The organism is Streptomyces albofaciens JCM 4342 (genome assembly GCF_008634025.1).
Taxonomy (GTDB): domain Bacteria; phylum Actinomycetota; class Actinomycetes; order Streptomycetales; family Streptomycetaceae; genus Streptomyces; species Streptomyces albofaciens.
Genome location: NZ_PDCM01000001.1, coordinates 2,658,037 through 2,770,607, shown reverse-complemented (window position 1 = coordinate 2,770,607; position 112,571 = coordinate 2,658,037). Strand labels below are relative to the sequence as shown.

The 112,571-nt window shown below is 72.9% G+C and carries 109 protein-coding genes and 1 riboswitch (1 of these 110 running past the window's edge); of the genes, 48 read left to right on the top strand and 61 right to left on the bottom strand.

Features of this window, described 5'->3' with window-relative positions:
- Positions 1-127, bottom strand: partial view of a sterol desaturase family protein gene (locus tag CP973_RS12435; RefSeq protein ID WP_150240185.1) — the 5' end (the start) only. It extends 860 nt beyond the left edge of the window; 127 of the gene's 987 nt are visible here — the first part of the coding sequence; its start codon is at positions 125-127; its stop codon lies off the left edge, out of view.
- Between the two features lie 344 nt (positions 128-471).
- Here CP973_RS12435 and CP973_RS12430 point away from each other — a divergent pair, with 344 nt between their 5' ends.
- The 5 genes from CP973_RS12430 (at position 472) to CP973_RS12410 (ending at position 5,333) form a co-directional block, all read left to right on the top strand.
- Positions 472-1,500: a DEDDh family exonuclease gene (locus tag CP973_RS12430; RefSeq protein WP_150240183.1), complete on the top strand. Its 1,029-nt coding sequence runs from the start codon at positions 472-474 to the stop codon at positions 1,498-1,500.
- 63 nt (positions 1,501-1,563) lie between these two features.
- Entirely contained in the window at positions 1,564-1,797 is a 234-nt protein-coding gene (locus CP973_RS12425) for a hypothetical protein (RefSeq protein WP_003984909.1), read from the top strand.
- Between the two features lie 50 nt (positions 1,798-1,847).
- Positions 1,848-2,765, top strand: a complete 918-nt coding sequence (locus CP973_RS12420; protein ID WP_150240181.1) for an SURF1 family cytochrome oxidase biogenesis protein — start codon at positions 1,848-1,850, stop codon at positions 2,763-2,765.
- A gap of 22 nt (positions 2,766-2,787) precedes the next feature.
- Positions 2,788-4,572, top strand: coding sequence for a glycoside hydrolase family 15 protein (locus CP973_RS12415; protein WP_150240179.1), 1,785 nt, complete (start codon positions 2,788-2,790; stop codon positions 4,570-4,572).
- A 5-nt stretch (positions 4,573-4,577) separates the two neighbouring features.
- A complete protein-coding gene (locus tag CP973_RS12410) occupies positions 4,578-5,333 on the top strand; it encodes an SDR family oxidoreductase (protein ID WP_150240175.1) in 756 nt (251 codons plus the stop codon).
- 191 nt (positions 5,334-5,524) lie between these two features.
- Here CP973_RS12410 and amaP read toward each other — a convergent pair whose 3' ends face one another.
- The 5 genes from amaP to CP973_RS12385 form a co-directional block, all read right to left on the bottom strand.
- Positions 5,525-6,130, bottom strand: coding sequence for an alkaline shock response membrane anchor protein AmaP (gene amaP / locus CP973_RS12405; RefSeq protein ID WP_150240174.1), 606 nt, complete (start codon positions 6,128-6,130; stop codon positions 5,525-5,527).
- An 8-nt stretch (positions 6,131-6,138) separates the two neighbouring features.
- Positions 6,139-6,828: a DUF6286 domain-containing protein gene (locus CP973_RS12400; RefSeq protein ID WP_150240172.1), complete on the bottom strand. Its 690-nt coding sequence runs from the start codon at positions 6,826-6,828 to the stop codon at positions 6,139-6,141.
- Positions 6,825-7,232, bottom strand: coding sequence for an Asp23/Gls24 family envelope stress response protein (locus tag CP973_RS12395; RefSeq protein WP_150240170.1), 408 nt, complete (start codon positions 7,230-7,232; stop codon positions 6,825-6,827). Before CP973_RS12395 ends, CP973_RS12400 begins: the two co-directional genes overlap by 4 nt.
- A gap of 6 nt (positions 7,233-7,238) precedes the next feature.
- Positions 7,239-7,436 (bottom strand): hypothetical protein, encoded by a 198-nt coding sequence (locus CP973_RS12390; RefSeq protein WP_150240168.1) that lies wholly within the window; start codon positions 7,434-7,436, stop codon positions 7,239-7,241.
- 95 nt (positions 7,437-7,531) lie between these two features.
- Positions 7,532-8,014 carry an Asp23/Gls24 family envelope stress response protein gene (locus CP973_RS12385; protein WP_150240166.1) on the bottom strand — a complete coding sequence of 161 codons (483 nt, stop codon included), beginning with the start codon at positions 8,012-8,014 and terminating at the stop codon, positions 7,532-7,534.
- 192 nt (positions 8,015-8,206) lie between these two features.
- On the opposite strand from CP973_RS12385, the gene CP973_RS12380 reads away from it, so the two are divergent.
- Positions 8,207-8,953 (top strand): hypothetical protein, encoded by a 747-nt coding sequence (locus tag CP973_RS12380; RefSeq protein WP_150240164.1) that lies wholly within the window; start codon positions 8,207-8,209, stop codon positions 8,951-8,953.
- A 13-nt stretch (positions 8,954-8,966) separates the two neighbouring features.
- Here CP973_RS12380 and CP973_RS12375 read toward each other — a convergent pair whose 3' ends face one another.
- From CP973_RS12375 to CP973_RS12365, 3 genes are all read right to left on the bottom strand, one after another.
- A complete protein-coding gene (locus tag CP973_RS12375; RefSeq protein WP_150240162.1) occupies positions 8,967-9,746 on the bottom strand; it encodes an enoyl-CoA hydratase/isomerase family protein in 780 nt (259 codons plus the stop codon).
- Between the two features lie 116 nt (positions 9,747-9,862).
- Positions 9,863-10,084 (bottom strand): helix-turn-helix domain-containing protein, encoded by a 222-nt coding sequence (locus tag CP973_RS12370; RefSeq protein WP_030021347.1) that lies wholly within the window; start codon positions 10,082-10,084, stop codon positions 9,863-9,865.
- 389 nt (positions 10,085-10,473) lie between these two features.
- Positions 10,474-12,072: an ABC-F family ATP-binding cassette domain-containing protein gene (locus CP973_RS12365; RefSeq protein WP_150240160.1), complete on the bottom strand. Its 1,599-nt coding sequence runs from the start codon at positions 12,070-12,072 to the stop codon at positions 10,474-10,476.
- Positions 12,073-12,552: 480 nt separating this feature from the next.
- Between CP973_RS12365 and ypfJ the strand changes: the two genes are divergently transcribed.
- On the top strand, positions 12,553-13,443 hold the full coding sequence (gene ypfJ / locus CP973_RS12360) for a KPN_02809 family neutral zinc metallopeptidase (protein WP_150240158.1): 891 nt from the start codon (positions 12,553-12,555) through the stop codon (positions 13,441-13,443).
- A 134-nt stretch (positions 13,444-13,577) separates the two neighbouring features.
- Positions 13,578-13,994, top strand: a complete 417-nt coding sequence (locus CP973_RS12355; RefSeq protein ID WP_150240156.1) for a VOC family protein — start codon at positions 13,578-13,580, stop codon at positions 13,992-13,994.
- A 51-nt stretch (positions 13,995-14,045) separates the two neighbouring features.
- On the opposite strand, the gene CP973_RS12350 is transcribed toward CP973_RS12355, so the two are convergent.
- The 3 genes from CP973_RS12350 to CP973_RS12335 all read right to left on the bottom strand — a co-directional run bounded on the left by CP973_RS12350 (position 14,046) and on the right by CP973_RS12335 (position 17,978).
- The gene (locus tag CP973_RS12350) at positions 14,046-15,557 is read right to left on the bottom strand and encodes a hypothetical protein (RefSeq protein WP_150240154.1); all 1,512 of its coding nucleotides are present in this window, start codon (positions 15,555-15,557) and stop codon (positions 14,046-14,048) included.
- A gap of 492 nt (positions 15,558-16,049) precedes the next feature.
- Complete coding sequence (locus CP973_RS12340) at positions 16,050-17,177, bottom strand: alpha/beta hydrolase (RefSeq protein WP_150240150.1); 1,128 nt, start codon at positions 17,175-17,177, stop codon at positions 16,050-16,052.
- A gap of 147 nt (positions 17,178-17,324) precedes the next feature.
- On the bottom strand, positions 17,325-17,978 hold the full coding sequence (locus CP973_RS12335) for a class II aldolase/adducin family protein (protein WP_150240148.1): 654 nt from the start codon (positions 17,976-17,978) through the stop codon (positions 17,325-17,327).
- A 334-nt stretch (positions 17,979-18,312) separates the two neighbouring features.
- On the opposite strand from CP973_RS12335, the gene CP973_RS12330 reads away from it, so the two are divergent.
- The 9 genes from CP973_RS12330 to CP973_RS12290 all read left to right on the top strand — a co-directional run bounded on the left by CP973_RS12330 (position 18,313) and on the right by CP973_RS12290 (position 29,043).
- Positions 18,313-19,146, top strand: a complete 834-nt coding sequence (locus CP973_RS12330; protein WP_150240147.1) for a lysozyme — start codon at positions 18,313-18,315, stop codon at positions 19,144-19,146.
- Positions 19,147-19,494: 348 nt separating this feature from the next.
- Entirely contained in the window at positions 19,495-20,835 is a 1,341-nt protein-coding gene (locus tag CP973_RS12325) for an inorganic phosphate transporter (protein WP_244409421.1), read from the top strand.
- A 54-nt stretch (positions 20,836-20,889) separates the two neighbouring features.
- Positions 20,890-21,126: a hypothetical protein gene (locus CP973_RS12320; protein ID WP_150240145.1), complete on the top strand. Its 237-nt coding sequence runs from the start codon at positions 20,890-20,892 to the stop codon at positions 21,124-21,126.
- 199 nt (positions 21,127-21,325) lie between these two features.
- Positions 21,326-21,472, top strand: a riboswitch (cobalamin riboswitch).
- A gap of 127 nt (positions 21,473-21,599) precedes the next feature.
- The gene (locus CP973_RS12315; RefSeq protein WP_150240144.1) at positions 21,600-22,580 is read left to right on the top strand and encodes a cobalamin biosynthesis protein; all 981 of its coding nucleotides are present in this window, start codon (positions 21,600-21,602) and stop codon (positions 22,578-22,580) included.
- A 58-nt stretch (positions 22,581-22,638) separates the two neighbouring features.
- The gene (locus CP973_RS12310) at positions 22,639-24,234 is read left to right on the top strand and encodes a cobyric acid synthase (RefSeq protein ID WP_244409829.1); all 1,596 of its coding nucleotides are present in this window, start codon (positions 22,639-22,641) and stop codon (positions 24,232-24,234) included.
- A complete protein-coding gene (locus CP973_RS12305) occupies positions 24,234-26,363 on the top strand; it encodes a putative cobaltochelatase (protein ID WP_150240140.1) in 2,130 nt (709 codons plus the stop codon). The genes CP973_RS12310 and CP973_RS12305 overlap by 1 nt, the downstream gene beginning before the upstream one ends.
- Positions 26,363-26,962 (top strand): cob(I)yrinic acid a,c-diamide adenosyltransferase, encoded by a 600-nt coding sequence (gene cobO, locus CP973_RS12300; RefSeq protein WP_150240138.1) that lies wholly within the window; start codon positions 26,363-26,365, stop codon positions 26,960-26,962. The genes CP973_RS12305 and cobO overlap by 1 nt, the downstream gene beginning before the upstream one ends.
- 55 nt (positions 26,963-27,017) lie before the next feature.
- Complete coding sequence (locus CP973_RS12295) at positions 27,018-28,409, top strand: cobyrinic acid a,c-diamide synthase CobB (protein WP_150240136.1); 1,392 nt, start codon at positions 27,018-27,020, stop codon at positions 28,407-28,409.
- Positions 28,402-29,043: a VOC family protein gene (locus tag CP973_RS12290; RefSeq protein WP_150240134.1), complete on the top strand. Its 642-nt coding sequence runs from the start codon at positions 28,402-28,404 to the stop codon at positions 29,041-29,043. Before CP973_RS12295 ends, CP973_RS12290 begins: the two co-directional genes overlap by 8 nt.
- Before the next feature lie 43 nt (positions 29,044-29,086).
- Here CP973_RS12290 and CP973_RS12285 read toward each other — a convergent pair whose 3' ends face one another.
- Complete coding sequence (locus tag CP973_RS12285) at positions 29,087-29,812, bottom strand: ZIP family metal transporter (RefSeq protein ID WP_150240132.1); 726 nt, start codon at positions 29,810-29,812, stop codon at positions 29,087-29,089.
- Between the two features lie 92 nt (positions 29,813-29,904).
- Between CP973_RS12285 and CP973_RS12280 the strand changes: the two genes are divergently transcribed.
- Both CP973_RS12280 and cobC read left to right on the top strand, forming a co-directional pair.
- Entirely contained in the window at positions 29,905-30,342 is a 438-nt protein-coding gene (locus tag CP973_RS12280) for a cobalamin biosynthesis protein (RefSeq protein ID WP_150240130.1), read from the top strand.
- Positions 30,339-31,442, top strand: coding sequence for an Rv2231c family histidinol phosphate aminotransferase CobC (gene cobC / locus CP973_RS12275; protein WP_150240129.1), 1,104 nt, complete (start codon positions 30,339-30,341; stop codon positions 31,440-31,442). Before CP973_RS12280 ends, cobC begins: the two co-directional genes overlap by 4 nt.
- Positions 31,443-31,450: 8 nt before the next feature.
- Here cobC and CP973_RS12270 read toward each other — a convergent pair whose 3' ends face one another.
- Both CP973_RS12270 and CP973_RS12265 read right to left on the bottom strand, forming a co-directional pair.
- Positions 31,451-32,197, bottom strand: a complete 747-nt coding sequence (locus CP973_RS12270; protein WP_150240127.1) for an SDR family NAD(P)-dependent oxidoreductase — start codon at positions 32,195-32,197, stop codon at positions 31,451-31,453.
- Positions 32,198-32,229: 32 nt separating this feature from the next.
- Complete coding sequence (locus tag CP973_RS12265; RefSeq protein WP_150240126.1) at positions 32,230-32,610, bottom strand: hypothetical protein; 381 nt, start codon at positions 32,608-32,610, stop codon at positions 32,230-32,232.
- A 147-nt stretch (positions 32,611-32,757) separates the two neighbouring features.
- On the opposite strand from CP973_RS12265, the gene CP973_RS12260 reads away from it, so the two are divergent.
- Complete coding sequence (locus CP973_RS12260; RefSeq protein WP_150240124.1) at positions 32,758-33,120, top strand: ArsR/SmtB family transcription factor; 363 nt, start codon at positions 32,758-32,760, stop codon at positions 33,118-33,120.
- Between the two features lie 78 nt (positions 33,121-33,198).
- A complete protein-coding gene (locus CP973_RS12255; RefSeq protein ID WP_150240122.1) occupies positions 33,199-34,227 on the top strand; it encodes a bile acid:sodium symporter family protein in 1,029 nt (342 codons plus the stop codon).
- 353 nt (positions 34,228-34,580) lie between these two features.
- Here CP973_RS12255 and CP973_RS12250 read toward each other — a convergent pair whose 3' ends face one another.
- Positions 34,581-35,672: an amidohydrolase family protein gene (locus CP973_RS12250; protein ID WP_208853171.1), complete on the bottom strand. Its 1,092-nt coding sequence runs from the start codon at positions 35,670-35,672 to the stop codon at positions 34,581-34,583.
- Positions 35,673-36,233: 561 nt separating this feature from the next.
- Between CP973_RS12250 and ectA the strand changes: the two genes are divergently transcribed.
- The 4 genes from ectA to thpD all read left to right on the top strand — a co-directional run bounded on the left by ectA (position 36,234) and on the right by thpD (position 39,569).
- Positions 36,234-36,773, top strand: a complete 540-nt coding sequence (gene ectA / locus CP973_RS12245; protein WP_150240120.1) for a diaminobutyrate acetyltransferase — start codon at positions 36,234-36,236, stop codon at positions 36,771-36,773.
- Between the two features lie 60 nt (positions 36,774-36,833).
- The gene (gene ectB / locus CP973_RS12240; RefSeq protein WP_003986838.1) at positions 36,834-38,102 is read left to right on the top strand and encodes a diaminobutyrate--2-oxoglutarate transaminase; all 1,269 of its coding nucleotides are present in this window, start codon (positions 36,834-36,836) and stop codon (positions 38,100-38,102) included.
- Between the two features lie 57 nt (positions 38,103-38,159).
- Positions 38,160-38,582, top strand: a complete 423-nt coding sequence (locus tag CP973_RS12235) for an ectoine synthase (RefSeq protein ID WP_150240118.1) — start codon at positions 38,160-38,162, stop codon at positions 38,580-38,582.
- Positions 38,583-38,669: 87 nt separating this feature from the next.
- Entirely contained in the window at positions 38,670-39,569 is a 900-nt protein-coding gene (gene thpD / locus CP973_RS12230; RefSeq protein ID WP_150240116.1) for an ectoine hydroxylase, read from the top strand.
- Between the two features lie 42 nt (positions 39,570-39,611).
- Here thpD and CP973_RS12225 read toward each other — a convergent pair whose 3' ends face one another.
- Complete coding sequence (locus CP973_RS12225; RefSeq protein ID WP_150240114.1) at positions 39,612-40,808, bottom strand: maleylpyruvate isomerase family mycothiol-dependent enzyme; 1,197 nt, start codon at positions 40,806-40,808, stop codon at positions 39,612-39,614.
- Between the two features lie 225 nt (positions 40,809-41,033).
- On the bottom strand, positions 41,034-41,642 hold the full coding sequence (locus CP973_RS12220) for an RNA polymerase sigma factor (protein ID WP_150240112.1): 609 nt from the start codon (positions 41,640-41,642) through the stop codon (positions 41,034-41,036).
- A 122-nt stretch (positions 41,643-41,764) separates the two neighbouring features.
- Here CP973_RS12220 and CP973_RS12215 point away from each other — a divergent pair, with 122 nt between their 5' ends.
- A complete protein-coding gene (locus tag CP973_RS12215; RefSeq protein ID WP_150240110.1) occupies positions 41,765-43,075 on the top strand; it encodes an alpha/beta fold hydrolase in 1,311 nt (436 codons plus the stop codon).
- 43 nt (positions 43,076-43,118) lie between these two features.
- On the opposite strand, the gene CP973_RS12210 is transcribed toward CP973_RS12215, so the two are convergent.
- Together CP973_RS12210 and CP973_RS12205 are read right to left on the bottom strand one after the other, a co-directional pair.
- Positions 43,119-44,177, bottom strand: a complete 1,059-nt coding sequence (locus tag CP973_RS12210; protein ID WP_244409419.1) for an aminotransferase class V-fold PLP-dependent enzyme — start codon at positions 44,175-44,177, stop codon at positions 43,119-43,121.
- Positions 44,178-44,293: 116 nt separating this feature from the next.
- A complete protein-coding gene (locus CP973_RS12205) occupies positions 44,294-45,028 on the bottom strand; it encodes a DsbA family oxidoreductase (RefSeq protein ID WP_150240106.1) in 735 nt (244 codons plus the stop codon).
- 99 nt (positions 45,029-45,127) lie between these two features.
- Between CP973_RS12205 and CP973_RS12200 the strand changes: the two genes are divergently transcribed.
- Entirely contained in the window at positions 45,128-45,778 is a 651-nt protein-coding gene (locus CP973_RS12200; protein ID WP_150240104.1) for a class I SAM-dependent methyltransferase, read from the top strand.
- Here CP973_RS12200 and CP973_RS12195 read toward each other — a convergent pair.
- Together CP973_RS12195 and CP973_RS12190 are read right to left on the bottom strand one after the other, a co-directional pair.
- The gene (locus CP973_RS12195; RefSeq protein ID WP_244409417.1) at positions 45,775-46,320 is read right to left on the bottom strand and encodes a GNAT family N-acetyltransferase; all 546 of its coding nucleotides are present in this window, start codon (positions 46,318-46,320) and stop codon (positions 45,775-45,777) included. The genes CP973_RS12200 and CP973_RS12195 overlap by 4 nt on opposite strands.
- Positions 46,317-47,903: an aldehyde dehydrogenase (NADP(+)) gene (locus CP973_RS12190; RefSeq protein ID WP_150240100.1), complete on the bottom strand. Its 1,587-nt coding sequence runs from the start codon at positions 47,901-47,903 to the stop codon at positions 46,317-46,319. The genes CP973_RS12195 and CP973_RS12190 overlap by 4 nt, the downstream gene beginning before the upstream one ends.
- Positions 47,904-48,042: 139 nt before the next feature.
- On the opposite strand from CP973_RS12190, the gene CP973_RS12185 reads away from it, so the two are divergent.
- The 5 genes from CP973_RS12185 to CP973_RS12165 all read left to right on the top strand — a co-directional run bounded on the left by CP973_RS12185 (position 48,043) and on the right by CP973_RS12165 (position 52,915).
- The gene (locus CP973_RS12185) at positions 48,043-48,813 is read left to right on the top strand and encodes an IclR family transcriptional regulator (protein WP_150240098.1); all 771 of its coding nucleotides are present in this window, start codon (positions 48,043-48,045) and stop codon (positions 48,811-48,813) included.
- On the top strand, positions 48,813-50,264 hold the full coding sequence (locus CP973_RS12180) for a sensor histidine kinase (RefSeq protein WP_425281961.1): 1,452 nt from the start codon (positions 48,813-48,815) through the stop codon (positions 50,262-50,264). The genes CP973_RS12185 and CP973_RS12180 overlap by 1 nt, the downstream gene beginning before the upstream one ends.
- On the top strand, positions 50,261-50,959 hold the full coding sequence (locus tag CP973_RS12175) for a response regulator (protein WP_150240096.1): 699 nt from the start codon (positions 50,261-50,263) through the stop codon (positions 50,957-50,959). The genes CP973_RS12180 and CP973_RS12175 overlap by 4 nt, the downstream gene beginning before the upstream one ends.
- 502 nt (positions 50,960-51,461) lie before the next feature.
- Positions 51,462-51,965, top strand: coding sequence for a hypothetical protein (locus CP973_RS12170; protein ID WP_150240094.1), 504 nt, complete (start codon positions 51,462-51,464; stop codon positions 51,963-51,965).
- Between the two features lie 260 nt (positions 51,966-52,225).
- Complete coding sequence (locus CP973_RS12165; RefSeq protein ID WP_150240092.1) at positions 52,226-52,915, top strand: class F sortase; 690 nt, start codon at positions 52,226-52,228, stop codon at positions 52,913-52,915.
- Positions 52,916-52,941: 26 nt separating this feature from the next.
- Here the strand turns inward: CP973_RS12165 and CP973_RS12160 are convergent, their stop codons facing one another.
- The 3 genes from CP973_RS12160 to CP973_RS12150 form a co-directional block, all read right to left on the bottom strand.
- Entirely contained in the window at positions 52,942-53,850 is a 909-nt protein-coding gene (locus tag CP973_RS12160; RefSeq protein ID WP_150240090.1) for a DUF7916 family protein, read from the bottom strand.
- Positions 53,851-54,038: 188 nt separating this feature from the next.
- Positions 54,039-55,484, bottom strand: a complete 1,446-nt coding sequence (locus tag CP973_RS12155; RefSeq protein ID WP_244409415.1) for a glycoside hydrolase family protein — start codon at positions 55,482-55,484, stop codon at positions 54,039-54,041.
- The gene (locus tag CP973_RS12150) at positions 55,484-56,431 is read right to left on the bottom strand and encodes a 5-dehydro-4-deoxyglucarate dehydratase (RefSeq protein WP_150240088.1); all 948 of its coding nucleotides are present in this window, start codon (positions 56,429-56,431) and stop codon (positions 55,484-55,486) included. The genes CP973_RS12155 and CP973_RS12150 overlap by 1 nt, the downstream gene beginning before the upstream one ends.
- 306 nt (positions 56,432-56,737) lie before the next feature.
- Between CP973_RS12150 and CP973_RS12145 the strand changes: the two genes are divergently transcribed.
- From CP973_RS12145 to CP973_RS12130, 4 genes are all read left to right on the top strand, one after another.
- Positions 56,738-57,547, top strand: coding sequence for an NAD-dependent epimerase/dehydratase family protein (locus tag CP973_RS12145; protein ID WP_150240085.1), 810 nt, complete (start codon positions 56,738-56,740; stop codon positions 57,545-57,547).
- A 122-nt stretch (positions 57,548-57,669) separates the two neighbouring features.
- Positions 57,670-57,942: a GlsB/YeaQ/YmgE family stress response membrane protein gene (locus tag CP973_RS12140; RefSeq protein WP_150240083.1), complete on the top strand. Its 273-nt coding sequence runs from the start codon at positions 57,670-57,672 to the stop codon at positions 57,940-57,942.
- 223 nt (positions 57,943-58,165) lie between these two features.
- A complete protein-coding gene (locus CP973_RS12135; protein ID WP_150243478.1) occupies positions 58,166-59,449 on the top strand; it encodes a TerD family protein in 1,284 nt (427 codons plus the stop codon).
- A 411-nt stretch (positions 59,450-59,860) separates the two neighbouring features.
- Positions 59,861-60,064: a hypothetical protein gene (locus CP973_RS12130; protein WP_150240081.1), complete on the top strand. Its 204-nt coding sequence runs from the start codon at positions 59,861-59,863 to the stop codon at positions 60,062-60,064.
- A 299-nt stretch (positions 60,065-60,363) separates the two neighbouring features.
- Here the strand turns inward: CP973_RS12130 and CP973_RS12125 are convergent, their stop codons facing one another.
- The 4 genes from CP973_RS12125 to CP973_RS12110 form a co-directional block, all read right to left on the bottom strand.
- The gene (locus CP973_RS12125; protein ID WP_244409413.1) at positions 60,364-61,551 is read right to left on the bottom strand and encodes a helix-turn-helix domain-containing protein; all 1,188 of its coding nucleotides are present in this window, start codon (positions 61,549-61,551) and stop codon (positions 60,364-60,366) included.
- Between the two features lie 28 nt (positions 61,552-61,579).
- A complete protein-coding gene (locus CP973_RS12120) occupies positions 61,580-62,218 on the bottom strand; it encodes an HAD family hydrolase (protein ID WP_150240077.1) in 639 nt (212 codons plus the stop codon).
- A 792-nt stretch (positions 62,219-63,010) separates the two neighbouring features.
- Entirely contained in the window at positions 63,011-64,153 is a 1,143-nt protein-coding gene (locus CP973_RS12115; RefSeq protein ID WP_244409411.1) for an LLM class flavin-dependent oxidoreductase, read from the bottom strand.
- 79 nt (positions 64,154-64,232) lie between these two features.
- Positions 64,233-65,696: an alkaline phosphatase PhoX gene (locus CP973_RS12110; protein WP_150240075.1), complete on the bottom strand. Its 1,464-nt coding sequence runs from the start codon at positions 65,694-65,696 to the stop codon at positions 64,233-64,235.
- 472 nt (positions 65,697-66,168) lie between these two features.
- On the opposite strand from CP973_RS12110, the gene CP973_RS12105 reads away from it, so the two are divergent.
- The gene (locus CP973_RS12105; RefSeq protein ID WP_150240073.1) at positions 66,169-67,332 is read left to right on the top strand and encodes a chymotrypsin family serine protease; all 1,164 of its coding nucleotides are present in this window, start codon (positions 66,169-66,171) and stop codon (positions 67,330-67,332) included.
- 23 nt (positions 67,333-67,355) lie between these two features.
- Entirely contained in the window at positions 67,356-67,796 is a 441-nt protein-coding gene (locus CP973_RS12100; RefSeq protein WP_150240071.1) for a hypothetical protein, read from the top strand.
- A 100-nt stretch (positions 67,797-67,896) separates the two neighbouring features.
- Here the strand turns inward: CP973_RS12100 and CP973_RS12095 are convergent, their stop codons facing one another.
- Positions 67,897-69,438, bottom strand: a complete 1,542-nt coding sequence (locus CP973_RS12095; protein ID WP_150240069.1) for a hypothetical protein — start codon at positions 69,436-69,438, stop codon at positions 67,897-67,899.
- A 253-nt stretch (positions 69,439-69,691) separates the two neighbouring features.
- Between CP973_RS12095 and CP973_RS12090 the strand changes: the two genes are divergently transcribed.
- Together CP973_RS12090 and dapA are read left to right on the top strand one after the other, a co-directional pair.
- Positions 69,692-71,569, top strand: coding sequence for an endonuclease/exonuclease/phosphatase family protein (locus CP973_RS12090; RefSeq protein WP_341874811.1), 1,878 nt, complete (start codon positions 69,692-69,694; stop codon positions 71,567-71,569).
- Between the two features lie 68 nt (positions 71,570-71,637).
- Positions 71,638-72,549, top strand: a complete 912-nt coding sequence (dapA, locus tag CP973_RS12085; RefSeq protein ID WP_150240067.1) for a 4-hydroxy-tetrahydrodipicolinate synthase — start codon at positions 71,638-71,640, stop codon at positions 72,547-72,549.
- Here the strand turns inward: dapA and CP973_RS12080 are convergent.
- The 16 genes from CP973_RS12080 to CP973_RS12010 form a co-directional block, all read right to left on the bottom strand.
- Positions 72,506-73,327 carry an EI24 domain-containing protein gene (locus CP973_RS12080; protein ID WP_150240065.1) on the bottom strand — a complete coding sequence of 274 codons (822 nt, stop codon included), beginning with the start codon at positions 73,325-73,327 and terminating at the stop codon, positions 72,506-72,508. The two genes, dapA and CP973_RS12080, sit on opposite strands and share 44 nt — an antisense overlap.
- Before the next feature lie 57 nt (positions 73,328-73,384).
- Positions 73,385-74,107: a hypothetical protein gene (locus CP973_RS12075; protein WP_150240063.1), complete on the bottom strand. Its 723-nt coding sequence runs from the start codon at positions 74,105-74,107 to the stop codon at positions 73,385-73,387.
- Positions 74,104-74,268 (bottom strand): hypothetical protein, encoded by a 165-nt coding sequence (locus tag CP973_RS39970; RefSeq protein ID WP_167538319.1) that lies wholly within the window; start codon positions 74,266-74,268, stop codon positions 74,104-74,106. Before CP973_RS39970 ends, CP973_RS12075 begins: the two co-directional genes overlap by 4 nt.
- A 207-nt stretch (positions 74,269-74,475) precedes the next feature.
- Positions 74,476-75,477, bottom strand: a complete 1,002-nt coding sequence (gene dapD, locus CP973_RS12070) for a 2,3,4,5-tetrahydropyridine-2,6-dicarboxylate N-succinyltransferase (protein WP_150240061.1) — start codon at positions 75,475-75,477, stop codon at positions 74,476-74,478.
- Between the two features lie 99 nt (positions 75,478-75,576).
- Positions 75,577-75,942: a hypothetical protein gene (locus CP973_RS40800; protein WP_244409409.1), complete on the bottom strand. Its 366-nt coding sequence runs from the start codon at positions 75,940-75,942 to the stop codon at positions 75,577-75,579.
- 740 nt (positions 75,943-76,682) lie between these two features.
- A complete protein-coding gene (locus CP973_RS12060; protein WP_150240059.1) occupies positions 76,683-77,222 on the bottom strand; it encodes a TetR/AcrR family transcriptional regulator in 540 nt (179 codons plus the stop codon).
- The gene (locus tag CP973_RS12055) at positions 77,222-77,542 is read right to left on the bottom strand and encodes a DMT family transporter (RefSeq protein ID WP_003983965.1); all 321 of its coding nucleotides are present in this window, start codon (positions 77,540-77,542) and stop codon (positions 77,222-77,224) included. Before CP973_RS12055 ends, CP973_RS12060 begins: the two co-directional genes overlap by 1 nt.
- An 87-nt stretch (positions 77,543-77,629) precedes the next feature.
- Positions 77,630-77,995, bottom strand: a complete 366-nt coding sequence (locus CP973_RS12050; RefSeq protein ID WP_150240057.1) for a VOC family protein — start codon at positions 77,993-77,995, stop codon at positions 77,630-77,632.
- A 44-nt stretch (positions 77,996-78,039) separates the two neighbouring features.
- Entirely contained in the window at positions 78,040-78,375 is a 336-nt protein-coding gene (locus tag CP973_RS12045) for a metal-sulfur cluster assembly factor (protein ID WP_150240055.1), read from the bottom strand.
- Entirely contained in the window at positions 78,372-78,830 is a 459-nt protein-coding gene (gene sufU / locus CP973_RS12040) for a Fe-S cluster assembly sulfur transfer protein SufU (protein WP_003983960.1), read from the bottom strand. The genes CP973_RS12045 and sufU overlap by 4 nt, the downstream gene beginning before the upstream one ends.
- A gap of 20 nt (positions 78,831-78,850) precedes the next feature.
- Positions 78,851-80,107, bottom strand: coding sequence for a cysteine desulfurase (locus CP973_RS12035; RefSeq protein WP_150240053.1), 1,257 nt, complete (start codon positions 80,105-80,107; stop codon positions 78,851-78,853).
- On the bottom strand, positions 80,104-80,868 hold the full coding sequence (sufC, locus tag CP973_RS12030) for a Fe-S cluster assembly ATPase SufC (protein WP_150240051.1): 765 nt from the start codon (positions 80,866-80,868) through the stop codon (positions 80,104-80,106). Before sufC ends, CP973_RS12035 begins: the two co-directional genes overlap by 4 nt.
- 6 nt (positions 80,869-80,874) lie before the next feature.
- Entirely contained in the window at positions 80,875-81,210 is a 336-nt protein-coding gene (locus CP973_RS12025) for a non-heme iron oxygenase ferredoxin subunit (RefSeq protein ID WP_150240049.1), read from the bottom strand.
- The gene (gene sufD, locus CP973_RS12020; protein WP_150240047.1) at positions 81,207-82,391 is read right to left on the bottom strand and encodes a Fe-S cluster assembly protein SufD; all 1,185 of its coding nucleotides are present in this window, start codon (positions 82,389-82,391) and stop codon (positions 81,207-81,209) included. The genes CP973_RS12025 and sufD overlap by 4 nt, the downstream gene beginning before the upstream one ends.
- 55 nt (positions 82,392-82,446) lie before the next feature.
- Positions 82,447-83,868, bottom strand: a complete 1,422-nt coding sequence (gene sufB, locus CP973_RS12015) for a Fe-S cluster assembly protein SufB (protein WP_150240045.1) — start codon at positions 83,866-83,868, stop codon at positions 82,447-82,449.
- Entirely contained in the window at positions 83,865-84,713 is an 849-nt protein-coding gene (locus CP973_RS12010) for a helix-turn-helix transcriptional regulator (protein WP_150240043.1), read from the bottom strand. Before CP973_RS12010 ends, sufB begins: the two co-directional genes overlap by 4 nt.
- Positions 84,714-85,029: 316 nt before the next feature.
- Here CP973_RS12010 and CP973_RS12005 point away from each other — a divergent pair, with 316 nt between their 5' ends.
- From CP973_RS12005 to CP973_RS11995, 3 genes are all read left to right on the top strand, one after another.
- The gene (locus CP973_RS12005) at positions 85,030-85,992 is read left to right on the top strand and encodes an ABC transporter ATP-binding protein (protein WP_150240041.1); all 963 of its coding nucleotides are present in this window, start codon (positions 85,030-85,032) and stop codon (positions 85,990-85,992) included.
- Positions 85,989-86,795, top strand: a complete 807-nt coding sequence (locus CP973_RS12000) for an ABC transporter permease (protein ID WP_150240039.1) — start codon at positions 85,989-85,991, stop codon at positions 86,793-86,795. Before CP973_RS12005 ends, CP973_RS12000 begins: the two co-directional genes overlap by 4 nt.
- 95 nt (positions 86,796-86,890) lie before the next feature.
- Positions 86,891-87,913, top strand: coding sequence for a COX15/CtaA family protein (locus tag CP973_RS11995; protein ID WP_150240037.1), 1,023 nt, complete (start codon positions 86,891-86,893; stop codon positions 87,911-87,913).
- Here the strand turns inward: CP973_RS11995 and CP973_RS11990 are convergent.
- The 3 genes from CP973_RS11990 to CP973_RS11980 form a co-directional block, all read right to left on the bottom strand.
- The gene (locus CP973_RS11990; protein ID WP_150240035.1) at positions 87,883-88,932 is read right to left on the bottom strand and encodes an amidohydrolase; all 1,050 of its coding nucleotides are present in this window, start codon (positions 88,930-88,932) and stop codon (positions 87,883-87,885) included. The two genes, CP973_RS11995 and CP973_RS11990, sit on opposite strands and share 31 nt — an antisense overlap.
- 162 nt (positions 88,933-89,094) lie before the next feature.
- Complete coding sequence (locus CP973_RS11985) at positions 89,095-89,466, bottom strand: hypothetical protein (protein WP_150240033.1); 372 nt, start codon at positions 89,464-89,466, stop codon at positions 89,095-89,097.
- Positions 89,467-89,615: 149 nt separating this feature from the next.
- Positions 89,616-90,566 (bottom strand): heme o synthase, encoded by a 951-nt coding sequence (locus CP973_RS11980; protein ID WP_150240031.1) that lies wholly within the window; start codon positions 90,564-90,566, stop codon positions 89,616-89,618.
- A gap of 519 nt (positions 90,567-91,085) precedes the next feature.
- Between CP973_RS11980 and tkt the strand changes: the two genes are divergently transcribed.
- Genes tkt through pgl form a run of 5 tightly spaced genes read left to right on the top strand, consistent with a single transcriptional unit; the run spans position 91,086 to position 97,745 of the window.
- Positions 91,086-93,164, top strand: coding sequence for a transketolase (gene tkt / locus CP973_RS11975; RefSeq protein WP_150240029.1), 2,079 nt, complete (start codon positions 91,086-91,088; stop codon positions 93,162-93,164).
- A gap of 35 nt (positions 93,165-93,199) precedes the next feature.
- Entirely contained in the window at positions 93,200-94,318 is a 1,119-nt protein-coding gene (gene tal / locus CP973_RS11970) for a transaldolase (RefSeq protein WP_150240027.1), read from the top strand.
- A 6-nt stretch (positions 94,319-94,324) separates the two neighbouring features.
- Positions 94,325-95,848, top strand: a complete 1,524-nt coding sequence (gene zwf, locus CP973_RS11965) for a glucose-6-phosphate dehydrogenase (RefSeq protein WP_150240024.1) — start codon at positions 94,325-94,327, stop codon at positions 95,846-95,848.
- Complete coding sequence (opcA, locus tag CP973_RS11960) at positions 95,845-96,966, top strand: glucose-6-phosphate dehydrogenase assembly protein OpcA (RefSeq protein ID WP_150240022.1); 1,122 nt, start codon at positions 95,845-95,847, stop codon at positions 96,964-96,966. Before zwf ends, opcA begins: the two co-directional genes overlap by 4 nt.
- Positions 96,963-97,745 carry a 6-phosphogluconolactonase gene (gene pgl / locus CP973_RS11955; protein WP_150240020.1) on the top strand — a complete coding sequence of 261 codons (783 nt, stop codon included), beginning with the start codon at positions 96,963-96,965 and terminating at the stop codon, positions 97,743-97,745. The genes opcA and pgl overlap by 4 nt, the downstream gene beginning before the upstream one ends.
- Positions 97,746-98,326: 581 nt before the next feature.
- Here pgl and CP973_RS11950 read toward each other — a convergent pair.
- From CP973_RS11950 to rapZ, 12 genes are all read right to left on the bottom strand, one after another.
- Positions 98,327-98,590 (bottom strand): hypothetical protein, encoded by a 264-nt coding sequence (locus CP973_RS11950; RefSeq protein WP_150240018.1) that lies wholly within the window; start codon positions 98,588-98,590, stop codon positions 98,327-98,329.
- Positions 98,590-100,239, bottom strand: a complete 1,650-nt coding sequence (gene pgi / locus CP973_RS11945) for a glucose-6-phosphate isomerase (protein ID WP_150243474.1) — start codon at positions 100,237-100,239, stop codon at positions 98,590-98,592. Before pgi ends, CP973_RS11950 begins: the two co-directional genes overlap by 1 nt.
- A gap of 243 nt (positions 100,240-100,482) precedes the next feature.
- Positions 100,483-100,818, bottom strand: a complete 336-nt coding sequence (locus CP973_RS11940; RefSeq protein WP_003986538.1) for an RNA polymerase-binding protein RbpA — start codon at positions 100,816-100,818, stop codon at positions 100,483-100,485.
- A 158-nt stretch (positions 100,819-100,976) separates the two neighbouring features.
- The gene (gene secG, locus CP973_RS11935) at positions 100,977-101,213 is read right to left on the bottom strand and encodes a preprotein translocase subunit SecG (protein ID WP_030670383.1); all 237 of its coding nucleotides are present in this window, start codon (positions 101,211-101,213) and stop codon (positions 100,977-100,979) included.
- Positions 101,214-101,346: 133 nt separating this feature from the next.
- A complete protein-coding gene (tpiA, locus tag CP973_RS11930; RefSeq protein ID WP_150240016.1) occupies positions 101,347-102,123 on the bottom strand; it encodes a triose-phosphate isomerase in 777 nt (258 codons plus the stop codon).
- A 6-nt stretch (positions 102,124-102,129) separates the two neighbouring features.
- Complete coding sequence (locus CP973_RS11925) at positions 102,130-103,341, bottom strand: phosphoglycerate kinase (protein ID WP_150240014.1); 1,212 nt, start codon at positions 103,339-103,341, stop codon at positions 102,130-102,132.
- A 114-nt stretch (positions 103,342-103,455) separates the two neighbouring features.
- The gene (gene gap, locus CP973_RS11920) at positions 103,456-104,460 is read right to left on the bottom strand and encodes a type I glyceraldehyde-3-phosphate dehydrogenase (protein WP_030597894.1); all 1,005 of its coding nucleotides are present in this window, start codon (positions 104,458-104,460) and stop codon (positions 103,456-103,458) included.
- Between the two features lie 171 nt (positions 104,461-104,631).
- On the bottom strand, positions 104,632-107,589 hold the full coding sequence (locus CP973_RS11915; RefSeq protein WP_150240012.1) for a M14 family metallopeptidase: 2,958 nt from the start codon (positions 107,587-107,589) through the stop codon (positions 104,632-104,634).
- Between the two features lie 124 nt (positions 107,590-107,713).
- Positions 107,714-108,586 carry a GNAT family N-acetyltransferase gene (locus tag CP973_RS11910; protein ID WP_150240010.1) on the bottom strand — a complete coding sequence of 291 codons (873 nt, stop codon included), beginning with the start codon at positions 108,584-108,586 and terminating at the stop codon, positions 107,714-107,716.
- Positions 108,587-109,541: 955 nt separating this feature from the next.
- Complete coding sequence (whiA, locus tag CP973_RS11905; RefSeq protein WP_003987139.1) at positions 109,542-110,531, bottom strand: DNA-binding protein WhiA; 990 nt, start codon at positions 110,529-110,531, stop codon at positions 109,542-109,544.
- Positions 110,522-111,586: a gluconeogenesis factor YvcK family protein gene (locus tag CP973_RS11900; RefSeq protein ID WP_150240008.1), complete on the bottom strand. Its 1,065-nt coding sequence runs from the start codon at positions 111,584-111,586 to the stop codon at positions 110,522-110,524. The genes whiA and CP973_RS11900 overlap by 10 nt, the downstream gene beginning before the upstream one ends.
- Positions 111,583-112,473 carry an RNase adapter RapZ gene (gene rapZ / locus CP973_RS11895; protein WP_050508478.1) on the bottom strand — a complete coding sequence of 297 codons (891 nt, stop codon included), beginning with the start codon at positions 112,471-112,473 and terminating at the stop codon, positions 111,583-111,585. Before rapZ ends, CP973_RS11900 begins: the two co-directional genes overlap by 4 nt.
- Between the last annotated feature and the right edge of the window lie 98 nt (positions 112,474-112,571).

The following is a 112,571-nucleotide window of genomic DNA, read 5'->3' as shown; positions in this document are numbered from 1 at the left end:
CCGCGTCCTTGGCCTCGTACCCGGCGGCGTCCTCGTCGGGATGGAGGCGGTAGCTCACCATCTCCACGACGGTGAGCACGATGAACGCGGGCACGGACCACAGCACGACATCGGGCAGGTGCGGCATGTCGGCACCATAAAGGCGCCGATGGGCGCCCCGCTAGGGGTTGTTACCGAGAAGTATGTAAGACGGGGTGTCAGCGGCGTTCGGGGTGTGGCACGTTTCCGTCGGGGACTATTCGGGCGTTCGTTACGTAACGCCGCAGTCGGGTCCGGGCCGCGCGCCCGACACGGGAGGGGGCCGGACGCCGCCGTGTGACCGCGTCCCCCGATCGTGGTCCAACGGACGGCCGGGCGCGCTCCGTTCGCGCACGTCCGCGCCGGGCGCCCCGCCCGCGGGCCGCGCCGGGCCGCCGGCGGGCACGGGGAGGGCGGTGGCGCTGTCAGTGGCGGCCCGTATCCTCAGTGACCATGCTCGAAGACCGCATGGCAGCAGCCCGCCCGATCACCCCGGCGATCGGGCGGCAGCCGTCCCCTCCGGAGGCGGAAGCCCCCTGGCCGGCCGCGTATCCGAAGGGGTACGCGGTCGTCGACGTGGAGACCACCGGCCTGGCCCGCGACGACCGCATAGTGTCCGCGGCCGTCTACCGCCTGGACACCCACGGCGAGGTCGAGGACCACTGGTACACCCTCGTCAATCCGCAGCGGGACCCCGGCCCGGTGTGGATCCACGGTCTGACGAGCGACATGCTGTCCACCGCGCCGCTCTTCCCCGAGATCGTCCCCGAGCTGTCCCGGCGGCTGGAGGGGCGGGTCCTGGTCGCGCACAACGCGATGTTCGACTGGTCGATGATCGCCCGGGAGTACGCCCGCGCCGAGGCCGAGGCACCGGTGCGGCAGCGGCTGTGCACCATCGCGCTCTCCAAGGAGCTGCGCCTGCCGCTGCCCAACCACAAGCTGGAGTCCCTCGCCGCGCACTACGGCGTCAAGCAGGAGCACGCCCACCACGCCCTCGACGACGCCCGGGTGCTGGCGGAGGCGTTCCGCCCCAGCCTGCGGCTGGCCGCACAGGCCAATCTGCGCCTGCCGCTGCTGGCCTGCCAGCCGCTCACGGAGTGGGCGGACGGCCCGGCGCCCCGGCAGCGCACCGCCTCGTCCGCGTACCGCCCCACCAGCTGGCGCCCCTCGCGCAAGCGGCCCGCCTGCCCGTACCCGAACCCCGGCCGGTACGAGCCGGGCGGCCGCCTGGTGCAGGGCATGCGGGTGGCGTTCTCCGGTGACACCTCCGTCGACCGCGAGCTGCTGGAGGACCGCGCGACCGAGGCCGGGCTGCACGTGGCCACCAGCGTCTCCCGGCTGACGAGCCTGCTGGTCACCAACGACCCGGAGTCGCGTACGTCCAAGACCGCCAAGGCCCTCGCGTACGGCACCCCGGTCATCGACGAGGCCGCCTTCATGCAGCTCCTCCAGGACGTGGCCCCGGCGCCTGCGTCCGGGTGAAGCCCCACAACACGCCAGGGGCAGGCTCGCCCCGCCGCCCGCCCCACCCGCACCCTGTGGCGCATGGCACGTTGTGAGGTCTGCGGAAACGAATACGGCATGACGTTCGAAGTGCACGCCCAAGGCGCGGTGCACGTCTTCGACTGCTTCTCCTGCGCCATCCACCGCATGGCGCCGATCTGCGAGCACTGCCGGTGCCAGATCATCGGCCAGGGCGTGGAGGCGGGCGGCCGGTGGTTCTGCGGCGCCCACTGCGCCCGCGCGGAGGGCCAGGTGGGCATCGTCGACCGGGTCTGACGCCGACCCCGCCGCCAGGGCGCCGGATGCCCTGGTTGTACCTTCGTGGGGTGTACCGCTTCCTGTTGTCCCGGCAGTGGGTGATCCTCACCCTCGTGGGTCTCGTCCTGATCCCAGTGATGGTCAAGCTGGGTTTCTGGCAGCTCCACCGCCATGAGCACCGGGTGGCACAGAACCAGCTCATCTCGGACAACCTCCACGCCGAGCCGGTCCCGGTCACCGACCTGACCGCCCCCGGCCGGACGCTCCCGCGCGACGACATGTGGCGCCGGGTGACCGCCACCGGCACATACGACACCGAGCACGAGGTCGTGGTCCGCCAGCGCACCGCCGCCGACGAGCAGACCATCGGCTACTACGTGCTGACCCCGCTGGTCCTGGACCGGGGGCCGCGCAAGGGCGCCACCGTCCTGGTCAACCGCGGCTGGATCGCCTCCGGCAACGACCTCACCCGCTTCCCCGACGTGCCCGCCGCGCCGGCCGGGCAGGTCACCGTCACCGGCCGGATGATGGCCGACGAGACCACCGGGAACAGCGGCATCAAGGACAAGCCGGGCCTGCCCGAGCGCCAGGTCATGCTGATCAACAGCGAGCAGCAGGCCAAGGCGCTGGGCCGCCCGGTCCTCGGCGGCTACATCGAACAGACCGCGCCGAAGCCCCCCGGCGGCAAGCCGGAGCCGGTGCCCGAGCCGGACCACGACAGCATCGGTCCGCACATGGCCTACGCCGTCCAGTGGTGGCTGTTCGCCGCCGGGGTGCCCGTGGGCTGGTTCATCCTGGTCCGCCGGGAACGCCGGGACCGGCTGGCTGCCGCCGCGAGCCCCGCGGACGGCGCGGCCGCCGCCACGAGCCCCGCGGACAGCGCGGCCGAGGCCACGGGTGAGGACGCGACCCCCGCGGCGGACACCGGGTCCGCCGGATCCACCACCGCCGAGCCCCTGCCCCGTACAGTCGCCGGAAGCGAATAGCCGCTGACGGAAGGGGCACCGCGTGCACGCACCCATCGAGGACCACGCGCTCATCGGTGACCTGCAGACCGCCGCCCTGATCGGCCGGGACGGCTCGGTCGACTGGCTGTGCCTGCCCCGCTTCGACTCCCCCGCCTGCTTCGCGGCCCTGCTCGGCGACCGGGAGAACGGGCACTGGCTGCTCGCCCCCGCCGCCTCCGACGCCCGGTCCGAGCGCTCCTACCGCGGCGACTCCCTCGTCCTGGACACCGTCTGGCACACCGGTACCGGCTCGGTGCGGGTCACCGACTTCATGCCGCAGCGCGACCGCGCGCCCGACCTCGTACGCATCGTGGAGGGCCTGGAGGGCGAGGTCGCCATGCAGGGGGTGCTGCGGCTGCGCTTCGACTACGGCCTGGTCGTCCCCTGGGTGCGCCACGTCGGCCGGTGCCGTGTCGCGGTGGCCGGTCCCGATTCCGCGTGGCTGCGCACCGAGCCCGAGGTCGAGACGTACGGGCAGGGGTACAGCACCCGCTCCGACTTCACCGTCGCGGCCGGCGAGCGGGTGGCGTTCGTCCTGACCTGGCACCCCTCGCACGAACCGCGCCCCGCCGAGATCGACCCCTACGAGGCGCTGGAGCACACCCTGGAGGACTGGCGGGCGTGGGCGGCGCACTGCCGCTACGACGGCCCGTACCGCGCCGAGGTGCTGCGCTCGCTGATCACCCTCAAGGCGCTGACCTTCGCACCCACCGGCGGCATCGTCGCCGCGCCCACCACCTCGCTGCCGGAGGAGCTGGGCGGCGTACGCAACTGGGACTACCGCTTCTGCTGGCTGCGCGACTCCACCCTCACCCTGAACTCGCTGATCACCGCCGGGTACACCGAGGAGGCGGTGGCCTGGCGGGACTGGCTGCTGCGCGCGGTGGCGGGCAACCCGGCCGACCTCCAGATCATGTACGGCCTGGGCGGCGAGCGGCGGCTGCCGGAGACCGAGCTGCCCTGGCTCGGCGGCTACGCCGGCTCCAAGCCCGTACGCATCGGAAACGCCGCCGTCGAACAGCGGCAGCTCGACGTCTACGGCGGGGTGCTGGACTCCTTCCACATCGCGCGCGTCGCGGGCCTGCCGTCCAAGCCGCACGCCTGGAACATCCAGCGTGCGCTGCTGGAGTTCCTGGAGTCCCACTGGCGCGAGCCCGACGAGGGGCTGTGGGAGGTGCGCGGGCCGCGCCGGCACTTCGTGCACTCCAAGATCATGGCCTGGGTCGCCGCGGACCGCGCCCTCAAGGCGGTGGAGTTCCACCCCGACCTGGAGGGGGACGTGGACCGCTGGCGCGCCATGCGCGACGCGGTGCACCGTGAGGTGTGCGAGAAGGGCTACGACCCCGGGCGCAACACCTTCACCCAGTCCTACGGCTCCAAGGAGCTGGACGCCTCGACGCTGCTGATCCCGCGCCTCGGCTTCCTGCCCGCCGACGACCCGCGGGCCGTCGGCACGGTCGACGCGGTCCGCGCGGAGCTGACGCACGGGGGCCTGATACGGCGGTACAGCACCGACGGCAGCACCGTGGACGGGCTGCCGGGCAGCGAGGGCACCTTCCTGGTCTGCTCGTTCTGGCTCGCCGAGGCGCTGCATCTGACCGGGCGGCGGGAGGAGGCCCGGGAACTGTTCGACCGGCTGCTGCGGCTGCCCAACGACCTGGGGCTGCTGGCCGAGGAGTACGACCCGGTCAGCGGCCGCCAGCTGGGCAACTTCCCGCAGGCGTTCAGTCACGTCGGCCTCATCGGCACCGCCTTCACCATGTTCGGGTGCGACGGGGCAGACTGACCCCCATGGATCTAGGACTCACCGACCGGACCTACATCGTCACCGGCGCCAGCCGCGGCCTGGGCTTCGCCACCGCGCGGGAACTGGTCGCCGACGGGGCGAACGTCGTCATCAGCGGACGCGACGCGGAGAGCGCGCGGTCCGCCGCGGCCTCGCTCGGCGAGCGGGCGCACGGCGTCGCCGCCGACAACGCCGACCCGGACGCCGCCGCCCGCCTGGTGGACACCGCCCGCGAGCGCTTCGGCCGCCTCGACGGCATCCTCGTCAGCGTCGGCGGCCCGCCGCCGGGCCGGCCCACCGACAACACCGACGAGCAGTGGCAGGCGGCGTTCGAGTCGGTCTTCCTCGGCGCGGTCCGGCTCGCCCGTACGGCGTCCGCCGCGCTCGGCGACGGCGGCGCGATCGGCTTCGTCCTGTCCAGCTCCGTCTACGAACCGGTCGACGGGCTGGCCATCTCCAACGGCCTGCGGCCGGGCCTGGCGGGCTACGCCAAGGCACTCGCCGACGAACTGGGCCCGCGCGGCATCCGGGTCTTCGGCGTCCTGCCGGGCCGCATCGCCACGGACCGCCTGACACAGCTCGACGCCCTCTCCGGAAACCCCGAGGAGGCCCGCACCCGCAACAGCGCCACGATCCCACTGCGCCGCTACGGCGAACCGGAGGAGTTCGGCCGCACCGTCGCTTTCCTGCTGTCCCCGGCGGCGTCGTATGTCACCGGGGTGATGGTGCCGGTGGATGGTGGGGCTCGGCGGGGGTTTTGAGGGCGGGCGCGCCACGGGGCGCCGGGCGTACGGTCGTGACGCATGCGGGAGCGGGGGTACGGTCCCGGCGCACGCGGGGGCCGTACGGCTTCGGCGCACGCGGGGGCGGGGCGTGCGGCTCTGGCCCACGCGGTGGCCGGGGCGTGCGGCTCCGGCCTACCGGAAGCGCCGGGCGCCCCCGCACGCCCCGCCTAACTCACCCGCTCCGCCCGATGCTTGACCGCCCGCAGCCGTACCTCGGCGGGCAGCTTCTCCAGTCCGGCCGAGGTGCGTGCGTGGGCGATCGTCTCCGACGAGAGACGGGCGACCACCGCGCAAGGGTTCGCGTGGGGGGCGAGGGCCAGACCGGCGCGCAGCCGGGGTTCCGTGCGGCGTCCGGTCAGCCTCACCCGCGCCCGGTCCACCCCGTCCAGTGTCTCCGTCTCGGCGGTCAGGACGCTCTCCATCGCCCGGCCGCGCAGCTGGGCGCCCTCGCCGTCGCCGCTGTCCACGAGGACCTCGCCCAGCCGGTGCCGCCGGAACTGGGACAGCAGCCACCACAGCGCCAGCAGGACCAGCACCGCCAGCACCGCGATGACCACCGGCCACCACCAGCCGCTGTCCGTCCAGCGGGTGCGGTCCTCGGCGCGCAGCAGCACGTCGTCGGGGCGCGACCAGCGCCAGCCGGACGGCATGCCGAAGCCCCACTTGCCCGGCAGGTCGAGGCCGCCGAGCAGCACCGTGCCGCCGACACCGATCAGCACCAGGCCGGTCAGGCCCAGCAGCACCCGGTTGACCGTTCGCGAGACCTTGCGCATCGCCGTGCTCACCTCTTCGCGGACCGGCGTACCCGTACGGACAGCGCGAGCCGCCGGGCGAGCCCCAGCTGCCGCAGTCCGTCGCCGAGCGCCGTGTCCAGGTCGCCCCGTACCTCGTCCAGTCCGCGGAAGTGCGAGACCGCGCGGGCCTTGGCCCTGCGGCGGCCGACGGCGACCCGTACGGACTGCACGCCCGGCACCTCCATGGCCCGGTCGCGCAGGACCAGCGCCGCCGCCGCGCGGTCCAGGCCGCTGCGTACGTCCGGCGTCGTGCGCCGCATCGGCAGCACGGCGCGCAGGCCGGGCGTCACCGCGAGCAGCAGCAGCCACAGGCCCAGGACCACGGCCACGGCGGCGCCCACAAGCACCCATACGTCGTCCAGGTGACGGGTCGCCAGCTCCTCGGCGAGGCGCTTGCGCCAGGCCATGGCGGGACGGTCGGCGCGCACCGCGGCCACGTCGTACAGCAGCAGGCCCGCGGCGCCCAGCACCACGAGCGCCACCAGCGCGGCCGGCACCCGGCGCGCCGCCCAGAAGCGCCGGGCCCGGCCCCCGCCGCCGCTCTCCTCGTGCTCCTCGTGCGCGGGCCGTTCGCCGTCGGCCGGGGCGGTGTCTTCGGGCCCGGCCGTGGCGCCCGCCGATGTGTCGAGGGTGGGGAGCCGTCGGGTCCCCCGCAGGTCGGGGTCGTCGTCGCTCATCGCACCCTCCCCCGGCCGCTCCGCTCCAACTGGGGCGCGCGCAGCCGCTCGACCTGTACGGAGACCTCGGGCACCGACATCCCGGCCAGTTCGCGCACCCGCTGCGTCACCTGGCGGCGTACCGCGCCGCACTGGGCGCCGATGTCGGACGGATAGCCCAGCTCCACGGCCACCCGCACCCGTGCCTCGCCGAAGTCCCGGCGCCCTTCGCGGCGGCGCACCGACACCGAGGCGTGCGCGTCGGTACGGACGGTGGAGGCGTCGCGCAGGGCTTCGCGCGCGGCCTGCGCGGCGATCTTCGCCACGACCCGGTCCGCGACCCGGGTGGCACCCCGTTCACCGGCCGGTACGTCGGCCGGGTGGGCGGCGCCGGGTGCCGCGGCCGCGGGGGACACGGTCGCCACCGGGCGTCACCTCCGCCGGTCGTCGCGGTCGCCCGTACGGGTACGGAAGAACTCTCCCGGCTCCAGGTCGCCGTCCACGAACCTCCCGACGATGAACCCGATGGCGCCCAGCGCCGCCACCAGCACGAAGGCCCCGAAGCCGCCGAAGTATCCGGCGAAGCCCAGCGCCATTCCGGCCAACAGACCGGTCACGGCCATGCTCATCTACGCGCTTCCCTTCGCTACCACCCCGGCCGGGCCCCGCGGAGCGAAGCCCCGGCACCTTGTCTGGAAACTGGCCGCCGCTCTGCCGGCCCGCTCTACTGGAGGCGCGGCTCCTCGTCGCCCTCGTCCTCCTCGTCGTCGGGCAGTTTCACATCGCTCACCGCGATGTTGACCTCGACGACCTCCAGGCCCGTCATCCGCTCGACGGCGGAGATGACGTTCTCCCGTACGGCCTTGGCGAGGTCCGCGATCGAGACCCCGTACTCGACGACGATCTCCAGGTCGAGCGCGGTCTGCACCTCGCCGACCTCGGCCTTCACGCCGCGCGTCACCGACTTGCTGCCGCCGGGCACCCGGTCGCGCACCGCGCCGAGCGTGCGGGCGAAGCCGCTGCCCATGGCGTGTACGCCCACCACGTCCCGGGCGGCCATCCCGGCGATCTTCTCCACGACGCCGTCCGCGATGGTGGTGCGCCCGCGGGTCGCGGGATCACCGCCGCCCCGCTTGGCTCCCAGCGTCTTGCCCTGCGAGTCTCCGGTCCGCGGCTCGGGCCGGTTACCTTGTGCGCTCTCGGTCATCGCCGATCGTCCCTTTCCGGAGGGGCGGAGCTCGAAGCCGCTCCGTTTCTTACAGTAAGTCCGTTTCCCCGAGGTCGCTCCGGGGATGCGGCAGCCGGGTGCATCTGTTGCGGCCATTCGCGTACCCGGTCCTGCCGCGCCCGCCGGTGTGCGGCAAGGTGGAAGCACGCTTCGGGAAAGAGGTGACGGCCGGTGGCCGGTGACCAGTTGGTGACGGCGGTACGGCAGCAGCTCGGGCTGGGACGGCTACTGCCGCTCGGCGGCCCCGCGGACGGCGCGTGGATCGCCGAACGAGCCGCCGCCGGTGTACTGCGCAAGGCCGGCGACGCGCTGCCCGGACTCCGCGTCGGTACGGTACGGCTGTCCCTGGCGGAGCCCGACGCCCCGCCGGAAGCCGCCGTTCCGGCTCCGCCGAGCGCGCTGCCGCCCGGGCCGCTGCGGATCGAGGCGGACTTCGCGGCCACGGCGGGCCGCCCGGTCCCGGCCTCCGCCGGCCTGCTGCGGGAAGCGCTGCTGACGTGCGGCGCGGAGCGGCTGGGCCTGGAGGTGGCGGCCGTCGATCTGCGGGCCACCGATCTCCTCGACGGGGACGACGGCGGGGATGAAGGCGGGAACGACGCGCCTGGCGGGGGCGGTGGGGCGGAAACCGCCGATACGGCGGCGGGCCCGGCCGGAGCCACGGCCGGGGACGCCGATCCCCTGGAAGCGGCCGTACTACGGGTGCCGGGCGTCGTCCGGCTCGTGCCGGCGCTGGGCGCGCTGTCCCGGCCGGTGCGGCACGACGACGGGCACGTACTGGTGCAGCTGGCCGTCGCGGCGGACCGGCGGGCGCTGGACGTGGCGCGGGCGGTGCGCGACGCGGTCGGGACGGCGGCGGGCGCGGAGCGGCCCACCGTCGCGGTGCTCGTCGCCGCCCTCGAACCGCCCGCCGCCTCCTGAGCGTCGCGAGCGGTTACTCGCCCAGCCCCGCCAGGTCCCGCAGCCGGCGCGCCTGCGCGGCCCGTTCGGCGGCCCGCTGCTCCTCGTACGTACGGGAAACGGCGCCCGCCAGCAGGGCCTTGGTCTCGATGACGGCGTCGCGGGGCGCGGCGACGAGGGCCGCCGCCAGGTCCGCGACGGCGCCCTCCAGGTCGGCGGCGGGCACGACGAGGTTGGCCAGGCCGATGCGCTCGGCCTCGTCGGCGTGCACGAAGCGGCCCGTGGCGCAGATCTCCAGCGCGCGGGCGTAGCCGACGAGCGAGACCAGGGGGTGGGTGCCGGTCAGGTCCGGCACCAGCCCCAGGCTGGTCTCGCGCATCGCGAACTGCGCGTCGTCGGCGCACACCCGCAGGTCGCAGGCGAGCGCGAGCTGGAAGCCCGCGCCGATCGCGTGGCCCTGGACGGCGGCTATCGACACCAGGTCGGTACGCCGCCACCAGGTGAACGCTTCCTGGTACTCGGCGATCGTGGCGTCCAGTTCGCTGTCCGTACCGCGCGCCATGTCCAGGAACGACGGTTCACCGTCGAAGCCCTCGGGCGTGAAGGCCTGCCGGTCCAGTCCGGCGGAGAAGGACTTGCCCTCACCGCGCAGCACCACGATCCGGACGTCGCCCGGCAGCAGTGATCCGGCCTCGGCCAGCGCCCGCCACATGGCGGGCGACTGTGCGTTGCGCTTGGCCGGTCCGGCGAGGGTCACCGTGGCGATCACGTCGTCCACGGTGAGCCGCACACCGTCCTTGTCGAGCAGAGTCATGGGGCGCCTCCGAGTCAGCCGACCGCACTTGCGTGCCTAAGTGACTGAACAGTAACCACCCGGTCGCCTGCTCGACCGACCGGGTGGCACCGTGGCTCCCGGAGTGACCGCCTCGGTCAGGCCGAGGCGGCCTTCTTGCCCCTGGTGGCTCCGCCACGACCACGCAGGGTCACACCGGATTCGCTGAGCATCCGGTGCACGAACCCATAGGAGCGGCCGGTCTCCTCGGCCAGCGCCCGGATGCTCGCTCCGGAGTCGTACTTCTTCTTCAGGTCTGCCGCGAGCTTCTCGCGCGCGGCGCCGGTCACCCGGCTGCCCTTCTTCAGAGTCTCGGCCACCCGTGCCTCCTCGTGGGAAGTGCGCTCTGGACTTCTCATGATCACCCCTCCCGGCCTTCCTGGCCACCCATTCAGCAAGGTCCGTGGCACATCCTTTGGCGCCCGAGGCGCCGCATTGACCTTTGGAATTAGGGGTTCCGCCCGGAATTCCAGCGGTCGGACAGCCGAATTTCCGGCGAACGAGCAGGTCAGAGGGGGGTGGTACGACATGATGACGGCCGGGCCCAGCGGGCCCGGCCGTCACGGGGAGGCTCGCCGATGTACGAGCCGTTCTCACTCAGATGATGGATCACCCGTCGGCCGAATGATCCAGACGTCCTTGATCCCTCCGGCCGCGGACCGCCGCCGGACGCGGGGAGCGGGCCCCGGGGCCCGGGACCACCGCCGCCTCAGGCCAGCGCGACCAGGTCCGCGTAGTCCTGGCCCCACAGGTCCTCCACGCCGTCCGGGAGCAGGATGATGCGCTCCGGCTGGAGGGCGTCCACCGCGCCCTCGTCGTGGGAGACCAGCACCACCGCGCCGGTGAAGGTGTGCAGCGCGCCGAGGATCTCCTCGCGGCTGGCCGGGTCGAGGTTGTTCGTCGGCTCGTCCAGGAGCAGCACGTTGGCGGAGGAGACGACCAGGGTGGCCAGCGCCAGCCGGGTCTTCTCGCCGCCGGAGAGCACGCCCGCGGGCTTGTCGACGTCGTCACCGGAGAAGAGGAACGAGCCGAGCGTCTTGCGGATGTCGACCAGGTCCATGTCCGGCGCGGCCGAGCGCATGTTCTCCAGGACCGTGCGGTCCGGGTCCAGCGTCTCGTGCTCCTGCGCGTAGTAGCCCAGCTTCAGGCCGTGCCCGGGACGCACCTCGCCGGTGTCCGGCTTCTCCACGCCCGCCAGCAGGCGCAGCAGGGTCGTCTTGCCCGCGCCGTTCAGGCCGAGGATGACGACCCGGGAGCCCTTGTCGATGGCCAGGTCGACATCGGTGAAGATCTCCAGCGAACCGTACGACTTGGACAGGCCCTCGGCCATCAGCGGCGTCTTGCCGCACGGCGCGGGGTCCGGGAAGCGCAGCTTGGCGACCTTGTCGGAGGCGCGCACCTCCTCCAAGCCGGCCAGCAGCTTGTCCGCGCGCCGGGCCATGTTCTGCGCGGCGACGGTCTTGGTGGCCTTCGCGCGCATCTTGTCGGCCTGCGAGTGCAGCGCGGCGGCCTTCTTCTCGGCGTTGGCGCGCTCGCGCTTGCGGCGCTTCTCGTCGGCCTCGCGCTGCTGCTGGTACAGCTTCCAGCCCATGTTGTAGATGTCGATCTGGGACCGGTTGGCGTCCAGGTAGAACACCTTGTTGACCACGGTCTCGACCAGGTCGACATCGTGGGAGATCACGATGAAGCCGCCGCGGTAGGTCTTCAGGTAGTCGCGCAGCCAGGCGATCGAGTCGGCGTCGAGGTGGTTGGTCGGCTCGTCCAGGAGCAGCGTGTCGGCGTCCGAGAAGAGGATGCGGGCCAGCTCGACGCGGCGCCGCTGGCCGCCGGAGAGCGTGTGCAGGGGCTGGCCGAGGATGCGGTCCGGCAGGCCCAGGCTGGCGGCGATGGTCGCGGCCTCCGCCTCGGCCGCGTAGCCGCCCTTGGTCAGGAACTCCGTCTCCAGGCGCTCGTACTTCTTCATCGCCTTCTCGCGGGTGGCGCCCTTGCCGTTGGACATCCGGTCCTCGTTCTCGCGCATCTTGCGCAGGACGGAGTCCAGGCCGCGCGCGGAGAGAATGCGGTCGCGGGCGAGCACGTCGAGGTCGCCGGTGCGCGGGTCCTGCGGCAGGTAGCCGACGTCGCCGGAGCGGGTGACCGTGCCGGCCGCGGGCATGCCCTCGCCCGCCAGGACCTTGGTGAGGGTGGTCTTGCCCGCGCCGTTGCGGCCGACCAGACCGATCCGGTCGCCCTTGGCGATCCGGAAGGAAGCGGACTCGATCAGGACACGGGCGCCGGCGCGCAGCTCCAGGCCGGAGGCGGTGATCACGGGTAAGACTCCAGGGCAGGTAAGGACAGCGGAAGGGACGGGGATGATCACAGCCGCGCGGCGGCGCGCGCCCCGCACGGCAGGGACCGGTGCGGACGGGCGGCCTGGACGGCGTGCCGACGCCGTCTAATGCGCGAGGAGAATTGCCATACGGACCAGTCTAACGGTGACGTGCAACCAGTTTTTCCGGGCCGTCGGCGAGGGCGGCGGCGCGCCGGGCGGATCGTGCGCGCCCACCCTCGTCCGCCCGGCGTTCCCCCTGGTCCGCCCTCGTTGTCGCTCCTCGCCCGCTCGCCCGTTCGGCCGTCCGGGGTCGCGGTGGGCGGGTGGGCGCGGCTGGATGGGGCACAGACGGTGTGCTCCCTGCGGAGACAGGCCCGTACGGGGCCGAGCCCGTACGGAGACGAGCCCGTACGGAACGGAAGCGAGCCGTACGGAAACGAGCCGGTACGGAGACGAGCGGCGGAGGGCGGTACGGCCATGCAGTTCGACGACGACGCCGGGCTGGACACCTCTCAGGTCCAGGACCGGCGCGGCAGCCGGCTGCCCGGCGGGCGGGCCACCCTCGGCGGCGGGCTGGCGGGCCTGATCGCGCTGGTGGCCGGGCTGTTCTTCGGCATCGGGCCGAACGAGCTGGGCCTGACCGATACGGATCAGTCGCCGGAGCCCGACGCCTCCCCGGCCGAGCGGGTCCAGGAGCGGTGCCGGACCGGGCAGGACGCCAACAGCCGCGAGGACTGCCGGACCGTGGCCGTCGTCAACAGCGCGCAGGCCTTCTGGCAGCAGGAGTTCCGGCGGCGCGGCGCCGCGTACGAGCGGGCGCCGACGGTCCTGTTCACCGGCCGCGCGGACACCGCGTGCGGGTCCGCGACCTCGGCGGTCGGGCCGTTCTACTGCCCCGGCGACCGCAAGGTCTACCTGGACCTGGACTTCTTCCGGGAGCTGCGCACGAAGTTCGGCTCCAGTGGCGGGCCGTTCGCGCAGGCGTACGTCGTGGCGCACGAATACGGCCACCACGTCCAGAACCTGACGGGCACGCTGCGCCGCTCCCAGGGCGGCCGGGCCGGCGCGGACAGCGACGCGGTCAAGGTGGAGCTCCAGGCCGACTGCTACGCCGGGGTCTGGGCCCGGCACGCGACCGGCACGCCCCAGGAGTCCACCGGCCGGCCCTTGATCACCAGCCTCACCGAGGCGGACGTGCGCGACGGTCTGGACGCGGCGGCCGCGGTCGGCGACGACCGGATCCAGGAGCGCTTCCAGGGCCGGGTCACGCCGGAGAGCTGGACGCACGGGTCCTCGGCACAGCGGCAGCGGTGGTTCTCGACCGGGTTTCGTACGGGGGACATGGCGCGCTGCGACACGTTCCGCTGAGCCGCCGCACGCGTCTGCTCCCGTGCTGGTCAGTGGGCGTTCGGAGGGCATTGTCAGACCCCGGTGCCAGACTGTGATGTGGGTCTCACGGCGGGGCCCGCGGAGTCCGATCGCAGGCAGGGAAGGTGATCGTCATGACCGATGTGGCGGCGGGGACGCCCGCATTCTGTCCGACACTGCGCTACCGCGACGCGAAGGCGGCGATCAAGCAGCTCACGGAAGCCTTCGGCTTCACCCGGAGCGCGCTGTACGAGAGCGAGGACGGCACGGTGCTGCACGCCGAGCTGGCCTTCGGGAACGGCGTGGTGATGCTGGGCTCGAAGGGCACCGGCGGGCCGTACGAGGAGGCGCTGGGCGACGGCGGCCCGATCGGTGTCTACACGACCGTCGCGGACCCGGACGCGCACCACCGGCGGGCCGAGCGGGCCGGGGTGGAGATAGTCCTGCCGCTCACCGACCAGGAGTACGGCTCCCGTGAGTACACGGCCCGCGATCTGGAGGGCAACCTCTGGACCTTCGGGACGTACGCGCCGGCGCTGCCGCAGGCCTGAGGGACGGGCGCCGGATCCCGCGAACCGGGTCCGGCCGTCCGCCCCGAAGCGTCACGCGCCGCCCGTGTGGACCTGGAAGGCGGCTCGCCGTACGGCCTTGGCGAGGGCCGGGTCGGGGTGGGCGGCGGCCAGCGCGACCAGGACCTGCACGGTGCGCGGGTGGCCCACGGCCCGTACCTCCTCCAGCAGGCGCGGGACCGAGCCCTGGACGGCCGATTCGAGGTGGCGGACCAGCAGCTGGCTCTCGCCGTGGTCGGCGACGGCCGCGGCGGTGTCCACCCACAGCCAGGTGGACTCCTCGCGGGTGAGCACGTCCGGCGCGGTCTCCGGGTCGCCGCCCTCGTGCTCGACCAGCCAGAGCAGGGCGTACGGCCGCAGGCCCGGCTCCTCGGCGGCGGCGCGCACGGCGGGCTCCGCCGGGGCGCCGACGGCGCGCAGCGCCTCGAAGGCGAGACCGCGCAGCAGCGCGTCCTCGCCGCGGGCCACCTCCAGGAGTTCCTCGACCGCGCTGCCCGCGGACCGGGCGGCCAGCCAGGCGCGGTATTCGGCGCGTGCCGGGCCGGGGGTCAGCCGGGCGCAGCCGCGCAGCATCGCCTCGGCGGACTGCTCGATGTTGCCCGCCGGGCTCTGCGCGGCGACGCAGATCTGTTCCAGCTTGACCCAGACCGACCAGTTGCCGAGGGGGGTGAGCAGCGCTTCGCGTTCGGCGGGCACGCCGGTCTTCGCGCCGTCGCGCACGACGAGCGCGCCGACGGCGGCGAGGCCGTCCAGCGCCCAGTCCAGGAGCACCGCGAGTGACACCCCCGCGGCGTCACTCACCGCCTCGGCGGCGTCCGGGGCGGCCGGTTGCCTGCCGGTGGGGGCGGTCGCCGGCCGGGCAGGGCCCGTCTCCGCGCCCCGAGCAGGCCCCGTCTCCGCGCCCCGGTCGGGCCCGTACGGCACCTCGCAGCGCTCGGTACGGAGTTCCGCGACCCGCTGTTCCAGCATGTCCAGCAGGACCGGGAGCCGGACCGGGCCGGCCGACAGGTGCAGGAGGGAGAGCAACTGCGGCACGGCCTCGACCACCTCGGCGACGGCGGTCGGCCCGGCACCGGGCGGGGCGGGGCGCGCCAGCGACCAGGCGTCGAAGAGCGCGACCCAGCCGCGCAGCGCTGCGGTGTCGTCGCGCTCCCAGGCGCGCAGCCGCCAGCCGGGGCGGGCCACGCCGCCGTGCAGTTCGACGAGCCCGGCCAGCCGGGCCAGGTCCCAGTCCGTACGGACCTGGTGCCCGGTCAGCCGCAGGTCGCGCGCGGCCTGTTCGGTGACCTCCGCGGGCAGCGCGCCGTCCGGGCCGGCCCGCAGCCCGGCGCCCGCGCCGTACTCGCCGTCGGCCCAGCGGGCGAGCCGTACGGCGCCGGACAGACAGGCGCGGGCCTGCCGCGCCAGTTCCGCGGGCGGCGGCGTGCCCTGGGGCGGCCGGGGCGCCGGGCGGGCGGCCCGGGTGCTCACCGCCCGGCGGGCGGCGGCAATCGGTTGACGGGGGACGAGTCGGAGCCGGGAGTCGCGCGGAGTACGGGACGTCACAGGGGCAGTCTTCCCGTTGACGGCCCGAAAGCCCAATCGGAACGGTCGGTACGTTCCGGGAGAACGTCGCACGGGGGGCGCACCAGGGCGTCGGGACGGGCCCACGGCCCCGTCCCGACGGGTTCACGGACCGGTCGCGACGGGTTCACGGGCCGGTCACCGCGGGCCTGCGCCCGCCCGACCGGAACGTGCCCAGCCGACCGGAACCCGCCACTTGGCCGGAACCCACCCTCCGGCCGGAGCCCGCGACTCGGCCGGAACCCGTCCCCAGCCGGAACCTCCACCCGGCCGCCCCCAGCCGGAACCTCCACCCGGCCGCCCCCAGCCGGAACCTCCACCCGGCCGTCCCCAGCCGGAACCTCCACCCGGCCGCCGCCCAGTCGGCGCCCACCACCCGGCCGCCGCCCGGTCGGCGCCCGCGGCCGACGCCCGGTCCCCGGACCCACGCGCCCGCCCACACCACACGCCCCCGCTCACATCACACGCCCCCGCTCACATCAACGGCGTGAGAAACCGGCGCAACGTTTCCTCGTACCGGCCCGGGTCCGCGTTCCACATGGCCGCGTGGGGCGCGTGCGGTACCGGGTGAAGGGTGATCAGGTCGGGGCGGCGGGCGGCGAATTCCCGGGAGGAGGACCACGGGGCGAGCGTGTCGTCGGGGCCGTGGATCAGCAGGGTCGGCACCGTGAGCAGGTCCGGGACCCAGGCGTCGGCCAGCCGGTCGGCGTGCAGGCCGGTGCTGCCCTCGGCGGCGCGCACCGCCAGCGGCAGCAGCGGGCGCGGGGTGCGGTGGGCGGCGGCCAGGGCCCGGACGGTGGCCTGCCAGTCCAGGACCGGGGAGTCCAGGACCAGGCCGGCGATGCGGTCGCGCAGTCCGGAGTTGGCGGCGGCGCGCAGGGCCATCGACGCGCCGGTGGACCAGCCGTGCAGGACGACGCGCTCCGCGCCGTACCGGACCGCGTAGCGGATCGCGGCGTCCAGGTCGCGCCATTCGGAGTCGCCGAGGTGGCTGATGCCGTCGGCGGTGGGCGGGGCGCCGATGTCGTTGCGGTAGGCCAGGTCCAGGACGGGCAGCCGCTGATCGCTGAGGAACGGCATGAGCACCATGGGGTGCTCGCGGGTGGTGCCCAGGCCGTGCACGGTGATCACCCAGGTCTCCCGGGCGCCCGGCACGAACCACGCGGGCAGGGCGCCCAGTTCGCCGGGAATGTCGACATCGGCGCAGTCGAGGCCCAGCGCGTCGCGCGGGTTGCCGATGTGCACCTGGGGCGTCAGCCGCATCCGGGCGCCCGGCCGGAGGGTGCCGTGGGTGATCCGCTCCAGGCGGCGGACGACCGTGTCGGCGGGGTGCGGCACATCGTCCAGCACCGGGCCGACGACCGCGTGGCCGCCCGCGCCGGTCAGGCCGTACGTACCGGGCCGCAGTGAGGCGAGGCTGCGGGTCAGCGTGATCCGCCCGGGGCCGGTGGAGTGCACCGTGAGCCGGGGGTCGCCCGGCAACGGCCGGTCGGGCGCGGGTTTGAGGACCATGTCGCTGGCGTACCGGCCGGCCGCCACCGCGGCCGCGCCGGCACCGATCACCGTGGTGGCGGCCGCTGCCGCCGCAGTACCCAGACGCATCCTCCCCAGTGTGGGCAAGCCCGGCGGCCTCGGCCAGTGGACGGGGGCGGCCGGGTGACGGCGGGCGCGGCTGCGCGCGGCCGGGCGGGGACACGGCGCACCGGGCGGGGACACGGCGCGCGGGGCGGCCCGGGCGGGCGGCGCGCGTCAGCCGGGCTGCCCGTAACCGCGCAGCCGCTCGCCGGCCGCGGCGACCTGTTCCGGCGTCAGCAGCGCGGGCTCGCGGCCGGGCAGCGAGCTGGCGGCGAGCCAGACGCGGCACATCCACTCCAGCTGGGCGGTGCGGTCGTACGCCTCGTCAAGGGTGTCCCCGTACACGATGGTGCCGTGGTTCCGCAGGAGGCAGCCGGTGCGGCCGCGCAGTGCGGCGAGCATGTTCTCGGCCAACTCTTCCGTGCCGTACAGGGCGTACGGCGCGACGCGGACGGGGCCGCCGAGGGCCGCGGTCATGTAGTGCACGGGCGGGAGTTCGGTGACGAGGGTGGAGACGGCGGTGGCGTGTGCGGCGTGGGTGTGCACGACGGCGCGGGCGCCGGTGGCGCGGTAGACGGCCAGGTGCATGGGCAGCTCGCTGGTCGGCCGGAGCGTGCCGCGCGCGGGGCTCCCGTCGAGGCCGACCGCGGTGAGGTCGCCGGGCCCGAGCCGGTCGTAGGGGACGCCGCTGGGCGTGACCAGGACGAGGTCGCCGACGCGCACGGAGACATTGCCGGAGGTGCCGACGACCAGCCCGTCGGCGACCGTGCGGCGGGCGGTGGCGACCAGCTCGCGCCAGGCGCGGTCGATGGCTTCCCGGTCCGTCATGGGTGGGCCCTCCGGTGTGCTGTACGGGCGCGGCCCCGCCGGGATGCGCGGGGGTGGTGCGCGGGTGGCTGCCGACACCGTACGGGCCGGGGGCGGCGCCGTGGGGCGGACCCCCGCCTTCCGGTATCCGCCATGTCGGACCGGTGACATCTGGGCAGGGATTGACCGAGCATCGACCGCCTTGTACGGATCACCCGATACTCTTCCGGAGATTTTGTCATGCACGTAGCCATGCCCACGAGCAGCCATGCTCGCTCGCAGCCATGCACGTAGCCATGCCCGCACGCAGCAGTTCCCGTATGTGCCGTCATCCTGGGGAGATCCGGGGGGAACCATGGCCCGTGACCACGATCACCAGCCCGGCGCGCAGCGCCCGCCGCGCGCCCCGCAGCACCCGCACCCACACCCGCACCCACAGCACCCCCACCCGCCGCGCCCGAGGCGCCGCCGCCTCACCGCCGCCTCGCTCGCCCTCGGCGCGCTGACCGCGGTCCTGTACGCCGCCGTACCCGCACCGCCCGCCGCCGAGGCCGCGGGCAAGCCGCTCGGCCACGACGTCTCCTCCCACCAGGGCGCCGTCGACTGGCGGGACGTACGGGCGAAGGGCGGCCGGTTCGTCTACATCAAGGCCACGGAGTCGGACTGGTACCACAACCCGCACTTCTGGCGGCAGTACCGCGGCGCGCGCAAAGCCGGCCTGCTGCGCGGCGCGTACCACTTCGGGGTGCCGAGCGCGTCCTCCGGAACCGCGCAGGCGCGGCACTTCCTGCGCCACGGCGGCGGATGGAAGGCGGACGGCCGGACGCTGCCGCCGGCCCTGGACATCGAGCACAATCCGTACGCCCCGGAGCGGGCGTGCTTCGGCATGAGCCGCGCGGCGCTGGTCCGGTGGATCCGCGGGTTCAGCAACGAGGTGCTGCGGCAGACCGGACGGCGACCGGTGATCTACACGACGGCGCGGTGGTGGAACGGCTGCACCGGCGGCAGCCGGGCGTTCGCCGCCACCCACCCGCTGTGGCTGGCGAACTGGCACAGCACGCCCGGCAAGCTGCCGGCCGGCTGGGCGTACCCGAGCTTCTGGCAGTACGCGAACCACGGCGCGCTGCCGGGCGACCAGAACAAGTGGAACGGCACGGCCGCCCAGCTACGGCGCTTCGCCCGGGGCTGAGGCGGAAAACCAGGGCAACCGCGGCGCGGTGCGGGACGAGGCGACCGAGCATCCAAGCCCCCGACCACTCAAGCCCCCCCGGATGTCCGAGCCCCCGGATGCCCGAACCCCCGGGCACCCAAGCCCCCGAGCGTCCAAGCCCCGGCGCATATGCCGCCCGGCACCCGGTACGCCTGGGACGCACGGGGCTCCCGTGCTGATGCGTACGGGGCCCGCGTGACGCCTCGGGCGCCTCCGCGCCACCCCTGCGGGGGCGTCACCGCGGCGTCCGGTCCAGTTCACCTTCCGTTCACCCGTCGTCCGTACGGTCCCGAGCGTTACTGACCATCGAACTGATTGCCTGGGTGAATGGAACACATCACGCTTCTCATCGGGATCGTGATCGTCACGGCCTTGGTGTTCGACTTTACGAACGGCTTCCACGACACGGCCAACGCCATGGCCACCACCATTTCCACCGGGGCACTCAAGCCCAAGACGGCGGTGGCGATGTCGGCGGCCCTCAACCTGCTCGGCGCATTCCTGTCCGTGGAGGTCGCCAAGACCATCTCCGGCGGGATCATCGACGAGACCGCCGGCATCAGACCAGAGGTGATCTTCGCCGGACTGGTCGGCGCCATCGTCTGGAACCTCGTCACCTGGCTGGCCGGGCTCCCCTCCAGCTCCTCGCACGCCCTCTTCGGCGGCCTGATCGGCGCGACCCTGGTGTCCGTCGGCGCGAGCGGCGTGCACGGCGGCGCCGTTGTCATGAAGGTCCTCATCCCGGCCGTCGCCGCGCCGATCGTGGCCGGTCTGGCCTCGATGGCCGCGACCCGGCTGACGTACCGGCTGGCCCGCGACCGCGCCGAGGAGGACACCGCCAAGGGCTACCGCGCCGGGCAGATCGCCTCCGCCGCCCTGGTCTCCCTCGCCCACGGCACCAACGACGCCCAGAAGACGATGGGCGTGATCACCCTGGCGCTGATCACCGGCGGCGTCGTGGCACCGCACGCCGACCCGCCGCTGTGGGTCATCGCCTCGGCGGGCCTGGCCATCGCGCTCGGCACGTACCTGGGCGGCTGGCGGATCATCCGCACGATGGGCAAGGGCATCACCGACATCCAGCCGCCGCAGGGCTTCGCCGCCCAGACCGGCGCCGCGGCCACCATCCTGGCCTCCTCCCACCTCGGCTTCGCGCTCTCCACCACCCAGGTCTGCTCCGGCTCCGTCATGGGTTCCGGGCTGGGCCGCAAGGGCGGCGTGGTGCGCTGGTCCACGGCGGGCCGGATGGTCGTCGCCTGGGGCCTGACGCTGCCGGCCGCCGGTCTGGTCGCTGCGGGCGCCGCGCTGCTGGCGGACCAGGGCGACTGGGGCATCGCGACCGTCGCGGTCCTCGCGCTCGCCGTCTGCGGCGCGATCTGGGTGGCCTCCCGGCGCAAGCCGGTGGACCACACCAACGTCAACGAGGGCCCGGCCGCGGAGCCCGCGGGTGTCGTGACCGCCGCCCTCCAGGCCGTCTCGCCGCCGCCCGCCGGCCCGGTCGCCACCGAGCCCGCGACGGCCGCCACGATCCCCGCGCCCGCGGTGGCCGGGGCGCGGCTCACCGACCCGGTCGGCGCGGCCCCGGTGATCGCCGCCCCGGTGGCCGCCCACCCGCACGAGAAGCACGGGACCGAGCCCCGCGCCAAGGCCGGCTCGGCCGCCGGCTGACCCCGCCGTACGGCTCCCCGCCTCCCCCGGCTTCCACGAAGGAACGAGAACGCAATGAGCATCGACTGGGCAGCGCTCGGCCAGGTCTTCGGCGTCACGCTGGTCGTGACGGTCGGCATCGTGGGCCTGTTCACCCTCGGCATCGTCGGCACGTCCCGCAAGCCCCGGCAGGAGGGCGAGGCGGTGGCCGCCGACGGTCCCGGCGGGGCGGCGCGGGCCGGCGCGTACGCCTGCTTCGCGCTGTGCGCGGCGGCCGTGGCGTACGGCATCTACCTGATCGTCGCCGCCTGACCGGCACCGGCACGGCGCCCCGGGGCGTCCGGTGGCCGCGGCACCCGCCGCGGTCACCGGGCGCCCCGTCGCCGTCCGCGGGCAGTGGCCGCCTGTGTCCTCCGACACAGGCGCGGCCCCCGCCCCGCGCCGCAGGTCAAGCGCGAGTTGACGGGCTTCGCGGAGCGTGGTGGACTGCCGGAGCCAATCGGCGACAGATGAGGAAGTCCGGTGAGAATCCGGCGCGGTCCCGCCACTGTCACCGGGGAGCGCTCCTCCATCAAGGGCCACGGTCCGCGTCCGGGACGCGGGTTCCGTACGGACTGGAAGGCCGGGGGAAGCGCCGATCCGGGGAGCCAGGAGACTCTCGTCGCCGTACCCGTCGAACCAGGGCGCGGACCCTGAGTGAGGACCTACCGCCATGCCCGGCCGCAGTTCGAGACCCGCTGGACGTACCCCGCTGCCCCTCCGAGGCGCGACGGCGGTCTGATCCGATGCGTGCCGAACACGCCGGCTACGCGTGCGGCGCGGCCCTCGGTTTCCTCGGCGACCTGGTCGTGGGCGACCCCCGGCGCGGTCACCCGGTGGCCGCCTTCGGGCGGGCCGCGGCGGCCGTGGAGCGCCGCCTGTGGAGCGACGGCCGCGGGCGCGGAGCCCTGCACACCGCACTGCTCGCCGGCGGCACCGCCGCCGGTGCCACGCTGCTCACCCGTGCCGTACGCCGCTCCCCCGCGGCCTTCCCCGCCTCCGTGGCGCTGACCGCCGCCGCCACCTGGGCCGTCCTGGGCGGCACCTCGCTGGGCCGCGAGGCACGGGCCGTCGGCGGGGCGCTCGCCGTGGGCGACCTCGATGTGGCGCGCGAGCGCCTGCCGCACCTGTGCGGGCGCGACCCGCAGGCCCTGGACGGGCAGCAGATGGCGCGCGCGGTGGTCGAGTCCGTCGCCGAGAACACCTCGGACGCGGTGGTCGGCGCCCTGGTGTGGGGCGCGGTCGCCGGTGTTCCCGGGCTGCTGGCGTTCCGCGCCGTCAACACGCTGGACGCGATGGTGGGCCACACATCGCCGCGCTACCGCCGCTTCGGGTGGGCCTCGGCCCGCCTCGACGACGTGGCCGGCTTCCCCGGCTCCCGGCTGACCGCCGCGCTGGCGGTCCTGGCCGGTCCGGACCGGCGGGGCGCGTGGCGCGCCTGGCGGCAGGACGGCGCGTCCCACCCGAGCCCCAACGCGGGCCCGGTGGAGGCCGCGTTCGCGGGCGCGCTGGGCGTACGGCTGGGCGGCACCCTGGCGTACGGCGGCCGGGTCGAGCACCGGCCGGTGCTCAACGGCGGCACCGGGCGCCCCGTCGCGGTGCCGGACATCGAGCGGGCCGTACGGCTGTCGCGCCGGGTGAGCGCGCTGGCCCTGGCGGCCACGGTCACGGGCCGGCTGGCGGCCGGGGCGGTACGCCGGTCCCGTACGGCCGGGAGGGCCAAGTGAGCAGCAGCAACGTACGGACGGCGAGGAGTGCCAGGTGAACGGTTCGGGTGGGGCGCCGCTGGGCGGCGGGCTGCTGGTGGCCGGCACCACGTCCGACGCGGGCAAGAGCGTGGTGACGGCGGGCATCTGCCGCTGGCTGGCCCGCAAGGGCGTCAAGGTGGCGCCGTTCAAGGCGCAGAACATGTCGCTGAACTCGTTCGTGACGCGCGAGGGCGCGGAGATCGGGCGGGCGCAGGCCATGCAGGCCGCGGCGGCGCGCGTCGAGCCGAGCGCGCTGATGAATCCCGTGCTGCTGAAGCCGGGCGGTGACCGCAGCAGCCAGGTCGTGCTGATGGGCAGGCCGGTGGGCGAGCTGAGCGCGCGCGGCTACCACGCGGGGCGCCAGGAGCGGCTGCTCGGCACGGTCACGGGCTGTCTCCAGGAGCTGCGCCGTACGCATGACGCGGTGATCTGCGAGGGCGCCGGCAGCCCCGCGGAGATCAACCTGCGGCGCACCGACATCGTGAACATGGGCATCGCGCGCGCCGCCAGGATTCCGGTCGTGGTGGTCGGCGACATCGACCGGGGCGGCGTGTTCGCCTCGTTCTTCGGCACCACGGCGCTGCTGTCCCGGGAGGACCAGGCGCTGGTCGCGGGCTATCTCGTCAACAAGTTCCGCGGCGATGTGACGCTGCTGGAACCCGGCCTGGAGATGCTGAAGGGGCTGAGCGGACGGCCCACCCTCGGGGTGCTGCCGTTCGCGCACGGCCTCGGCATCGACGAGGAGGACGGCCTCCGCGTCTCGCTGCGCGGCGCGGTCCGCGAGAGCGTCGTCGCGCCGCCGCACGGCGCGGACGTGCTGCGCGTCGCCGTGGCCGCCGTACCGCTGATGTCGAACTTCACGGACGTGGACGCGCTGGCCGCCGAACCGGGCGTCGTGGTCCGGTTCGTGGACCGCCCCGAGGAACTGGCCGACGCCGACCTCGTCGTCCTGCCCGGCACCCGCGGCACCGTCCGCGCGCTCCAGTGGCTGCGCGAGCGCGGCATCGCGGACGCGGTGCGGCGGCGGGCCGCGGAGGGCCGCCCGGTGCTCGGCATCTGCGGCGGCTTCCAGATGCTGGGCGAGCGCATCGAGGACGAGGTCGAGTCGAAGGCCGGGACCGTGGACGGGCTGGGGCTGCTGCCCGTACGCGTACGGTTCGCGGCCGAGAAGACGCTGGCCCGGCCGTCCGGCGAGGCGCTGGGCGAGCCGGTCGAGGGATACGAGATCCACCACGGCGTGGCGGAGATCGACGGCGGGGAGCCGTTCCTGGCAGGCTGCCGGTCCGGGGCCGTCTGGGGCACCCACTGGCACGGCTCCCTGGAGAGCGACGGTTTCCGGCGGGCGTTCCTGCGGCGGGTGGCCGCCGACGCGGGCCGCGCGTTCGTCCCGGCGCCGGACACCAGCTTCGCCGCGCTGCGCGAGGAGCAGCTCGACCGGCTGGGCGACCTGATCGAGGAGCACGCGGACACGGACGCGCTGCTGCGGCTGATCGAGGGCGGGGTCCCGGCCGGGCTGCCGTTCGTGCCGCCGGGGGCACCGCCGATACCGCCGCCGTCCCCCGCCCCGGCCGCGTCCGCCCCGGCCGCCGCCCCGCCCGCACACCGCACGTCCCTCGAAGGGGGTACTCCTTAATGGCATCGGTCCCTTACCCGTTCACCGCGGTCGTCGGCATGTCCGACATGCGGCTGAGCCTGCTGCTCAACGCCATCTCGCCGGCCATCGGCGGGGTGCTGGTCCGCGGCGAGAAGGGCACCGCGAAGTCCACGATCGTGCGCGGTCTGACGGCGCTGATGCCCGATGTGCCGGTGGTCACCGGCTGCCGGTTCTCCTGCGACCCCGCCGCGCCGGACCCCGCGTGCCCGGACGGCCCCCACGAGACGTACGGCGCCGAGGAGCGCCCGGCCCGCATGGTCGAGCTGCCGGTCGGCGCGTCCGAGGACCGCCTCGTCGGCGCGCTGGACATCGAACGGGCCCTGTCGGAGGGCGTGAAGGCGTTCGAGCCGGGCCTGCTGGCGGACGCGCACCGCGGCATCCTGTACGTGGACGAGGTCAACCTGCTCCACGACCACCTCGTGGACCTGCTGCTGGACGCCGCCGCCATGGGCGCCTCGTACGTGGAGCGCGAAGGCGTCTCCGTACGGCACGCCGCGCGCTTCCTGCTCGTCGGCACCATGAACCCCGAAGAGGGCGAACTGCGCCCGCAGTTGCTCGACCGCTTCGGGCTGACCGTGGAGGTCGCCGCGTCCCGCGAGCCGGACCAGCGGGTCGAGGTCGTCCGGCGCCGCCTGGCCTACGACGCGGACCCGGAGGGCTTCGCCGCGCGCTGGGCCGCCGAGGAGGGCGAGCTGCGGGAGCGGATCGCCGCCGCGCGGGCCCTGCTGCCGGACGTGGTCCTCGGGGACGCGGTGCTGCGGCAGATCGCCGCCGTGTGTGCCGCGTTCGAGGTGGACGGCATGCGCGCGGACATCGTGATGGCGCGTACCGCCAGTGCGCTGGCGGCCTGGGCGGGCCGTACGGAGGTCCGCGAGGAGGACGTACGGCAGGCCGCCCTGCTGGCGCTCCCCCACCGGCGCCGCCGCAACCCCTTCGACGCACCGGGCTTGGACGAGGACAAACTCGACCAGGTCCTGGAGGAGTTCGGCGCGGACGACGACCCGGAGCCGGACCCGGAACCGGACGGCGGCCCCGAGGACGACCCCGACGGGCCGGGCGGCGGACAGCCGCCGCAGGACGGCGACGGTGACGGCGGCTCGGACGGCCCGCAGGGCCAGGACGCGCAGGCCCCGCATGACCAGCCCGCGCACGACCAGCCGCAGCTGCCCGAACAGCCCCAGTCCCCGGACCCTGCCCCCGCCGACCCGAAAGCACAGTCCGAAGGCACGGAGAACGAGGCCCCCGGAGGCGGCGAGAAGGCCGCCGTCGCCGCGGGCGACCCGTTCCGTACCCGGCGCCTCGACGTGCCGGGCCTCGGCGAGGGCGCGGACGGCCGCCGTTCCCGTGCCCGTACGGCGCACGGCCGGACCACCGGCGCCCGCCGCCCGCAGGGCACCCTGACCAAGCTGCACCTCGCCGCGACCGTGCAGGCCGCGGCGCCGCACCAGGTCGCTCGCGGGCGCAGCGGCCCCGGGCTGGTCGTCCGCCGCGACGATCTGCGGGAGGCGGTGCGCGAGGGCCGCGAGGGCAACCTCGTGCTGTTCGTGGTGGACGCGTCGGGTTCGATGGCGGCGCGCAAGCGGATGGGCGCGGTCAAGGGCGCGGTGCTGTCGCTGCTGCTCGACGCGTACCAGCGGCGCGACAAGATCGGCATGATCACCTTCCGCGGCTCCGAGGCCGAACTGGCGCTGCCGCCCACCTCGTCGGTCGAGGCGGGCGCGGCCCGGCTGGGGTCGCTGCCCACCGGCGGCCGGACGCCGCTGGCCGCGGGCCTGCTCAAGGCCCATGAGGTGCTGCGCGTGGAGCGCCTGCGGGACGCCTCGCGCCGGCCACTGCTGGTGGTCGTCACCGACGGGCGGTCCACGGGCGGTCCCGACCCGCTGGTGCGCACCTCCCGCGCGGCGCGGCTGCTGGGCGCCGAGGGCGTCGCCTCGGTGGTCGTGGACTGCGAGGCGGGCCCCGTACGGCTGGGGCTGGCCCGCGAGCTGGCCCGGGACCTCCAGGGCACCGCCGTCACCCTCGACGAGCTGCGCGCGGACAGCGTCTCCGCGCTCGTCCGCGACGTCCGCGGACAGGGCACCAACCACACCACCCGGAGGGCCGCGTAATGCCACAGGGAAAGCCGTCCGTCGTACCGGACGACGGGCTCACCACACGCCAGCGCCGCAACCGGCCGCTGGTCCTCGTCCACACCGGCCCCGGCAAGGGCAAGTCCACCGCCGCCTTCGGGCTGGCGCTGCGGGCCTGGAACCAGGGCTGGCCGGTCGGGGTGTTCCAGTTCGTGAAGTCGGCGAAGTGGAAGGTGGGCGAGGAGCGCGCGCTGCGGGTGCTGGGCGGCACCGGCGAGGGCGGCACGGTCGCCTGGCACAAGATGGGCGAGGGCTGGTCGTGGGTGCAGCGCGACTCCCAGTTCAGCAACGAGGAGGCGGCCCGCGAGGGCTGGGAGCAGGTCAAACGGGACCTGGCCGCCGAGACGTACAAGCTGTACGTGCTGGACGAGTTCGCGTACCCGATGCACTGGGGATGGGTGGACCCCGCCGAGGTGGTCTCCGTCCTGCGGGACCGGCCGGGCACCCAGCACGTCGTGATCACCGGGCGCAACGCTCCCCAGGAGCTGTGCGACCACGCCGACCTGGTGACCGAGATGACCAAGGTCAAGCACCCGATGGACGCGGGCCAGAAGGGCCAGCGGGGCATCGAGTGGTGACGGTGCCACCGGGCACCGCGGCAACGGGAACAGCAGGACCAGGAGCAACCGGACCGTGAGCACCATCCCCCGGCTCGTCATCGCCGCGCCCGCCTCGGGCACCGGCAAGACGACCGTCGCCACCGGCCTGATGGCGGCCTTCACCGAGGCCGGGCTCACGGTCTCCGCGCACAAGGTGGGTCCCGACTACATCGACCCGGGCTACCACGCCCTGGCGACCGGCCGCCCCGGCCGCAACCTGGACGCGTACCTCTGCGGTCCCGACCAGGTGGAGCCGCTGTTCCTGCACGGGTCGGCCGGCGCCGACCTGGCGGTGGTCGAGGGCGTGATGGGCCTGTACGACGGCGCCTCCGGGCTCGGCGAACTGGCCTCCACCGCGCAGGTCGCCAAGCTGCTGCGGGCGCCGGTGGTGCTGGTCGTGGACGCCTCGGCGCAGTCCCGGTCGGTGGCGGCGCTGGTGCACGGCTTCGCGTCCTGGGACCCGGGGGTGCGGCTGGCCGGGGTGATCCTGAACAAGGTCGGCTCGGACCGGCACGAGGAGCTGCTGCGCGCGGCGCTGGACGAGGCGGGCGTGCCGGTGCTGGGCGCGCTGCGCCGGGCGCCGCAGGTGCGGACGCCGTCGCGGCACCTGGGCCTGGTCCCGGTCGCCGAGCGGCAGGCGGAGGCGGTGGATTCGGTACGGGCGCAGGCCGCGCAGGTACGGGAGGGCTGCGACCTCAAGGCGCTGCTGGCGCTGGCGCACAGCGCGCCGGAACTGCCGGGCGAGGCCTGGGACCCGGCGCGGGCCGTGGCACAGGGCGGCGCGGAAAGCGTGACCGGCAAGCCGGTGGTGGCCGTCGCGGGCGGCGCCGCGTTCACGTTCTCGTATGCGGAGCACGCCGAGCTGCTGACGGCCGCCGGGGCGGAGGTGGCCGTGTTCGACCCGCTGCGGGACGAGCGGCTGCCCGCCGGGACGCAGGCCCTGGTGATCGGCGGCGGCTTCCCCGAGATGTACGCGGCCGAGCTGTCGGCCAACGAGCCGCTGCGCCGGGCCGTGGTGCGGCTGGCGGCCTCCGGGGCACCGGTCGTCGCCGAATGCGCGGGACTGCTCTACCTGTCGCGGTCCCTCGACGGGGCGCCGATGTGCGGAGTCCTGCCCGCCGACGCGCGGATGTCGGAGCGGCTCACGCTGGGCTACCGGGAGGCGGTGGCGCTGACCGACAACGCCCTTGCGGTGGCGGGTACGCGGGTGCGTGGCCACGAGTTCCACCGTACGGTGCTGGAACCGGGCGCGGGCACGTCCCCCGCCTGGGGCATGACCCATCCCGCACGCCGGGTGGAGGGCCATGTGCAGGACGGGGTGCACGCCTCGTACCTGCACGTCCACTGGGCGGCCGAGCCGTCGCTGGCCCACCGCCTGGCGGCGGGCGCCGCTGCCCGCCCGCCGTTGGAGGCCTCCCGTGGCTGACGCCGTACTGGACCACCTGGTCCTCGCCACCCCCGACCTGGAGAGCACCGCCGCCGAGGTCGCCGCGCTGACCGGCGTCCGGCCGGTGCCGGGCGGCGGACACCCCGGGCGGGGCACCCGCAACGCCCTGCTGGGGCTGGGCGACGGCGCCTACCTGGAGATCATCGGGCCGGACCCCGCGCAGCCGGGCCCCGAGGCGCCGCGCTGGTTCGGCATCGACTCCCTGACCGGGCCCCGCCTGGCCCACTGGGCGGTCCGGGTACGCGGCATAGCCGGACACGTCGCGCGGGCCCGCGCGCTGGGCTACGACCCGGGCGAGCCGGTGGCGATGTGCCGCCGGACCCCGGACGGCGGCACGCTCTCGTGGACGCTGACGCCGCCGCGCGCGGGCGGGCTGGTGCCGTTCCTGCTGGACTGGGGCGACGCCCCGCACCCGGCCGCCGGGCAGGACCTGCCGGTCGTACCGCTGCGGGCGTTCTCCGGCACGCACCCGGACCCGGCGACGATCCGCGCCGAGCTGGCCGCGCTGGGGGCCGCGCTCACCGTCGAAGCGGGCGACGACCCCGGGCTGACGGCCGTACTGGAAGGGCGCAACGGCCCGGTCTCCATAGGCGCGGGAGCCGGCACGCCATGACCACCCTGCCCGGTGCCGCTCCGGCCCGGCACCCCCTGCCGGGTCACCCCGCGATGCCGACCACCAGCCAGATGAACCCCACCCCCGCCACGGTGCACAGCAGCGTGGACAGCGCGGGATGGTCGTGATGCGCCTCCGGGAGGATGTCGGAGGTCGCCAGGTAGAGCAGCACCCCACCGAAGAAGCCCAGGTACACCCCGAGCCATTGCTCCGGAAGAGTGAACGCCAGGGTGGCGGCGGCACCGGCCAGCGGGGCGAGCGCGTCCGCGCCGAGCATGAGCAGCGCCCGGTTGCGGGCGTTCCCGTACAGGCTGGTGATCGTGTACGTGTTGAAGCCGTCCGCGAAGTCGTGGGCGATGACGGCGAGCGCCACCGCCACCGCCATCTCGCGGCCCACCTGGTACGCCAGGCCTATCGCGAAGCCGTCCATGAAGCTGTGCACCACCATGGCACTGGCGGCCGTCAGGCCCACCTGTGGCACCCGTTCCCCGGGGTCCATGCCGTGGGCGGCCTTGCGGACCGCCAGCAGCCGTTCGACCGCGTGCGTGGCGAGGAAGCCGAGCACGAAGCACAGCAAGGCGGCCGGCACCCCGAACACCTCACCGCCCGCCGCCTCCAGCGCCTCGGGCAGCAGGTCGAGCCCGACCACGCCCAGCATCAGGCCCCCGGCCAGGCCCAGGACCAGGTGCCTGCGGTCGGTGACGCGGTGCGCGATCCAGCCGCCGAGCAGCGTCATCAGGAACGCGCCCAGCGCGATGGCCACCGGCACGGTCTCACCCCTTCCCCGGGGTTCCGGCACCCCTCACTCCTGCTTACCGACCGGCCGCGCGTCCCGCATGTCCGGCGCCCGGGGCGGTCGCGGTGAACGCGGCACCGGTCGTCGTCGGCGTCGGCGCCCGCCGGGGCGTCCCGGCCGCCGAGGTACTGACGCTCATCACCGGCAGCCTCGCCGCGGCGGGCCTGTCACCGGACGCGGTCACCGCACTCGCGACCGTGGACACCAAGGCGGCGGAGCCCGGGCTGGCCGAGGCGGCGCGGCGGCTCGGCGTCCCGCTGCTGACGTACCCGGCCGCGGTCCTGGCCGCCGTATCCGTACCACACCCGTCCCACGCGCCGCTGGCCGCCGCCGGCACGCCGAGCGTCGCGGAGGCCGCCGCGCTGACCGCGGCGGGCGCCGGGCCCGGCCCGGCCGCGGCCGAACTCGTCGTCGGCAAGCGCAAGTCGCTGCCCGGGGCCCGGGCCACCTGCGCCGTGGCCAGGGCCCGCACCACACCCCACCGCACCGAGGAGAGACCGTGACCACCCCGCCGTCCGCCGCGCACGCCGGCATACCCGGTTCCCGCCCGTACGAGCCGGACCTGCGCCACCACGGCGACGCCGAGGTACGGGGTGCCGACGCCGCCCTGACCGACCTCGCGGTCAACGTGCGCACCGGTACGCCGCCGGCCTGGCTCAAGGCGCGGATCGCCGCCTCCCTGGACGGGCTGGCCGCCTACCCGGACGGCGGCCCGGCGCGCGCGGCGGTGGCGGCGCGGCACGGGCTTCCCCCGGAGCGGGTGCTGCTGACGGCCGGCGCGGCGGAGGCGTTCGTCCTGATCGCCCGTGCGGTACGGGCCCGGCGCCCGGCCGTCGTCCACCCCCAGTTCACCGAGCCCGAGGCCGCGCTGCGCGACGCAGGCCACCAGGTGGAACGGGTGCTCCTCACCGAACGGAACGGCTTTTGTCTGAACGCCTCCGAAGTTCCCGAGGCCGCCGACCTCGTCATCATCGGCAACCCGACCAACCCCACCTCCGTCCTGCATCCCGCCGAGGAGATCGCGCGGCTGGCCCGCCCCGGCCGCACCCTGGTCGTGGACGAGGCGTTCATGGACGCCGTCCCCGGCGAACACGCGTCACTGGCGTCCCGTACGGACCTGCCGGGACTCGTCGTCCTGCGCAGCCTCACCAAGACCTGGGGCCTGGCTGGCCTGCGGATCGGCTACGTCCTGGCCGCCCCGGAGATCATCGCGGACCTGGAGCGGGCGCAGCCGCTGTGGCCGGTCTCGGCGCCCGCGCTCGCCGCGGCCGAAGCGTGCTCCGAGCCCGCGGCGCTGGCCGAGGCGGCGGAAGCGGCCCGGCGGATCGCGGCGGACCGGGACCACCTGCTGGCCCGCCTGGCGGAGGTACGCGCCCCCGACGGCCGAGAGATCCAGGTGACCACACCGGCCGAGGGTCCCTTCGTCCTCGTCCGGCTCCCGGACGCCGCGGCCGTCCGCACCCGGCTGCGCACGCTCGGCTTCGCGGTACGGCGCGGCGACACGTTCCCGGGCCTGGGCCCGGAGTGGCTGCGGCTGGCCGTACGGGACCGGGCGACCACCGACCGCTTCACCGAGGCCCTGGCGAAGGCGCTGGCGGGCTGACGCCGGGGTCAGCGCATCAGCGCGCCGCCGTTGACGTCGTACGTGGCGCCGGTGACGAAGGTCTCCGCCGAAGCCAGGAAGACGGCGACGCGGGCGACCTCCTGCGGCGTGGCGATCCGGCCGAGCGGCACCTGCGCGGTCAGACCGGCCAGCGCCTCGGGCCCGACGGAGCGGACCATCGGCGTGTCGATCATCGCGGGCGCCACGGTGTTGACGGTGATGCCGTCGGCGGCCAGCTCGGCGGCGAAGACCCGGCCCAGCGCGATCAGCCCGGCCTTGGACGTCCCGTACGCGGCGCCGGTGGGGCGGGGCGTCTGCCCGGCGATCGAGGCCATGTTCACGATCCGCCCGTAGCCGCGCCCGCGCATGTCCGCGGCGACGGCCCTGGTGAGGAAGAAGACGGCACGCAGGTTGACCTCGAAGACCTCGTCCCACTCCGCGGGGGTGATCTCCCACAGGGACCTGGCGAGCGGCCGGGCCGCGTTGTTGACCAGCACGTCCACGGGGCGCCAGGCGCGGACCGCGCGGTAGGCGGCCTCGGTGGCGGTGAGGCCGCGCAGGTCGGCGTGGACCGGCAGGACGCGTCCGCCGTCCGGGTCGAGGGCGGTGGCCAGTGCGCGGTTGGCCGTGACGTCGAGGTCGAGGGCCGCCACGTACGCGCCTTCGGCGTGGAAGGCGCGGACGAGGGCGGCGCCGAGCCCCTGGGCGCTGCCGGTGATCAGTACGGTGCGGCCGGCGAGACCGGTGTCCAGCACGGGGTGCCTCCTTTCCGGTAGGTGGGCACGGGTCACTCGGCACCGAAGAACAGCGGGCGGCCCACCCTGGCCTCGATGCGCAGATAGCGCCACAGCCGTACGCCGCCGTCACCCGCCTCCGTGTCGCGCACGATGCCGCAGACCCGGGACACGGTGTCCAGGTCGGGAACGTCGGCGAGGATGTACGAGGTCCAGGGCCAGGCGGTGGACGCGCCGACCATGAGCCGGTCGTCGTCGAGGGTGCCGAGCACGCGGACGCCGAAGCGGTCGGCGAGCCGGTCGAAGGCGGGCGGGACGGCGGCGGCGACGGCGGCCCGTTCCTCGTCGCCGGCGTTGAAGAACTCCTGGGTGACGCCGATGCAGAAGAGGGTGCGCAGCGGGGCGCCGGGGGTGTTCGGTGCGGTGGTGGACATGGCGGGACCTCGTATCGGACGGCGCGGGAGGGCGCGGCGCAGGCACGCGGCGACTTGCTTCCCGAAAACAGTTAGAGGATCGTCGAAGCATTGATCGATGATCCGGACCGTATCACTCACTTAGAAGGCCTTCTAAACATGCCTCCGATGGAGACCGCCCGCAGCACGCCCCCCATCGCCGGTCCCCCGGCCGACCCCGATCAGCCGGACGCGTCCGCCATCCGGCTCGGCCCGCTCCTCCAGGCGTTCGGCGATCCGCTGCGGCAGCACATCGTGCGGCGGCTCGCCGAGCACGGCGAGGCGGGGTGCGGCGACATCGACCTGCCCGTCACCCGGGCCACCGGCTCGTACCACTTCCGCGTCCTGCGGCAGGCGGGCTGGACCCACACCCGCCGGATCGGCCGGGAGCGCTACATCTCGCTGCGCCGCGAGGACCTGGAAGCGCGGTTTCCGGGGCTGCTGGCAGCACTGCTCAAAGCGGCGGAGGCGGACGAGTCGGCCGCCACCTGACACGACCGGACCCCCGCCCGCCGTCCACCATCCGAAACCCGATGTCCGGTACACGCAGTCCGGCGCTAAGGTGCCGCCGTGCCCACCGAACAGCTCAGCCAGCGCCCCGCCCCCACCGGCGACCTGCCCGCCTCCGACCGCGCGGCGCGGCGGGCCGTCACCGTCTTCCCGCTGCTGGTGATCGCGGCCGGGGCGGTCGGCCTGCTGTGGCCCGCGCCGTTCACCGGCTGGGCACCCGCCGTCCCCTGGCTGCTCGGCATCGTGATGTTCTCGATGGGCCTGACCCTGACGCCACCGGACTTCACGGCGGTAGCCAAGCGCCCCTGGGCGGTGGGCCTGGGCCTGGTCGCCCACTACGTGATCATGCCCGGCCTGGGCTGGCTGATCGCCACCGCCCTCCACCTGCCCCCGCAGCTCGCGGCCGGCGTCATCCTGGTCGGCTGCGCCCCCAGCGGCACCGCCTCCAACGTCGTGACGTACCTGGCCCGCGGCGACGTGGCCCTCTCGGTCTCGGTGGCGACGGTCTCCACCGTCCTCGCCCCCCTGATCACCCCACCGCTGACCCTCCTGCTCGCCGGTCAGTTCCTGGACGTGGACGCCGGCGTCATGGTGACCGACATCCTCAAAACGGTGCTGCTGCCGGTACTGGGCGGCCTCCTGGTCCGGCTCGTGGCGGGCCGCCGGATCAGCCGGGCGCTCCCCACCCTGCCGTGGCTGTCCGCACTGACCATCGCGGTCATCGTCCTGATCGTCGTGTCCGGCAGCGCCGCCCGCATCAAGGACGCGGCGGCCCTGGTGATCCTCGCGGTGGTCCTGCACAACGGCCTCGGCCTGGCCCTCGGTTACGCGGCCGGCCGCCTGGCCCGCCTGGGCAAACCGGCCGGCCGGGCGATGGCCTTCGAGGTGGGCATGCAGAACTCCGGCCTGGCGGCCTCCCTGGCCACCGCCCACTTCAGCCCCGCGGCGGCGCTCCCGGCAGCGGTCTTCTCCGTATGGCACAACATCTCGGGCGCGGCGGTGGCCGCTTGGATGGCCCGCGGCGAGCGCTCGAACGCACGCCACGGCCAACAGGGGCAGGCGTCCCCCACCCACACCGCCGCGGACTGACACGTACAAGAGGGCTCGGGCCCGCCCCCGTACCGGCAGCCGCCCACCCGCAGCCCGACGCGGAACCGGCCCTCCAGACTCCGCCCTACGGCCCACCCCCTCCCGCCGCACAGCGACCAACGACCAACGGGGGCAGGCGTCCCCCCACCCACCCACACCGCCGCAGCCGACCACGTACGGAAGGGCCCGGCACCGCAGGACGAAGTCCGGAGGGGCCGGGCCCGCGCCACCAACATCGAAGCGCCGCCACGGGCGGAAACCGGCACCACCAACACCGACGCGCCGCCACAGGCGGAAACCGGCACCACCAACATCGACGCGCCGCCACAGGCGGAAACCGGCGGATACGGGCCTCAGCCCACCACCCGCCCCCGCAACACCACCCGCCGGGGCGCCCCCAACACCCGTACGTCCGCACGCGGATCCCCGTCGTACACGACCAGGTCCGCCGGGGCACCTTCCTCCAGCCCCGGCCGTCCCAGCCACCGCCGCGCCCCCCACGTCGTGGCGGCGAGCGCGTCCACCGGCGGGATGCCCGCCTTGGTCAGCTCGGCGACCTCCTGAGCGATCAGGCCGTGCGCGAGCGACCCGCCGGCGTCGGTGCCGGCGAAGATGGGCACCCCGGCGTCGTACGCGGCGCGTACCGTGTCGTAACGGCGCTCGTGCAGGCTTCTCATATGGCTCGCCCAGGCGGGGAACTTCTTCTCACCCCCGGCCGCCAGCGTGGGGAACGTGGCGATGTTCACCAGCGTCGGCACGATCGCCACGCCCCGCTCGGCGAAGAGCGGAATCGTCTCCTCCGTGAGGCCGGTGGCGTGTTCGATGCAGTCGATGCCCGCCTCGACCAGCGGGGCGAGGGTCTCCTCGGCGAAGCAGTGGGCGGTGACCCGGGCCCCGAGCCGGTGTGCCTCCGCGATGGCCGCCTCGACGGCGCCGCGCGGCCAGCAGGCGCCCAGGTCACCGGTCTCGCGGTCGATCCAGTCGCCGACCAGTTTGACCCAGCCGTCGCCGCGCCGGGCCTCCCGCGCGACGTAGGCGACGAGGTCCTCGGGCTCGATCTCGTGGGCGTAGTTGCGGATGTAGCGGCGCGTGCGGGCGATGTGCCGGCCGGCGCGGATGATGCGCGGCAGGTCCTCGCGGTCGTCGATCCAGCGGGTGTCGGACGGCGATCCGGCGTCCCTGAGCAGCAGCGTGCCCGCCTCCCGCTCGGTCAGCGCCTGCTTCTCGCTGGTCGCCTCGTCCACCGGCCCGTGCGCGTCGAGCCCCACATGGCAGTGGGCGTCGACCAGTCCCGGCAGCGCCCAGCCCCGTACGGTCGTCACCTCCCGCGCGCCCACGGGCCGCTCGTACGTCACCCGGCCGTCGACGACCCAGAGTTCGTCGCGCACGTCGTCCGGCCCGGCCAGGACCCTCCCCTTGATGTGCAGCACCACGCTCTCACTCATGGCCGCACTGTATGACGCGCCCTACGCCGGACGGCACCGGGTCCGCGAGCCCGGCCGGCGCGCGCGGGCCGCCATTCGGCCCACCTTTGTGTCGGACGTTGTCCGCAGGGCGGCGCGCGGTGGCCGCCGATTCACTTGGGACCCATCCGCCGATCCCCGTCACGTAAACACCGTGGACGCCCCGGCTTTTCTTGCGGTACACCTTTTACCGGCGAATTCCCAATTCATAAGTGCGCAGCTTCCCGTATTCTTCTGCCCGCTTTTTCGCAGCTCAAACGCCAAGATTTCGCTAGCGCCGGAGCGAATAATTCCAACCGGTCGCCAGGACGTTACGGAGCTGTGACCGACCACACAAGCTGTCCACTTCACCCCACATTTTCCGGGCAAACCCGGACATCGCGCGGGCGCCTCGCGCGCTCGTGCGCCCCCGCGCGATAACACAGGAACCCCGCTCCACGTAACCCCTCCCCCCGATGCATTTTCCTTTTTCCCTGGGTAAATTGAATTCGCATGACCGCCGCGCAAGCAGACCATGCAGGTGCCCGAAGCGATATCAGAGAAATGCCGGAGGGCTTCAAGCTCGACACCCCACGCGTGGAGGACGGAGCCGCGATCTGGCGCATCGCCCGCGACTCCAAGGCACTGGACCTGAACTCCTCCTACAGCTACCTGCTGTGGTGCCGGGACTTCGCCGCCACCTCCGCCGTCGCCCGCGACGGCGCGGGCGAGCCGGCCGCCTTCATCACCGGCTACCTCCGCCCCGAGTCCCCGCGGACGCTGTTCGTCTGGCAGGTCGCCGTGGACGCGGCGCACCGCGGCCGCGGGCTCGCCGCCGCCCTCCTGGACGGCCTGGTCGCCCGTACCGCGGAGGAACGGGACGTGCACCGCCTGGAGACCACGATCACCGCGGACAACGCGGCGTCCAACCGGCTGTTCGCCTCCTTCGCCGAGCGCCACGGCGCGCCCCTGACACGCGAGGTCCTCCTCGACGCCGGGCTCTTCCCCGAGCAGGGCCACGACGCCGAGGTGCTGCACCGCATCGGCCCGTTCGGTCCGTCCACCGGGCTCCGGCCCGGTTCCCCCACCGGGCTCATGCCCTGACGGCACCGACAGCCCCCTGACTTCTCCCCGCTCACGCCACTCATCTCCCAGGAGCATGCTGTGACCATCACCCAGCCCGACCTGAGCGTCTTCGAGACCCTGGAGTCGGAGGTGCGCAGCTACTGCCGCGGTTGGCCCACCGTCTTCGACCGCGCGCAGGGCAGCCACATGTACGACGAGGACGGCCACACCTACCTCGACTTCTTCGCCGGCGCCGGGTCACTGAACTACGGGCACAACAATCCCGTTCTCAAACGCGCCCTGCTCGACTACATCGAGCGCGACGGCGTCACCCACGGCCTGGACATGTCCACGACGGCCAAGCGCGCCTTCCTGGAGACCTTCCAGAACACCATCCTGCGGCCGCGCGACCTGCCGTACAAGGTCATGTTCCCCGGCCCGACGGGCGCCAACGCCGTGGAGGCCGCGCTCAAGCTGGCCCGCAAGGTCAAGGGCCGCGAGTCGATCGTGTCCTTCACCAACGCCTTCCACGGCATGTCGCTGGGCGCCCTCGCGGTGACCGGCAACGCCTTCAAGCGCGCCGGTGCCGGCATCCCGCTCGTGCACGGCACCCCGATGCCGTTCGACAACTACCTCGACGGCACCTACCCGGACTTCCTCTGGTTCGAGCGCCTGCTGGAGGACAGCGGCTCCGGCCTGAACACCCCGGCCGCCGTGATCGTCGAGACGGTGCAGGGCGAGGGCGGCATCAACGTCGCCCGCGCCGAGTGGCTGCGCGCGCTGGCCGACCTGTGCAAGCGCCGCGACATGCTGCTGATCGTCGACGACATCCAGATGGGCTGCGGCCGCACCGGCGCGTTCTTCTCCTTCGAGGAGGCGGGCATCGTGCCGGACATCGTGACCGTCTCGAAGTCCATCAGCGGCTACGGGCTGCCGCTCGCCCTGACCCTGTTCAAGCCGGAGCTGGACGTGTGGGAGCCGGGCGAGCACAACGGCACCTTCCGCGGCAACAACCCGGCCTTCGTCACCGCCGCCGCGGCCCTGGACACGTACTGGGCCGACGGCCAGATGGAGAAGCAGACGCTGGCCCGCGGCGAGATCATCGAGTCGCATCTGCGCGCCATCGTCGAGGAACACCCGGACGCCATCGCCGAGTACCGCGGCCGCGGCATGGTCTGGGGCCTGGAGTGCTCCGACAAGCCGCTCGCCAACAAGATCGCCAAGCGCGCCTTCGAGCTGGGTCTGCTCATCGAGACCTCCGGCCCGGAGAGTGAGGTCGTCAAGCTGCTGCCGGCGCTGACGACCACCCCCGAGGAGTTGGACGAGGGACTTCGCATCCTCGCCCGCGCGGTCCGCGACTGCGCCTGAGCGCACCGCGGCACCGCACCACTCCTTGTCCGCACCACAGAAAGGTACGAGAACACCGTGATCGTCCGATCCTTCAAGGACATCGAAGGCACCGACCGCCACGTCAAGGCCAAGTCGGGCACCTGGGAGAGCAAGCGCATCATCCTCGCCAAGGAGCGCGTCGGCTTCTCGCTGCACGAGACCATCCTGTACGCGGGCACCGAGACGTCGATGTGGTACGCCAACCACGTCGAGGCCGTGCTGTGCGTGGAGGGCGAGGCCGAGCTCACCAACGACGAGACCGGTGAGAAGCACATCATCACCCCGGGCACGATGTACCTGCTCGACGGGCACGAGAAGCACACCATGCGCATCAAGAAGGACTTCCGCTGCGTGTGTGTGTTCAACCCGCCGGTGACCGGTCGCGAGGACCACGACGAGAACGGCGTGTACCCGCTGCTCACCGAGCCCGAGCCGGAGCCGGCCTCCCAGGCCGGCTGACGCGCGCGGCGCGACCGGCTGCCCCGTCCGGCAGTTGAGGAAGGCGCGAGAAGAAAGCACCGTACGAGAGGAGAGGAAGGCAACACCATGACCACCGCACCCGAGCGCACCGCCGACCTGTACCCGACCCGGGGGGCCACCGAGGTGATCACCCCGCGGCAGGACCCGGTGGTGTGGTCGCAGCCCGGCACGGAGGGGCCCTTCACCCCGGCCGAGCTGAGCGACTTCGAACGCGACGGTTTCTTCGCCATCGGGGAACTGCTGACGGCGGACGAAGTCGCGGTGTACCGCGCCGAACTGGACCGGCTGGTCAACGACCCGGCGATGCGGGCGGACGACCGCTCCATCGTCGAGCCGCGGTCGCAGGAGATCCGGTCCGTCTTCGAGGTGCACAAGATCAGTGAGGTGTTCGCCAAGCTGGTCGCCGACCCGCGCGTGGTGGGACGCGCCCGTCAGATCCTCGGCTCGGACGTCTACGTCCACCAGTCCCGGATCAACGTCAAGCCGGGCTTCGGGGCCTCCGGGTTCTACTGGCACTCCGACTTCGAGACCTGGCACGCCGAGGACGGCCTGCCGAACATGCGGACCGTGTCGGTCTCGATCGCGCTGACCGAGAACCACGACACCAACGGCGGCCTGATGATCATGCCGGGTTCGCACCGGCACTTTCTCGGGTGCGCCGGTGAGACGCCGCGCGACAACTACAAGAAGTCGCTGCAGATGCAGGACGCGGGCACGCCCTCGGACGAGGCGCTGACCAAGATGGCCGACGCGCACGGCATCAAGCTGTTCACCGGCAAGCCCGGTTCGGCCACCTGGTTCGACTGCAACTGCATGCACGGGTCGGGCGACAACATCACGCCCTACCCGCGCAGCAACGTCTTCATCGTGTTCAACAGCGTGGAGAACACCGCGGTGGAGCCCTTCGCGGCGCCGGTCCGGCGTCCGGAGTACATCGGCGCGCGTGACTTCACACCCGTGAAGTAACTCCCACGCCGCGCGGTGCCCGCGGGGCGCCGCGGCAGAGCACTACAGCCAGGCCAGCGACGTGGCCGTCTCCAGCAGCCGCTGGGCGGCGGCCGCGTCGCCGGCCTGGCCCCGCGCGATCTCGTCGGGGTCCTGCCGCCCGCCGAGGAGCAACAGGAAGTCGGTGGCCTCCAGGACCAGTTCGGCGGCGATCGGCTCGGCGTCCGAGCCGAGCACCCAGTCGCCGCCCGCCTCGCCCTCCACCGACAGCAGTACGGGCCGCGCGTCCGGGCCCAGCGCCAGGTCCAGGATGCGCACCGCCAGCCCCAGGAACCTTTGCAGGTGCACCGGTGGCGGCGGCGGTACGACCCGGCCCAGCGCCCGGCCGATGTCCCGGGTGTGCACCCAGGTCTCGAACGCCCGGATCACGTAGTGGTCGGCGACCGGCAGCCGCATCCCCATCAGGGTCGTGGCCATGGCGGCCAGCTGCTCGTCGCCCGCCTCCGGCAGCGCGAGCAGCCCGTGCGCCTGCGTACGCCACGCCTCCCGGGTCTCGGCGGGCGGCCGGGTGTGCTCGTAGGCCACCACCTCGTGCGTACGGGCCGTCCAGCGCAACTCCCAGGGGGCGCCCGCACCGGCCGTGCGCCCGCCCGCTCCCGTACCGGTCCGCCCTCCCGGGCCCATGCCGGTCCTCTCGCCCGGTCCCGTACCGGCGTCCCCGAAGCCCCCTTCCGGCCCGGCCCCGGGCACCGGCCCCAGGCCCGTGCCCGCCTCCGTCACCGGCGCCAGCCCCAGCCGCTCGGCCAGCACTTCGTCCGCCGCGACCAGGTGCGCCACGGTGCCCTGCACATCCCAGTCGTGCACGACGGGCGTGCCCCAGCGGGCCGGTTCCCGGTCCAGCTCCCGCAGCAGCGCGTCCAGGCAGGCCACCGCTCCGGCGTACGGCTCGGCGTGCGCGGCCGGCGCGCTCTGGCCCGGCCGTGCGGCGCGGGCCGCGGCCATCAGCCGGCCGCGGGCCATCCCCGCGTTCGCCTTGCGCCCGGTGCCGCGCCCCGTCCCGCCGGGAGCGGGCTCGTCCAGCAGCCGTACGGTCTCCCGCAGCCGCTGCGCCTCGGCCGCGCAGGGCGCGCAGTCGTGCAGGTGACCGCGTACGCGTGCGTCGTCACCCGGCATGCCGGAGCCGAGCGCCCACGCGGCGAGCAGGGCGCTGACCTCTTCGTGTACGGCGCTCGGACCGCCGGTGCCGGTCCCGCCGGGCACGTCCGGGTTCCCGGAACCCTCCGGCCCCTCGGCACCACCCGGACCGCCCGCCCCTCCCGTACCGCCCGGACCGTCCGCTCCGTCCGAACCGCCCGTGCCACCCCGGCCGTTCCTGCCTCGCGCAGCCATCGCACGCCCCTTTCCGCGTCTCCCGGCACCCGCACCACCCGTCCGTCCCGCGCGGGCCGTGTGCTTCCCTTGCTGCCCCGGGCCGCCGCCCGGCATTCAGCACTCGTCCCGCGCCTCGCCGGCCGGGCTCCCCGGAGCGGCCGGCGGACCGGTGAGCCGGTCGGCCAGCGCGCTCAGGGCCGAGCGCAGCCGGGCGGTGGCCGCCGTGTCCGCGATGCCCAGCTCCACCGCGACCTGCCGGTACGTGCGTCCGGCGAAGCACGCCAGGTGCAGGGCTTCGCGCTCGGGCAGGGGCAGTTCGGCGAGGGCGGCGTGCAGTGCCGTGCGCGCTTCCTCGGCGGGCTCCGGCGCCGTCTCCCGCGCCGGCCCGCACTCCGCGCGCTCCGCCCGCGCCTCCCGTACCCGGTCCACCGCGCCCCGGTGGCCGCGCATGCTCAGCCAGGCGCGCAGCGAGCCGTGGCCGGGCGCGAAGGCGAAGGGGCAGGTCCACAGTTCGATGAAGACGCGGTGGGTCACCTCGTCGGCGACCGCCGCGCTGCCGCTCACCCGCCGGGCCACCGCGCGCACCAGCGCGCCGTAGGCGTCGTACGCCTCGCCCAGCGCGGTCTCGTCCCCGTACACCAGCCGCCGGTGCAACTCCTGGTCGCGCGGCGGGTACCTGGTTGTCCCGTCCACCGGCACCACCTCGTGAGTGTGTGGTGCCATTCCTAGCCTCACGACCGGCTTCGCGGTAGTCGTCCGCCCGGCCGAATTGCGTGCCGCCCGGCGGTGCCGCACGATCCGGGGGGCGCCCGAGGGGCGCGCGGTTCGAGAAGCGAGGAGCGTAGATGAGCGTCGACCGGCTGCCCGGTGTCGTGCTGACCGACCACTTCCTGGAGGTCCCGCTGGACCACGCCGTCCCGGACGGCGAGCGGCTGACGGTGTACGGGCGCGAGGCCGTCGCCGCCGGGCGCGAGCACGAGGAACTGCCCTGGCTGGTCTTCCTCCAGGGCGGCCCGGGCGGCGCGTCACCGCGTCCGCTGGGCCGGGACTCCTGGCTGGTGCGCGCCCTGGACCGGTACCGGGTGCTGCTGCTGGACCAGCGGGGCACCGGCCGTTCCACACCGGCCAACCGGCAGAGCCTCGCGCTGCGCGGCGGACCGCGCGAACAGGCCGCGTACCTGGCGCACTTCCGCGCGGACGCGATCGTGCGGGACGCCGAGCTGTTCCGCCGCGAGCTGCTCGGGCCGGGCGGGCGGTGGAGCGTCCTGGGCCAGAGCTTCGGCGGCTTCTGCGCCACCACGTACCTCTCGTACGCGCCCGAGGGCCTGCGCGAAGTCATGATCACCGGCGGCCTGCCGGGGCTGGCGGCGAGCGCGGACGACGTCTACCGGGCCGCCTACCCGCGGGTGGCGCGCAAGAACACCGCGCACTACGAGCGCTACCCGCAGGACGTCGAACGCGTCCGCCGCATCGCCGCGCACCTGCGCGAGCACACCGTCCGGCTGCCCGGCGGCGGGCGGCTGACGGCGGAGGCGTTCCAGGCGCTGGGCATCCTGCTGGGCACCGGCACCGGCTCGTACGTCCTGCACTATCTGGTCGAGGGCGCGTGGGTGGCCGGCCCCTCGGGCCCCGAACTGGCCGACGCCTTCCTCCAGGCCGTCGAGGGCCACCTCTCCTACACCGCCGCGCCGCTGTACGCCGTGCTGCACGAATCGATCTACGCGCAGCGGTCGGTGGACCCGAAGGGCACCGGGTGGGCGGCCGAGCGCGTCCGCGCGGAGTTCCCGGAGTTCGAGGTGGACGCGGCGCTGGAGGGCGACCGGCCGGTGCTGTTCACGGGCGAGATGGTCTACCCCTGGCTGTTCGACACCGACCCGTCGCTGCGGCCGCTGAAGGACGCGGCGCAGGAGCTGGCCGAGCGCACCGACTGGCCCGATCTGTACGACACCGGCCGGCTGGCGGCCAACGAGGTGCCGGTGGCCGCCGCCGTCTACGCCGACGACATGTACGTCGACGCCGGCCACTCCCTGGAAACCGCGCGGCGCGTCCGAGGGCTGCGGACCTGGGTGACCAACGAGTGGGAGCACGACGGGCTGCGGGTCAGCGACGGAGCCGTGCTGGGCCGCCTGATGGGCATGGTCCGCGGCGAAATCTGAGCGCCCGACAGGGGACGGCCCCCACCCCCTCCTCCCCCTCCCCTCAGTCCAGCAACCCCAGCAGCCGGTCCACGTCGTCCGACGAGTTGTACAGATGGAAGGCGGCGCGCAGGTGCCCCGCCCGTACGGCGACCCGTACGCCCGCCGCCTCCAGCCGCTCCGCCGCGTCCCCGAGCCCCGGCACGGACACGATCGCCGAGCCGGGCGCGGGCACCGGGGTGTGGCCGCGTTCGGCGAGGCCCGCGCGGTAGCGGTCGGCCAGCGCGAGGTCGTGGGCGTACACGGTCTCGACGCCCAGCTCGTTCAGCAGGGCGAGGGAGTGCTCGGCGCCGACGTACGAGTAGTGGGCGTGCGGCTCGTCGTAGCGGCGGGCGTCGGCGGCGAGCCGCTGGACGGGCCCGTAGTTGGCCTCCATCGGGTCCGCGCCGGCCACCCACCCGGCGTGCAGCGCGTCGAGCCCGTCGCTTTCCGGCTCTCCGCCACACACCAGGAAGGAGGTGCCGCGCGGGCAGAGCAGCCACTTGTACGCGCCGCACACCAGATAGTCGAAGTCCCCGGCCCGCAGCGGCAGCCAGCCCGCGGCCTGGGTGGCGTCCACGAGGGTGCGCGCGCACTGGGCCCGCGCGGCGGCCCGTACGGCGTCCAGGTCGGCGATCCGGCCGTCCCGCGCCTGCACGGCGGCGAAGGCGACGAGCGCCGTGCCGGGCCGGACGGCGTCGGCCAGGTCCGCCAGCGGCGCGGTACGCAACTTGATCCCCGGCCGGACCGCGAACGGATTGACCAGCGAGCTGAACTCCCCTTCGGGAACCAGCACTTCGGCCCCCTCCGGGAGCGACCCGGCGATCAGCGCGACGTGCACCGCCACCGCGCCGCCGATCGCGACACGCTCCGGCGGTACGCGCATCAGCCGGGCGAAGGCGGCCCGCGAGGCCGCCGCCGGGCCGAAGTAGTCCAGCCCCATGGTCCCGTAGGAGCCGGACTCCTCGACGGCCGCGCGCAGGGCGGCGGCCGACCGGGCGGGCAGCAGCCCGCTGGAGGCGGTGTTCAGGTACGTCGTCAGGGGCGCGAACTGGTCCCCCGCAAGTGGTTCGATGCGCTGCATGACCCCACTGTGGCCGCCCGACCGTACGCCGTCCATGGCGAATATCTTTGGAGCAGCGGCAAGCGCTCCTTATTTACGCAGGTCAGCGACGTGCCGCTGCGCCGACGCCGCCGAAATCAGCCACCGGCGCCGGGCACGCACACCCCGTCCCCACATCCGTCCCCCTCACCCACCGGCGCCTCGGCGGCCTGCTCCTCCCGCGCCCGTTCCTCCCGTACCTGCTCTTCCCGCGCCTGCTCCAGCGCCTGCCGGAACACCTCGGCGGGCTGCCCGCCGGAGATCCCGTACCGCCGGTCGATGACGAAGAACGGCACACCCCGGGCACCCAGCTCCGCCGCCTCCCGCTCGTCGGCCCGCACCGCCTCGGCGTACGCGTCCCCGTCCGCCAGCACCCGACGCACCTCGTCGGCGTCCAGCCCCGCCGCCACCGCCACGGCGGTCAGCACCTCCGCGTCCCCCAGCGGCCGGGCCTCGGCGAAATTGGCCCGGTACAGCGCACCGAGCAGCTCGTCCTGCACACCGCGCTCCTTGGCCAGGTGCAGCAGCCGGTGCAGATCAAACGTGTTCCCGTGCATACGGTCGGACCGGTACCCCAGCCCTTCCCCGGCCGCCGCCTCCGCCACCCGGCCCTCCATGGCCTCGGCCTGCTCCCGCGACACCCCGTACTTGCCCGCCAGCATGTCCAGCACCGGCGTGTCCCCGGCCGCCGGCGCCTGCGGATCGAGCTCGAAGGACCGGTGCACGATCTCCACCTCGTCCCGATGGGCGAACGCGGCCAGGCCCTTCTCGAAGCGTGCCTTGCCGATGTAGCACCAGGGGCAGGCGATATCGGCCCAGATCTCGACGCGCATGGAACTGTTTCCTCAACTTGGGATCGTGCGAAAGGGGACAGTCGCGGACAACCGCGCGTGGCCGGTGGCTATTCCCCGGGGCCGAGGTAGCTTCCGGGCATGGAGACGCCGCGCAAGACGCAAGGCTTCTGGGAAACCACCGGGGCCGCCAAGACCTTCACGCACCCGCTGGACCCGGAGCTGCTGGATACGTACGTGCCGCGTGACGTGCCCGTGCTGGACTACGGATGCGGGTACGGGCGGCTGACCGCGGAGCTGGTGGCGGCGGGTTATGCGGACGTACAAGGCGTGGACGTGTCCCGGGCGCTCGTGGAGCGGGGAGCGCGGGAGCACCCGGAGGCCCGGCTCGCGCACTGTCCGGAGTTGCCGCTGCCGTTCGAGGACGCGAGTTTCGGGGCCGCCCTGCTGTTCGCCGTCCTGACCTGCGTGCCCGAAGCGGCGACACAGAAGGAGATCGTCGGGGAGCTGGGACGGCTGGTGCGGCCGGGCGGAGTGCTGTACGTGAGCGATGTGCCGCTACAAAGCGACCGGCGCAACCTGACGCGGTACGAGGACCACGCGTCCCGGTACGGCACGTACGGCATCTTCGAAACACCCGACGGCGGCGTCTTCCGGCACTCCACGCCGGACCACCTGCGCGGCCTGCTGGAGACACACGGCTTCACGGTGGAGACCGAGCGCTCGGACACGGTCCCGACGATGGACGGGCATACGGTCGAGCGCCTTCAGCTCGTCGGGCGGCGGCGCTAGGAGGAAGCCGGGCCGATCGGCAGAACCAGATCGAGATGGGTGGCGTCCGGGGTGGGGCGGCGGGATTCGTCGGGCTGCCAGCCGTGGTGGGTGTAGAAGGTGCGGGCGCGCCGGTTGTGCCAGTGGACCTCCAGGTGCGCGGTGGTGATGCCGTCCGATCGCCAGCCCGCGACGCACGCCCGGTGCAGCGCGGTGCCGATGCCGCCGCGCCAGCGGTCGGGGTCGACGTGGAACTGGAAGAGCTTGACGGTGTGCGCGGGCGCGCCGTCCTCGTGGCGGTAGGAGGCCACGCCGACGACGGCCCCGTCCCGCTCCGCGCACAGCACGGTCGCGTCCGGACGGGCGAGGCTGCGTCCCCAGCCCTCGCGCCAGCGGTCGCGTTCGGCCGGGGAGTCCAGTTGCGCGTCGGGGACGCGGCCGCGGTAGTACGTCGTGCGGGCGCGGGCGTGCAGGTCGGTGATGACGTCGAGGTCGGCGGGCGTCGCGTGACGGATGGTGGGGCCGGGGGATTCCGGTGCGTGGTGCGGGGGCACGTGGGTCATCCTTCGTAGCGGCCGTCGACGCGGCGGGGCAGGCGGAGCGGGTTGTCCTCGCGCAGTTCGGGCGGGAGGAGGGCGGGCGGGGTGTCCTGGTACGCGACCGGGCGCAGCCAGCGTTCGACGGCCGTGCCGCCGACGGAGGTGGAAGTCGAGGTGGTGGCCGGGTAGGGGCCGCCGTGGTGCTGGGCGGGGGCCACGGCGACGCCGGTCGGCCAGCCGTTGACGACCACCCGCCCGGCCAGCGGGGTGAGCGCGGCCAGCAGCCGCGCACCGCGCCCCGGACCGGCTCCGGCGCATCCCGTACCCTCGCCGGACGCCTCCGGCGCCCCGTCCTCACCCCCGCACTCCGCCGCCCCGAGCTGGAGCGTCGCGGTGAGGTTGCCGGGCAGCCGGGCCAGTACGGCGCCGATCTCGGTCTCGTCGGTGTAGCGGGCCAGGACGGTGACCGGGCCGAAGCACTCCTCCAGGAGCAGGTCGTGCGTTCCGTCGCCGTCGGCGAGGTGGGCCGCGGGCACGGTGAGGAAGCCCGCGCCGACGGTGTGGTCGCCGCCCGCGCCGGGCGTCACGGGCGCCTCGACACCGGGCAGCGCGGCACGTTGCCGTACGCCGTCGATGAAGGCGTCCCGCATCCGGTGGTCGAGCAGCACCCCGGCCTCGGTGTCGCTGACGGCCTCGGTGAGGGCGTGCTCCAGGCGGTCGCCGGCCGGGCCCCGCGGCGCCAGGACGAGTCCCGGCTTGACGCAGAACTGGCCGGTGCCGAGGGTCATCGAGCCCGCCAGGCCGGTGCCGATCTCCTCGGCGCGCTCCTCGGCGGCGGCCTCGGTGACGACGACCGGGTTGAGGCTGCCGAGTTCGCCGTGGAAGGGGATCGGGTGCGGGCGGGCGGCGGCCGCGTCGTACAGCGCGCGTCCGCCGCGTACCGAGCCGGTGAACCCGGCCGCGGCGATCAGCGGGTGCCGGACCAGCTCGATGCCCGCGTCGAAGCCGTGCACCAGGCCCACCACGGCTTCGGGCACGCCCACCTCGGCGGCGGCGCGGCGCAGCAGGGCGGCGCACAGTTCGGAGGTGGCCGGGTGGTCGGGGTGCGCCTTGACGACGACCGGGCAGCCCGCGGCGAGGGCGCTGGCGGTGTCGCCGCCGGGCACGGAGAAGGCGAGCGGGAAGTTGCTGGCCGCGTAGACGGCGACGACGCCGAGCGGGATCTTGTAGCGGCGCAGGTCGGGGCGGGGCGGGGTGAGCGCGGGGTCGGCGTGGTCGATCCGTACGTCGAGGAAGGCACCCTCCTCGACCAGGTCGGCGAAGGCCCGCAACTGGTACGTCGTCCGCGCCAGTTCGCCGGTCAGGCGCCCGGGGCCGAGCGCGGTCTCGGCGTCGGCGGCCGCCACGATCCGCTCGCCCGCGCCGTCCAGTTGGTCCGCGGCCCGGCGCAGCAGGGCGGCCCGTACGGCGCGGTCGGCGAGCGCGCCCCGGGCGTCGTGCGCGGCCCGTACGGCGGCGTCGACCTCGGCGGCCGTGGCCTCCACCGCAACCTGCTCGCGCTGCTTCCCGGTTCGGGGGTCGACACTCCAGACTGGTGCTGCTGCCACCGCGCATTCCTCCCAGTGAGCTGTCCGGCGAACTGGTGCCGCACCCAGGAGCCGTTCGGTATGCTGAACGCCGTCCCAGGTGGTGAATGTGACCGTCCGCCGGGACTCTATGGCTGTCCGAACTGAGGGGTCAAGGCCGATGTCCGCTGCCGAGACCACCGGAGCGCAGGTCAAGTCCGCTGTGCGCACGGTGGAGTTGCTGGAGTACTTCGCCGGCCGCCCCGGCATGCACAGCCTGGCCTCCGTCCAGGAGGCCGTCGGCTATCCCAAGTCCAGCCTGTACATGCTGCTGCGCACCCTCGTCGACCTGGGCTGGGTGGAGACCGACGCCACCGGCACCCGGTACGGCATCGGCGTGCGCGCCCTGCTGGTCGGCACCTCGTACATCGACGGCGACGAGGTGGTGGCCGCCGCCCGCCCCTCGCTGGACCGGCTCGCCGACGACACGGCCGAGACCATCCACCTGGCCCGGCTGGACGGCACCAACGTCGTCTACCTGGCCACCCGCCAGTCCCAGCACTATCTGCGTCCGTTCACCCGCATCGGCCGCCGGCTGCCCGCGCACTCCACGTCCCTGGGCAAGGCGCTGCTCGCCACGTACACCGACGAGCAGGTCCGCGCCCTCCTCCCGGAGAAGCTGGACGCCCTCACCGAGCACACCGTCACCGACCGCGAACAGCTCATCGAGGAGCTGCACCTGGTGCGCGAGCTGGGTTACGCGGTCGACCGCGAGGAGAACACGCTGGGCCTGCGCTGCTTCGGCGTGGCGATCCCGTACCGCACCCCGGCTCGGGACGCGGTCAGCTGCTCGGTGCCGGTGGCCCGGCTGACCCCGGGACACGAGCAGCTGATCAAGGACGCGCTGTTCGACGCCCGCGACCGCCTGACGCTGGCGACGCGACGCCTTTGATGCCCGGCGTGGAGCCCGGCAGGGAGTCCGGCGTGGAGTCCGGCGTGGAGCCCGGCAGCGCACGGACGCTCAGCGCGCCGACGCACAGCACACGGACGCACAGGGCGCGGCTGCTCGTCGGCCGCTGGGTGCATCTCATCCTCGGCGGCGCCCTGCTGACGCCGTTCTTCCTCCTGGCGACGTTCGTCGTCCCGCTGGTCTTCGACGGCGTCAACCCCTTCGACGACTTCCCCTGGCAGTTCGCCGCGTTCGCCCTCGCGCTGCCGCTCGCCGCCCTCGGCGCGCTGCTCTTCCCGCTGCTGCGCACGCTGGAGGCGACGGCGGCGCGGTCGCTGTGCGGCCTGCCCGCCGACGTGGCGGCCGAACTGGCCGAGGAGCCCGCCGACTCATGGGCCGCCCGGCGGCGTACGGCGCTGTGGTTCGTGGCGCACCTGACGGCCGGCGGCATCGTCAGCGGCATGACGCTGGCGGCGCCGCCCGCCGCCGTGGCGCTGTTCCTGTTGCCGGTCGCGGACCCGCTGCGGCACCAGGAGCTGGGCTGGCCGGATCTGGCCGGCGGTCTGCTCGGCCCGCTGACCGGACTCGGCCTGCTCGCGCTATGGGTGGGCACCACGTGGGTGGGCGGCCGGCTGCTGGCCCGTGGGGCGCCCGTGATGCTGGGCCGGACGCCCGCCGACCGGCTGGCCGCGGCCGAACGCCGGGCGGCCGACCTCGCCTCCCGCAACCGCCTCGCCCGTGAACTGCACGACTCCGTGGGGCACGCGCTCAGCGCGGTCACCCTCCAGGCCGGAGCGGCCCGCCGGGTGCTGGACCGCGACCCGGAGTTCGTACGGCAGGCGCTCGCCGCCATCGAGGAGACCACCCGCGACGCGGTCGCCGAACTCGACACCGTACTGGGCCTGCTGCGCGAGGACGGCGACGGCCGGACCACCGCGCCCGCGCCGACGCTGGACGGCCTGGACGGACTGCTGGCCCGCACCCGCGCCGCCGGGCTCCGGATCACCGCGGACATCGACGACGACTGCGGGCGACTGCCGCCGCTGGTCTCACGGGAGGCCTACCGGATGGTGCAGGAGGGCCTCAGCAACGCGCTGCGCCACGCCGGGGCCGTACCGGTCGGGCTGCGGATCACGGTCGGCGCGGAGGAGCTGACGATCACGATGGAGAATCCGGTGGAGGACCGGGTGGAGAGTCCGGTGGAGGGCCGGGTGGACAGTCCGGCGGAGGACCGGATGAAGAATCCGGCGGAGGATCCGGCGGAGGATCCGGTGGAGGCAGCGGTGACGTACGTGGAGGGGGGCGGCGCGACGGGCGGGGCCCGCCCCGGTGGTGGGCACGGCCTGCGCGGCATCGCCGAACGAGCCCGCCTGCTGGGCGGCGAGGCGCGGGCCACCGGCCGGGACGGCGTGTGGCGGCTGACCGTACGGCTCCCGCTGGGGGCGTCCCGGTGAGCGGCGCGGAGGGCGCCGCCCCGGCGGACGGCCGTACCCCTTTGCGCATCGTGCTCGCCGACGACGAGCGGATGGTCCGCACGGCGCTCCGCGCGATCCTCGGCGCCGAGCCGGACCTGGAGGTGGTCGGCGAGGCGGCCACCGGCGCCGAGGCCGTGCCGATGATCCGCGAACTGCGCCCGGACGTCGTGCTGATGGACGTCCGGATGCCGGAGATCGACGGCATCCGCGCGACCGAACAGGTGCTGGCGGGCATGACCGAGCCGCCCCGCATCCTCGTGGTGACGACCTTCGAGAACGACGCGTACGTGTACGACGCGCTGCGCGCCGGAGCGCACGGCTTCCTGCTGAAGCGGGCCGGTGTGGAGGACCTCGTACAGGCGGTACGGGTGGTGGCGCGCAGCGACTCGCTGCTGTTCCCCGCGGCCGTACGGGAGCTGGCCGCCCGGTACGCGGGGGCGCGGGCCGAGCGGGAGTCGGCGCGGGCGCTGCGGGCGCGGCTGTCCGACCGCGAGGCGGACGTGCTGCGCCTGATCACCAAGGGCCTGACGAACGCGGAGATCGCGGACCGGCTGGCGGTCGGCCCGGCGACGGTCAAGACGCATGTCGCGGGGGTGCTGGCCAAGCTGGGCGTACGGGACCGCACCCAGGCGGTGATCGCGGCGTACGAGAGCGGGTTCGTGCGGCCGGGGTGAGACCGGGGGCCGCCGGCCGGGCCCGAGGGCCGGCCGATCGCGCGGGCGCACGGGTCCGGAGTCCGGCCGCCCGAGGGTGGGCCGGTTCTCGTGCCCGGAGTCCGGCCGCCCGAGGATGGGCGTGGAGTCCGGCCGCCCAAGGACGGGTTCGGAGTCCAGCCACCCGGGGACGGGCCGGTTCCCGTGCCCGCCATTCACCCGTACAGGCACCCTCCGTAACCCCTGATTACGCAGTGCCACCAGCGCATTCCGCGAGATAAATCCGTCACCCGTTCATCCCAATTCCCCCGGTCACCGAACGTCACCGGCATTTCGCCGCTGACCTGCTCAAACGTAGCCGATCACGCGCGACACGCCGCCGCGCGCCGCGAGTTCTGACAGCACGTCAGCAGGCTCCCGGCGCGCCCGGCCGCTTACCTCGGATTCAGGAGGCGCGGAACTCCCCCAACTTCCTTTGCGGTGCAGTCCTGTGCCGCGTCCGCGCTTCGTGGAGGTTCGTGTCATGCGTTCCAGTCGCGTTCTCACCGGTGCCGCCCTGTCCATAGCCGCCCTCGGACTGTCCGCGAGCTCCGCGTTCGCCGGGAACTTCGGCAAGATCGAAGTGACCCCGAACCCGGTCAAGGCCGGAAACTCGGTCAACCTCAACAGCAGTGACTGCGGCAAGAACGGCTCGGCCACCGTCGACGCCAGCACGCTGGGCGCCGGCAAGGTCACCCTGTCCTCGAAGGGCCAGACGCACACGGAAAACGTACAGGGCTCCCTGCGGGTGCCGGCCGGCACGAAGGCGGGCAACTACGGCATCGGCGGCAAGTGCTCCAACGGCCGTGAGATCACCGGCACGGTGCGGGTCAGCTCCGGCCCGAGCGGCAAGACCCGGACCGGCATCGGTACCACCAGCGAGGGCTCCGGCACCACGGAGATCGCCGCGGGTGCGGGCGTACTGCTGGCGGCTGCCGCCGGTGGCGTGTGGATGGTACGCCGCCGTCGCGCGGACGACTCGGCCTGATCCGGTACGACCGGCAGCGCCTGAGCCGGTACGACCGGCAGCGCCGGTCCGGCACCGGCACCGGCACCGTCGGCCCGGACCGGCCGCCCCCACCTCCCGGACACGGCTGCCGTGACCGGGAGGCCGGGGCGTATCCGACGTGGCGGCCGCGTCCCGTCCTGTCCCGCCCCCGTCCCGCCCCGTCCTCCCGTCCTGTCCCGTCCCTCTCGCCAACCCGTGACCGCAGTCCGCGGCAACGCACCCCCTGGAGGCCGACAGCCATGGGAACCACCCGCCGCTTCCGCGGCGACCAGGGCTTCATAGCCCTGCTCACCGCGGCGGCGATGTGCACCGGCATATGGCTGATCGGCCACGGCGCCGAGGCCCAGGCGCCGCCGCCCCAGCCCTCCGCCGACCAGAGGTTCGCCGGGCCGGAGGCCGCCCGGCCGTCCGCGTCCCCCACCCCGCCGCCCCCGCCGATGCCCGCCTCCCGGCCGCTGCGCGTCCGCATCCCGTCCATCAACGTGAACGCGCCGCTGACCGGCCTCGGCCTCGACGGGAACGGCAGCCTGGCCACCCCGCCGGAGGGGGACGAGAACCTGGCCGGCTGGTACGAGAACGGCACCACCCCCGGCGCCACCGGCACCTCACTGATCGCCGGCCATGTCGACACCCGTTCCGGCCCCGCGGTCTTCTACAACCTCGGCGCGCTGAAGAAGAACCACACGGTGGAGGTGGTCCGCGCGGACGGCCGGACCGCGGTCTTCTCCGTCGACGCCGTCGAGGTCTACGACGGCGACGACTTCCCGGACAAGAAGGTCTACGGCCCGGCCGCCCGCCCCGAACTCCGGCTGATCACCTGCGGCGGCGGCTTCAACAAGGCCCGGCAGGAGTACCTGGGCAATGTGGTGGTCTTCGCCCACCTCAGCGCCACGAAGCGGGAACCGGTGCCGCGCGGCAGCGGCGGCTGACCCGTCCGCCGTGGGGTCCCGCCCCCTCAGGCCGGAATGCGGTTGCCGCGCCCGTTGAGCGCCATCCGGTTCCAGGTGTGGCGGCGGCCGCGTACCGCCACGGAGTAGCCGTAGAGCAGCTCCGGATCGCACACGCCCGGCAGGAAGGCGTCCCCGAAGTGGTGCGCGTCCACCCCGATCTCCTTCGCCGTCAGGGCCAGTTGGGGCACGACGTCGGTGTGCGCGCCCTCCTGGCTCGTGCCGATCGTCCCCATCACCACCGCCCCCGCGTCGTGCACGGCGGCGACCGCCTCGGCCGCCCGCTCCTTGGTGAGACCGGGCATGGTGCCGGGCAGCGGCAGGACGACGCCGTCGGCGCCCGCGTCCACCAGCGCGGCCAGCCGCCCGGCGGTGACCCGCTCGGGGTGCCCCGCGTGGTGCATCTTGCCGGACCACAGCGCCACATCGTCGCCGAGGGCGCGGCGCAGTTCGCCGGTGACCCGGGCCAGGCCCTCGAAGCTGCCGCCGGTGCCGGGGTTGGCGGTCAGACAGAGCAGCGCGGCGCCCATGCCGACCAGCCGGCGGGCCTGCTCGGGACCGGCCCGGCGGATCTCCGGCACGTCGCCCGGTTCGAGGTTGACGCCGATCGGGCGGCCCACGTACGAGGCCAGGTCGGCGAAGCTGGTGAACGTGCCCAGGCCGGGCAGCCGCAGACACTCCCCGTCCCAGGCCCGCTCGATGAGGTTGAGGATCACGATGTCCGCGCCGAAGGCGGACACCAGCTCGATGTTGTGCACGCCCGCGTGACCGAGGGGGTGGGCGGAGAGCGCCGCGCGTTCGGCGAAGACCTCGGCGACCATCGTGCGGCCCTCGGCCGCCGCGACCGCTTCGGTCAGCTCCCGGCCCCGCAGCGAGGCCAGTTCCTCCCGGTCCAGGTCGAGGATGCGCTGTGTCATGACGTTCCTTCCAGCATCTTCTCGTGGTCGTACGCGGCCCGGGGCGTGCCGCGTGAGGCACGGGGCCGCGGTACGGAACGCGTTGTAGTAGATCACCGCGCGGTACGGACCGGCCGGAATGGGCGGGGCCCGGTCGGCGAAAGGAACCGGACAGGGCGGCGGCTTGTTCGCCGCCGCTCGGCGGGGGGTCAGACCGCGGAATTCCGGGCGCCGCCGAGGTCCCGGCGCGCGGTTGCCGGCTCCCGCCGTACGGTTGCCAGTTCCCGCCGTACGGCCGCGAGATCGCCGTCACCGGCCAGGCCCGCGTGGTAGAGCCGCAGTTCGTCGGCGCCGAGGGCGGCGGCGTGCGCGGCGTCGGCGGCGAGGGTGCCGGGGCTGCCGCCCATGGCGGTGACGATGGTGAGGTTGGCGGCGACGCATCCGGCCGGGGCGGCCCCCGCCGCTCCCGTACGGGCCTCCCCTTCCGTGCAGGCCTCCCCTTCCGTGCAGGCCTCCCCTTCCGTACGAGCCACCGCTTCCGCACGCGCCGCCGCTGCTTCCGTACCGGCCACCGCAGCCGTACGGGCCACCGCTTCCGTACTGGACCTCGCTTCCGTACGCGCCGCCGCTTCCGTACGCGCCACCGCGAACGGCCTCAGCGCGTCGGCGCGCGCCGCGTCGTCCCCCGTACACGGCACCACCACCCCGTCGGTGTCCGCGAGCACGTCCGCCGGATCGGCGCCCACGTTCGCGCCGCAGCGGTGCGCGGCCGGGTCGGCGTGCAGCAGGATCCGGAAGCCGTCGTCCGCGGCGCCGCGGACGGCCGCGACGACCTCCCGCCGGAGCGTGCGCGCTGCACCGTCCCGCCAGCCGCGCACCAGTCCCGCCAGCTCACCCCCGAGCAGCGCCTCCACCCCGCGCCACTCCCCCGCCCGGCCCCCGCCGGTCCCCCCTTCGCTCCCGCCCGCACCCGTCCACGCCGGTTCCAGCGCCCGTACGACCGCGCCCCGCACGTCCGCCGCCCGCGCCCCCAACCCGTCGTACCCCGCCTCGCAGACCTCGCAGAAACACAGCGACATCAGGTACCGGGCGGCGCCGGAGAGCGGCACGCCGGTGATCTTGTCGTGTGCGTGCAGGTGCTCCAGCCCGTACCAGCCGCAGGACTCCAGCTCGGTGCCGCGCGCGCCGGGACGGGTCGCCGCCTCCGCCGCCAGGTCGCAGAGGTAGGCGCGGACCTCGGGACGGGCGATGCAGGGTGCCCAGGGATAGCGGTCGCCGTAGGCGTTGCGTACGGCGATGGCGGGGTGCTCGGCGCCCAGGCGGCCGTTGTGGGCCAGCACGACCCAGCTGTGCACCTCCAGGCCCGCGTCGGTCAGCGCCCGCGCCGCCTCGCCGAAGGGGTCCGGTCCCGCCACCCACTCCTGCGGGTACGGGCGCAGGGCGCGCCCCGCCCAGCGTGCGGCGTCGGGCGGGTACAGGACCGCCGAGTGCCGGGCGGTGACGACGCGGTGGCGGGGGTGACGCGGCGTCAGCGCGCGGGTGGAGTGGTAGGCGGCGGCCAGGGTGACCTGCTGGACGCCGAGGTCCGCGACGCGGCGGGCGGCGTCCGGGTCGCCCACCACGTCCCACGGGTAGAGGAACGCGGCGGCCCGCATCACCGGCCGCCCGTCGGCGCGCCGACCAGCGCCAGGCCCCGTTCGATCAGCGCGGCCAGCGCCTCGACGTGCTCGGGGGCCGGTTCGCTCAGCGGCGCCCGTACCCCGCCGACGTCCGTGCCGCGCAGCCGCACCCCGGCCTTGACGAGCGAGACCGCGTAGCCCTTGCCCTGGTTGCGCAGCTCGACCAGCGGCCGGTAGAAGCCGTCCAGCAACCGGGTGACCGTCGCGTCGTCACCGTCGGTGAGGGCGCGGTGGAAGGCCGTGGCGATCTCCGGGGCGAAGGCGAAGACGGCGGACGAGTAGAGGCGGACGCCGAGGCCGCGGTAGGCGAGTCCGGTCAATTCGGCGGTCGGCAGCCCGTTGAAGTACAGGAATTCTTGCCCCGCCGTCCCGGTCCGTACGGCGCTGATGACGCGCTGGAGCAGGTCGAGGTCGCCGAGGCCGTCCTTGAGGCCGATGATGCCGGGGGTGCGCGCGAGGGCGACGACGGTGTCCGGGGTGAAGACGGCGTTGTCGCGCTGGTAGACGATGACCGGCAGGGCGGTGGCGGCGGCGAGTTCCGTGTAGTGCCGCAGCAGGCCCGCCTGGTCGGCGACGACGAGGTACGGCGGCATGGCCAGCAGGCCGTCGGCGCCCGCGTCCTCGGCGAGGCGCGCGAAGCGCGTGGCGAGCGCGGTGCCGTAGCCCGCGCCGGCCAGCACCGGGACCCGCCCGGCCGCCTCCTGGACCGCGGCGGCCACACAGTCGCGGAACTCCTCGGGCGTCAGCGCGTGGAACTCGCCGGTGCCGCAGCAGGCGAAGACGGCGGCGGCGCCCGCGTCGATGCCCCGGCGTACGTGGGCGCGGAAGGCGGCCAGGTCCGGGGCGCCGTCGGACCCGTACGCGGTCACGGGGAAGAACAGCAGGCCGTCGAGGCGCTCGGCGAGCGGCGGGGCTGGGGTCACGGGCTCTCCCTGGCATGCTCGTACCGGAGGCGCGTACGTCGTGGTGACGCCACCACCATGTGCACGTCCCTGACTGTCGTCCATACTCATGAACGCGCTCACGCTAGGGCAGCGCTCCCGGGCCGGTCAAGGACCCGAAACGGCCCCAGCGGCCCCGAAAGCCCCTCCACGCAACCGGATTTGGCCGCCCCGTCAAGCATCTTGACCCGGTCCGGCGCGCCTTCCTACCGTGACGGCGATCGTCCACTTACCTGAACGCCGTCCGCGGATGAAGCCGTACGACCGAGCCCGCCCGGAGGAGCCGCCATGCCCGCACCCCGCACCGTCCTGCTCACCGGCGCCGCCGGCGGCCTCGGCACCCTGATGCGCGACCTGCTGCCCCCGTACGGCTACCGGCTCCGCCTCCTCGACCAGCGCGCCATCGACGACGCCCCGGCCGCCATCACCGCAGACCTCGCCGACAAGGAGGCCCTGCGCGAGGCGGTGCGCGGCGTGGACGCGATCATCCACCTCGCCGGCATCTCCCTCGAAGCGCCCTTCGAGAAGATCCTGCGCGCCAACATCGAAGGCACCTACAACCTCTACGAGGCGGCGCGCGAGGAAGGCGTCCGCCGTGTCGTCTTCGCCTCCTCCAACCACGCCGTCGGCTTCACCCCGCGCCCCGCCGACGGCTCCGGCGCGATCCCGGTGGACACCCCGCGCCGCCCCGACACGTACTACGGCCTCTCCAAGGGCTTCGGCGAGGACCTCGCCTCCCTCTACTGGGACCTGCACGGCATCGAGACGGTCTCCGTCCGCATCGGCTCCTGCTTCCCGCGGCCCACCACCGTCCGCATGCTCTCGATCTGGCTGAGCCCGGCCGACTGCGCGCGCCTGCTGCACGCCGCGCTCACCGCCGGGGGCGTCGGCCACACCGTCGTCTACGGCTCCTCCGCCAACACCCGCCTGTGGTGGGACCTGAGCACGGCCCGCTCGCTCGGCTACGAGCCGCAGGACGACTCCGAGCAGTACGCCGCCGAACTGATCGCCGCGCACGGCGAACTCGACCCCGCCGATCCCGAACACGCCCACCTCGGCGGCGCCTTCTGCGTGGACCCGCCCATCTGGCCGTACTGAACGGCCGTGGCCTCGGCCACGCCGGGCCGGCCGACGCAACCCGCGCCGTCCGCGCGGCGTCCTTGTGTGCGTATCAATGGCTTCAATCATTTGCGCAACTACGCAGGAACGAGGAACGCACCATGGGCATCGTCAGCTGGCTCGTACTGGGGCTGATCGCCGGCATCATCGCCAAGGTCCTGCTGCCCGGACGGGACCCGGGCGGCATCGTCGGCACCACCCTCATCGGCATCGTCGGCTCCTTCATCGGCGGCTGGCTCTCCACCAAGATCCTGGACAAGCCGATACCGAAGGACTTCTACGACCCGTCGATGTGGATCGCCGCCATCGCCGGTTCCCTGGTGCTCCTGATCGCCTACCGCCTGCTGTTCGGCAATTCCCGCGAACGCCGCTGACCGCCGGCGGGCCGACGGCCCCGTACGGCTCTGTACGACCCCGTACGGCCCCCGTTTCAGCCGCCCCACCCCGCCCCGGTACCGGCTGCCCCCGCCCCGGTATCGGCCGACCCGCCGCGCCCGGGTACCGGCCGCCCCGCCCCGCCGCGGTATCGGCCGACCCATCCGGCCCCGGTAATGGAACCGCAAAGAAAGGCCGCTCGTTATCCCCGGCATGACCGCTATGACTCCTGGCTCGAACCTCCCGCTCACCGCCTCGCGGGTGGCGGTGGACGTCACCGCGCCCGTGCGGCTCGATGTGTCGGGCCTGCTGCTCACCGCCGACGGCAAGGTGCGCTCCGACGACGACTTCGTCTTCTACAACCAGCCGGCCGGCCCGGGCGTGACCCACACGTCCGGCGCGGGCGGCGCCGGTGACACGATCACGGTGGACACCGCCGCGGTACCGGCCGGCATCGAGAAGATCGTCGTGACCGCCAGCCTGGACGCCCCCGGCGCCACGTTCGCCGGCACCGAACCGACCGGCACGGTCCGCAACGCCGACGACGGCAGCGTCATCGCCACCTTCACCCCGCCCCGGCTCGGCCCGGAGACCGCCCTGGTGGTCGTCGAGGTCTACCGCCGCAACGGCGCCTGGAAGGTCCGCGCGGTCGGCCAGGGCTACGCGAACGGCCTGGCCGGCATCGCCACCGACTTCGGCGTCAGCGTCGAGGAGCCGGCCGCGCCCGCGGCACCCGCCCCGCAGGCACCCCCGGCCCCACCGGCCGCCACCTCGCAGCCCGCCCCCGCCCCCCAGTGGGGCCCGCCCACCGGCGCCCCGGCGCCCATGGCCCCGCCGCCCGCGGCAGCCGCCCCTGCCCCTGCCCCTGCCCCTGCTCCTGCTCCTGCTCCTGCTCCTGCTGCCGCGCCCGCGCCCGCGCCCGGCGCCGGCAAGATCAACCTCGACAAGGGCCGCGTCAGCCTCCAGAAGAACCAGACCGTCTCCCTGGTCAAGGGCGGCCGCCCGCTCCTGTCCTCCGTCCGCATGGGCCTCGGCTGGGAGCCCGCCTACCGCGGCAAGGACATCGACCTCGACGCCTCCGTGATCGCCTACGGCCCGGACCGCAAGAAGGTCGACAACTGCTTCTTCGGCAAACTCCAGATCCTGAACGGCGCGATCCAGCACTCCGGCGACAACCTCACCGGCGAGGGCGCGGGCGACGACGAGTCCATCACCGTCCACCTCGGCGGCATCCCCCCACAGGTCACCGGCCTCGTCTTCACGGTCAACTCCTTCTCCGGCCAGAAATTCTCCGACGTCGCCAAGGCCTACTGCCGCCTGATGGACGCCCAAACCGGTGAAGAACTCGTCCGCTTCGACCTCACCCACGCCGAACCGCGCACGGGCGTCATGATGGCCAAGCTCATCCGCCAGTTCTCCGGCGAATGGGAAATGACGGCAATGGGCGAATTCGTGGACGCGCGCACGGTCCGCGGAATGGTGAAGCCGGGGGGCGCGGCGCTGTAGGAACTGCCAGGTCAGCGGGGTCGCGTGGGCCACGAGAGCTCTTGGGCGAGTCCTCACCCAACGGCGACGAGCCGCTGGCTCCGGGCCTCACCGACACCGCCCGAGTAGCAGTTCCCAGCAGAACCTCGTAGTTCGTAACAGCCGGGCACGCGCCCGTTTCCCCATTCCTTTCCCAGCCCCCGTCCGCGCCGCCCGGCTTGGTCAAGCCGGGCGGCGCGGCGTTCGGTCGCCGCGGGGCGGCGCCGACGACCGGGCGCCACGCTCGCGCCGCCTCCCCCGCTTCTCCTCACACCCCGCACACAGCCCAACGTCGGCCCCGCCCCCACTGGCCGTGTGCACGGTCCCGATCACGGTCACGCCCCGCACCCTGCCGCAGTCCGCGCAGCAGATCACCGTGCGGCCTCCACCGCGATGACCGCCGCCCGCAAGGCCACCGCACTCGTCACCAGCGCCCCGGCCTCCGGCCGCACACGCCACCGCAGCCGCTCATTACGCATGGCCAACCCGGGCACGTACAAGGCCACCCCCAAGCCCCTGTCCCCCCACAAGGGCAACCGCACCCCACCAGCCGTCCCGGCAGGCACCAGCCAGCACATCCCGGCCGGCCGCCGATGATCCTCGACAACCGCCCCGGACCGGTCCCCCAAACACCTCAACACCCGTTCTCCCACCACCAGTTCAAGCCACACCACATCCATCCCGAGCACGGCCACATCACGTACGACGCGCAGGCCGGCTCCGCGGGGGATCCAGTCGGGGAGGGGAGAAGGAGGCAGGTACGCGGTATTCGCCGATGGCTGTGCGCGGACGCTGGACGGCCTGCTGAATGCAGTCATTGCGGGCTCCTGTCGTTCGGACAAGGAGATGCTGACTTGCCCGGAGCGGCACAAGTACCCCTCTGCGGGGTAGTCCGGTCACTCGCCCGCGCGGCACCATTCGGCGAACTTCGACAGACTCTCGGCGTCGCTGCGTTTCAGCCGGCGCAGGGTAGCGGCGTCCTCGCGCACCCACATGTGTTCACGGGTGTGCTGAGGAGCGATGCGCCGTGCGGTCCGCAGGGAAGCGAAGGCCTGGTCGGGCTGACCCGACCAGAGTTGGGCGCGGGCCAGTTCGATGTAGAAACCCGATCGGCGTTCCGCGGCGAGCCCGTTCGGTGGAGCCCAGCTGCCGATTGCGTCGAGGGCACGGCGTACGAATCCGTCGCCCAAGCTGACCGCCACGGACAACTCGTGCATACGCATGGTCGCCGGACCGAACCCCGTGCCTTGGTAGGTGGCTTCCGGAACTCGCGCGGCGAGGGAACGCGCCTCGGCAGCGTGGGCAAAGGCAACTCCCTCCTCTCCGGCACGAGCGGCGATGACGGCGGCCCGCATATGCAAGGCACCACGCGTGGCAACAGCTACCGGACAGACCGGTCGACGCGGAAGGACGTCCAGAGCGCGTTCCAGAGCCCGCAGACCGATCGCATGCGCGCCGGCGGCGAAATACATCTCCGTCCGCGTATACGCGGCCGCGGCTTCGAGCAGTGGATTCTCCGACTGCGCCGCAGCCCACCTCATGAGGTCGATCAGGCGGGCGGACAGGTCGTAGGCGCCGTACTTGTACGCAACCGCGTCGGCGGCCCGGTATGCGGCGACGAGCAGCTCGGCGGTATCGGCACGGCACTTCGTGGGTGCGCCGTGGAAAGCACGGCCCAGTTCGGCGAGGAGTCCCGGGACCTGGCGTGAGATATGAACGTACTGAGCCGCGAGTCGCCAGGTGACGACCTCGGCGACCGCTTCCCGAAGTTGGCTCAGGGGGCGCGTGGGCCCGTCCTCGGGCATGTCGTAGGTCGCGAGCACCGCGGACAGCTCGGGCATGGCGCGATGCACCCGGTCATCAGCACGGTCACGCCCAGGCAGCAGACAGGCGACATCAATACCAAGTGCCGCGGCGATGGCGTCCGACACTCCCTCACCGACGCCCCGCTCCCCGCGCTCGATCTTGCGCGCGGTCCCCAGGGCGACGCCTGCCGTACGGGCAAGTTCTTGCTGCGTGAGACGGGCGAGTCGCCGCTGGTACGCAATGCGCTTTCCTGCACCGGCAGAGGCATCGGTGTACACGTCGGACTCCGTCCGGTTTGACGGGGCATCAATCTGCGACGATACCCGCCAGCTCGTCCAAGCCGTTGATCCGCCAGTCGGCCAGATCCGCTTCCGCACTCGTTCCCCACAAGATCCCGTACGGGCCACGACGTACATGAGCGGTCCGCAGGCCGGCCGCGTGAGCGGGAACGATGTCGTTGGCAGGGTGGTCACCTACGTACAGAATGCGCTCCGGGGCAGTACCGGCAAGACCAATGACCTTTTCGAAGAACTCGGGCCGCGGCTTGGCGACGCCCCATTCCCCTGATGTCGCGATGGCATCGGCCGGCAAATTCAGGCCACGGAGCAGTTCACCTGCACGAGCCGTCTGATTCCCAGCGATCAGAACTCTGGTCCCGGCCTCACGCAGTGCCACCAAAGCGGGCCGCACATCCGGATACAGGTCCGTCTCATCGAGATCCTCGCCCTGTCCAGCCGCTTCGCGGGCCCTGTACTCGGCGGCAATGTCGATATCGGGGCGCAGCAGGCGGACGGCGTCCGCATTGTCCCGCCCCTGGGCGACCACCGCCCCCACCAAAGCAGAAAGGGTGTGCCGGGGGACGCTCAGCCAGTCCGCCCAGCCGTGCCAGTACCGGTCGTCCCGGACCAGGGTCTCCCCCACATCGAACACCACCGCTTCGATCATTCCCGCAGCCTAGGGGCAGCTCGGCTCCGCTGGACACATGCGTCCCCAGCCGCACGGTGAGAAACAATCGATGCGCGTCGGCAACCGCGACCACACGCCGACGAGACCATGACCCCGGACACAGGCACACTGCGCAGATGGCCGATATGAGCAACCCCAAAGTCCTCTCCATCATCACCTGCGCCGCAGCATCCGCCGCCCAAGTCGTCCGGCTGGTCGAGGCCGCCGTCACCGACGGGTGGGCGTGTGCGTCATCGCGACGCCGGCGCCCGAGGCGGGTGGGGTCATCGACGTGTACGCGGTGGAGGCCGTTTCCGGGCGGTCCGTGCGGAGTGGCTGGCGCCACCCGGCGCTCCGTGCAGGTGCTGCGGGACCTGGGCGTGCGCGTGCTGTACGGACCGGGGCCTGGGAGCCGCACGCGTCCGGGACCGGCGGTGCGCAGTTGGACGGCTATCCATGGCGGCTGGCGTTGGAGGCGGTGGGTGGGGCGGTTGAGGGGCGGCGGCCGTAGGGGGCGGTTCGTTCGGCCGCTTCCGTCGGTTCGCGGTGGCGTCCGATGGGCCGTCCGGGGTGGCGAAGTGCCGTTCGGGCATGGCTGATTCCGGGCTGCGCGGTCGGCGCTGACAGGTTTCTCCCCTGGCCATCGACGAAGCCCGGCCGTCGGTTGGGTCCCGGACGAGTCTCCGGGCCGCCCCCGGACAGGCCGGGGATGCAACCATTCCCTTCAGAGCTGGAACCCCCGGAAGCCGACCGCGCGCTTGAGACCATAACCAAGGGGACTGACAACGGGGGCTACCCCGCTGCCCGATCCGGCTGGACCGAACCGGACAACCCCACCACCCTCGCCAGCCGCTCATAGGACTCCGCCAACGCCCCCCGGTCATACGTACTCGTCGTCACCAGGAACTCGTCGGCGCCGGTCTGCGTCAGAAGTTCGTCCAGTTGGGCCGCCACTTCCGGCTCCGTGCCGTGGATGTGGCCGGTCAGGGCGGATTCGTAAAAGGCGCGTTGCTTCGGGGAGAGGCCGGGTTCCCGGGCGGTGATGGAATCGGCCGGTTCGAGGGGCGGGAAGACGCCGTGGGTGCGGGAGTGGGCCAGGGACCAGGCTTCGGGGAGGAGGAGGCGGTGGGCCTGTTCGGGGGTTTCGGCCACGGCTACCGTGCCGGAGACGATGACGTACGGGTGGGGCCACAGGGGTGAGGGCTCGAAGGTGGCGCGGTAGCGGTCGATGGCGGCCTGCATCGTGTCGCGGCCGCGCGGGTCGCCGATGACCAGGGCCAGGCCGGCGCGGGCGGCGATGTCCGCGCCCGCGCCGGTGGCCAGGACGAAGGCGGGGACGCGCAGGCCCTCCGCGGGGCGGGCGTGCACCTGGGGGTGGGGGCGCGGGCCGTCGGTGAAGTAGGCGGTGAGTTCGGACAGTTGGGTGGCGAAGGAGTCGGCTGCTTCCTTGTCGGTGCCGAGGGCGCGGCGGATGCCGTCGGTGAAGCCGACGGAGCGGCCGAGGCCCATGTCGATGCGGCCGGGGAAGAGCGCTTCGAGGACGCCGAACTGTTCGGCGACCACCAGCGGGCGGTGGTTGGGGAGCATGACGCCGCCGGTGCCGACCCGGATGCGGGAGGTCGCGGCGGCCACCGCGGCGGCGAGGACCGTCGGTGCCGAGCCCGCGACGCCCGGCACGCTGTGGTGCTCGGAGACCCAGAAGCGGTGGTAGCCGAGGGCTTCGGCGTGCCGGGCGAGGCCGACCGTGTCGCGGAGGGCCGTGGCCTCCGGGTGTCCCTGGCGGGTCCGGGAGCGGTCGAGGACGGAGAAGGGGGTACGGAGGCGGGGGCTGCGGGGGGACGGGTCCCCGGCTGCATACGTGCCGGTGTCCGTGTCCCCCGCCGCCCGACCGGCCGTCTGCGTCGTCGTGGTGGTCGTGCTCGTCCGCGTGCTCACTCTTCGTACAACGTGACGGCCGTGGCCGGGATTCCTGGCGGCTGTGTGCCGGTTAACGCGGGACCGGCCCCCGCGACGGTCACCCCTGCCGCCCCCACGGCCCCCTGACCGCCAGCATGATCCCCGGCTCCTGGATGTTGGCGAAGAGCGTGCGGCCGTCGGGCGAGAAGACCGGGCCGGTGAATTCGCTGTAGGCGGGGGCTTCGGGGGTGCCGATGTTGAGGTCGTTGCGGGCGATGGGATAGGTGCGGCCGTCGTCGGTGGCGCCGAACAGGTGCTGGACGCCTTCGCCGTCCTCGGCGATGATCAGGCCGCCGTAGGGGGAGACGGTGATGTTGTCGGGGCCGTCGAACGCGCCGTCCTCGGCGGGGTCCGGATCGGTGCCGAGCAGCACCTTCAGGGTCAGGGTGCGGCGGCGCGGATCGTAGAACCAGACCTGGCCGTCGTGGCGGACGGGGCTCTCGTCGCGGGCGTACGAGGAGACGATGTACGCGCCGCCGTCGGCCCACCACATGCCTTCCAGCTTGCGGGCGCGGGTGATCATGCCGTCGGCGAACTGTTTGCGTACGGGGGTGCGGCGGGCGTCGCGGTCGGGGACCTCGATCCAGTCGACGCCGTAGACCGTGCCGGTCTTCGTGGCGCGGGAGAGGTCGTCGACGAAGCGGCCGCCGGAGTCGTAGCAGCGGAACGCGGCCAGGACGCCGGCTTCGTCGGCCAGGACGCGCAGCCGGCCGCGGCCGTGGCGGAAGGCGTGCGGCGGGGTCCAGCGGTAGAGGAGGCCGTTGGGGCGGTCGGCGTCCTCGGTGAGGTAGAGGTGGCCGCGTCGGGGGTCCACGACGACGGCTTCGTGGGCGTAGCGGCCCAGCGCTTTGACGGGCCGGGGGGCGCGGGCCGCGCGGAGATCGTGCGGGTCCACCTCGAAGACGTAGCCGTGGTCCTTGGTCATGCCGTTCTGGCCGGCCTTGTCCTCGGTCTCCTCGCAGGTCAGCCAGGTTCCCCAGGGGGTGCGGCCGCCCGCGCAGTTGGTGGAGGTGCCGGCGATGCCGACCCGTTCGGTGATGTGCGTACCGTCCCGGGAGACCTCGACGACCGTGCAGCCGCCGGCCGCCGCCGGGTCGTAGACCAGGCCGTCGGCGAGCGGGACCGGGTGCGGCCACTTCGCGCGCGGGCCCTTCAGCTCGTGGTTGTTGACGAGCAGGGTGGCGCCGCGCGGGCCCTCGAAGGCGGCGGTGCCGTCGTGGTTGGAGGGGGTGGGCTCACCGCTCTCCAGCTTGGTGACGCCGGCCCGGGTGATGATCTCGTACGTGAATCCGGCGGGCAGGGCGAGGATGCCGGCCGGGTCGTCGATCAGCGGCCCGTAGCCGGGCGCGTCTCCGCGTGTGCCGGCGGGCGCGGTGGGCCCGTCCGTCTCCGGTGGTCCTTGTTCCGCGCGTTCCCGCCCGACGGCACCGGGCGCGGTGGCCAGGACACCCACACTGCCGGTCAGGGCGATCCCGGCACCGGCGGCTGAGCGCTTGGCGAAGTCTCTGCGGGTGAGCGGCATGTCATCTCCTGGACGGGCCGGTACGGGAGTGCTGTGCGCTGTGCGTCACACCTTGGCGCGCCGCGGCGAACCGCGGTTGAACCCGGTACGACGCCACGATGTCCGGGAAGCGTTTCCCTTCAGCTCGGAAAATCATGGCAAACAAGGTCATCGGGGGCATCTGCGCAGCAAGCGCAAGATTTATCGCGTACCTCCTTGACCGCCGACCGGCCCCGGCAATAGACAGTCCCTACCTGCATCACCCGTAGGGAGAGCGGAGCGCCCGGGGCCGTACGGAACCGCCCGGGGAGCTGTTCCGTGCCGGGTCCCGTCCTCCCCTGAGAGCCCCCCGCCGTGGGCGGCCCGGGCTCGTGAAGCGAACGCGGTCCCGCCCCGCAGCCGTATCCGCCCGTGCGCGCGAGCCTTCGCGCGTAGCACCGGACGCCCGGCTGAGAGCCGCGCGGGACGCCCACCGGGGAAGAGGTGGTCTGGTGTGAACCAGCCCGAGATGATGCGCGGTCCCACCGGAGGTCAGGTCAGCGACACCTCCCGCCAGCAGGCACTTTCCGACTTCATGCACCCCCAGAACCCGACCGCGAACGTGGTCGGCTTCGGGCACGGCGTGAAGTGGACCAACGGCGAGCCCACGGGCGAGGAAGCCGTGCTGGTCTTCGTCACACAGAAGGTCCCGGAGTCGATGCTCCCCGAGCGGGACGTGATCCCGCGCCAGATGGACGACGGCACCCCGACCGACGTCCTGGCCGTCGGCCACATCTCCGCCCAGCCGCAGCAGCGCGTACCGGGCGGGCAGCAGGGCCGGTCGCTCACCGAGGAGCAGGGCCGTCTCATGGGCAACGGCGGCCGGATGGGCTCGCTCGCCCAGCCGCTGCTCGAAGAGCTGAGCCAGCTCGGCAGCGCCCTGGAGCCGCAGCTGCTCAAGCGCCGGATGCGGCCCTGCCCGGCCGGCTTCTCCGTCGGCAACGTGCAGGTCACCGCCGGCACGCTGGGCAGCGTGGTGTACGACTTCCTGCCCGGCGCCGCGACCAATCCGCCGGCGCCCGGCCTCGGCGTACCGGGCAAGTTCTACATCCTGAGCAACAACCACGTCCTGGCGGACTCCAACCGGGCGCCGCTGGGCAGCGCCGTGCTCCAGCCGGGCAAGTTCGACGGCGGTACGGACCCCGCGGACCGGATCGGCACGCTGGACCGCTTCATCACGATCCAGTTCGCCCCGCAGATTCCGCTGACACAGCACAACAACGTGGTGGACGCGGCCCTGGCGAAGATCGAGTTCGAGGACGCCACGCGGCAGACGTACTTCAGCGGCGCGCCGCGCGCCTGGCGCCGCAAGTCGTCGGTCGCGGTGGGCGACCGGGTGAAGAAGACCGGCCGGACCACCAACATCAGCTTCGGGCGGATCGTCTCCACCGACGCCACGGTCGACGTGAACTACGGCTCGGCCGGCACGGCGCGCTTCAAGGACCAGATCATGACCACGAACATCTCGGCGGGCGGCGACTCCGGTTCGCTGGTGACCTCGCTCGACGATGTCGCGGTCGGTCTGCTCTTCGCGGGCTCGTCGACCGTCACCGTCGTCAACCACTTCGAGAACGTCCGCACGCTGCTGCGCGTCGAGGTCGCCGAGCAGCTGGCCTGACCCACCGAGCCCGAGGGAGAGCCATGACAAGCGCAGCACCGAAGAAGAAGGGGCCGGGCCACGAGCAGCAGTTCGTCAACGCCCAGGGCTCCGAGGTCAAGACCCGTGACGAGGCGTTCGCCGTCCAGCGCGACGTCTCCGCCGAAGCCCTCCAGGTCACCCAGAAGATGGCGCTCCACAACCAGGGGCTCACCTTCGACATGGAGGTCAACTACAACCCGAACACCAACGTCATCACGGGCGGCCGGATCACCACCGGCATCTGCGGCGCCCCGTGGGACATCACCGGCGGCTCGATCGGCACCTCGCTGCGCATCGACGCCAAGCGTCCGGGCACCGGCGGCAACTGTGCCTCGACGGTCACCATCATCGGCCAGTTCCAGGTTCCGCTGTCCTACCGCGGCACCTACGGATTCAACGGCCAGTCCACCTCGTTCAACCACACGACGCAGATCGTGTGCTGACGGCGCGCCCGCGCCGCAAGCGGCCGGCGGGCGGCGGGAGCACCCATGTGCCCCGGCCGCCCGCCGGTCACGGCAGCTCCGCCGAGCTGCCGCGGGAGTCTCAACTCCCTTGCCGCGAACGGGCCTTGAAGGCGGCCTTGCGGGCCTCCTTGGCGGTCTTCCGGTCCGGGTGGAGGCGGCCCATCGCCTCCAGTACGTCGGCGGTCGCCGGGTGGTCCACCCGCCAGGCCGTCTCGAAGAAGCCGCTGTGCCGGCCGACCAGCCCCTCGACCAGGGCGCGCAGCTCGGCCGCGCTCTCCTCGGCGGCGTCGGCCGCGCCGAGCTGCGCCGCGATGGTGTCCACCGTCAGCCAGAAGATCATGTCCTGGGACGGCTCGGGGACGTCCGTGGCGCCGTGCTCGGCGAGCCACACCCGGGCCAGGCCGCCCAGCTGCCGGTCGTCCAGCACCTCGCGCAGCGCGGGCTCGGCCTCCGGCCCGGCCAGCGACAGGGTCTGCTGGCAGGCCAGCCGGCGCAGCGGCGCATCCTCGTCGTCGCCGCGGGCGGCGGCGAGCAGGTCGCGGGCCGCGTCGTGGGGCTTGCGGGCCGCGAGCCACTGCTCGGACTCGGCCTGGGCCAGCGGCTCCGGGTAGCCGGGCAGGGCGTCCAGCAGGACGTCGGCGCCCTTGTCGGTGAGGTCGCCGACGGCCGGTGCGTCCACGCCCGCGTCCAGCATCCGGGCCCGTACGGCGTAGACGCCCAGCGGGGTGAGCCGGACCATGCCGTAACGGGAGACGTCCTCGTCCTCCAGGGGCTCCGGGGTGGGGGTCCCCCCTGGACCGGAGCCCGTCGAAGGCCCTTGGGGGATGACCGTCGCGCCGTCCTCGTCCAGCTCCTCGATCAGCGCCTCGTCCACCGGCCGGTAGGCGACCAGGCCGATCGGCTCCAGCACCCGGAACTGGTCGTCGAGCCGCATCATCGCCTCCGACACCTCTTCGAGGATGTCGTCGGTCGGCTCGTCCATGTCGTCCGGCACGATCATGGAGGCGGCGAGCGCGGGCAGCGGCACGGCCTGCTCGGGGTCCTCGTTCAGCGCGGTGAGCAGGTAGAGGTTGCCGAGGATGCCGTCCAGCAGCTCGGCCTCCTCCTCCGGGTTCCAGTCGATCGCGTCCAGGTCCAGTTCGCCGCCGTCGGCGAGCTGGTCGGCGATGTCGGAGAGGTCGGGCGCCACGGCGTCGGCGAGCACGGTCTCCATGCCGCCGAGCCAGATGTCCAGGATGTCCTGGGGGCTGCCGGAGGTCAGCAGCGCCAGCTCCTCGCCGGGGGTGGCGGTGCCGGCCACGGCGTCGTCCGGCTGCGCGTCGCCCTCCTCGGCGGCCTCCGCGCTCTCCTCGATCTCCACCAGGCCGGTGTCGACCGCCAGCTGCCAGGCCTCGGCGGCGTACCCGGCGCCGTCCTCGTCCGCGCTCAGGCCGAGGTGGTCGACGGCGGCGGCCAGCCGCTCCTGGAAGAGTTCGCCGCCGACGCCGACGGGCACGCCGGGTTCGGCCCAGCGGGCCAGCTGCGCGGCCCGGGCGAACAGCGGCGCGCTCAGCGCGTCCCGCGCCAGCTCCGCGTCGGAGTGCAGCCGCACCGGCGGCAGGGTGGGACGCTCTGCGGACATCTCGGGTTCAGCTCCTCGTGCGGACTACGGCTCGTGCGAAGCCCCAGCGTAGACGGAATTCCGTGCATCTCGGGCGGTTCACCTGGGTTTCCGCGCCCGTACACCCGGCGAACCTTGACAACTGCGGTGGCCACCCAAGAGATTGACGCGCGTAGAGGTGGCCGGATCGTTTCCGCTCCACTGCTTCTCCGGCCTTTCCGCCTTCTCCCGTTCCTTTGCCTTCCCACCCTCGCCCGCCTTCCGGAGGCCCTCCGTGTCCGCGCAGACACCGCCGCACATACCGCCGCACGCCCCGACCCGTACGCCCCGCCGCCGCACGCTGCGCAGGTCCGCCGGCCTGACCGCGGTGATCGCCGCCGCGCTGACCGGCGGGCTGCTCGCGGTCCCGCAGTCCGCGTCGGCCGCGGGCACCCGGATCCACGACATCCAGGGCACCACCCGCCTGTCGCCGTTCGCCGGGAAGCAGGTCGCGGACGTGCCCGGCACGGTCACGGCGGTACGGGCCTTCGGCTCGGCCCGCGGCTTCTGGGTGCAGGACCCGCGGCCGGACCGGGACCCGGCCACCAGCGAGGCGGTCTTCGTCCTCACCGGCAAGCAGACACCGAAGGCCGCGGTCGGCGACTCCGTACGGGTCTCCGGTACGGTCGGCGAGTACTACCCGGGCGGCGAACGGGCCGGCCTCCAGTCGGTCACCGAGATCACCGACGCCGCCTGGACCGTCGTCTCCTCCGGCAACCCCCTCCCGGCGGCCTTCAAGCTCACCCCCTCGTCCGTGCCGGACCGTTACGCCCCGTCCGCGGGCGGCAAGAGCATCGAGAACCTGCCGCTGCGCCCGAACGCGTACGCCCTGGACCGCTACGAGTCGCTGGAGGGCATGCGGGTCTCGCTCACCGACGCGTCCGTCGTCGGGCCGACGAACACCCACCACGAGCTGTGGGCGACCGCCGAGCCGCGCCACAACCGCACCGTGCGCGGCGGCGCGCTCTACGGCTCGTACCGGGACCCCAACTCCGGCCGGGTCAAGATCACCTCGCTGATCCCCTTCGACCGGCGCCCCTTCCCCGTCGCCGACACCGGCGACCTGCTGACCGGCACCACCGCGGGCCCGCTGGACTACGACAACTTCGGCGGGTACGGGATCGCCGCCACCGAGCTGGGCACGCTCACCGACCGCGGCCCGGCCCGCGAGACCACGCGCGAGCAGCGCGCCGACGAGCTGGCGGTGGCCACGTACAACGTCGAGAACCTCTCCCCCAGGACGCCGCCCGCGAAATTCGCGCGGCTGGCCGAGGCGCTGGTGAAGAACCTCGCGTCACCGGACATCGTGGCCCTGGAGGAGGTCCAGGACGACAACGGCACCACGGACGACGGCACCGTCTCCGCGAACGCGACGCTCAAGCAGCTCACCGACGCGGTCAAGGAGGCCGGCGGCCCGTCCTACGCCTGGCGGCAGATCGACCCGGTGAACAACCAGGACGGCGGCCAGCCCGGCGGCAACATCCGCACCGCGTTCCTCTACAACCCGGCCCGCGTCGCGTTCACGGACATCGCCGGGGGCGACGCCACCACCCCGGTCAAGGTGACCGGCTCCCACGGCAGGCCCCGCCTGACCGCCTCGCCGGGCCGTATCGACCCCGGCAACGCGGCCTGGGCGAACAGCCGCAAGCCGCTCGTCGGCCAGTTCTCCTTCCAGGGCCGCCCGGTCTTCGTCGTCGCCAACCACTTCACCTCCAGGGGCGGCGACCAGGGCCTCGACAGCCGCTTCCAGCCTCCGGCCCGTACGTCGGAGACCCAGCGCGTCCAGCAGGCCGAGGCGGTGCACGCCTTCGTCGAGGACGTGCTCACGGTGGATCCGAAGGCCGACGTGGTGGTGGCCGGCGACCTCAACGACTACCAGTTCTCCCCCGCCCTCAAGGCGCTCACCAAGGACGGCGTCCTGACCGACCTCGTCGACCGGCTGCCGCGCGGCGAGCGCTACGGCTACGTCTACCAGGGCAACTCGCAGGTGCTGGACCACATGCTCACCAGCCGCCACCTGCGCCGGGTGGACTACGACATCGTCCACATCAACGCGGAGTACGCGGACCAGTCGAGCGACCACGACCCGCAGGTGCTGCGACTGAAGCGGTAGCACCGCTAATCAATAGCGGGAGTACATCTAAGTAGACCTGTAAGCCGCGGTGGGGCCAGACTCCGCTCATGAGCATCTCCGACGCTCCGAGCGCCGTCGCCCCGCCGCCCTTCGGCCGCACCGCCGTCGCCATGGTCACCCCGTTCCGCGCCGACGGCACGCCGGACCTCGACGGCGCCCGGCGCCTGGCCGCGCACCTCGTCGCCGAGGGCTGCGACGGCATCGTCCTCAGCGGCACCACCGGCGAGGCCCCGACCACCACCGACGCCGAGAAGGAGGCCCTGGTGCGGGCCGTCGTCGGGGCGGTCGGCGACCGGGCGCGGATCACCGCCGGGGTCGGCACCGGCGACACCCGGCACGGCACCGAACTGGCCCGTGCCGCCGAACGGGCGGGCGCGCACGGCCTGTTGGTGCTCCCCCCGCCGTACTCGCGCCCGGGCCAGGAGGCCGCCGCGCACCATCTGCGCACGGTCGCGGACGCCACCGGCCTGCCCGTGATGCTCTACGACATCCCCGGGCGCACCGGCACCGCGCTGGCCGCCGACACCTTGCTGCGCCTCGCGGAACATCCGCGCGTCCAGGGCGTCAAGGACTGTGCGTACGACCTCATGAAGACCGCGAAGGTGCTGGCCGCGACGGGTCTCGCGTACTACGCGGGCTGCGACGAGCAGACCCTCCCGCTGCGGGCGATCGGCGCCGCCGGCTGCGTCAGCACGGTCGCCAACGCGGCGCCCCGGGAGGTACGGGCGGTCCTCGACGCGTACGATGCCGGCGACCCGGCGGAGGCCACCCGCCGCTACCAGCGCCTCGTCCCGCTCATCGAGGCGATGATGGCCGGCGAGCACCCCGGCGCGGTCACCGCGAAGGCGCTGCTGAACGTGCTCGGGCTGCCCGCGGGACCGGTCCGCGCGCCGCTGCTGGCGGCGGGGCCGCAGGTCACCAGCGAGCTGACGGCGGCCCTGAAGGCTGCGCAGCGGTAACCCCGTCCGCCTCCTGCGTGGCTTCTTCCTCCGCTTCCCCGCCGTCATCGGTGAGGTCCCGGACGAGCAGCGTCGCGCCGGCCACCGCGCCGGGCATCAGGAACACGGCCACGAACGGCACCAGGAACAGCAGCACCAGCGGCGTACCGAACCCGACGGCCAGCCCCTTGCGGCCGCGCAGCATCCGCAGCCGCTCCCGTACGGGGATGCCGCGCCGCTGCATCGCCACCGAGGTCAGCTCCACCGTGAGGAAGAAGCCGGAGACGCAGAAGCCGATCGCGGGCACCACGGTCTGCCCGACCACCGGCAGGAAGCCCAGCACGAAGAAGAGCACACCGAAACCGGCCGCGCGCACCAGGACGTGCACGCTGTCCTTGAGCGAGATCCACAGCTCCCGCCACAGCGGCAGGCCGGGACCGGGCGGGGCGCCGCCCTCGGTCTCCTCGACGCGCTCGGACAGCGCCTCGTAGAAGGGGTCGCCGATCAGCAGCGTGACGGCGGTGAAGGTCAGGACGGACAGCAGCAGCCCGCCCGCGAAGAGCAGCGCGACGAACAGCCCGCGCAGCAGCCCCTGCCAGGGCGAGCCCCAGCCGTCGGCGAACGGCGTCGCCCAGGCCGCGAGGTCGCCCGCGAAGAAGGCCAGCGCGACCAGCGCCCCCGCGTACAGCACGAGAGCGATGAGCGCGGGAATCATCCCGAACCCCCACCACCGGCCGTGCCGGGCAACCCAGCGTTGCCCCTTCCCGAGGTACCCCGTTCCCGCTACAAGATCGCGCATGCCGGTCAGCGTAGCTGGCCGGGGACAGGCGTCCGTCTCCGTACCGTACGGATACGGTTACGAAGCCCGGCCCGCGCCGTCCTTGCCGGTGAACCGGGCCAGCTGACGTTGCAGCCGGTCGAGCCGGGCCTGCATCAGGGACGCCTCGGCGGCCAGTTCGGGAACGGTACGGGCCTCGGCCGCCGGCCGCTCCCCGCGGGGCTCCTTCCCGGCCTCCGGATCACCGCCCGCGACGATCCGCAGCGGTCCGCCCCCGAGCCGTACGAACTCCGCGAAGCTCACCGCCGTCCAGGACGCGAACGCCGTGCGCCCGCGCCGGGCCGCGCACCCCGCGCAGACGGCCGTCAGCACCCGCCATCCGGTACGCCCCCACCCCGCGTCCGCGAACGCGCACGGCACCCCGCCGCACGCACACGCGCCGACCCGCGCCACCCGCACCCGCTGCCGCTCGTACCGCATCCCGCGCTCGAAGCGGATGTACGCGCCGAGGACGGTGACCTCCAGCAGCACGGCCTTGCGGTACTGACTGGCGCACGCCAGGGCCAGCGCCTGGTCGAAGGTGTGCAGACAGTAGAAACCGCAGTCGCAGCGCAGGGCGGGGCAGCGGTGCCGCCTGCCGTACACACAGCGCGCCTCGTCGAAGAACCCGTACGGCAGCGCACCGCCGAGCGACACCCCGGCGAACCCGGCCCGCCCGCCGTCGTGGGAGAGAACCGCGTTGGCGAGCTTGTACCCCTCGGGCGGCGCGGCGGGACGCTCCTCCGGCAGCCGCAGCCTCATCGCCCGGCGGGGGCCGGATGCTGCTCCGGAACATCGACGGGAACCGGTTCCGCAGCCACCCGCTCAGCGACCACCTCAGGCCCCGCCGCCTTCTCTTCGGCGTGTGCCACGTCCTCCACGTCCTCCGCGACACCGACAGCAAGCGCTTTGCCCAGCCTCATGACGCCTCCCGGTACGGACCGGTCCGTTCGAGCCCTCGCCGCTGGGCTCCCGGACTCCGATGGACACCGTCCCGCCATGGTGCCCAGGAACGACCGGGTTGGCACGGTCCGATACCGGCCACAGCGCCCGCCGGAGACGACGGTGGCCCGGCGGGAGCGCTCCGCCGGGCCGCCGTGTCACGCCGGTTGCTGATGCGTCGTACCGCCTCAGTTGTGGCTGTGCAGCACCTCGTTCAGGCCGCCCCAGGTGGCCTTGTTGGGGCGGGCCTCGACGACGCCGGTGGTGGAGTTGCGGCGGAAGAGGATGTTGTCGGCGCCGGAGAGTTCGGCGGCCTTGACGATCTGGCCGTCGGGCATGGTGACGCGGGTGCCCGCGGTCACGTACAGGCCCGCCTCGACCACGCACTCGTCGCCCAGCGCGATGCCGATGCCGGACTCGGCGCCGAGCAGGCAGCGCTCGCCGATCGAGATGATCTGCTTGCCGCCGCCGGAGAGGGTGCCCATGGTGGAGGCGCCGCCGCCGATGTCCGAGCCGTCGCCGATGACGACGCCCGCGGAGATCCGGCCCTCGATCATCGAGGTGCCGAGCGTGCCGGCGTTGAAGTTGACGAAGCCCTCATGCATCACGGTGGTGCCGGCGGCGAGGTGGGCGCCGAGCCGCACCCGGTCGGCGTCGGCGATCCGCACGCCCGCCGGCATGACGTAGTCCGTCATCCGCGGGAACTTGTCGACGCTGGTGACCTGGAGGTGCAGGCCCTCGGCGCGGGCGTTCAGGCGCGCGGTCTCCAGCTGGTCGACGGCCACCGGGCCCAGCGAGGTCCAGGCGACGTTCGCCAGCAGGCCGAACATGCCCTCCAGGCTCTGCCCGTGCGGCTTGACCAGCCGGTGGCTGAGCAGGTGCAGGCGCAGGTACACGTCGTGCGCGTCCAGCGGCTTGTCGTCCAGCGAGGAGATGACCGTACGCACGGCCACGACCTCGACACCGCGGCGCGGGTCGGGACCGACCGCCTTCGGCGCGGCCTCGCCGAGCAGTTCGGCGGCGCGCTCGGCGGTCAGCCGCTCGGTCCCGGCGGGGCCGGGCTCGGCCACCAGCTCCGGCGCGGGGAACCAGGTGTCGAGGACGGTGCCGTCGGCGGTGACGGTGGCGAGCCCGGCGGCGACGGCGCCGGTCGTACGGGAGGAAGCGGAGGAGGTAGCAGCATCGGTCATGCCGAAAACCTAACCGGAGGGGGGCGGCGGAGGCGAACCGGTCCCGGGGTGCGGGACGCGTCCCGGGCGCGCGCTCGGCCCCCCGCCGCCCACCCGGCCCTAGGTACGCGTCACCGTTCCGCAGCCGCTACCCGAGTCCTCGGTCATCTCCTTGCTCCTGTCGTACGGGTCGACGGCCGGGCCGGACGCCACGGCCCCCGGCCGGCCGTCCGCGAACTGCGGATGCAGGAAGCCGTCGTACACCTCGCAGGCGGCGTTGCCGAAGTTGGCGTTGTAGCTGGTCAGCGCCAGTTTGCCCGGCGTCACCCGGAAGCGCCGCGGGTCGTTGACCTCGATGTCGATCACTCGGCGGGCCACCGTACGGGTCACCTCACCGGCGCCCGTCGTGGCCTTCACGACCGGGTAGACGAAGGTGTAGTCGGTGTGGACGGCCAGCGCGCCGTCCCGGCCCTCCTTGAACGACATCCGGCCGCGTGTCTTGACGACGTCGCCGACGAGCCGCACCTCGTGCGGGTCGAACCGGGTGAACAGCCGCAGCGGATCGTGCTCCCCGTCCGGCTTGGACAGACCGGTCTCCAGCTCCTCCCGTACGTCCGGCTGGAGCGGATCGACGAGGTCCAGGGCCGCCGTGGGACGCTCGCCGCGCAGCGTCCGCGGGTTGCCGTCCCACCGGCCTGGCGTCCGGCAGGACGATGCCCGCCGCGCCGTCCGCGTACCGGACGGCGGGCGATCCCGCGAAGGGCGCCTTCAAGGTCGGGGTGGCGGGGAACGCCTCGTCGGCGGGCGCCGCGCTGGGCGCCGCGGTCTCCGGGGGCAGCGGGGCGGCGGCCGTGGTGTCGCCGCCGAGCCGGCCGGGGAGCTTCGAGCGGATGTCCCCCGGGTTCAGGGCCAGCACCGCAGCCCCGGCCGCGACGACCACCGCGGCGCCGATACGTATCCGCTTCCGGCGCCGCGCGGCCCGCCCGTCCCGGTCCCGCCAGGCGGGTCCGGTGAACCAGTCCTCGGTGCCGTCCGCCTGCTTGCCCGCGCCCTGGGGCTTCCTCTTCACGTGTGGTTCTCTCGCCTCATACCGCTGGGCGGCAGCAGGCACAGAACGCCGCAAGGCCCCCCAGGTGATCAATAACGATCAAGATCTACACGGGGGCGGACACACGCCACAAGTTGAGCGGTGAAGGAGTGATGACCGGGCGTCGCCGGGAGCCCCCTCAGCCGATCACCCGCGCCACCGCGTCCCGCACCTCAGCGCGGTCGAACTCCCGCCCCGTCAGCAGGTGTTGCAGCATCAGCCCGTCGATCAGCCCGACCAGCGCCCGCGCGGTCCCCGCGTCACCGGTCCGCCGCCGCAGCAGTTCGGCCATCGTGTCGAGGCATTCGGCCGCGAGCGGCCGCACCGCCTCGTGCCGCAGGGCCGCGAGATACAGCTCGTACTCCAGCTCCACCCGCGAGCGGTCCCCGCCCAGCGACTCCTCGACCAGCCGCGTCAGCTCGTCCGCGAGCGGCACGTCCGGGTCCACGCCCCGCACCCACTCCTCGATCCCGGCCAGCCACTCCCCGTTGACCTGCCGCAGCGCCGCGGTCAGCAGGTCGTCCAGCGAGGCGAAGTGGTACGTGGTCGAGCCGAGCGGTACGTCCGCCTCGGCGGCCACCGCGCGGTGACTGAGCCCGGCGATGCCCCGCCCGGCCACCACCCGGATCGCCGCGTCGATGATCCGCTGCCGCCGGCCGGGGTCGTAACGGCGCGGCATCAGTGCGCCCCGCCCAGGTTCAGCACGACGACACCCGCGATCACGAGCAGCACCCCGATGATCCGCGCGGCGGTCGCCGCCTCCCCCAGGAACACCATGCCGATCGCCGCGACGACGGCCGTCCCGGCCCCGGACCAGATCGCGTACGCCGTCCCGACGTCCATGGTCTTCAACGTCTTCGCCAGCAGCGCGAACGCCACGACATAGCCCAGCGCGGTGCCCAGCGAGGGCCACAGCCTGCTGAACCCGTCGCTGTACTTCATCGCGGTCGTCGCGAGGATCTCGGAGAGGATCGCCCCGGCAAGCGTCACGTACACCATACGTACGAGCGTACACAACGATGCGTACGGCCGTACGTAAAGCCGCGTGCGGCGGTCACTCCCGACCGGGCCCCGGCGGGCTCCCCCTCAGTCCAGCAACGACTTCTTCGGCCTCAGCACGCAGAATTCGTTGCCCTCGGGGTCCGCCAGAACGACCCACGTCACATCCGCCCCCTGCCCCACGTCCACCCGCCCCGCCCCGAGGCCGATGATCCGCTCGACCTCGGCCGCCTGGTCGTCCGGGGTGAGGTCGATGTGCAGGCGGTTCTTGCCCGCCTTGGTTTCGGGGACGGACAGGAAGGTGATGCCGGGGAGGGCGTTCTCGTCGGCGGCGATGATCACCTCTTCGTCGTCCTCGTACAGGATGCGCCAGTCCAGGACGCGGGCCCAGAAGGCGGCGAGCCCTTTGAGGTCGTGGGCGTCGACGGCGAGCTGGTACAGCGAAACGGCCATGCCCGCCAGTGTGCCTGGCGGGCATGGCCGTGTCAGGGGGTCGGTCAGACGTTGAAGCCGAGCGCGCGGAGCTGCTCGCGGCCCTCGTCGGTGATCTTGTCCGGGCCCCACGGCGGCATCCAGACCCAGTTGATCTTGAGTTCGCTGACGATGCCGTCCGTGGCGGACCGCGCCTGGTCCTCGATGACGTCGGTCAGCGGGCAGGCCGCCGAGGTGAGCGTCATGTCGATGGTGGCGATGTTGGCGTCGTCGATGTGGATGCCGTAGATCAGGCCCAGGTTGACGACGTCGATGCCCAGCTCGGGGTCGACGACGTCGTACAGGGCCTCACGGACCTCTTCCTCCGAGGCCGGCCTCGTGGTCACTGCGTTGTCGGTCATGCGGTCTTCGCCTCCTCGGAGAGGGCCTTGGCGGTGGCGTCCTTCCAAGCCATCCAGCTCAGCAGGGCGCACTTGACGCGGGCGGGGTACTTCGAGACACCGGCGAACGCCACCGCGTCCTCCAGCACCTCCTCCATGGCGTCGTCCGGCTCCAGCTGGCCGCGGGACTGCATCAGCTCCAGGAAGGTCTCCTGGATCTTCTGCGCCTCGCCCAGCTCCTTGCCGACCAGCAGGTCGTTGAGCACGGACGCGCTGGCCTGGCTGATGGAGCAGCCCTGGCCCTCGTACGACACGTCTTCCACGGTCGCACCGTTGAGCCGTACGCGCAGGGTGATCTCGTCACCGCAGGTCGGGTTAACGTGGTGCACCTCGGCGTCGCCGTCCCGCAGACCGCGCCCATGGGGGTGCTTGTAGTGGTCCAGGATGACGTCCTGGTACATGGAATCCAGCTTCACGGCTCAGTCAGTCCTCGTCCTCATCCGAAGAAGTTGCGGACGTGCTCCAGCCCCTCGACCAGGGCGTCGACCTCGGCCGGGGTGGAGTACAGGTAGAAAGACGCTCGCGTGGTCGCGGGAATTCCGTAGCGCAGGCAGACCGGCCGTGCGCAGTGGTGGCCGACCCGGACCGCGATGCCCTGCTCGTCCAGCACCTGGCCCACGTCGTGCGGGTGGATGTCACCGAGCGTGAAGGAGATCGTCGCGCCGCGGTCCTCGGCCGTGGAGGGGCCGATGATGCGCAGGTCCGGGACCTCCAGCAGGCGCCGGACGGCGTACTCCGTCATGGCCTGCTCGTGCGCGGCGATGTTCTCCATGCCGATCGAGGTGAGGTAGTCCACGGCCGCGCCGAGGCCGACGGCCTGCGCGATCGGGGGCGTGCCCGCCTCGAACTTGTGCGGCGCGGGGGCGTAGGTCGAGGAGTGCATGGACACCGTCTCGATCATCTCGCCGCCGCCGAGGAACGGAGGCAGGTCCTCCAGCAGCTCCTGGCGGCCCCACAGGACGCCGATGCCGGTCGGGCCGCACATCTTGTGGCCGGTGAAGGCGACGAAGTCCGCCTGGAGTGCCTGCACGTCCAGCGGCATGTGCGGGGCGGCCTGCGAGGCGTCGATGCAGACCAGCGCGCCGACCTCCTGGGCGCGGCGGATGATCGCCTCGACCGGGTTGACGGTGCCCATCAGGTTGGAGACCAGCGTGAAGGAGACGATCTTCGTGCGGTCGGTGATGACCTCGTCGATCGTGTCCAGGTCGAGCCGGCCGTCGTCGGTCAGCCCGAACCACTTCAGCTTCGCGCCGGTGCGCTGCGACAGCAGCTGCCACGGCACGATGTTGGAGTGGTGCTCCATCTCCGTGATGACGATCTCGGTGTCCTGGTCGACGCGGTACGGCTCGTCCGCCCAGCCGAGCATGTTCGCGACGAGGTTGAGCGACTCGGAGGCGTTCTTGGTGAAGATCACCTCGTCGCGGCTCGGCGCGTTGATGAAGGCGGCGACCTTGTCGCGCGCACCCTCGTACAGCGCCGTGGCCTCCTCGGCGAGCACGTGCACACCGCGGTGGACGTTGGCGTTGTAGCGCTCGTAGTACCCGTTCAGCGCGTCCAGCACCTGGCGGGGCTTCTGGGAGGTGGCCGCGTTGTCCAGGTACACGACCTTCTTCCCGTCGTGGATCTGTCGGTCCAGGATCGGGAAGTCCTTGCGGATCGCCTCTGTGTCGAGGAGGCCCGGCAGCTTCGTCACGCGGTTGCGCCACCCTTCACGTACGCCTCGTAGCCCTCGGCCTCCAGCTTGTCCGCCAGCTCCGGGCCGCCGGACTCGGCGATCCGGCCGTTGGCGAAGACATGCACGTGGTCGGGCTTGATGTAACGGAGAATCCGGGTGTAGTGGGTGATCAGCAGGGTGCCCACCTCACCGGACTCGCGGACCCGGTTGACGCCCTCGGAGACGATCCGCAGCGCGTCGACGTCCAGACCGGAGTCGGTCTCGTCGAGGATCGCGATCTTCGGCTTGAGCAGCTCCAGCTGGAGGATCTCGTGGCGCTTCTTCTCACCGCCGGAGAAGCCCTCGTTGACGTTGCGCTCGGCGAAGGCCGGGTCCATGGACAGCCGCTCCATGGCCTCCTTGACCTCCTTGACCCACGTACGCAGCTTGGGGGCCTCGCCGCGGATGGCGGTGGCGGAGGTACGCAGGAAGTTGGAGACGGAGACGCCGGGGACCTCGACCGGGTACTGCATGGCGAGGAAGACGCCGGCGCGGGCGCGCTCGTCGACGGACATCTCCAGGACGTCCTCGCCGTCGAGGGTGACGGTGCCGCCGGTGATCGTGTACTTGGGGTGACCCGCCAGCGAGTAGGCGAGGGTGGACTTGCCGGAGCCGTTGGGGCCCATGATGGCGTGCGTCTCGCCCTGCTTCACGGTCAGGTCGACGCCCTTCAGGATCTCGCGCGAGCCGTTCTCGGCTTCGACGGAGACGTGCAGGTCGTGGATCTCAAGCGTTGCCATGGGGACTCAGGACTCCTGGGTGACGGAGACGAGCACGGAAGCGTCCGCGCCCTCTCCTTCGATCTTTACGGGGTATACGGGGACGGGCTGCGTCGCGGGCAGGCCGGACGGCTTGCCGGTGCGCAGGTCGAAGCTGGAGCCGTGCAGCCAGCACTCGATGGCGCAGTCCTCCACCTCCCCCTCGGACAGCGAGACGTTCGCGTGCGAGCAGATGTCGTTGATCGCGAACACCTCGCCCTCGGTACGGACGAGCGAGACGGGCACGCCGTCGATCTCGACCCGCTTGGGGCTGTCCTCCTCCAGCTCGGACAGCCCGCAGACGCGTACGTAGGCGGCGCTCATGCCACCGACGCTTCCAGCTCGGCCTCGATCTTGGCGATCAGGCGCTCCTCCACGTCCGGCAGACCGATCTGCTGGACGAGTTCGGTGAAGAAGCCGCGGACGACCAGACGGCGGGCCTCGTCGGCCGGGATGCCGCGGGCCATCAGGTAGAACAGCTGCTCGTCGTCGAAGCGGCCGGTGGCGCTGGCGTGGCCGGCGCCGACGATCTCGCCGGTCTCGATCTCCAGGTTGGGCACCGAGTCGACCCGGGCGCCGTCGGTCAGCACCAGGTTGCGGTTGAGCTCGTAGGTGTCGGTGCCGGTGGCGGCGGCGCGGATGAGCACGTCACCGATCCAGACGGCGTGCGCGTCCTGGCCCTGGAGGGCGCCCTTGTAGACGACGTTGGAGCGGCAGTTCTGCGCCTCGTGGTCGACGAAGAGGCGGTGCTCCTGGTGCTGGCCGTTGTCGGTGAAGTACAGGCCGTAGAACTCGGCCTCGCCGCCGGGGGCGGCGTACGTCACGCGCGGGTGCAGCCGGACCAGGTCGCCGCCGAAGGTGACGACCACGGACTTGAAGCCGGCGTCCCGGCCGACCAGCGCGTTGTGCTGGCCGACGTGGACGGCGGTGTCGTCCCAGTCCTGCACCGAGACGACGGTCAGCTTGGCGCCGTCGCCGATGAGGTAGTCGACGTTGGCGGCGAGCGTGGCGTCGCCGGTGTGGTCGATCACGACGACGGCCTCGGCGAACGCGCCCAGCTCGATGACCTGGTGGCCGTAGGCGGTGCCGCCCTCGCCGTGCACGGCGATGCGGATCGGCTCGGTGAGCACCGTCTCCTTGGGCACCGTGACGACCGACGCCTTCTCGAAGGAGCTGTACGCCTGGGCGGCGACCCGGTCGACCGGCTTGCCGGCCTTGCCGACCCGCGGGTCGTCGCGCTCGACCAGTTCGTGGGTGACGCCCTCGGGCGCGGTGATGTCCACCTTCAGGTCGGCGCCCGAGGCGACGGCGGTGCCGTCGTGCAGGCCCTTGAGGCGCGCGAGGGGCGTGAAGCGCCACTCCTCCTCGCGGCCGTGCGGCACCGGGAAGTCCGCCACGTCGTAGGACGGCGGGGCGCTCATCCGGGTGGCGACGGTGGACTCCGCGGCCACCGCGATCGAACCGGTGGTTGTCGAACCCGCCGGGATTGTCTGAGCCTCAGCCATGGCTGTCGTCGTGCTCTCTTCCTCGTGAGAAATCAGTCGCTGCTCGTGCCGGTCGTCAGCCGACCGCGCCTTCCATCTGCAGCTCGATCAGCCGGTTCAGCTCCAGCGCGTACTCCATGGGCAGCTCGCGGGCGATCGGCTCGACGAAGCCGCGCACGATCATCGCCATCGCCTCGTCCTCGGACAGGCCGCGCGCCATCAGGTAGAAGAGCTGGTCGTCGCTGACCTTGGAGACGGTCGCCTCGTGGCCCATGGTCACGTCGTCCTCGCGGACGTCCACGTACGGGTAGGTGTCCGAGCGGGAGACCGTGTCGACGAGCAGGGCGTCGCAGAGCACGTTGGACTTGGAGCCCTCGGCGCCCTCGCCGATCTCGATCAGACCGCGGTAGGACGTCCGGCCGCCGCCGCGCGCCACCGACTTGGAGACGATGTTGGACGAGGTGTGCGGGGCCATGTGGACCATCTTGGCGCCCGCGTCCTGGTGCTGGCCCTCGCCCGCGAAGGCGATGGACAGGGTCTCGCCCTTGGCGTGCTCGCCCATCAGGTAGACGGCCGGGTACTTCATCGTCACCTTGGAGCCGATGTTGCCGTCGACCCACTCCATGGTCGCGCCCTCGTAGGCGACGGCACGCTTGGTGACCAGGTTGTAGACGTTGTTCGACCAGTTCTGGATCGTCGTGTAGCGGCAGCGGCCGCCCTTCTTCACGATGATCTCGACGACCGCGGAGTGCAGCGAGTCGGACTTGTAGATCGGGGCGGTGCAGCCCTCGACGTAGTGGACGTAGGCGTCCTCGTCGACGATGATCAGCGTCCGCTCGAACTGACCCATGTTCTCGGTGTTGATGCGGAAGTACGCCTGGAGCGGGATGTCCACGTGCACGCCCTTGGGGACATAGATGAACGAGCCGCCCGACCAGACCGCGGTGTTCAGCGAGGCGAACTTGTTGTCGCCGGCCGGGATCACCGTGCCGAAGTACTCCTTGAAAAGCTCCGGGTGCTCCTTGAGCGCGGTGTCGGTGTCCAGGAAGATGACGCCCTGCTGCTCCAGGTCCTCGCGGATCTGGTGGTAGACGACCTCGGACTCGTACTGCGCCGCGACACCGGCGACCAGCCGCTGCTTCTCCGCCTCGGGGATGCCCAGCTTGTCGTAGGTGTTCTTGATGTCCTCGGGCAGGTCCTCCCAGGAGGCGGCCTGCTGCTCCGTGGAGCGCACGAAGTACTTGATGTTGTCGAAGTCGATGCCCGAGAGGTCCGAGCCCCAGTTGGGCATGGGCTTCTTGCCGAAGAGCTTGAGGCCCTTGAGGCGGAGCTTGAGCATCCACTCGGGCTCGTTCTTCTTCGCCGAGATGTCGCGGACGACCTCCTCGGACAGGCCGCGCTTGGCAGAGGCGCCGGCCACGTCGGAGTCGGCCCAGCCGTACTCGTACGTGCCCAGGCCCTCAAGCTCGGGGTGAGCAGTCTCCGTGGGGAGAGTCATGCGGGGTTCCTCCCGGCCGTGCTTGCAGAAGCTGTGGTGGTCTTGGTGGTGCGGTGGGCGGCCTTGCCTGCGCTCTGGTGGCCCTTCGGGACGAAGGTCGTGCAGACACCGTCGCCGTGGGCGATGGTGGCAAGGCGTTGCACGTGGGTCCCCAGCAGGCGGGAGAAGACCTCGGTCTCCGCCTCGCACAGCTGCGGGAACTGCTCGGCGACGTGGGCGACCGGGCAGTGGTGCTGGCAGAGCTGCTCACCTAGCTGATGACTGGGCGCGCTGCGTGCCGTAGCAGCGTACCCGTCCGCGGTCAATGCCTCGGCGAGTGCCTGGGTGCGGCCCTCGGGGTCGGCGGCCTCGACGGCGTGCCGGTAGCTTTCGGCGAGCGCCGCGAAGCGGGCGCGGGCGAACGCCGCGATGGCGGCCTCGCCCAGCTCGCCGCCGCCCGCGCTCTCCGCGATCCAGCGCAGCGCGTCGGCCGCGAGCTGGTCGTAGGACTGGTCGAAGGCGTCCCGGCCGCAGTCGGTGAGGGCGAAGACCTTGGCGGGGCGGCCGCGGGTGCGGGCGCCGTAGACGCGCTTCTCGCGGGGCTCGACGACGTTCTCCGCGACGAGGGCGTCGAGGTGGCGGCGGACGGCCGCCTGGGTCAGCTCCAGCCGGAGGGCCAGCTCGGCCGCGGTGGACGGGCCGTGGTCGAGGATGGAACGCGCGACGCGGTTGCGCGTGCCCCGCTGTTCGTCGTGGGACGGCGCGGCGCCGGAGGCGGACCGCGCGGCCCTCGCGGGCGCAGGGCGGTCCGGCCCGCCGGCCGGCCGGGCCGCGGTGCCTTCCTGGTCCTCGCTCGCGTATTTCACAACGCCATTGTTGCGTAATTCCTCAGGCCGATACAACCCTCGACCGGATCACGGACAGGTGGCCTCGATCACTAAGGGTTACCTAATCGGCGGGGGCGGCGGGCGACCTCACGAACCCGATAAAACCGCTTCTGACCTGCGGGTTCACGGTAACGTGCGGCTCGCTGACGACGGCCGGCCCGCACCCCGCCCCGGCACCGGTGATCTACGCCCCGCACAGGACGCCCGGTCTCCCCCACCCGGGGGAATCCCTCCTTGGAACGGACCTTTCGCCCCCGCTCCTGCGCCCACCCCCGCGCTTCGTAGACTTCCGGTCATGCGCAGCGCCTCCTCCGGGGACACCCCCCGGGCCCCCGGCCGTCCGCCCGCCGTAGAGATCACCGGCCTGGTCAAGCGGTACGGGAGCAAGACCGCGGTGGACGGGCTCGACCTCAGGGTCGAGGCGGGCTCGGTGACCGCCGTCCTCGGGCCCAACGGCGCCGGGAAGACCACCACCGTCGAGATCTGCGAGGGCTACCGGCGCGCCGACGCGGGCACCGTCCGCGTCCTGGGCCTGGACCCGGTCGCCGACGCGGCGGCGCTACGCCCCCGTATCGGCGTGATGCTCCAGTCCGGCGGCGTCTACGCGGGCGCCCGCGCCGAGGAGATGCTGCGGCACACCGCCAGCCTGCACGCCCACCCCGTCGACGTGGACCTCCTCATGGACCGGCTGGGCCTGGGCAGCTGCGGCCGGACGAGCTACCGGCGGCTGTCCGGCGGGCAGCAGCAGCGGCTCGCGCTGGCCATGGCCGTGGTGGGCCGCCCGGAGCTGGTCTTCCTCGACGAGCCGACGGCCGGTCTGGACCCGCAGGCCCGGCACGCCACCTGGGACCTCGTACGGGAACTGCGCGCCGACGGCGTCAGCACCGTACTGACCACCCACTTCATGGACGAGGCCGAGCAGCTCGCCGACGATGTGGCGATCATCGACGGCGGCCGGGTGATCGCCCAGGGCAGCCCGGAGGAGCTGTGCGCGGGCGGCGCCGAGAACACCCTGCGCTTCACCGGCCGGCCCGGCCTCGACCTGGGGACGCTGCTCAAGGCACTGCCCGCGGACAGCGCGGCGGCGGAGCTGACGCCCGGCACGTACCGGGTGAGCGGGAAGGTCGACCCGCAGCTGCTGGCGACCGTGGCCTCCTGGTGCGCGCAGCACGGCGTCATGCCGAGCGCCATCGCCGTCGAGCGGCACACCCTGGAGGACGTCTTCCTCGAACTGACCGGCAAGGAGCTGCGTTCATGACCGCCACCGGCACGACGGACCGGGGCGGCGCGGCCGGCGCCCCGGGCACCTTCGCCCCCCGGCCCGGCGCGGCGCCGCTGGGCCGGATGATCCGCGCGCAGGCCCTCCTCGAAACGAAGATGCTGCTGCGCAACGGCGAGCAGCTGCTGCTGACCGTCGTCATCCCGACGCTGCTGCTGGTCCTGTTCTCCGCCGTCGACATCGTGGACACGGGCGCCGGCAAGGCGGTCGACTTCCTGGCGCCGGGCATCCTGGCCCTCGCCGTACTGTCCACCGCCTTCACCGGGCAGGCCATCGCCACCGGCTTCGAGCGCCGGTACGGGGTCCTCAAGCGGCTGGCCGCCTCGCCGCTGCCGCGCTGGGCGCTGATGACGGCCAAGACCTGCTCGGTTCTGGTGACCGAGGTCCTCCAGGTCGTCCTGCTGACGGTGATCGCATTCGCGCTGGGCTGGTCCCCGCACGGCAACCCCCTGTCCGTGGTGCTGCTGCTCGTCCTCGGTACGGCGGCGTTCTCCGGTCTCGGCCTGCTGATGGCGGGCACGCTCAAGGCGGAGGCGACGCTGGCGGCGGCCAACCTCGTCTTCCTGCTGCTGCTGGTCGGCGGCGGGGTGATCGTCCCGCTGGACAAGTTCCCCGACGCGGCGCAGTCGGTGCTCGGACTGCTGCCGATCTCCGCGCTCTCGGACGGCCTGCGGGACGTCCTCCAGCACGGCGCCGGGCTGCCCTGGGCCGACCTGGGCATCCTCGCCGTGTGGGCGGTCCTCGGGCTGGGCGCCGCGGCGAAGTTCTTCCGCTGGGAGTAGCCACGACCTGCGGATACGTGCGGACGAGCCATCGTCCCGCGCGTTGCGCACCCCCCTCGTGAAACTTTGCACAAGCCGCGGCCTACCATGGCTGCGTGCCGAACACGTGGAACCCCTTTGAGCTGATCGCGCGCCGCTGGCAGCCGAGCGCCGCCTTCGTCCGGCGCGCCGCGCTGGCCACCGTCGTGATGTCCGTCGTGATCGTCGTGACGGGCGGCGCCGTCCGGCTCACCCAGTCCGGCCTGGGCTGCTCGACCTGGCCCAAGTGCACGCCGGACAGCCTCACGCCCACCGCCGCGATGGGCATCAACGGCCTGATCGAGTTCGGCAACCGGCTGCTGACGTACGTGCTGTGCGCGTTCATCGGCGTCTTCATCATCGCGGCCCGCGCCCGCGCGCCCCGCCGCCGCTCGCTCACCCGCCTCGGCTGGGCGATGTTCTGGGTCGTCATGGGCAACGCGGTCTGGGGCGGCATCGTCGTGCTGACCGGCCTGAACCCGTACCTCGTCGCCGCGCACTTCCTCCTCACCACCGCCCTGCTCACCGTCTCCGTGCTGGCCTGGCGGCGGGCCGCGGAGGGCGACGAGGCGCCGCGCGACCTGGTGGCCCGACCGGTCCGCCAGCTCTCCGGGCTGCTGGTCCTGGCGACCGGCGCGCTCACCGTGCTCGGCACGGTCGTCACCGGCGCGGGACCGCACGCGGGCGACGCCAAGAAGGTCCACCGCATCCCGGTCGACTGGCACGAGATCACCCAGCTGCACGTCGACTTCGTCTACATCGTCGTCGGCCTGTCCGTGGCCCTGTGGTTCACGCTGCGCGCCGTCAAGGCGCCGGCCGCGCCGCGCCGAATGGTCCTGGAGCTGTTCGGCTGCATCGCCCTCCAGGGCGTCATCGGCTACATCCAGTACTTCGCGGGCCTGCCGGAGATCGTCGTCGGCCTGCACATGCTGGTCTCCACGCTGGTGTGGATCTGCGTGCTGCGCATCCACCTCGCGCTGCGCGACCGGGGGCCCGTACCGGCCGGTGCGGACACGCCGTCCGCGCCGGACGCCGAGGTGCCCGCCCCCGCCTCCGGGGCCGACGCGCCTCAGCCCGCCGCCGGCGCCTCCAGCCGGTAGACCCGCCGCGCCGTCCCGGACGCGATCATCCCGGTGATCCGCCGCGCGTCCGCGGGCGCGCACATGCCCTCCTCCGTCCACTCCCGTACGACCCGCCGCAGGGACCGCAGGAAGAACCGCGCGCCCGTCACGTACAGCTCTGGCAGCGCCCGCGCCCCGGTGGAGAACAGCAGCTTGCCGAACGGGGCCCGGGCCAGCGTTTCCCCGGGGCACGGCCCGGCGTCCGCGTAGACGTGCGGGTGGACCGCCGCCAGCTGCGCCGCCCGCGCGTGGTGCGGCGGCCGGGGCAGCAGCACCACGTCCGTGCCGAGACCCGCGGTCGCCCGCAGGAAGCCCGCCAGCGGCTGCGGATCGGGGCAGTGCAGCTGTACGGGGACTCCGGTGGCCACCGCGCTCCACAGCAGGTGCCGCAGCAGCGTCGGGTCGGTGAGCCGCTCCCCCGGCCTGCGGTCGCGCAGCCACCGGTCGGCGGCCCGGCGCACCTCTCCCGCCTCCGGGGCGCGGCCCTCGCAGAAGGCCGCGGCGGAGGCGAAGGCGGTGGCGTCCTGGGTGGCCGCGTAGACCGCTTCCGCCATGTACCCGATGAAGGAGTCGACGCTGCCGGAGGTGTCGGCGATCTGTTCGGCGAGCGGTTCGAGCCGTATGACCTCGTGGGCCCCGGCCTCGGCGGCGGCGGCCAGTTCGGCTGCCGAGGTCAGCTCGCTGGGCGCCCCGGCCGCCAGCAGGAACGCGGTGATGCCGGAGCCGCGCAGCAGCAGGCGGGTCGCGCGGAAGGCGCCCAGCTCCCGCCTGCGGGCGAGGTAGCGGGCGGGCGGGCAGTGCGCCTCCAGGCCGAGCAGCGGCGGGCACCAGCGGCGCACGCCGAGGCCGGTCCAGCTGTCGAAGAAGGTGGTGCCGGCCGGTGCCGGGCCGTGGCCGCCGGAGGCCGCGGCGAGATGCGCCTCGAAGGCGCCCAGCCCCAGGTCCCCGTGGAGCGCGCCGTGGCTGTACTGGTCCACGAGCAGTGGCAGTCGCTCCATCCGCTCCTCCTCGCCGAAGCCGCCGCAGCCGAAGGCGCCCGTGGCACCGGGAGCCCGCCCGGCGCGGCGCGGACGCCGTTCCCGGTGGGCTCAACGGGCGACGCGGTCGTCAGGTAGCGGCCCGCCTGGGCGTTCGACGCGGGGGCCGCACCATGGTCCGCCTCAGGTGTTGGCCGGACCGCCCACCTGGATGCCCGCCATCCGCGACCATTCGTACCGTCCGGTGCGCACCTTGGCCGCGAAGTCGCCGTCGAAGTCCTCGTGCAGCTCGGCGCCCGCCCGCTCGGCCGCGGCCCGTGCGATGTCCTGGGAGTCGGCGACCAGGTTGCCCCACTGGCCGTCCGCGCCGACCAGCGCGATACGGACGCGGCCGCGGCCGATGTGGGCGAGCTGGGCCCCGGTGCTGCCGCCGTGCGCGGCGGCGAAGGCGCGGACGGCCTTGGCCAGCGCGGCCGTGCGCCGCTCGTCCCGCTTGGACCGGCCCCCGGCCTCCTGGTCCGCCCGCTGCTCGTCCGCCTGCTTGGTGTCTGCCATGGACAGGATGCTACCCGCCGGTAATCAGTGGGGGAAGAGCCACCCGGCGGGCCGGGAGAGCGGTCCGGCGCGAAGCGGCGGGCATACGCCGAGGGCCCGCCACGAACGCTTCGTGACGGGCCCTCGGAACGCTCCGGGCGAGCGCGCGGCTACCGCAGGAACGGGTCCACGGCCAGCGCGACGAACAGCAGCGAGACATAGGTGATCGACCAGTGGAACAGCCGCATCTCCTTCAGCTTCGGCCCGGTGATCCCGGCCTTGGCGCGGGACTGGAGGGCGTGCGCCTCGATGAGCCAGAAGCCGCCGCACAGCACGGCCACCGCGGTGTAGAACCAGCCCGTGTAGCCCAGCGGCTGGAGCAGCAGGGAGACCAGCACCATCACCCAGCTGTACGCGACGATCTGCCGTGCCACGGCCTTGTTCCCGGCGACGACCGGCAGCATCGGCACACCGACCCGCTCGTAGTCGTCCTTGGCCTTCATGGACAGCGGCCAGTAGTGCGGCGGCGTCCAGAAGAAGATGACGAGGAAGAGGATGGCCGAGGCCCAGGAGACGGTGTTGGTGACCGCGGACCAGCCGATGAAGACCGGCATGCAGCCCGCGATGCCGCCCCAGACGATGTTCTGGGCGGTACGCCGCTTGAGGATCATCGTGTAGACGACGACATAGAAGAGCAGCGCGCCGAGCGAGAGCATCGCCGAGAGCGGGTTGACCAGGAACCAGAACCACGCGGTGGAGCCGACGGCCAGCGCGCTCGCGAAGACCAGGCACTCCCGGGGCGAGACCATGCCGGTGACCAGGGGCCGCTGCGAGGTGCGGTCCATCAGGGCATCGATGTCGCGGTCGATGTACATGTTGAACGCGGCGGCACCGCCGGCGGAGAGATAGCCGCCGATGCAGGTGGCCAGGACCAGGCCCAGGTCGGGCACGCCGCCGGCCGCCAGGAACATCACCGGCACCGTCGTCATGAGCAGCAGCTCGATCACGCGCGGCTTGGTCAGCGCCACGAACGCCTTGACTCGGGCCCCGAACGGACGGTGACCTGAACCCTGCGGGCCCGGCGTAAGCACACCCGCAGGACGGGATTCGACGGCCGTCACGCACACCCCTGGAAGTAACATCAGCGACTCGCGCCGCGAAGATAAGGCCAGCAAGCGTTCCCGGCCGTGAGGACCCGGTAAAGGCTTGCGCGTACCACGCCACTTTAGACGTTGGCCATACGACGGCCTTCGCGGGGGTGGGGTCGTGTTGAGGCCGGTCCCGGGGCCGCTCGGGCCGCGTCGCCCGCCACCGCTCGCGCGCGTCACGCGCCGCACGCCGCCGCCCCTCCGCGCGCCGCGGTCCTCCTTCCCGGCGTCCGGCCCCTTGCGTTCCGCCGCCGTTCACGCCGTTCGAGAGGCGAAGGCGGACGGCGCCCGGCAGTCTGGAGATGTGGCCGTCCCGCCCGGAGCGGGAATGTCCGGCGCATGGATTTGGTTGCTCTAGGCGACTGGTTTCATCATGACGAGCCGTCGACGCTCCGTCGAAAAGACGCGCGTACATGCGGGGGTAGGCTCGACAGCGCCGGGTGGACATACCGTCCCCGGCATTCGACATGTGGAGAGGAGCCCTGACTCAGGGTGAGCACCAAGCCGACCACCACAGATTTCGAGTGGACCGAACTGGACCAGCGGGCCGTCGATACCGTTCGCGTCCTGGCCATGGATTCCGTGCAGAAGGTCGGTAACGGCCATCCGGGTACCGCCATGAGCCTCGCGCCGGCCGCCTACGTCCTCTTCCAGAAGCTGATGCGGCACGACCCGGCCGACGCGAAGTGGACCGGCCGCGACCGGTTCGTCCTGTCCGCCGGCCACTCCAGCCTGACCCTCTACATCCAGCTCTACCTGGCCGGCTACGGCCTGGAGCTGGACGACCTGAAGTCCTTCCGCACCTGGGGCTCGAAGACCCCGGGCCACCCGGAGTACGGCCACACGGTCGGCGTGGAGACCACCACCGGACCGCTCGGCCAGGGTGTCGCCAACGCGGTGGGCATGGCCATGGCCGCCCGCTACGAGCGCGGCCTGTTCGACCCGGACGCGGCCCCCGGCACCTCGCCCTTCGACCACACCATCTGGGTCATCGCCGGTGACGGCTGCCTCCAGGAGGGCGTGTCGGCCGAGGCGTCCTCGCTCGCCGGCCACCAGAAGCTCGGCAACCTCGTGATGCTGTGGGACGACAACCACATCTCCATCGAGGGCGACACCGAGACCGCCATCTCCGAGGACACGATCAAGCGCTACGAGGCGTACGGCTGGCACGTCCAGCGCGTCGAGCAGCTGCCCAGCGGCGACCTCGACCCGGTCGGTCTGGCCAAGGCCCTCAAGGCGGCCCAGGAGGAGACCGAGCGTCCCTCCTTCATCGCGGCCCGTTCGATCATCGCCTGGCCCGCCCCGAACGCCCAGAACACCGAGGCCGCACACGGCTCCGCGCTGGGCGACGAGGAGATCGCCGCCACCAAGAAGGTGCTGGGCTTCGACCCGGAGAAGACCTTCGAGGTCTCCGACGAGGTCATCGAGCACACCCGCGCCGCCTGGAAGCGCGGCAGCCAGGCGCACGCCGAGTGGGACGAGGCCATCGCCGCCTGGCGCGCGGCCAACCCGGAGCGCGCCGCCCTGTTCGACCGCATCCAGGCGGGCGAGCTGCCGGACGGCTGGGAGAAGGCGCTGCCCGCCTTCGAGACCGGCAAGGGCGTCGCCACCCGCGCGGCCTCCGGCAAGGTCCTCCAGGCGCTGGGCGCGGTCGTGCCCGAGCTGTGGGGCGGCTCCGCCGACCTCGCCGGCTCGAACAACACCACCATCGACAAGAACTCCTCGTTCCTGCCGGAGGGCAACCCGCTCCCGGAGGCGAGCCCCTACGGCCGCACGGTGCACTACGGCATCCGTGAGCACGCCATGGGCTCGACCATGAACGGCATCGCGCTGCACGGCAACACCCGCATCTACGGCGGCACCTTCCTGGTGTTCTCCGACTACATGCGCCCCGCCGTCCGCCTCGCCGCGCTCATGCAGCTCCCGGTGACGTACGTGTGGACGCACGACTCCATCGGCCTCGGCGAGGACGGCCCGACCCACCAGCCGGTCGAGCACCTGGCCGCGCTGCGCGCCATCCCGGGCCTGAACATCGTGCGCCCGGCCGACGCCAACGAGACCGCCACCGCCTGGGCCGAGATCCTGCGCCGCCACCGGGCCAAGCCGGCGCCGCACGCCCTCGCGCTCACCCGCCAGGGCGTCCCGACGTACGAGACGAACCCGGCCGCGGCCAAGGGCGGCTACGTGCTGTTCGAGGCCGAGGGCGGCGAGCCGCAGGTCATCCTGATCGGCACCGGCTCCGAGGTGCAGCTCGCCGTCGAGGCGCGCGAGGCGCTCCAGGCCGAGGGCATCCCGACGCGCGTCGTCTCGATGCCGTCCGTCGAGTGGTTCGAGGAGCAGGACCAGGGGTACCGCGACAGCGTGCTGCTGCCGACGGTCAAGGCCCGGGTCGCGGTCGAGGCCGGCATCGGCCTGACCTGGCACCGCTACGTGGGCCAGCAGGGCCGGATCGTCTCGCTGGAGCACTTCGGTGCCTCCGCGGACGCCAAGACCCTCTTCCACGAGTTCGGCTTCACCGCCGACGCGGTCGCCACGGCGGCCCGGGAATCCCTCGCAGCGGCCACGCGCTGACGCCCGTACACGATCTAGTAGGAGATGCAAACCCCATGACAGACGCACTCAAGCGCCTCTCCGACGAAGGCGTCGCGATCTGGCTGGACGACCTGTCCCGCAAGCGGATCACGTCCGGCAACCTGGCCGAGCTGATCGACCAGCAGCACGTCGTCGGTGTCACCACCAACCCGTCGATCTTCCAGAAGGCCATCTCCCAGGGTGACGGCTACGACACCCAGCTCACCGACCTGGCCGCCCGCAAGGTGACCGTCGAGGAAGCCATCCGGATGATCACGACGTCGGACGTGCGGGACGCCGCCGACATCCTGCGTCCGGTCTTCGACGCCACCGACGGTCAGGACGGCCGGGTCTCCATCGAGGTCGACCCGCGGCTGGCCCACAACACCCGCGCCACCGTCGCCGAGGCCAAGCAGCTGGCCTGGCTGGTGGACCGCCCCAACGCGCTCATCAAGATCCCGGCCACCAAGGCGGGGCTGCCGGCGATCACCGAGACCATCGCCCGGGGCATCAGCGTCAACGTCACGCTGATCTTCTCGCTGGAGCGCTACCGCGCGGTCATGGACGCCTACCTGGAGGGCCTGGAGAAGGCCAAGGCGGCCGGTCTGGACCTGTCCAAGATCCAGTCGGTGGCGTCCTTCTTCGTCTCCCGCGTGGACACCGAGACCGACAAGCGCCTGGACGCGATCGGCACCGACGAGGCCAAGGCCCTCAAGGGCAAGGCCGCCGTCGCCAACGCGCGACTGGCCTACCAGGCGTACGAGGAGGTCTTCTCCTCGGACCGCTGGGCGGCCCTGGAGAAGGCGCACGCCAACAAGCAGCGTCCGCTGTGGGCCTCGACCGGCGTCAAGGACCCGTCGCTCAAGGACACCATGTACGTCGAGGAACTGGTCGCGCCGAACACGGTCAACACCATGCCCGAGGCCACCCTGGAGGCCACCGGCGACCACGGCGAGATCACCGGCGACAAGGTGCGCGGCAGCTACGAGCAGGCCCGCGCCGACCTCGACGCGCTGGCGAAGCTCGGCATCTCGTACGACGACATCGTGCAGGTGCTGGAGGACGAGGGCGTCGAGAAGTTCGAGGCGTCCTGGAACGACCTGCTCAAGTCCACTGAGGCGGAGCTCAAGCGCCTCGCTCCTTCGGAGGGCTGACCCACTTTGTCCAGCAGCAATCCGCTGCGTGACGCCGCGGACCGACGGCTCCCGCGTATCGCGGGGCCGTCGGGCCTGGTCATCTTTGGCGTCACGGGCGATTTGTCCCGTAAAAAGCTGATGCCTGCCGTCTACGACCTGGCGAACCGCGGGCTGCTGCCGCCGGGCTTCTCCCTCATCGGCTTCGCCCGCCGCGAGTGGGAGCACCAGGACTTCGCCCAGGAGGTGTACGAGGCCGTCAAGCAGCACTCCCGTACGCCGTTCCGCGAAGAGGTCTGGCAGCAGCTCGTCCAGGGCTGCCGGTTCGTCCAGGGCAACTTCGACGACGACGAGGCGTTCGAGACCCTCAAGAAGACCATCGAGGAGCTCGACAAGGCGCAGGGCACCGGCGGCAACTTCGCCTTCTACCTGTCCGTACCGCCCAAGTTCTTCCCCAAGGTCGTCCAGCAGCTCAAGAAGCACGGGCTCGCCGACCAGACCAAGGACTCCTGGCGCCGCGCGGTCATCGAGAAGCCCTTCGGCCACGACCTGGAGAGCGCCCGCGAGCTCAACCGGATCGTCCACGAGGTCTTCCCGCCGGAAGAGGTCTTCCGGATCGACCACTACCTCGGCAAGGAGACGGTCCAGAACATCCTGGCGCTGCGCTTCGCGAACACCCTGTTCGAGCCGCTGTGGAACCGCTCCTACGTCGACCACGTGCAGATCACGATGGCCGAGGACATCGGCATCGGCGGCCGCGCCGGCTACTACGACGGCATCGGCGCCGCGCGGGACGTCATCCAGAACCACCTCCTCCAGTTGCTCGCGCTGACCGCCATGGAGGAGCCCGCCTCCTTCGACGCGGACGCGCTGGTCGCCGAGAAGACCAAGGTCCTCGGCGCCGTACGGCTCCCCGCCGACCTGGGCAAGGAGACGGTGCGCGCCCAGTACACGGCCGGCTGGCAGGGCGGCGAGAAGGTCGTCGGCTACCTGGAGGAAGAGGGCATCGACCCCAACTCCCGCACCGACACCTACGCCGCGGTCAAGCTGGAGGTCGACAACCGCCGCTGGGCGGGCGTCCCCTTCTACCTGCGCACCGGCAAGCGCCTGGGCCGCCGCGTCACCGAGATCGCGGTCGTCTTCCAGCGCGCGCCGCACTCCCCCTTCGACCACACCGCCACGGAAGAGCTGGGCCAGAACGCCCTGGTCATCCGCGTCCAGCCGGACGAGGGCGTCACCATGCGGTTCGGCTCGAAGGTGCCCGGCACCTCCATGGAGGTGCGGGATGTCTCGATGGACTTCGCGTACGGCGAGTCCTTCACCGAGTCCAGCCCGGAGGCGTACGAGCGCCTGATCCTGGACGTGCTGCTCGGTGACGCCAACCTCTTCCCGCGCGTCGAGGAGGTCGAGCAGTCCTGGCGGATTCTCGACCCGATCGAGGAGTACTGGGACCAGCACGGCAAGCCCGCGCAGTACACGGCCGGGACCTGGGGACCGGCCGAGGCGGACGAAATGCTCGCACGAGACGGACGGAGCTGGCGTCGGCCATGAAGATCGACCTGACGGAAACCACGGCCAGCAAAATCAACAAGGCGCTGGTCCAGGGCCGTCGTACCATCGGCACCCCCGCCATCGGCATGGTGCTCACCCTCGTCATCGTCACCGACGAGGAGAACGCCTACGACGCCCTGAAGGCCGCCAACGAGGCGTCCCGCGAGCACCCCTCGCGCACCCTCGTCGTCATCAAGCGCGTCAGCCGGTCGCCCCGCGACCGCGCCAAGGCGCGCCTGGACGCCGAGGTCCGCGTCGGCGCGGACGCCGGCACCGGCGAGACGGTCGTCCTGCGGCTCTACGGCGAGGCCATCAACCACGCCCAGTCCGTGGTGCTGCCGCTGCTGCTGCCGGACGCGCCCGTCGTCGTCTGGTGGCCGGTCAACGCGCCGGTGGACGCGGCCCGCGACCCGCTCGGCGCGCTCGCGCAGCGGCGCGTCACCGACATGTACACCGCCGAGAACCCGCTCCGCGAGCTGGCCGAGCGCGCCGAGGCGTACTCCCCCGGCGACACGGACCTGTCCTGGACCCGCATCACGCCCTGGCGCTCCATGCTGGCGGCGGCGCTCGACCAGCTGCCGTGCAAGGTGTCCGAGGTCGAGGTCGAGGGCGAGGAGTTCAACCCGAGCGTCGAGCTGCTCGCCATGTGGCTCGCCGACCGGCTGAACGTCCCGGTCCGGCGCCTGCTGTCGGCGGGCCCCGGCCTGACGGCGGTCCGCATGGAGACGGACTGCGGCCCGGTCGCGCTGGACCGCGCGGACGGCTCGCTGGCCACCCTCGCCATGCAGGGCCAGCCGGACCGCAACGTCGCGCTCAAGCGGCGCGACACCGCGGAACTGCTGGCGGAGGAGCTGCGGCGGCTCGACCCGGACGACACGTACGCGTCCGCCCTGAAGTACGGGGTGGACCGGCTGGGTGAGCCGGAGCGGGCGCAGACGGCGCTGGCGGCGAAGGCGGCGCAGTCCGCCGACGTACCGGACGCCGCTGGCGCGGCGGACGAGGCGGAGACCAGGCCCAAGGCCAAGGCCCCCGCCAAGAAGGCCGCCGCCAGGAAGGCCGACACGAAGGCCGACACCAAGTCGGACGCGAAGTCGGACTCGAAGGCGGCTTCCGAGTGAGCGCGCCGCAGGTCGTCGTCCACCGGGACAAGGAGCTGATGGCCAAGGCCGCGGCGGCCCGGCTGATCACGAAGATCGTGGACGCGCAGGCGGCCCGCGGCTCGGCCTCCGTCGTCCTGACGGGCGGCCGCAACGGCAACGGGCTGCTAGCGGCCCTCGCCGAGGCGCCCGCCCGGGACGCGGTGGACTGGGGCCGGCTGGACCTGTGGTGGGGCGACGAGCGGTTCCTGCCGGACGGCGACCCGGAGCGCAACCACACACAGGCCCGGGAGGCCCTGCTGGACAGCGTTCCGGTGGACCCGGCGCGGGTGCACGTGATGGCCCCGTCCAACGGCCCGTACGGCAACGACGCGGACGCCGCGGCCGAGGCGTACGCGGTCGAACTGTCCGCCGCGGCGGGCCCCGAGGACCACGGCCCCGTGCCGTCCTTCGACGTCCTCCTCCTGGGCGTCGGCCCGGACACCCACGTCGCGTCGCTCTTCCCGGAGCTGCCCGCCGTACGGGAGACGGAGCGCACGGTCGTCGCCGTCCACGGCGCCCCCAAGCCGCCGCCCACCCGCCTCTCCCTGACCCTGCCCGCCATCCGCGCGGCCCGCGAGGTGTGGCTGCTCGCGGCGGGCGAGGACAAGGCGAAGGCCGCGGCGATGGCCCTGTCCGGCGCCGGAGAGATCCAGGCCCCGGCAGCGGGCGCGTACGGCCGCAGCCGCACGCTGTGGCTGCTGGACGAGGCGGCTGCTTCGCAGTTGCCGCGGGGGTTGTACCCGCCGGCTTCGGCCTGACGTCACCGTACGACGGCCCCGTTCCCCTCGTGGGAGCGGGGCCGTTCGTCGTCCGATGGGGTTTCGGCGCTCGATGGCGGGCCGTCCGCCGTGGCCGACTCGCTGCCCGTACCGGGGGCGCACGCCGCACCCGTGCACGGGGCCGGTCCTCCGGACTCCGTCCTCCGGCCCAGCCCCTCCCGCTGTACGGCGACAAACGGCCGGTGGGGGCAGACGTCCCCCCACCCACGGCGCGGCAGTCTGACGCATACGGGAGGGGTCGGCACCGTAGGACGGAGTCCGGAGGGGCCGGGCCCGCGCCACCGCCGTACCGGGGAGTTTCGACGGCCGGTGGCGGGCCGTCCGCCGTGGCCGACTCGCTGCCCGTACCGGGGGCGCACGCCGCACCCGTGCACGGGGCCGGTCCTCCAGACTTCGTCCTACGGCCCAGCCCCTCCCGCTGTACGGCGACAAACGGCCGGTGGGGGCAGACGTCCCCCCACCCACGGCGCGGCAGTCTGACGCGTACGGGAGGGGTCGGCACCGTAGGACGGAGTCCGGAGGGGCCGGGCCCGCGCCCACCGCGACCGGCCCTCAGCCGGTCACGGCCTGCGCTCGCGCTCCTGCCGGACCATCGCATTGGCGAGGTGGGCGGGATCCTGGAGATCCCCCACCGCCACACCCGACACGTCAGTGTCATGCGTGTCGTAGGCGCCCAGGGCGTGTTCCTTGTCGCCCTGTACGGCTTCCAGGTGACGGGTCGCCACCTCGCGCTGTTCGGCCTCCGGGCGCGACGCGAACCACTGCCGGTTCTCCTGGGTGAGGAGGTTCAGGAAGTCCGCCAGAACCTCTTCCTCCGCCGCCATCAGCGGCCCCGCATTTCGCGGTACGTGGCCACCAGGGACCGCGTCGAGGCGTCCAGCCCCTCGACGTCCGCGCCCTCCGTGAGCGCGGGCTCGACCCGCTTCGCCAGGACCTTGCCCAGTTCGACGCCCCACTGGTCGAAGGAGTCGATGTTCCAGACGGCGCCCTGGACGAACACCTTGTGCTCGTACAGCGCGATCAGCTGGCCCAGTACGGACGGGGTGAGTTCCTTGGCCAGGATGGTGGTGGTGGGGCGGTTGCCGTGGAAGGTCTTGTGCGGGACCAGCTCCTCGGGGACGCCCTCGGCGCGTACCTCGTCGGGGGTCTTGCCGAAGGCCAGCGCCTGGCCCTGCGCGAAGAGGTTGGCCATCAGCAGGTCGTGCTGGGCCACCAGGCCGGGGTGGAGGTCCTCGACCGGGTTGGCGAAGCCGATGAGGTCGGCCGGGATGAGCTTGGTGCCCTGGTGGAGGAGCTGGTAGTACGCGTGCTGGCCGTTCGTGCCGGGCGTGCCCCAGACGACGGGGCCGGTCTGCCAGTGGACCGGGTCGCCGTCGCGGGTCACGGACTTTCCGTTGGACTCCATGTCCAGCTGCTGGAGGTACGCGGTGAACTTGGAGAGGTAGTGGCTGTACGGGAGCACCGCGTGCGACTGCGCGTCCCAGAAGTTGCCGTACCAGATGCCGAGCAGGCCGAGCAGGAGCGGGACGTTCTCCTCGGCGGGCGCGCAGCGGAAGTGCTCGTCGACGAGGTGGAAGCCGGCCAGCATCTCGCGGAACCGCTCGGGGCCGATCGCCAGCATGAGGGACAGGCCGATCGCGGAGTCGAAGGAGTAGCGTCCGCCGACCCAGTCCCAGAACTCGAACATGTTGTCGGTGTCGATGCCGAAGTCGGCGACCTTCTCGGCGTTGGTCGACAGCGCGACGAAGTGCTTGGCCACCGCTTCCTCGCCGGCCCGCAGGCCGGTCAGCAGCCAGTTGCGGGCCGAGGTGGCGTTGGTGATCGTCTCGATGGTGGTGAAGGTCTTCGAGGCGACGATGAAGAGGGTTTCCGCGGGGTCGAGGTCGCGGACGGCCTCGTGCAGGTCGGCGCCGTCCACGTTGGAGACGAAGCGGAACTGCATGTCGCGGTGGGTGTAGGCGCGCAGCGCCTCGTACGCCATCGCCGGGCCCAGGTCCGAACCGCCGATGCCGATGTTGACGACCGTCTTGATCCGCTTGCCGGTGTGGCCCTTCCACTCGCCCGAGCGCACCCGGTCGGTGAAGACCTGCATCTTGCGCAGCACCTGGTGGACGCCCTGCATGACGTTGTCGCCGTCGACCTTGACCGAGGCGGACTCGGGGGCGCGCAGCGCGGTGTGCAGGACGGCCCGGTCCTCGGTGACGTTGATCTTCTCGCCGCGGAACATCGCGTCCCGCAGCTCCGCCACACCCCGGGCCGCGGCCAGCTCGCGCAGCAGGCGCATCGTCTCGTCGGTGACCAGGTGCTTGGAGTAGTCCAGGTGCAGGTCGCCGACCTGGAGGGTGTAGCGTCCGGCGCGGTCCGGGTCCTGGTCGAACAGGTCGCGCAGCCGCACCTCCCCCAGCTGCTCCCGGTGCTTGCTCAGCGCGGTCCACTCGGCCGTCTGGTCGAGCCTGCGGCCCTCTGCGTTCATCTCGGACATCAGCCTTCTTCTTCTCGTACCGGCCCCGCCGTCTCCCAACCTAATTGATCAGGGTGCGGGATGAGGTGTCCCCCCGCTGTCGGCTGCCCCGGGAAACCGTTTCGGCACCTCGCGGGGGCGTGTGAGCGCCGACCGGTACGGCCGGTACCCCCGGCCGCGGGCCGGACACGCGAACGGCCCGGCCGGAAGGGTGGTGGTCCCCTCCGGCCGGGCCGGCCGTCGTGTGCTGGTCCGTCAGATCTCCCCGCGGAGCTTGGCGAGCGCCTCCGCGAGGATCGCCTCGCCGTCGGCGTCGCTGCGGCGCTCGCGGACGTAGGCGAGGTGCGTCTTGTACGGTTCGGTGCGCGGCGGGTCCGGCGGGTTGTCCCGGTCCTTGCCTGCCGGGAAGCCGCAGCGCGGGCAGTCCCAGGTGTCCGGAATCTGCGCGTCACCGGCGAAGCTGGGCTGAGTCTCGTGCCCGTTCGAGCACCAGAAGGAGATGCGGATGCGCGGCGCGGACTCGCCCCGCTCCGCCTCCCCCATCGGCCCCGCCCCGACCCGACTCCCTCGGATCGCGTTGCCACTTGCCACGGTTGTAACTCCCTGCGTAATGGTGCTGCGAAGCATCGAACAGCAGTCGCGCTGCGGAGCGCCCCAGTCTACGTAAGGCCCAACGCGCGTCCAGTGACAGGAGTTACACCCCCACCGAGGACGCCGCCCTCATGATAGGCCGCGTCCCCGACACGGTGTCAGCTGTCCAGCTTCATCAGGACGCCGAGGGCGACGATGCAGGCGAACCAGAGCAGGGCGATGACGATGGTGATGCGGTCCAGGTTCCGCTCCGCGACGGAGGAGCCGCCGACCGAGGACTGCATGCCGCCGCCGAACATGTCGGACAGGCCGCCGCCCTTCCCCTTGTGCATGAGCACCAGCATCATCAGCAGCAGGCTGAAGACGATGAGGGCTACCGAGAACCCGATGACCACGGCTGGACCAACTCTCTAGGACTGACGGACGGGACGTACCTAAGAAGATCGAATGGTACGGGGCCGGGCGGCGCACATGACGCCGGACCCGGCCCCGACAGGGTACGACGGGCCGGGCCCGTCGTCATAGCCGCTACTGGTCGCGGAAGCGGACGATCTTGACGAACTCGTCCACGTCGAGCGCGGCACCGCCGACCAGGGCGCCGTCCACGTCCGGCTGCGCCATGATCGCGGCGACGTTGCCGGACTTGACCGAGCCGCCGTACTGGATGCGGACCTTGTCGGCCAGCTCCTGGCTGTACAGCTCGGCCAGGCGGCGGCGGATCGCGCCGCAGACCTCCTGCGCGTCCTCGGGCGTGGCGACCTCGCCGGTGCCGATGGCCCACACCGGCTCGTAGGCGATGACGATGGTCTCGGCCTGCTCCGCCGGGACGTCCTTCAGGCCGCCGTCGAGCTGGGCGAGGGTGTACTCGACCTGGTTGCCGGCCTTGCGGATGTCCAGGCCCTCGCCGACGCACAGGATCGGGGTGAGGCCGTTCGCGAAGGCCGCCTTGACCTTGGCGTTGCAGCTCTCCTCGGTCTCGCCGTGGTACTGGCGGCGCTCGCTGTGGCCGACGGCCACGTAGCTGCACTTGAGCTTGGCGAGCATGCCGCCGGAGATCTCACCGGTGTACGCGCCGGACTCGTGCGCCGAGATGTCCTGGGCGCCGTACTTGATCTTGAGCTTGTCGCCGTCGACCAGCGTCTGCACCGAGCGCAGGTCGGTGAAGGGGGCCAGGACCGCGACCTCGGTGGCCTCGTAGTCCTTGTCGGCGAGTGCGAAGGCGAGCTTCTGGACGTGCGCGATGGCCTCAAGGTGGTTGAGGTTCATCTTCCAGTTGCCCGCCATCAGCGGGGTACGGTCAGTCACGGTTCTTCAGTCCTCCAGAGCGGCGAGGCCGGGGAGCGTCTTGCCTTCGAGGTATTCGAGGCTGGCGCCGCCACCGGTCGAAATGTGGCCGAAAGCATTCTCGTCGAAGCCGAGCGCGCGCACGGCGGCGGCCGAGTCGCCGCCGCCGACGACGGTGAAGCCCTTGCTGTCCAGCAGGGCCCGCGCGATGGCGGTGGTGCCGCCCGCGTAGTCGGGGTGCTCGGCGACGCCCACGGGGCCGTTCCAGAAGACGGTCTCCGCGTCGGCGATCTTCGAGGCGAACAGCTCGCGGGTCTTCGGGCCGATGTCCAGGCCCTCCTTGTCGGAGGGGATCTTGTCGGCGTCGACCGTGACGAAGTCGGCGGGCGCCTTCGTCTTCAGGTCGGGGAAGTCCGCCGAGGCCAGGATGTCGACCGGCAGGACCAGCTCGACGCCGTTCTTCTCGGCGCGCTCCATGTACTCGGTCACGGCCGGGATCTGGTCCTCCTGGAGGAGGGAGATGCCGACCTCGTAGCCCTTGGCCTTGAGGAAGGTGTACGCCATGCCGCCGCCGATCAGCAGCCGGTCGGCCTTGCCGAGCAGCTCGTCGATGACGGCGAGCTTGTCGGAGACCTTGGCGCCGCCGAGCACGACCACGTACGGGCGCTTGACGTCCTCGGTGAGCTTCTTCAGGACGGTGACCTCGGCGGCGATCAGGTCGCCGGCGGCGTGCGGCAGGCGGGCCGGCAGGTCGTAGACGGAGGCGTGCTTGCGGTGCACGGCGCCGAAGCCGTCGCCCACGTACACGTCCGCCAGCTCCGCGAGCTGGTCCGCGAAGGCGCCGCGCTCGGCGTCGTCCTTGCTGGTCTCGCCCGGGTTGAAGCGCAGGTTCTCCAGGACGGCGACCTCGCCCTCGCCGAGCCCGGCGACCACCGAGCGGGCGGACTCGCCGACGGTGTCGGTGGCGAAGGCCACCTCGCGGCCGATCAGTTCACCGAGCCGCTCGGCGGCGGGGCGCAGCGAGAAGGCCGGGTCCGGGGCGCCCTTGGGACGGCCCAGGTGGGAGGCGACGATCACCTTGGCGCCGAGCTGGGCCAGCTTGGCGATCGTCGGCTGGACGGCGCGGATGCGGCCGTCGTCGGTGATGGTGGTGCCGTCCAGCGGCACGTTCAGGTCGGCGCGGACGAAGACCCGCTTGCCGGACAGCCCTTCCTGGGCGAGATCGTCGATCGTCTTCATGCGAAGTGACTCCGTTGCGTAGGTCGGTCATGGGACGGGGCCCGTACGGCGCTTCGGTGCGCCCTACGAGCCCCTTCCGCACAGCTACGTGCCCTGGCCTGGATCAGGCGGATGTCAGAGCTGGCCGCCGACGAAGACGGTCAGGTCCACCAGGCGGTTGGAGTAGCCCCACTCATTGTCGTACCAGCCGATGATCTTGACGCTCTTGCCCTGCGCCATCGTCAGGGAGGAGTCGAACGTGCAGGACGCCGGCCAGTTGACGATGTCCGAGGAGACGATCTGGTCCTCGGTGTACTCCAGGATGCCCTTGAGCTGGCCCTCGGCCGCCTTCTGGAAGGCGGCGTTGATCTCGTCCTTGGTGACCTCGCGCTCCAGCTCGACGACCAGGTCGGTCACGGAGCCGGTGGGGACCGGGACGCGCATGGCGATGCCGTCCAGCTTGCCCTCCAGCTGCGGGAGGACCAGCGCGGTGGCCTTGGCGGCACCGGTCGTGGTCGGGATGATGTTCTCCGCGGCGGCGCGGGCGCGGCGCAGGTCCTTGTGCGGGAAGTCCAGGATGCGCTGGTCGTTGGTGTACGCGTGCACCGTGGTCATCAGGCCCTTGACGATGCCGAAGTTCTCGTCGAGAACCTTGGCCATCGGCGCCACGCAGTTGGTGGTGCAGGACGCGTTGGAGATGACGTGGTGGTTGGCCGCGTCGTACTTGTCCTGGTTGACGCCCATCACGACCGTGATGTCCTCGTCCTTGGCGGGCGCGGAGATCAGGACCTTCTTGGCGCCGGCCTGGATGTGCTTCTCGGCGTCGGCCTTCTTGGTGAAGATGCCGGTCGACTCGATGACGATGTCGGCGCCCAGCTCGCCCCAGGGCAGGTTGGCGGGGTCGCGCTCGGCCATCGTCTTGAAGGTCTGGTTGCCGACCGTGATGGTGTCGTCGGTGTGGCTGACGTCCTGCTTCAGACGACCCAGGATGGAGTCGTACTTCAGCAGGTGAACCAGGGTGGCGTTGTCGGTCAGGTCGTTGACACCGACGATCTCGATGTCCGCACCCTGCTCCAGGAGCGCGCGGAAGTAGTTGCGACCAATGCGGCCGAATCCGTTGATGCCTACGCGGATCGTCACGAACCGATCTCCTCGTTGGTGCGCCGGTTCACCACCGGCGAGCTGTATGGGATGTCCCCGACCGCCTCCGACCCTACCCCCAATACGAGACGTACGTGACATTGACAGGGGCGGTCCGGGCCCACTCTGGGGCCACGGGCCGCCCTGTTCGCCGAGAGAGTACGAGCGTGATCAGTCGTCCAGCGCGTCGAGCGCCGCGCCGGCCAGTTCGGCCCGTTGCGCGGCGGTCTGTACGTGTTCCAGGCCGAAGCCCAGCAGGACGGTGTCACGCGTGGTGATCGCGCCGGCCGTACGGAACAGCTCCTTGGAGCGGGTCCAGTCGCCCGAGGAGGCCGGGCTGCCGGCGGGCGGCCCGGGGGTCGTCCAGGGGCCGAGGGAGGTCTCGAAGCCCTCCAGGGGCTCGTTGCCGGTACCGGTGGTGACCTTGGTGTTGTCCACGAAGACGCCGCGGCCGCCGGTGCTGGGGTCGGTGACGTAGGAGATCACCAGCTCGACCAGCTGTCCGGCGTAGGCGGACAGGTCCACCGACACCGGCCGCCAGCCGTTCGAGCTGCCGGTGAAGCGGTTCCAGGCACCGGTCGTGCCGGTGTTGCGGCACTGGGTGCCGGTGCGGGTCAGGTAGTGCTGGAGGAAGGGGTGGGCGGTCAGGTAGTAGCCCTGGCCGCACTCGGCGGGTACGTCGGTGCCGGTGCCGCCGTTCGCGTCACGCAGCGTGGTCCAGTCGTCCTTGCCGACGGTGTGCGCCTCGATGACGGCGTTGTCGTAGCCCGTCTCGGTGTCGTGGCTGAGCATGAACTGCAGGGCGGGCCGGGCGCTCGCGGCCACGCCGGTCAGGTCCACGGTCCGGGCCAGCCGCATCCAGGAGCTGTCGCGGTGCCGCGCGGCGGCGAACCAGTCGCCCTCGTACGGCTGGAACGGCGACCGTACGCCCGGGTAGGTACCGGCCGCGGCGCTCGCGAACTGCGGGAACGTCGCGGGCGGCAGTTCGTCGGAGATGACCGAGTGGGTGCCCGCGGCGTCCAGCGGGTTGCCGGGCGCGTCACCCAGCTTCACCTCCGTGCCGGCCAGCTTGCCGTCGCCCTTGAAGGCGGGCGGCGACTTCAGGGAGATCCGGCTGCCGGCGCCCAGGTAGTACTGGGCGAAGTCGTCGCTCACCGCCCGGCCGACCACGGCGCTGCCGCCCGCCTGCTCACCTGCGGTGAGCAGCTTGCCGCCCTCGTTGAGGTAGTCGCGTACGGCCAGCTGGGTGGCGCCGCCCGGCCGGCCCGCGCCGGTGTACCAGACCACCTTCTCGAAGTGGCTCAGCACGCCGAGCGCGTCCGGGGTGCCCTGCCGGGCGACGTCCCAGACGGCCGCGCGGTGGCCGTTGGCGGCCAGGGCCCTGGTGTACGCGGCGGTGTGCCGCGCGGGGGCGGTGCCGCCCTCCTCGGCGATGACCAGGGTGTCGGCGCGGGGCCGCTCGGCGACGGTGTAGGTGAAGGGTTCGCTCCTGGTGGCCTTGCCCTCGCGGGTACGGCCCGTGAACCACACCTCGACCTCGTCGCCCGGATCGGCCCCCTCTACGACGGCCCGGTACTGGTCGAAGTGGATGTTGTCCTCGCCCCCGTACCGCTCGCCGCCCTTCCAGGCCTCAAGCTCCTCGGTGTGCCGCCGCCCGCCGTTGACGCGGTAGTTGAGCTCCTTGTCCCGTACGGACTTGCGCGCGGTGACGGCGACCTGCTGCTCCTCCCCGCGCGCGTAGGAGGTGGTGAAGGCGTGCGGGGTGAAGTCGGGTGCCTCCATGCCCACCGACGAGACGGGCCGGTCCGGACGCCCGGCGCTCTCGGCGACGGAGAGCGCGAAGGGGATGTTCTTCTCGAACTCCGCCTGGATCAGCTTCTCGGAGTCGGGGAAGGTGAAGACCGACTGGCAGTCGGCGGCGTTCCACTCGTCGTTGGGGTCGGCGTTCGACGCGGTCTGGCAGGTGGACATCTCCGGGGTGAACATGGGGATGCCGTTGACGTTGGAGGCGTGGCCGTCGGCCTCGCCGTTGGTGGTGTAGAGCTCGGAGGAGACCTGCGGGCGGTAGCCGGGGATCGCGGGCTTCTCGGGGGTGCCGGCCAGGGCCCGGTAGAGGACGTCGTCGGGGGTGGGCGTGGCGACCTGCCAGCCGACGCCGTAGAGGATCAGCTCGGCGGCGGAATGGTAGTTGACGGCGTATCGGAAGCCGATGCGCTTCTCGAAGGCGTCCAGCGCCTTGGTCTCCGGCTCGGAGGCGGCGGCCGGGCCGCGGTAGGTCTCGCTGGACGGGTTGGGGGACGAACCCTCGTTGTCGTAGCCCCACTTGTAGGAGAAGTTGCGGTTGAGGTCGACGCCGTCGCCCGGCGTGATCTTGCCGTCGCCGTTGTTGTCCCGCAGGTTCTTGCGCCACATGCGGTTCTGCGGGCTCTCGAAGGTGTAGTCGTAGCCGTCGGGGTTGGCGGAGAGCACGAACCACAGCTCGGTGGTGTCGAGGATCTTCGTCAGCCGCGGGTCCTTGCCGTACCCGGCCAGGTAGTACTGCATCAGCCGGCGGGTCATCTCGGGAGTGATCCACTCCCGGGCGTGCTGGTTGGACAGGTACAGCACCGCGGGCTTGGCGCCGTCCTCGGTGGTGTCGGCGTCCTTGGTGAGCTTCAGGGCCATGATGTCGCGGCCCTTGACGGTCTTGCCGATGCTGACGACCTTCGCCAGCTTCCGGTTGAACCGGGCGGTGTCGATCATCTCCTTCATCAGGCCGTGGACGCCCATGTACGGCCGGAAGACGCGGTCGCCCTGGGCCCTGAGCTTGCGCTGCGTCTCTGGGGAAACGATTTTGCGGGTCAGCCGGACGCCTTGCTCGCGCAGCCCGGCCGCCTGCGCGGCGGACAGCTGCACCTCGACCTGCCCCTTGCCGGCCTTCGGTACCCGCGCGCCGATCTCGTGACCGTCCACGCCCGCCTTCAGCAGCAGCGGCACCTGCGCGGCGGTGACCTCACCGGTCCAGGTCCCGATGGCGTCCCGGTCCCCTCCTCCGCCGTCCCGCGCCTGCGCCTGCGCGGCCGGCACCGCCGTCACCCCGCCCAGCAGCAGCGCCGCCACCGCGAGCAGCGATCTCGCCTTGCGTCTCATGAACCCCCCTTGCCGTCGTCCACCTCGTGAATGGGCGCTCGCCAGACTGGTGACGCTGCATGATCATGTCAATACAGCCCGTGGCCAAAAGCGGTGGCCGTACGGGACGGGGCGCCCGTACGGCCTACAGGAAGTGGCCGGCCGCCAGGTACGGCGCCGGGACGGGCATCCCGCGAACGGCGATGTACCCCTCCTGGCCGATGGCGAGCCCGGCGGCGAGGCCGACGTCGATCGCCCATTCGTTGGGGGTGGTGATGCAGTTGACGAGGGTGTCCCCGTACGACGCGGCCAGGGCCTCCCACAGCAGCCGCTGCGCGGTGTCGGCACACGCGGCGGCCAGCAGCACGGCCCGCCCCTGGTCATCGACGTACACATACCCCGGCCGGGACCGGTCGCGGGAGACGACCAGCCGATGGGCGGCCAGCAGATGGCCGTGGTCGGGGCCGTGCCCGGCGCCCCGCAGATCGCGGTCCAGCCGGTCCATCCACGCGAAGTCGTCCGGGCCGCCGTCCCGGAGGCCGTCCACCGCGGGCAGGGCGGACCGGTCGACGGTCCCCACCATCTGCATCTGCGGGTGGAGCGAGAAACCGGCGAGGCGGTACCGGCGGGTGGCGCCGGGGTGGGTGCTGGAGGAGAAGATGCCGGGGCGCCCGTCGGCGTGCGCGAGGGCGGCGTCCAGCAGGCGCTTGCCGATGCCCCGGCCCTGGTGGCCGGGCAGGACGCCGTAGGTGGCGAGGTACCAGAGGTCGTCGCGGTTCTGGGAGACCGCGAAGCCCACCACCTGGCAGGTGCTTGCCTCCGCGGCGGCGTCCACCGCGACCCAGCAGCCGCCCGGGTCGGCGTCCAGGTAGTAGCGCATCCGGTCGATCCACCGCCGAGCGGCAGCGGCGGGCCGGAGCTCGGGCTCCGGGTCGCGGGCCCTGCGGGTGAGCCGATCCGCGTCGAGGAAGGTCAGCGCCGAGGCCCGCTCCGCCGACGCGAGATCGTCCGCACGCATCGGTCTGATCCGTAATGCGCCCATTTGCCGCAGGTTAGGGGCCGGCCGGGGTGGTCCGCACACGGTTTTCCGCCCGTGGCGGCCGGCCGATGTCCCTGGCGCGGGCCCGGCACCTCCGGACTCCGCCCTACGGTGCCGAACCCTCCCGTACGCGTCAGACTGCGGCGCCGTGGATGGGGGGGCGCCTGCCCCCACCGGCCGTCGGCCGCCCCACTGCGCAAGGGGGTGGGCCGGAGGACGAAGTCTGGAGGACCGGCCCCGTACCCGGCTGCGGGCAGACGGCTACCGGCAGGGGGACGGGCCCGGGCCCTCCAGACTCCGTCCTCCGGTCCCGGTCCCTCCTGTACGTGTCAGGCTGCGGCGGCGCGGGTGGGGGGTGCCTGCCCCCACCGGCCGTTCGTCGCCGTACGGCGGGAGGGGGTGGGCCGGAGGACGAAGTCTGGAGGACCGGCCCCGTACCCGGCTGCGGGCAGGCGGCTACCGGCAGGGGGACGGTTCCGGGCCCTACAGACTCCGTCCTCCGGTCCCGGCCCCTCCTGTACGTGTCAGACTGCCGCGACGTGGGTGGGGGGACGACTGCCCCCACCGGCCGTTCGTCGCCGTACGGCGGGAGGGGCTGGGCCGTAGGACGAAGTCTGGAGGACCGGCCCCGTACCCGGCTGCGGGCAGGCGGCTGCCGGTAGGGGGACGGTTCCGGGCCCTCCAGACTTCGTTCTCCGGTCCCGGCCCCTCCTGTACGTGTCAGGCTGCGGCGGCGTGGGTGGGGGACGCCTGCCCCACGGGCCGTTCGTCGCCGTACGGCGGGAGGGGGCGGGCCGTAGGACGAAGTCCGGAGGACCGGCCCCGTGCACGGGGCCGGGGGTGCGCCACCCGGCACGGACGGCAAGTCGGCCACGGTGAGCGGCCCACCACCGGCCGCCGAAACTTCCCGGACAGACGCCGCTACCGCGGCACCTCAGCCGACCATCCCGTCCGCCATCTCCTCCGACAGGTTGGACTCCGTGCCGGGGATGCCCAGGTCCTGGGCGCGCTTGTCGGCCATGGCCAGGAGGCGGCGGATGCGGCCGGCGACCGCGTCCTTCGTCAGGGGCGGGTCGGCGAGGGCGCCCAGCTCCTCCAGGGACGCCTGCTTGTGGTCCATGCGCAGCCGGCCGGCCGCGGCGAGGTGCTCGGGGACCTCCTCGCCGAGGATCTCCAGGGCGCGCTGGACCCGGGCGCCCGCGGCGACCGCGGCGCGCGCCGAGCGGCGCAGGTTGGCGTCGTCGAAGTTGGCGAGGCGGTTGGCCGTGGCGCGGACCTCGCGGCGCATCCGCCGCTCCTCCCAGGCCAGTACGGACTCGTGCGCGCCGAGGCGCGTCAACAGCGCGCCAATCGCATCACCGTCCCGGACGACGACGCGGTCCACGCCGCGCACCTCGCGGGCCTTGGCGCCGATGCCGAGCCGGCGGGCCGCGCCGACCAGCGCGAGGGCCGCCTCGGGGCCGGGGCAGGTGACCTCCAGCGAGGAGGAGCGGCCGGGCTCGGTGAGCGAGCCGTGCGCGAGGAAGGCCCCGCGCCAGGCCGCCTCGGCGTCGCAGGTGGCCCCGGAGACGACCTGCGGGGGCAGGCCGCGGATGGGCCGGCCGCGGCCGTCGACCAGGCCGGTCTGGCGGGCGAGCTGGTCGCCGCCGGCGACGACCCGGACCACGTAGCGGCTGCCGCGCCGCAGGCCGCCGGGGGCCATCACCACCAGGTCGGAGGAGTGGCCGAAGATCTCCAGGATGTCCTTGCGCAGCCGCCGGGCCGCGATGCCCGTGTCCAGCTCCGCCTCGATCACGATGCGCCCGCTGACCAGGTGCAGTCCACCCGCGAACCGCAGGATCGACGAGACCTCCGACTTCCGGCAGCAGGTCCGGGTGACGGGGAGCCGGGAGATTTCATCCTTCACCGCTGCCGTCATCGCCATGGGCCGATCCTTCCATGCATCCGAAAAATACGGTCGTACGCGGCGGCCAGCAGCTCCGGGTCGTGCCGGGCGGCTCCCTTGTGGGGCTCCGCCGTGCCGCAGGGGCTGCCGGGCGCGGCGACCGCCGCCAGCTCGACCTCGCTGCCGACGAGCTGCTTGGCAGCGACGGTCAGGCTCTCGGTGTCGGGCACGGCGGCCCGGTCGGCCAGCACCACGTCGAAGGCGAGTTTAGGGGCGTGTCGGGCCAAAACCTCCAAATGACGCTGCGGGGAAAAGCCATCGGTTTCGCCCGGCTGGGGCGCGAGGTTCAGCGAGAGGACCTTGCGGGCCTTGGTCTCCTCCAGTGCTTCGCGCAGCTCGGGCACGAGCAGGTGCGGGATGACGGAGGAGAACCAGGAGCCGGGGCCGAGGACCACCCAGTCGGCGTCGCGGACGGCGGCGACGGCCTCGGGCACGGCGGGCGGGTCCTCCGGGACGACGTGCACGGACTGCACCTCGCCGGGGGTGAGCGCGACCGTGGCCTGGCCGCGGACCGTGACGATGTCGTCCGGGCGGGTCTCGTCGTGGCCCTTGACCAGGGCCTGGAGCTCCAGCGGCACGGCGGACATGGGCAGCACCCGGCCGTGCGCGCCGAGCAGCTTGCCGACCAGGTCCAGGGCCTGGACGTGGTCGCCGAGCTGTTCCCACAGGGCGACGATGAGGAGGTTGCCGACGGCGTGGTCGTGCAGTTCGCCCTCGCTGGTGAAGCGGTGCTGGATCACCCGGGACCAGGTCTGGCCCCAGTCGTCGTCCCCGCACAGCGCGGCCAGCGCCTTGCGCAGGTCGCCGGGCGGCAGGACGCCCAGCTCGTCGCGCAGCCGCCCGCTGGAGCCGCCGTCGTCGGCGACCGTGACGACGGCGGTCAGGTCGCCGGTGATGCGGCGCAGCGCGGCCAGCGAGGCGGACAGGCCCATGCCGCCGCCGAGCGCGACGACCTTGGGCGTGGCGCCCCTGCCGGAGCGGCTGCCCGGGACCAGTTTGCGGACCCGGCGCAGCCGCAGGGGACGGGCGGTCATTCGCGCCCCATGTCCCGGTGGACGACGACGGTCTCGACGCCTTCGGAGACCAGGCGGTGGGCGAGCTTCTCGGACATGGCGACGCTGCGGTGCTTGCCGCCCGTACAGCCGACCGCGATGGTCACGTACCGCTTGCCCTCGCGGCGGTAGCCCTCGGCGACGAGGCGCAGCAGCTCCGCGTAGCCGTCCAGGAACTCCTTGGCGCCGGGCTGGCCGAAGACGTAGGAGGAGACCTCCTCGTTCAGGCCGGTGTACGGGCGCAGCTCGGGGACCCAGTGCGGGTTGGGGATGAAGCGGCAGTCGATGACCATGTCGGCGTCGACGGGCAGGCCGTACTTGAAGCCGAAGGACATGACGGTGGCCCGCAGCTCGGGGACCTCCTCGCCGGCGAACTGGGCGTCCATCTTGGCGCGCAGTTCGTGGACGTTCAGGCTGGAGGTGTCGATGACCAGGTCGGCGTCGCCGCGCAGCTCGCGCAGCAGGTCGCGCTCGGCGGCGATGCCGTCCACGATGCGGCCGTCGCCCTGGAGGGGGTGCGGGCGGCGGACGGACTCGAAGCGGCGCACCAGGGCCTCGTCGGAGGACTCCAGGAAGACGATGCGGCGCTTGACGTTCTGCGCGTCGAGGGTGGCCAGGGACTCCTTGAGGTTGTCGAAGAAGCGCCGGCCGCGGACGTCCACGACGACGGCGATGCGGGCCACGTTGCCCTGCGAGCGGGCGCCCAGCTCGACCATCGGCGGGATCAGCTCGGGCGGGATGTTGTCCACGACGAACCAGCCGAGGTCCTCCAGACACTTGGCGGCCGTGCTGCGGCCGGCCCCCGACATGCCCGAGATGATCACCAGCTCGGGGATGGCGGCGCTCTCGCCCTGGCCGGCCTCGCGCATCGTGCCCGTACTCACCTGTGCACCGTCTTCCTCGGTCTCGCGGGTGCGCGGCGTGTCCCGCGCGTCCCGCTGGTCGTGCCTGTGCTGCTCTGTGCTGC

What these genes read in the sequence shown, in the direction of transcription:
- CP973_RS12060 (WP_150240059.1), bottom strand. Translation starts at nt 77,222, where the DNA reads ATGCCGCGCCGTTACGACCCCGGCCGGCGGCAGCGGATCATCGACGCG.
- CP973_RS12075 (WP_150240063.1), bottom strand. Translation starts at nt 74,107, where the DNA reads ATGAGGCTGCGGCTGCCGGAGGAGCGTCCCGCCGCGCCGCCCGAGGGG.
- CP973_RS11915 (WP_150240012.1), bottom strand. Translation starts at nt 107,589, where the DNA reads ATGAGACGCAAGGCGAGATCGCTGCTCGCGGTGGCGGCGCTGCTGCTG.
- CP973_RS12165 (WP_150240092.1), top strand. Translation starts at nt 52,226, where the DNA reads ATGGGAACCACCCGCCGCTTCCGCGGCGACCAGGGCTTCATAGCCCTG.
- thpD (WP_150240116.1), top strand. Translation starts at nt 38,670, where the DNA reads ATGACCACCGCACCCGAGCGCACCGCCGACCTGTACCCGACCCGGGGG.
- ypfJ (WP_150240158.1), top strand. Translation starts at nt 12,553, where the DNA reads ATGCAGTTCGACGACGACGCCGGGCTGGACACCTCTCAGGTCCAGGAC.
- CP973_RS12080 (WP_150240065.1), bottom strand. Translation starts at nt 73,327, where the DNA reads ATGCGCGATCTTGTAGCGGGAACGGGGTACCTCGGGAAGGGGCAACGC.
- CP973_RS12180 (WP_425281961.1), top strand. Translation starts at nt 48,813, where the DNA reads ATGCCCGGCGTGGAGCCCGGCAGGGAGTCCGGCGTGGAGTCCGGCGTG.
- CP973_RS11950 (WP_150240018.1), bottom strand. Translation starts at nt 98,590, where the DNA reads ATGGCGGCGGAGGAAGAGGTTCTGGCGGACTTCCTGAACCTCCTCACC.
- CP973_RS12155 (WP_244409415.1), bottom strand. Translation starts at nt 55,484, where the DNA reads ATGCGGGCCGCCGCGTTCCTCTACCCGTGGGACGTGGTGGGCGACCCG.
- CP973_RS12330 (WP_150240147.1), top strand. Translation starts at nt 18,313, where the DNA reads ATGGCCCGTGACCACGATCACCAGCCCGGCGCGCAGCGCCCGCCGCGC.
- CP973_RS11990 (WP_150240035.1), bottom strand. Translation starts at nt 88,932, where the DNA reads ATGGAGCGACTGCCACTGCTCGTGGACCAGTACAGCCACGGCGCGCTC.
- CP973_RS11910 (WP_150240010.1), bottom strand. Translation starts at nt 108,586, where the DNA reads ATGCGTGCGGACGATCTCGCGTCGGCGGAGCGGGCCTCGGCGCTGACC.
- CP973_RS12120 (WP_150240077.1), bottom strand. Translation starts at nt 62,218, where the DNA reads ATGATCGAAGCGGTGGTGTTCGATGTGGGGGAGACCCTGGTCCGGGAC.
- CP973_RS12410 (WP_150240175.1), top strand. Translation starts at nt 4,578, where the DNA reads ATGGATCTAGGACTCACCGACCGGACCTACATCGTCACCGGCGCCAGC.
- CP973_RS12260 (WP_150240124.1), top strand. Translation starts at nt 32,758, where the DNA reads ATGGAGACCGCCCGCAGCACGCCCCCCATCGCCGGTCCCCCGGCCGAC.
- CP973_RS12335 (WP_150240148.1), bottom strand. Translation starts at nt 17,978, where the DNA reads ATGACGGACCGGGAAGCCATCGACCGCGCCTGGCGCGAGCTGGTCGCC.
- opcA (WP_150240022.1), top strand. Translation starts at nt 95,845, where the DNA reads ATGAAGATCGACCTGACGGAAACCACGGCCAGCAAAATCAACAAGGCG.
- CP973_RS12385 (WP_150240166.1), bottom strand. Translation starts at nt 8,014, where the DNA reads ATGACCGAGAGCGCACAAGGTAACCGGCCCGAGCCGCGGACCGGAGAC.
- pgi (WP_150243474.1), bottom strand. Translation starts at nt 100,239, where the DNA reads ATGAACGCAGAGGGCCGCAGGCTCGACCAGACGGCCGAGTGGACCGCG.
- CP973_RS12135 (WP_150243478.1), top strand. Translation starts at nt 58,166, where the DNA reads ATGACTCCTGGCTCGAACCTCCCGCTCACCGCCTCGCGGGTGGCGGTG.
- CP973_RS12200 (WP_150240104.1), top strand. Translation starts at nt 45,128, where the DNA reads ATGGAGACGCCGCGCAAGACGCAAGGCTTCTGGGAAACCACCGGGGCC.
- CP973_RS12195 (WP_244409417.1), bottom strand. Translation starts at nt 46,320, where the DNA reads ATGACCCACGTGCCCCCGCACCACGCACCGGAATCCCCCGGCCCCACC.
- CP973_RS12400 (WP_150240172.1), bottom strand. Translation starts at nt 6,828, where the DNA reads ATGAGCGACGACGACCCCGACCTGCGGGGGACCCGACGGCTCCCCACC.
- CP973_RS12130 (WP_150240081.1), top strand. Translation starts at nt 59,861, where the DNA reads ATGACCGCCGCCCGCAAGGCCACCGCACTCGTCACCAGCGCCCCGGCC.
- CP973_RS11925 (WP_150240014.1), bottom strand. Translation starts at nt 103,341, where the DNA reads ATGAAGACGATCGACGATCTCGCCCAGGAAGGGCTGTCCGGCAAGCGG.
- CP973_RS12320 (WP_150240145.1), top strand. Translation starts at nt 20,890, where the DNA reads ATGAGCATCGACTGGGCAGCGCTCGGCCAGGTCTTCGGCGTCACGCTG.
- CP973_RS12050 (WP_150240057.1), bottom strand. Translation starts at nt 77,995, where the DNA reads ATGGCCGTTTCGCTGTACCAGCTCGCCGTCGACGCCCACGACCTCAAA.
- CP973_RS12000 (WP_150240039.1), top strand. Translation starts at nt 85,989, where the DNA reads ATGACCGCCACCGGCACGACGGACCGGGGCGGCGCGGCCGGCGCCCCG.
- CP973_RS12215 (WP_150240110.1), top strand. Translation starts at nt 41,765, where the DNA reads ATGAGCGTCGACCGGCTGCCCGGTGTCGTGCTGACCGACCACTTCCTG.
- CP973_RS12355 (WP_150240156.1), top strand. Translation starts at nt 13,578, where the DNA reads ATGACCGATGTGGCGGCGGGGACGCCCGCATTCTGTCCGACACTGCGC.
- CP973_RS12265 (WP_150240126.1), bottom strand. Translation starts at nt 32,610, where the DNA reads ATGTCCACCACCGCACCGAACACCCCCGGCGCCCCGCTGCGCACCCTC.
- amaP (WP_150240174.1), bottom strand. Translation starts at nt 6,130, where the DNA reads ATGCGCAAGGTCTCGCGAACGGTCAACCGGGTGCTGCTGGGCCTGACC.
- CP973_RS12315 (WP_150240144.1), top strand. Translation starts at nt 21,600, where the DNA reads ATGCGTGCCGAACACGCCGGCTACGCGTGCGGCGCGGCCCTCGGTTTC.
- sufC (WP_150240051.1), bottom strand. Translation starts at nt 80,868, where the DNA reads ATGGCAACGCTTGAGATCCACGACCTGCACGTCTCCGTCGAAGCCGAG.
- whiA (WP_003987139.1), bottom strand. Translation starts at nt 110,531, where the DNA reads ATGGCGATGACGGCAGCGGTGAAGGATGAAATCTCCCGGCTCCCCGTC.
- CP973_RS11900 (WP_150240008.1), bottom strand. Translation starts at nt 111,586, where the DNA reads ATGACCGCCCGTCCCCTGCGGCTGCGCCGGGTCCGCAAACTGGTCCCG.
- CP973_RS12375 (WP_150240162.1), bottom strand. Translation starts at nt 9,746, where the DNA reads ATGACTCTGCTCGACAAGGACGGTGTGCGGCTCACCGTGGACGACGTG.
- CP973_RS12340 (WP_150240150.1), bottom strand. Translation starts at nt 17,177, where the DNA reads ATGCGTCTGGGTACTGCGGCGGCAGCGGCCGCCACCACGGTGATCGGT.
- CP973_RS12095 (WP_150240069.1), bottom strand. Translation starts at nt 69,438, where the DNA reads ATGTCCGCAGAGCGTCCCACCCTGCCGCCGGTGCGGCTGCACTCCGAC.
- CP973_RS12325 (WP_244409421.1), top strand. Translation starts at nt 19,495, where the DNA reads ATGGAACACATCACGCTTCTCATCGGGATCGTGATCGTCACGGCCTTG.
- CP973_RS12160 (WP_150240090.1), bottom strand. Translation starts at nt 53,850, where the DNA reads ATGACACAGCGCATCCTCGACCTGGACCGGGAGGAACTGGCCTCGCTG.
- CP973_RS12145 (WP_150240085.1), top strand. Translation starts at nt 56,738, where the DNA reads ATGCCCGCACCCCGCACCGTCCTGCTCACCGGCGCCGCCGGCGGCCTC.
- sufB (WP_150240045.1), bottom strand. Translation starts at nt 83,868, where the DNA reads ATGACTCTCCCCACGGAGACTGCTCACCCCGAGCTTGAGGGCCTGGGC.
- sufD (WP_150240047.1), bottom strand. Translation starts at nt 82,391, where the DNA reads ATGGCTGAGGCTCAGACAATCCCGGCGGGTTCGACAACCACCGGTTCG.
- CP973_RS12140 (WP_150240083.1), top strand. Translation starts at nt 57,670, where the DNA reads ATGGGCATCGTCAGCTGGCTCGTACTGGGGCTGATCGCCGGCATCATC.
- CP973_RS12045 (WP_150240055.1), bottom strand. Translation starts at nt 78,375, where the DNA reads ATGACCGACAACGCAGTGACCACGAGGCCGGCCTCGGAGGAAGAGGTC.
- ectA (WP_150240120.1), top strand. Translation starts at nt 36,234, where the DNA reads ATGCCGGAGGGCTTCAAGCTCGACACCCCACGCGTGGAGGACGGAGCC.
- dapA (WP_150240067.1), top strand. Translation starts at nt 71,638, where the DNA reads ATGAGCATCTCCGACGCTCCGAGCGCCGTCGCCCCGCCGCCCTTCGGC.
- CP973_RS12210 (WP_244409419.1), bottom strand. Translation starts at nt 44,177, where the DNA reads ATGCAGCGCATCGAACCACTTGCGGGGGACCAGTTCGCGCCCCTGACG.
- CP973_RS40800 (WP_244409409.1), bottom strand. Translation starts at nt 75,942, where the DNA reads ATGTCGTTCAAGGAGGGCCGGGACGGCGCGCTGGCCGTCCACACCGAC.
- dapD (WP_150240061.1), bottom strand. Translation starts at nt 75,477, where the DNA reads ATGACCGATGCTGCTACCTCCTCCGCTTCCTCCCGTACGACCGGCGCC.
- CP973_RS12025 (WP_150240049.1), bottom strand. Translation starts at nt 81,210, where the DNA reads ATGAGCGCCGCCTACGTACGCGTCTGCGGGCTGTCCGAGCTGGAGGAG.
- CP973_RS12220 (WP_150240112.1), bottom strand. Translation starts at nt 41,642, where the DNA reads ATGGCACCACACACTCACGAGGTGGTGCCGGTGGACGGGACAACCAGG.
- CP973_RS12250 (WP_208853171.1), bottom strand. Translation starts at nt 35,672, where the DNA reads ATGAGTGAGAGCGTGGTGCTGCACATCAAGGGGAGGGTCCTGGCCGGG.
- CP973_RS12305 (WP_150240140.1), top strand. Translation starts at nt 24,234, where the DNA reads ATGGCATCGGTCCCTTACCCGTTCACCGCGGTCGTCGGCATGTCCGAC.
- cobO (WP_150240138.1), top strand. Translation starts at nt 26,363, where the DNA reads ATGCCACAGGGAAAGCCGTCCGTCGTACCGGACGACGGGCTCACCACA.
- CP973_RS12055 (WP_003983965.1), bottom strand. Translation starts at nt 77,542, where the DNA reads ATGGTGTACGTGACGCTTGCCGGGGCGATCCTCTCCGAGATCCTCGCG.
- CP973_RS12425 (WP_003984909.1), top strand. Translation starts at nt 1,564, where the DNA reads ATGGCACGTTGTGAGGTCTGCGGAAACGAATACGGCATGACGTTCGAA.
- tal (WP_150240027.1), top strand. Translation starts at nt 93,200, where the DNA reads ATGACAGACGCACTCAAGCGCCTCTCCGACGAAGGCGTCGCGATCTGG.
- CP973_RS12430 (WP_150240183.1), top strand. Translation starts at nt 472, where the DNA reads ATGCTCGAAGACCGCATGGCAGCAGCCCGCCCGATCACCCCGGCGATC.
- CP973_RS12185 (WP_150240098.1), top strand. Translation starts at nt 48,043, where the DNA reads ATGTCCGCTGCCGAGACCACCGGAGCGCAGGTCAAGTCCGCTGTGCGC.
- CP973_RS12110 (WP_150240075.1), bottom strand. Translation starts at nt 65,696, where the DNA reads ATGCCGCTCACCCGCAGAGACTTCGCCAAGCGCTCAGCCGCCGGTGCC.
- CP973_RS12100 (WP_150240071.1), top strand. Translation starts at nt 67,356, where the DNA reads ATGACAAGCGCAGCACCGAAGAAGAAGGGGCCGGGCCACGAGCAGCAG.
- CP973_RS11985 (WP_150240033.1), bottom strand. Translation starts at nt 89,466, where the DNA reads ATGGCAGACACCAAGCAGGCGGACGAGCAGCGGGCGGACCAGGAGGCC.
- CP973_RS39970 (WP_167538319.1), bottom strand. Translation starts at nt 74,268, where the DNA reads ATGAGGCTGGGCAAAGCGCTTGCTGTCGGTGTCGCGGAGGACGTGGAG.
- CP973_RS12205 (WP_150240106.1), bottom strand. Translation starts at nt 45,028, where the DNA reads ATGCGCGTCGAGATCTGGGCCGATATCGCCTGCCCCTGGTGCTACATC.
- rapZ (WP_050508478.1), bottom strand. Translation starts at nt 112,473, where the DNA reads ATGCGCGAGGCCGGCCAGGGCGAGAGCGCCGCCATCCCCGAGCTGGTG.
- CP973_RS12170 (WP_150240094.1), top strand. Translation starts at nt 51,462, where the DNA reads ATGCGTTCCAGTCGCGTTCTCACCGGTGCCGCCCTGTCCATAGCCGCC.
- CP973_RS12005 (WP_150240041.1), top strand. Translation starts at nt 85,030, where the DNA reads ATGCGCAGCGCCTCCTCCGGGGACACCCCCCGGGCCCCCGGCCGTCCG.
- CP973_RS12390 (WP_150240168.1), bottom strand. Translation starts at nt 7,436, where the DNA reads ATGAGCATGGCCGTGACCGGTCTGTTGGCCGGAATGGCGCTGGGCTTC.